Here is a 115,343-nt window from a genome sequence, read left to right as displayed (position 1 = left end):
GATCCTATGCAGATGGTCTTGTCCACAACGCCCAGATCAATCAAGGCTTCAGCCACCAGCTTGTGGATGGTTCCGTGATGGCACCCGGGGCAATAATGGGTGGCCCGGTCGGCAACCACGTCGGGACGGGTATAAACGAGTTGTTCTTCCATGTTATCCCTCCAGAGCCTTGAGAATGGGTTCTTCAAAATCGTCGGGCGTGGGCAGGTTGCCGGGCAGACATCCGTAGAAATCTGAATCCGTGATGGTGCGGATGGCCAGGCGGACATCTTCCACCATTTGTCCCATGTTGTGCTCAATGGTCAAAAATCGTTTGCCCTGGGTCGCCAGGTCCTTGAGAACTTCCGAAGGAAAGGGGTATACGGTGATGGGCCGGATGAGCCCGACCTTCTTGCCCTGGGCCCGGAGTTTGCGGATGGTGGACTTGGTGATCCGCCCGATGGAGCCAAAGGCCACCACAACAAGGTCGGCATCGTCCACCAGAAAGAATTCATAGTCGATCTCGGCTTCCATGGCCTTGTACTTTTTCTGCAGTTTGATGTTCTGGCCGGCCAGTTCGCCTTCCTGCAGGAACAGGGACTTGTGCAGGCGCGGGGGGCGTCCTGCTGCACCGTCAAGCTGCCAGTGGGCTGCTTCATCCGGGTCAAGGTTGTCGGGCACCCAGGGAACAATGGGTTCCTTCATCTGCCCCAGGATGGCGTCCCCCAGGATCATGACCGGATTGCGGTACTTGAAAGCCAGATCAAAGGCCTTGATGGTCAGGTCATAGGCTTCCTGACCCGAGGCCGGAGCCAGGACGAGCAATCGGTAGTCGCCGTGACCACCGCCCCGGGTGGCCTGGAAATAATCGCCCTGGGAAGGTCCGATATCGCCCAGGCCGGGTCCGCCGCGCACCATGTCCACGATGACCCCGGGAAGTTCGCTCCCGGCCATGTAGGAAATGGCCTCCTGCTTGAGGGAAATGCCCGGGCTGGACGAGGAGGTCATGGCCCGGATGCCGCAGGCCGTGGCTCCAAGAACCATGTTGGCAGCCGCGATTTCGCTTTCAGCCTGGACAAACTGGCCGCCGGCATCGCGAATGGCCTTGGACATGTACTCGGGAATGTCGTTCTGGGGAGTAATGGGATAGCCGAAATAGCATCTGCACCCGGCGGCCAGGGCGCCCCGGGCAATGGCTTCATTGCCTTTGACGAAAATTCGTTTTGGTGTCTGCTGGGTCATGACGCATCTCCTTTGGTGGGAGAGGTTCTGGTCCGAAACACGGTGATGGCATAATCGGGACAGATCTCAGCACAGAAGGCACACCCTTTACAAAGGTCCATCTTGTCCTCGGGAACCTCGGCAACCTTGTAACCCTGCTGGTTGAAGCGGTTCGACTGGACAATGATGCCTGTGGGACAGACCTGGGTACAGAGCAGGCACCCCTTGCACCGATCTTCCTGGATCACGATTCTGGACATGGGAATCCTCGTTTGGTGGTTTGGGTTGCGTGTACGTGGGGACAATGCGCTCTTACATCCGGTACCGGAAAGTCGCGACAACAATCACCGAGAACCAACTGGACCGGATCACAGGATCAGCATGGCGTCGCCATAGGAAAAGAAACGAAAGTCATGATCAAGGGCAAAGGCATAGGCCTCTTTGATCCTGTCTCTGCCTGCCAAGGCCGAGACAAGGACGATAAGAGATGACCCGGGCAAGTGAAAGTTTGTGATTAAATGGTCAATCACACGGAACCGGTATCCCGGCATGATGAACAGATCGGTCCATCCGGCAAAGGGGTGAATGCCCCCTGTCTTGGCGTACATGGATTCCAGGGTCCTGACGGTTGTGGTTCCCAGGGCCACGATGGGGCGTCCCTCGTCCTTGGCCTGTTTGATGGCCGCGGCCGTGGGGGCTGATATTTCAATGTACTCGGCGTGCATGGAGTGGTTGCGGATATCCTGACACCGCAGGGGGGAAAAGGTGCCGTACCCCACATACAAGGTGATTTCCTCCCAGGTGATGGACTTGCGGGCCAGGCTTTCCTTGACCTTGGGCGTGAAATGCAGCCCTGCTGTGGGAGCGGCCACGGACCCGAGCTTGTCCTCCCGGGCAAAGATGGTTTGATAGCGTTCCCGGTCCTCTGGCCGGTCCTGGCGGTGGATGTACGGGGGCAGGGGGATGTGCCCGTCTGTCAGGAAATGATCCGTGAGATTTCCTTGCCAGGAAAGCATGACCGTTGCCTGGCCGAATTGGCCCCGCTGGACTACCGTGAGAAACAGGCGATGGTTGAAGATGACCTTGGATCCGGGTTTGGGGGCCTTGGACGCTCTTAAAAGTCCCTGCACCCGGGCCGTGGACCATCCCGACCTGCCCGGAATCTCCTTGATGAGCACCAGAGGGGTCAGAAGCAGGAATTCTGTTTTGCCTCCGGACTCCTTGTGCCCCATAAGTCTCGCCGGAAGCACCTTGGTGTTGTTGGCCACCAGCAGGGCGTTTTCCGGGAGATAATCGGCTATGGAGCTGAAGACCGTGGCTGTTTGTCCTGGCCGGGAACGGTCCAGCACCAGCAGCCTGGAATCTTCCCGGTTGGGGGCAGGGGTCTGGGCGATGCGGGATTCGTCCAGGTGGTATTCATAGGAGGCGAGATCAAAATCCGCCGGAATGGTTGGGGAGGGTGATGGGTCGTGCATGGTGTGTGGGGGCAAAGGGTTGTCGTACAGAAAAACGGGCAGAGTTCTTCTCTTGGAGGTGTCATCAAAGTGCGGCAGGGACACGGCAATGAAGGACGCATGGCACCTTGAGCTGGAGCATGGCAGGCCTGCGCAGACAGCAATGATCCTGCAACATGCAAAGCGTGTTGTTTCTATGCACGAACTGAGCGGGTGGCAAGCGCCAAATGGTAAGGGTCAATCCCTTGCCGAGGCTTGCCTTTTTGCCCTTTGGGGGAGTAGGTAGGACTCCTTGCAAAAACAGGTCGCCGGTCATGGTTGCAAGCCCGGCAAGAGGATTTAAGTCGCGTTGTCTTGTGAGTAACCGGCAGCAGAACAGCAGGAACGAATAACAGCGAGAGCCAAGGGAGGCAGGTATGTGCAAGAATTGCGGATGCGGTCAGCGCAAGCCATCCAAGTACGCCAAGTTCATCAAGGATCATTATCACGAACACGATCATGACCATTCCCATGACCATGAGCATTCGGATCACTATCATGATCCCGAGACCGGGGAGACCGTGTTTTATGAATCCAGGGACGGTCAGGGCCATGCTCATGAACATGATCACGTGCACACCCACGAACATGAGCACGATTAAAAACTGGTTCATGGCAAGGCGGCAAACAAAAAAAGACCTGCCCGGATTCCGGACAGGTCTTTTTTTGCGTTCCATACAGACGTATTGAGATCTACAGCCCAACGTTTTTCAACTTGGGGCCGAGATATTCTCTTTCTTCGGGCCCGAGGATGCCCAGGGACAGGCAGATGAGGGTCCACAGATGGACCGTATGCCAGTGTCCTTCAAAGTACTCACTGAGGAAGTGAATCTGGGAATGACAGTTGTGACAGGGGGCGATGCAGTAGTCGGCGCCCGTGGTCATAATCTGGTCGGCCTTGACCTTGCCGAATTTGGCCCGCTGTGCCTTATACTCGGTCTGCTGGGTACCGCCACCGCCGCCGCAACAGAAGTTGTTGGACTTGTTGGGGTACATGTCGATGAAGTTTTCTTCACCGACCACGGATTTGATGACAAACCGGAGGTCTTCGGCAATGGGATCGCCAAGGGTTTTGCGGACCAGCTGACACGGGTCCTGAACGGTGAAGGTGACCTTGAGGTCCTTGTTCCAGTCGGAATTCACGGGCAGTTTGCCTTCGCGAATCCATTTGGCATAGTATTCAATGATGGACTTGAGTTCGAACTTGGGGGTGATACCAAACTTTTGCATTCCGGCCCGGAGTGCATAAAATTCGTGGCCTCACTCGGTGTTGAGGTACACCTTGCACCCCAGGTCTTCGCAAGCCTTGACCTTGTTGCGGACAACCTGTTCCCAGGCGTCTTCATCGGCCAGGAACATGCAGTAGTTCTCTCCGCCCCAGCCTCTGGAACCATAGGTCCAGTCGGCGCCCACCGTGTGGAAGATCTTCCAGGAGGGGATCATCTCTTCGGGTTCGGTTACAGGCTCTCGAGAGTTCTGGTTGAAGAAGAAATAGGCACCTTCCTTGTCGATGGGGGCGACCATGTCCTTGAATTGAGGCTGATTCTCACGGACTTCGTCGAGTACATCCTCAACAACGAACTTGAAGTCGTCGGAATTGGCGCCCATGGCGCTGTTGCCTTCGGTTTTCAATGCAAAGTCGCAGGACCCCCGAATACCCTTGGGACGGTCTTCCCGGGGCCAGGACTGCCGGGCATAGAAAACAAGCTGTGGGATGTTGATGTTCATAGGACAGGCGTGGACACACCGCATGCATTGTGTACACATCCAAACCCAAGGGGTTGAGGTCACTTCCTCATCCAGTCCCAGGGCAGCCATTCGCAAGAACTTTCTCGGGTCCATCCCCTCAAGACCAGTAGCAGGACAACCAGCGGAACAGGCACCGCAGGTGAGACAGAGATTCAGATTCCCGCCCTCGGGCACAATCTCTTTCACCTTGTCCATAAAGGTGGTCTTGGGTTCTGTCCCAACTTTGACTGCTGCGTCTGCCATATTCTCCTCCTTAGGAAATAATTGTTAGACACATGGCAATTCGTCGGGAACGAATCTTCTTGACGTTAACTTTCAAGAATCGTGAAGGATTAAAGCAAATATGAGCCAGGTCGATGGCATCCCCTCACGTTTCCGTTACGTGCTCAATTTCTGGGGGACAATGCCATGGAAAGGGAGAAATCGCAATACGCAGAGAAGAAATTCTCAAGTTTCCACGGCGTTAACGAATCCGTCATTCGTATAGATGAATTCAAGTCTAATTTCCAGTATTTATTGTAAAAAAAAATAGACCGTCATGCAGGGGGGCTGGTCGGGATTCCAGAAACAGGGAGGGCACGAAAAAATAATTTGTGCGAAAGACGTTTTTTTCATCCTTGACGGACAGACAAAAACCCGTGCAGGAACATGGCATTCATAAACGAGCAATAAGGTTTTGGTATGAGTACTTCCTGCGCAGTCATCATTCTTGGACACGGCACCCGACGTACAACCGCCTCACAGGGTTTTTTTGCCCTGGTGGACCGGATCGCCCTGCGACTCGCCCCCATCCGGGTCGTGCCTGCGTGCTTTTCCTGCGGACAACCGACCCTTGGGGAACAGGCTGCGGCATTGATTCGGGAAAAGGTCTCCCAGATCATCATTTTCCCCTATTTTCTTTTGAGCGGAAAGCACATTGCCGACGAGCTTCCCTTGGAGGTCCAGGAGCTGCGGGAAACTTTTCCTCACGCCCGTTTTGATCTTTTGAAAACCATGGAAGACGAACCCCTGCTGGAGACCGTGGTGGTCACCCGGCTGCAGGGTTTTGTCCGCACAGCATGCCATGCCGTTTCTGGTGACTGCCGCGATGAAGATGTCATTGCCGGACATTTTTCTCTGACCAGCAAGCCTCCCCATCAATTCCCCCTTTTCAGGGCCATGGCCCTGGCCACGGGCGATCTGGCCCTTGCTGCGGAGATGCGGGTTCAGGGTGATGTGGGCCGCGCCATGGCCCATTCCATGGCATCCCAAACCGCTATTTTGTGCGACACGCAGACGCTGACTGCCGGGGTCCGATCCCTGGGACTTGCAGCCGCGTGCATTCCCCCGTCTCCTGCACAGGCCCGGGAGTTCCTTGAGCAACACATGCCGGGCGCGGTGGTTGCCGTTGGATCAAGCTCCCTGGTCCTCGAAATGGCCATGGATCTGGTCCAGGCCGGCTCAATGCGTCCTGGCGCCCTTGTCGGTTTGCCTTGCGGTTTCACTGCCGCGCTTCAGGCCAAAAAACGTCTTGCTGCCAGCGATATCATACACGTCACCAATCCGGGCAGCGGCGGGGGTATTTCCTGCGTGCTCGGGCTGATCCAGACCTTGGCAGCCGGGGACTATGAGTCCTAAAACTCGGTCGTGTGAGAGAGGCCTTTCGACCTGAGGCGACATAACCCAACGGCCGCCTTTTCTGCATCTACGGAAAAGGCGGCCGTTGCTTGTTTGGTAGGGCGGGCTTTTCTTACAAATCCAGTAATGCTTCCCCATTGGTCAGCAGGTCCTGGATTTCCGAATCCTTGAGGTGCAGCCGTTGAGCAAGCAATTGAATTTCATCTTTGGGGTCAAACAGGGGGTAGTCGCTGCCAAAAAGTATCCGTTCCCTGGGGTGGGTGTTGAAGATGGCTTCCAGCAGGTCCTGGGGAATGGTGAACAGGGAACTTGAGGTGTCCAGGTAGACGTTTTTGCCGGCAAGGTGCTCGCAGACGTATTCCCAGTGGTGGTAGCCCCCGAAATGGGCTGCAATGACCGTGAGAAAGGGAAAGTTTTTGATGAGCTCGGCCACCTTCTGGGGGCTGGAGGCGTTTTCCTCGGGTGGTTTGTTGTCGCCCACGTGAAGCATGATGACAAAACGGGTTCCAATGGCTTCATAGATGGGGGCCAGGCGTTTGTCTGTCATGGAAAAGCCCTGAAAATCAGGATGGATCTTGAGCCCTTTGATCCCATTGCGTTCCAGGCGGTCCAGTTCCTTTTCCCATTGGGCATAGCCGGGATGGATGGTGCCAAAGGAGATCAGCTGGGGATGGTTTTTTTGCATGGCCATGGCCCAGTTGTTGGCCGGGATGACCTGGTCGGGTTTGGTGGCTGCCGAATGCACGGCCGCGTGGTTGATTCCGGCCTTGTGCAGCCGCGGCAGCAGATCCTCCACCGTGCCTGTGCCGGTTGGATGGATGCGATAATGGCCCTCAAGTTGGGCCAGAACCTTGTTGGCGATTTTGGGATGAAAAGCGTGGGTGTGAATATCCAGTGACATGATGATACCACCAAAAAAATCCGGGAATCAGATTCCCGGAGGCTTGAACGATGCTGGCGCATGCAAACGACAGCAGGGAAGTAGGGACATTGGCGCGGACTCGGACGGTTTCGTGGCAAAAGCCAGGCACCTCAGGTACACAATTCCCACAACCAGTGGGGGACTCTGCACGGTTTGCCGTGGGGATCAACAACAGCGTGCTGGGTGGATCCGGTTGCCAGTACACGGGTCTTATGGCTGTCGGTAACCTCATACACAAAGGTCAGGGATGCCCTGGTCCAGGTGCTGATGGCCGCATGGATCTGAACCAGCTGGTCGAAGCGGGCCGGGGCCACATAGCGGCATGAGGCCTGGCGTACGGGCAAAAAGATCCCCCTTTCCTCGATGAGACGGTAGCTCATGCCCAGCTCGCGGATGTAGAGGCTTCGGGACATTTCAAACCAGTGCAGGTAGTTGGCGTAATAGACAACACCCATGGCATCGGTTTCGCCGTAGGAGACGCGGTGCTCGAGCCAGGCGTCGGGAGTGGGAAAGGTGGTGGATGGTTTCATGGCGGTGAGGGGTTGGAGATGAAGGTCTGCGTCGGCCCGTGAACCCTGATTGATCCGGATCCACGGGCCCCTGGGGGATGGCTGCCTGATGGTTTACGCTTTCCACCCCGCCCAATCAAGTATGGTTGCCATGAGGGTCGGGCCTCCATCCAGAAGGAGACCGGTCCTGGCGGCTTGGGCTTCATCAAACCTGGTGCTGTGGTGGCTGGGCGTGATCCCTGCCGAGTGGATGACAAAGGGTACCGGGTCGGTGGTATGGGTTCTGCGGGCAATGGGGGTGAAATGATCGCAGGTGAGGACCCAGAGCATATCCCGCTGGCCGTGGGATTGGAGAAGGGGGCCGAGAACCTTGGCATCAAAGTCCTCAATGGCCTGGATTTTTTTGGCCGGGTCACCCATGTGACCGCATTCGTCCGGGGCCTCCACGTGAAGGTACACGTAATCACCCTGGTCCAGAAACATGCGGGCTGCATCCACCTTTCCCTGATAGTTGGTATCCAGAAATCCGGTGGCACCGGGAATCTCCATGACCTCCATGCCGGCGGCCCGGCCAAGGCCCTTGACCAGATCTACGGCCGAGATGATCCCGCCTCTGGGGCCAAAGGTCGACTCGAACCCTGGCAACATCAGGGGAGTTCCCTGTCCCCAGGGCCAGATGGCATTGGCCGCGCATCTGTTCGACCATGGGGCCATGAGCTCCCTGGCGCGTGTCAACAGGTTCATGAGGCGCGTACTGGACGCATAGGCGCCAAGATCGGCCGCAATGGGCTGATCGGTGATGTCGTGGGGCGGATTGATGCTCAATCCGGCTTCCGGCGCGGTCCTGCCTTTTTTCTGAACCAGCAGATGGCGGTACTGGATACCCGGGTAAAAGGTAAAGGTTGCGTCGCCCAGTTGGTCCTGGAGATGGGTGATGATCTCCCGGGCCACCTTGGTGTCCATATGCCCGGCCGAATAGTCGAGCATGGTGGCCTGGTGGTCATATCCCGAGACCGTGACCAGGTTGAGCCGCCAGACGAGATCGTCAGGGTCGAGTTCCAGACCCTGGGCGGCCGCCTCAATGGGCCCCCGGCCCGTGTGATAGGTTTCGGGCGCGTATCCGAGCAGGGCCATGTTGGCCACGTCGGATCCCGGTTGCATGCCTTCAGGCACGGTCTGGCAGGTGCCCATGCAGCCGTTTGCAGCCAGAAAATCCATGTTGGGGGTATGGGCCGCCTCAAGGGGGGTTTTGTTGCCCAGTGCTTCCAGGGGCCAATCGCCCATACCGTCGGCAACGAGAACGAGTAGTTGTTTCATGAAGGAATGGATGGGGTTGTACATGCTTGTGCATGCGTTATCGGGTGCATGGATGCGTACAGGTGCGTTGTCATGCCGTGGGCATGGGAACGTCCGACAGGACCGGCTGTTTCGGCTTACGTCTGGCCGAAGGGTACGCGGCTCTTATTCCCGTGATCAAACAATCCTGTAATGCACGGTGGGGGCCATGATGAAATCGCATGCATCGATTTCGGTCATGGCCTTTTTGACATCCCTGAGCAGGGCCTTGTGGGTCAAAAAGACAATGGAGACCCCCTTGGCCGGATCGTCCGTTTGTTTCTGGACCGCCTGGGCAATGCTGATGGCATTGTTGCCCATGATGCCCGCAATGGCCGAGAGCACGCCGGGTCTGTCCTGAACCGAAAACCGGAAATAATGGCCGGACAGGGAGAGCATGGGGTCGAGGATGTCTGCCGCTGGCAGGACCGGTTCGGGGAAACCCGTATTATTGGGCGTGGTGGGGTTCTTGGCCAGGGCCATGATATCGGCCAGGACAGCGCTGCCTGTTGGCAGATCCCCTGCGCCCTGGCCATAGAGCATGATGGGGCCCACCACATTGCCTTCCAGAAGGATGGAGTTGAAGGGGCCTTCGACCTTGGCGAGCATGTGGTTTTTGGCAATGAATGCGGGAAACACCCCTGCCAGAAGTTTGCCCGACGTATGGGAAACCTGGGCCAGAAGTTTGAGCTTGTATCCGAATTCTCCGCCCAGGGCGATGTCCAGGGCCTGGACCTGGGAGATACCGGTTACAGCGAGATCGGCAAAGGGATAGTCCTGACCATGGGCCAGACGGATGAGCAGGGTCAGCTTGTGGGCCGCGTCAATGCCCTGGATGTCGAAGGTGGGATCGGCTTCGGCATACCCCTTGGCCTGGGCCATGGCCAGGGCATCCTGAAAATCAAGGCCCTTGGCAGTCATTTCCGAAAGGATGTAGTTGGCCGTGCCGTTGAGGATGCCCAGCAGATTCCTGATGCGGTTCCCGGCCAGACTTTCCTTGAGGGTCTGGACAATGGGAATGCCGCCGGCAACACTGGCCTCGTAGTACAAGCCGGCATGGTTGCGAGCGGCCAGGGCAAAGAGTTCACTGCCATGTTCGGCCAGCAGAGCCTTGTTGGCCGTGACCACGGAGCGGCCCATGGTCAGAGATCTGGCAATGATTTCATGGGCCAGACCGGTCCCGCCCATGAGCTCCACCACGATATCGATATCCGGCGTGTTCAGAAACGTTTCGGGATCGCTGGTGAATGCGGTGTCCGGATCGGGGATAAAGGAGCGGTTCTTGTGGATATCCCTCACAAGAACCGTGTGGATGCGAAGGGTTTTTCCCAATCGGCGACCTATCCATTCGGCGTTTTCCCGGATGGCTTTGGCAAGACCCGTACCCACGGTGCCGAAACCGGCGACGGCCAGGTTGATGCATGGTCGATTCAAAATGATTTTCCTCGTTGCGTGGGGCGATTGCAGCTTTTGTGGCTGGAAAAGTACCGAGAAAGAATCATATAGCAAAAAACCGTTCGCTTATCCAGAAATCATCTTGGGGGAAAACCGGCAAAAGAGAGTTGACGATGCTGGGTGATTTGGATAGGTACTGCCTTCCGCTGTTCAAGGAGAGGTGGCCGAGCTGGCTGAAGGCGCGCGCCTGCTAAGCGTGTATAGGGGCAAAACCTCTATCGAGGGTTCAAATCCCTCCCTCTCCGCCATTTTTTTTGCCCGGAGGGCTGGCAGAGTTGGTTGATTGCACCGGTCTTGAAAACCGGCATACCTTCACGGGTATCTGGGGTTCGAATCCCTAGCCCTCCGCCATTATTTCATGCATGCATCCCTGTCCCGTTCCAGTAATGGTCGGGATTTTCTTTTTTCTCCCCCCTTGTTTTTCTTGTTTCATCCCCTGTTTTCGTTTACAGCCACGTGAAGCCTTGCCGGTCCCGGTATGGGGTTACAAGGCCTTTTTCCTTACTCTTTCTTGTGGTGCACATATGGAAATCATACCAACACGTTTTCCGGGATTGTGGGTCATCCAGCCCAAGGTATTTCAGGATCATCGGGGCTTTTTCGTGGAGACCTACAACCAGCGGGATTTTATCGCCCATGGTATTTACTGCGATTTTGTTCAGGACAACCATGCCCGGTCAGAACAGGTGGGAGTGCTTCGGGGCCTCCATTTTCAGACGCCTCCGGCAGCCCAGGCCAAACTGGTACGCGTGACCCGCGGCTCGGTTTATGATGTGGTTGTGGATGTTCGCAAGGGTTCTCCCACCTACGGCCAATGGTACGGTGAAAAGCTTTCCGGTAAAAATTTCAAGCAGATGCTCATACCCAAGGGCTTTGCCCACGGCTATGTCACCCTGGAGCCCATGACCGAGTTCCAGTACAAGGTGGATGGGTTTTATGCGCCGGAGCATGATGGTGGCCTGCGCTGGGACGATCCGGATATCGGCATCCCCTGGCCCGTTGATGAGCCCATTCTTTCGGAAAAGGATACGCGATTGCCCTTGATGAAGGACTTTGATTCCCCTTTTGTCTATACCCCCTACTGACGTGAATGAAGCGACAACCTCTTGACACTTTCCTACAAACTTCAACGGTACACGAGGTTTATGCTCATGAGTGACGCATCCGCAACAAGCAATTCCTGGGACAATTGTCACGCCCTGATTTTGGCGGGAGGTTCCGGGACCAGATTATGGCCCTTGTCCCGCACCCTTTTTCCCAAACAGCTCCTTCCCCTCAATGGGACCGTTTCCCTGCTGCAGCAAACGGTTTCCCGGGTGCTGAACATCCTTGGGCCCGAGAAAATCTGGGTGGTGACCAACGAAGAACATGTTTTCGAGGTCCGTTCCCAGCTCAAGAAGATCAATCCCACCCTGGAACAGCAGGTTCTGAGCGAGCCCATGAAACGCAACACCCTGCCAGCCATCATTCTGGCCATGGACCGTATTGCCATGCAGGATGAACAGGCTGTTGTGGCTGTTTTCCCTTCGGACCACGAGATCAGGGACGAGGCCAGGTGGCAGGAGGCCCTGCTTCTGGGCAAGGAGCTTGCCCAGAAGGATTATTTTGTCACCTTTGGTGTGACCCCGGACAAGGCCGAGACCGGGTACGGTTATATCGAACAGGGCGAACCCCTTGAACCGGGCGGGTTCGAGGTCAAACGGTTTGTGGAGAAACCTGACCGCAAGCGTGCCGAGGCCTTTGTGGCCAGCGGGAACTACTCCTGGAACAGCGGGATGTTCATGTTCGGCATAGCGCCCTTTATGAAGGCTGTGCAGCAATTCCAGCCCGAGCTTTTTGCCTGGTGGGAGAGTCGTGACCAGCGCCCCCTTGAAGACGGGTACGGGTCCATCCCCGAGGAATCCGTTGACTACGGCATTATGGAACGTGCCGAGCGCATCGCCGTGGTGCCTGCCGATTTCGGCTGGGACGATCTGGGCAACTGGGAAGCCTTGTACCGGATGGGGGACAAGGACGAGAGCGGGTGCGTGGTCAGCGGCAATGTTCTTTCCCTGAATTGCAAGGACAGTCTGCTCTATTCTTCGGGCGGCAAGCTCGCTGCCGTGGGACTGGACAATGTGGTGGTGGTCCAGACCCGGGACGCCACTTTGGTGTGTGACAAGGGTGAAGTCCAAAAGGTCAAGAATGTGGTGGAGATGCTCAAGAAGGAAGAGAGCAGTCTGGTGGAGGCGCATCTCACTGTCTACCGTCCGTGGGGGAGCTATACCATTCTTGAGGAAGGTCCCTATTACAAGATCAAGCGTCTTGAGGTGTTGCCCGGGGCCAAGCTGAGCAAGCAGATGCATCACCATCGCAGCGAACACTGGGTGGTTGTTGCCGGCACCGCCCAGGTGGAGGTTGATGATACCGAGTATCTGCTCACGGAAAATCAGTCCATTGATATTCCCAAGACGGCCACCCACCGGTTGGCCAATCCCGGCAGGGTTCCTGTGGAGATCATCGAGATCCAGACCGGTCCCTATCTGGAAGAGGACGACATTGTCCGCTTTGATGATGTGTACGGCAGAATCAAGCCCAGAGATGCAGAAAAGTCATGATCCGGCAGCGAATCCCGGCCCTGTCCGAGACCGTGTGCTTTGGCTTGAGATCGTGAATTTTTTCATTTGCGCTTGACACCCGTTTGGGGTGTTCTATAACGTGTGCCCGAATTTTAGCCGGGCAAATGGTGGATGTTTTTTTCAAATCAGTATCCTTGGCTCGACGAAAAGGATGCGAAATCGGGTATGGAGGTAATGAACGTGCGGAGAAAAAAAAGCTGCATCATGCTGCCCCTTTTAGTTGGGTTTGTGGCGGCAGTGGCGTTGGGGTGGTGGGGCTACCCCAAATTGGTTTTTTCCGAAAAGACACAGCCGATCAGGTTCAGTCACAACGTGCATGTCTCGGATCAGGGCATGGGGTGTGACGAGTGTCACTCTTTTCGGGATGATGGATCCTATGCCGGGTTGCCAACAACGGAACAGTGCGCCGAGTGTCATGAAGAGGCTGTAAGCGAAGATCCCGCAGAAATCGAATTTGTCGAGAAGTATGTGGCTCAAGGCAAGGAAGTCCCATGGCTCGTTTACCAGAAGCAACCCGACAACGTGTACTTTTCGCATATGGCCCATGCGGATCTCGATTGTACGGATTGTCACATGGACATGTCTGAAGTGGATACCCCGCCGGTCTATTATGAAAACAAACTGACCGGGTACAGCAAACAGACCATGAAGATGTGGCAGTGTGAGCGCTGTCATGCCGAGAACGGCGCCAGTAATGCCTGCTATGTGTGCCATAAATAAAAGAGGATAAAGAACTATGGGACTTGATCGCAGAAGTTTTATAGCGTTTTTGGCTGGCGGCACAGGCGGGATCCTCTGTACCCCCATGGTATGGAAGTTCCTGGACGATGTTTCCATCTGGAGCCAGAATTGGCCGTGGATTCCCAAATTGCAGTATGGCGAGCGGGTGAACAAGCCCGTGGCCTGCAAGTTTGGCTCCGACGCCTATGGCATTCTGGTTGAAACCGCTGCAGGACGCCCTTTTACCGCCAGAGGCAATCCGGACCACCCCCTGAGTCAGGGAGGCATTGATCCCCTGGGCGTTGCCAGCGTGCAGATGCTGTACAGCCCGTCACGCATTCAGGGGCCAATGAAGAAGTCCGGCAACGGATTTGAAAACATTTCATGGGACGAGGCCGGCAAACTCCTGGCCGCCAAGGTCAAGAGCGCGGGCAGTGATGTCTGCGCCATCACCGGGGATGAAACAGGAACCACGACAGACATTCTTGCCGGATTGCTGGCCGGTCTGGGATCTGACAAGTGTTTTCTCATGTCTGGTGAAACCGCTCCGGCCGTCACCGCCTGGAAGATGCTTGGTGGGCAGGGAACGCCCGGTTATGATCTGGAAAACGCGGATTATGTTCTCAGCCTGGGTGGCGATATCAATGAATCCTGGGGTACGGTTGTCCGCAACGGCAAGGCCATGGCCGCCAACAAGGCCGCGTATGTCTATGTGGGCGCGGTGCAAAAGCCCGGTACCTCCATCCCGTCCAAAACCTGGGTTGCCTGCAAGCCCGGGCGTGAATCCCTTGTGGCTCTGGGAATTGCGGCATATCTCATCAAGGCCGGCAAGGGCATGGATATGCCCGGCTACGGCGCGTTCAGCGAATTCGTCACGGTCACCAATCCGCCTTCCCGCATTGCCAAGGCAACGGGGGTTTCCGAAGCGACCATGAAGCGTATGGCCGAAGAACTCATGCGGGCCAAGCGGCCGCTGGTTCTTACCGGTTCGGAAATGGGCCAGGGTTCGGATGCCATGGGTGCGGCCATGGGGCTGGCCCTGAACATGCTTCTTGGACGGATCAACGCCAGGGGAGGAGTCAGGGATATTCCCTTTGCCCCGCAGGTGGTTGCCAACGCACCGGCCAGGGATACCTTGCTTGCCCGTGATGCGGCCGGATATGTCCAGGCCGTGGCCCAGGGCAAGGCCCAGGCCCCCAAGGTGACGCTCATTGTGGACGCCAATCCCGCCTATGCCCTGCCGCAACCCGATATGGTCGCCAAGGCCCTGGAAAAAAGCGGTTTTGTGGTCAGCTTTGCCACCTTTATGGATGAAACCGCTGCCATGGCTGATCTCATCCTGCCTGCATCCTATTTTCTCGAGGCCATGGATGACGTATATACACCCTTTGGTTCCGGACAGGCCAATTACACGGTTTCCCCGGCGATCGTGGAGCCCGTGTTCGACACCCGGCCCGCTGCTGACGTGCTTCTGGAACTGGCTGCAGCAACAGGCATTGATCTGGGCGTGAGCTCTTTTGAGGATGCTCTCAAGGCCAAGGCCGAGGCCCTGGGTGCCGATTGGGACGAGTTGGTCGAGGGAACGGCCTGGGTGGCTGCAACCTCCACCAACGGCTATGGTCTGGCCCTGTGGAACGAGAGTCTCCGTGCCCTGGGGGTTCCCCGTGCTGCTGACGACCTCGTGCTTGCTCCCATGGCCAAACTGCACCTGGGAACAGCGGGTATGCCCACGACTCCCTTTGGCGTTTTGACCATCAGGGACACCGAACTCAAGAACAATATCCTGTGCGCCCAGATGAACAGGGCCACGGCCGGCAAACTCGGAGTCAGAGACGGGCAGGCCATTGTAGCCAGAAGCGCTGCCGGTTCCTGTCAGGCTGTTGTTTCCCTGTCTGAATCCATCATGCCCGGTGTGGTCGCCATGCCCCTCGGGTTCGGTCACACGGCCTGGGACGAGTTTGCCAAGAACAAGGGCGACAATGTGTACAAGCTGATGGAAATAAAGCCTGAACCCGGGACCGGTATGTCCCTGTTCGGCAATCCCCAGGTACAAATCACCAGGGCCTAAGGAGAGAGGTAGTCCATAATGGAGCATAAAGAATCGAAAATCCGCTGGGGCATGGTCGTTGACCTGGACAAGTGTACGGGCTGCGGTGCCTGTATGGTTGCCTGCGAGGCCGAGAACAATATTGCCCCTACCACTGATTCATCCAACAAGCTGCGCACGCTTTCTTGGATGCTTGTGTACGAATTGACCAACGGCAAGGCCTATCCCGATCATGATGTGGCCTATCTTCCCCGTCCGTGCATGCAGTGCGGCAAACCTTCGTGCATGACCGTCTGTCCGGTTACGGCCATTGACAAGAACGAGGAAGGCGGGATCGTCAGCCAGATCTATCCCCGCTGTATCGGTTGCCGGTACTGCATGGCCGCCTGCCCCTACCATGCCCGGTACTTCAACTGGTATGATCCCATCTGGCCCGAGGGCATGGAAAAGACCCTGACTCCCAACGTGTCCGTACGTCCTCGTGGTGTGGCCGAGAAATGTACCTTCTGCCACCATAAGTATGCCGAGGCCAAGGAGCTTGCCAGGGCCGAAGGACGTGATCCCCTGCATCTCGAAGAAAACGATTACATCCCGGCATGTGTGGCTGCCTGTCCCAGCGGGGCCATGCATTTCGGCGATCTGAACAACCCCGAGCACACGGTTTACAAGATGGCCCATGAAAAATACGCGTTCAGGCTCCTGGAGCGTTTGGGTACTGACCCGCAGGTCTATTACTATTCCAAAAGGGAGTGGGTCCGCCGTCAGGGTGACAACTACCTCAAAACCGAAAAGACCAAGGGAGCGTAGGCAATGATTGATAAAGCTTGGATACCCGAAGGGGTACAACGGTGTTCAATTGGCAGGTTTCTGCTCTGGTTGGCATTTGTGGGCATCTTCCTTGGCTGGGGACTTTACGGCGCCTATGTCATCCTTTCGCAGGGACTGGGTACGACCGGTCTGGACAACTACTTCGGATTTGGTTTGTGGATCACCTTTGACCTGGCGGTCATCGCCCTGGGTGCCGGAGCCTTTTTTACCGGGTTTTTGCGGTATATCCTGCGCATTGACCAGCTCAAGAACATCATCAACCTCACGGTCATCATCGGGTTCCTCTGCTATTCGGGAGCCATGATGGTCCTGGTCCTTGATATTGGTCAGCCGTTGCGGGCATGGTTCGGATACTGGCATCCCAATGTCCATTCCATGCTCACGGAAGTTATCTTCTGTATCACCTGTTACTGTACGGTCCTGATCATCGAATACGTTCCCCTGATCCTGGAAAACCGGGTCCTCAACAAGAATCGTTTCCTGCATCATCTGGCCCACAATTTCCATGTGTACATGCCGCTTTTTGCAGGGATCGGTACCTTTCTGTCCTTTTTCCATCAGGGTTCCCTGGGTGGCATGTACGGCGTGCTTTTCGGCCGTCCCTATGCCTTTCGTGAAGGGTTTTTCATCTGGCCGTGGACCTTCTTTCTGTTCATTGCCTCGGCCATTGCCTCGGGTCCGTCCTTTACCCTGTTGGTGAACAAGCTCATGGAGCTCATGTCCGGCAAGAGGCTTGTGGATGACGCTACCAAAGAACTCATGGCCAAGATCTCCGGTCTTTTGCTCGCCTTCTACATATTCTGGAAGATTCTGGATACGTGGGCATGGGCCAATGGCCTGCTGCCCAAGGCGGGGCTGACCTTTGACCAGATGTTCTACGGCCTTGCCTACGGCAAATGGCTTTTGTGGACCGAACTGCTCTTTTGCGGGGTCATTCCTGCCATCATGCTGGTGGTTCCGGCCATCCGCAAAATCCATGGTCTGATGTACCTTGCGGCCCTGCTCAACTGTACGGGCATTGTCATCAATCGGTTCGTCCAGACGGTGCAGACTTCGGCCCATCCGGTCATGCCCTTTGATGTCTGGAACGTCTATATTCCCAACTGGGCAGAGTGGTCCACGTCCCTCATGATTGTGGCCTATGGTGCGTTGCTCATGAGCCTGTCCTACAGGTATCTGCCCATCTTTCCCAAGGAAAAGGAGCTCAACTCCTAGTTTCCTGCAGGAAGATACATGATCATATAACAAGGCAGGGTCGTCCTCGGGCGGTCCTGCCTTGTTTTTTTCATGTGCCAGGGAGCGGTGGCAGTCTGCCCGCCTCTGCCTGCCTGCGGATGCGGCACATAGGCCTTGTATCCAATGTTTCGGACGCTGAACCCTTGTCCCGACAACAGGGAAGAAACACCTTGCGATCGTCCTTCCAAAGAGTCAGATGAAGATATGGCGAGATATCAGCAGAAAAAAAGCGTAATGCTTGTGGAAAAATAAATCAGCTCTGGAAAGAAAAGAGGCCATTCGGATATCGAGCCTGGGTAAAGGCATGGTGGGATTGCATGAACGTATGTGTGAATTGATATTGCCAAGAACGCAATGCAAAGATAGATAAACAGCTTTGTCACCATGTCTTCAGGTTGCCCTCTGGGGCTTTTGGGGTAATCCGGTGGGATTCCGGAACGGTTCAGCCACTGTGAACACCAGATCCGCTGCCATAAATCAGCGCGACCGGTGCGAGTCAGACGCCTGGCCTGAAGTATCTTTGCGCCCGGTTGGTTCAGACCAACCCGGTGCGAGAATTCCATTCATGTTGTAATCAGGGATGTTCGCTCCCTGATTCATTTCTTCCCCGATCATCCAGCAACCAGCGTGCACAAGGGCACGCTTTTCTCGTCCATGACGTGTACAACGAGGCGTGATGTGGCGCGTCACGTGTCAGGGATGCTCGGGGACCAACCATTAAAGGGGAATCATAGTGCCCGGAATGCAAACCAAGCATATCATCAAACGCGACGGCTCCATGGCCGAGTGGGATTCATCCAAGATCCAGGCGGCCATTTTCAAGGCTCTCCAGTCCCAGAAAATCAACGATGTCTTGTTGGCCAAACGATTGACCAACAAGGTGGAACAATTGCTCGAAGGAGACGATTGTCCCCATATCGAGGATGTTCAGGACCGGGTGGAACAGGTTTTGGTGCAGCAGAATCTGCCCAAGGTGGTCAAGGCCTATATCCTGTACAGGGACAGCCGCAGGCGGGCCCGGGAAGCGGAAGCGGATTTTGTGCGTGATACCATTGATGGATATGTTCAGGAATTCGACTGGCGGTCCAAGGAAAATTCCAATGTCAGTCATTCCTTTCAGGGGCTTATTCTGCATACCTCGGGTTCGGTGCAGGCTAGGTACGCCCTGGAGGCCTTTCCCGAGCACATCCGGCAGGCCCATCGCAACGGGTATTTTCACATCCATGATCTTTCTTTTGGCCTGGCCGGATATTGTGCCGGATGGAGCCTCAAGGACCTCTTGCTGGAAGGATTCAATGCGCCGGGTTTTTGTTCCAGCAAGCCGCCCAAGCATCTGGATTCGGCCCTCATGCAGATGGTCAACTTTCTGGGCACCCTGCAGAACGAATGGGCCGGAGCCCAGGCCTTCAACAATATTGATACCCTGCTGGCCCCCTATATTGGCATCGACAACCTCAGCTACGAGCAGGTGAAGCAGGAGATGCAGAAATTCATCTTCAACCTGAACACCACTTCCCGCTGGGGCGGTCAGAGCCCGTTCACCAATTTCACCCTGGATTTGCATTGTCCCCGGTCCATGGCCGACGAACCCGTGGTCATCGGCGGGGCCTACCATGACAGCCTGACCTACAAGGAGTTCCAGGAGGCCCAGGACCTGTTCAACAAGGCCTTTCTGGAGGTCATGCTGGAAGGGGATTCCTACGGCAAGATCTTCTCCTATCCCATACCCACCTATAATGTGACCAAGGATTTTCCCTGGGATTCCGAGGTGGGCAAGCTGGTTCTCAAGGTGACGGCCAAATACGGGGCACCGTATTTTCAGAATTTTATCAACTCGGACATCACACCCGAGGACGTTCGTTCCATGTGCTGCCGTTTGCGCATGGATCTGCGGGAGTTGCGCAAGAAGACCGGCGGTCTTTTCGGGTCCGGGGACATGACCGGAAGTATTGGCGTGGTCACCCTGAACCTGCCCAAATACGCCTTTCTGGCCCGTGACGAGGACGAATTCTTCGAATTACTGACAGAGCATGCCGAACAGGCCAAGGAAGCCCTGGAACTCAAGCGCAAGACCATTTCCGCGTTTCTTGAGCAGGGATTCTACCCCTTTACCAAACGGTATCTCAAACAAGGGTTCAAGAATCATTTTTCCACCATTGGCCTGGTGGGCGGGCATGAGGCCTGTCTGAATCTTCTGGGCAAGGGAATCGAGACCCCGCAGGGACAGGCCTTCATGCAGAGAGTGCTCAGCCGGTTGCGGGAATTGATGATCCGGTTTCAGGAAGAGACCGGGAACCTGTACAATCTTGAGGCCACTCCGGCCGAGGGAACCTGCTACCGTCTGGCCAAGATCGACAAGGCAACCTATGGTGATCGCATTATTGCCTCGGGCGAGGACGATCCCTACTACACCAACAGTACCAACCTGCCCGTGGGAGCCACGTCCGATGTGGTGGCGGCCATGGAGCACCAGACAACCTTGCAGACCTTGTACACGGGCGGCACGGTTTTTCACTGCTATCTCGGGGAAAGCGTGCATGACCTGGAAGCCCTCAAGAAAATGATCATCCGGACTATGACCCTGACCAAACTCCCTTATATCACCATTACGCCGACCTTTAGCGTGTGCCAGGAACACGGGTACCTGTCGGGCGAGCATTTTTCCTGCCCCGAGTGCGGCAAGGGGTGCGAGGTGTACACCCGGGTGACGGGCTTTTACCGGCCTGTGACCAAGTTCAACAAGGGCAAGGCTGCCGAGTACCGTGATCGGGTGACCTACAAGATTGCATGATATGTCCGGGCGTTTGGGCATCTTTTGCCCCCGTGGTGTTGTGAACTCGTGCGGAAAGAAGAGGTAACATGAACGGTTGGGACTTGTTGCGCGGTATAGCTCCGGTCAGTCTGTGTGACTGGCCGGGGCATGTCTGTTCGGTGCTCTTTTTCGGGGGTTGCAATCTTCGCTGCCCCACCTGTCATAACCGGACCATTGCCTGGAATCCTCAGCGCGTGCCCAGGCTCTCCAGGGAAGAGACCATGAATGATCTGGCCAAGCGGCGATCCTGGCTGGACGGGGTGGTGGTGACCGGAGGCGAGGCCTGCATTGTTGCGGGTATTGAGCAGGTGTTTGCGGATCTGCGCACCATGGGGCTGCCCATCAAGCTGGATACCAATGGCATGCGTCCGGATCTCATACACGAGTTTCTGGAACAGGACCGGGTGGATTGTTGCGCTGTGGACGTCAAGGGGCCCTGGGACAAATATCCTCAATTGACCGGGGACAGGGTTGACCCCGGTCTGGCCCGCAAACATCTGGAAGCCATCTTTGCCCTGGCCATCCGGTATCCCGAGCGTTTTTATTTCCGGTGTACAAAGGTGCCCTGCCTCACCTGCGAGGATATTGCAACGACCCGTTCGTATCTGCCCGATGGTTTCGAGTTGATCCTGCAGGACTTCATTGAACCGTCCGGGAATGATTGTTCGGACGATGGCCCTTGCGTCGAATCCGGCGTTTTTTCCCAAAGCACGAGTTTACCTCTTTGCGACCATGCCTGAAAAAATCCAAAAACGAGACGGACGACTGGAAACCTGGTCCGTGGACCGCATTGCCAAGGCCATCTTCAAATCCCTGAACGCCAGCGGTATCAGGGATCCCCTGCTGGCCAGACGGCTGGCCCAGAATGTGGAAGAACATCTTGCTGATGTGGCCGTTCCCGAGCAGGAAGATGTCCAGGACATGGTTGAACAGGTGCTCATGGAAGCCCGGCTCTACTCCGTGGCCAAGAAGTACATTTTGTACCGGGAGAAAAGGCGGGGCATCAGGAGCCAGGACATGGCCTTTCTTGATGTCAGGGACGCCATTGATACCTATGTGCACAAGGGAGATGCCCAGGGACGCAGCACGGTCAGGCCCCATTCCTTCAGGGGGCTTTCCCGACATCTTGCAGGGGCTGTGCAGCAGCGCTACGCCCTGGAGCAATATCCCGAAGAAATACGCATGGCTCATGAAAACGGGTACCTGCATATTCATGAACTGGCCTTTGGCATGGCCGGGCACAGTGCTGGATGGGATTTGCAGGCCTTGCTCGGCAAGGGATTTGGATTCAGGGGAGTACCAGCCTTTGGTCCGGCAGAACACCTGGATGCGGCCCTTGGTCAGGTGATCTCTTTTCTGGGCGCCATGGGGGGGGAATGGGCCGCAACCCAGTTCTTCGGTCATTTCGACACCATGCTGGCCCCGTTTGTCCGGGCGGAAAACCTGGATTATGACCGGGTCCATCATCTTGTGCGTCAGTTCGTTCTGGCCCTCAACTCCTTTTCCCAAGGGCGCCAGCGACTGCCGATGTGTTCCCTGGGACTGGACGGCGATGTGCCTCCCTGGCTGGCGCAAACCCCTGTTGGGGTGCCTGCGGGCTGTCAGAAGACAACCTATGGCGAATATCAGCGCGAGGTAGCCATGCTCAACAAGGCCCTGGGTGAGGTGCTGCTTGCAGGAGACCATCTGGGCCAACCTCTTGAATCTCCGGTCCTGTCCCATGATCTTGTTCCCGGATTTTCCTGGGAAAGCGAGTCGGGCTCAAGGATTGTGCGTCTGGCTGCCTTGGGACGCTGTGTCTGCCTGCGCGTGCGTGGTGGAGGTGATGCCGGAGAACAAAGGCACAGGGAGATGGCTGGGACGGGGTGTGATTGCTCTTGGGGTGTGGAGGGTGTGACAGGGGCCATCGGGGCCATTTCCCTGAATCTTCCCAAGCTTGCTTTTCTGGCCGGGCGGGAATCGGATTTTCTCGATCTCATCGGGGAGTATGCGGAGTATGCCAGGCAGGCTCTGGAATTCAAGCGAAAATTCATTGTGGACTACACCCATAGCGGGATGTTTCCCTATTCGCAGCACTATCTTGAAAACGGATTAACCAACCATTGCAGCCTGCTGACTGTTGTCGGTGGCCATGAAGCGTGTATGAACCTGCTTGGGGCGGGTATCGCAACCCCCGAGGGGATCGCTCTCATGGTCAAGGTCATTGACCGTTTGGCAGCCATTGCCTCGGATTGTACCCGGGAAACGGGTCACCCCTATGCCGTGACCACCATGACCAACAACAGGGCCTGTTACCGCCTAGCAGAGATTGATGAGTCGCTGTACACAGAGATCGTTTTTTCCAGCAATGGTCGTCCCCATTATACCAACGGCATGGGCCTGCCCCCTGGCCACGGTCTTTCCCTGGACGCCGAGATCGAGCACCAGGCCCAACTTGCATCTCGTTTTCCCGGGGGAGCGGTGCTGGATCTAGCCTTACCCCATCAAACCGCCGACACCCTTCTCCCCACAATCTTCCGGAAGCTTTCCAGGTATTCAGGCATATCCCTTGTGCGTATCCATTGATTGCTGTTCAGGGGCGGGGCATGAAAACGGGAAAAAGGCACTGGATACCGGGAAAGAAACCGTGTATGAACCCTTGTCATTCTTGGCGGTAGGATGTCGGGGATGACAAGACACATGATTTCAGGCTGGCGAGGCATGCATGCTGATCCGATGTTGGGGGGCCAGAGGGTCCATTCCGGTTTCCGGAAAACAGTACGAACGGTACGGGGGGGACTCTCCATGCATGGAGGTCAGAGATCGGTTCGGCGGCTGTCTGATCATTGATTGCGGGACCGGGATACGTCGGCTGGGCATGCGGCTCATGCAGGAAGGTATTGAGCAGATTGCCCTGATCATGACCCATTTCCACTGGGATCACGTGCTGGGCCTGCCTTTTTTCAGGCCGTTGTACCAATCTTCGACCCGGATAACCCTGTACGGATGGCCCAAGGTGCAGGGAAACGTGCAGGAAAAGTTATTTCATGTCATGGCCCCGCCCCATTTTCCCGTGCCGGCCCGTGATATCAGCGCCAGGATCACTACCGTGTCCTGTGAACACTCCTCCCTTGACCTGGGCGGGTTGCACATTGAGACCATTGCCTTGAATCATCCCAACCAGGGGCTTGGATTCCGGATTACGGAACAGGGCAGATCCTTTGTCTTTCTGACGGACAATGAGCTGGGCAAAAGCTATGAGAACGGTTCTTCCTATGCCCGTTTTGTGGATTTTTGTCAGGGCGCGGATCTGCTTGTGCATGACGGCGAGTATACGCGGGAGGAGTACGAGCTGACCCGTACCTGGGGACACTCCCGGTACGAGGATGCCGTGCGGCTGGCTGCTGATGCCCGGGTGGCCAGGCTGGGACTGTTTCATCACAACCAGGAACGAAGTGATACGGACATTGATCGTATCGTTCTGCACTGCCGGGAGATCCTGGCGGCCAGGGGGAGCACGGTGGACTGCTTTGCCGTTGCCCAGGACATGCAGTGGACCCTTGGATGAGGGGACTTTCCAAAGGCCGAAAACATCATGGGCCATGAACAAGCGTAAGGCTGATCTTTTAACGGGATCAGCCTTTTTACATGGTCGGCAGCATTGCAAGGGCTATGAGCGGGGACGGCGGGGTTTGTGGTCAATGACCCATTTGGCAATGAGGGAAAACACTGTTCCCCAGCCCAGAATCTGACTCAGGGAGATATCGTACCTGCCAAAGGGAATGGGGATCCAGGCGTCATGCTGAAACCATAGAACCGTCTGAAGGAGAATGATCAGTCCCCATCCAATGGCAAAGGACAGGGCCAGTTTTTTGAAAAGATCACTCAGGGGGGAACATTGTCTTTCCATGTCGGTTCGGTCCTGTTGCAAGGGGTTCACGTCCATTTGAGATGATATGTACGCTATACCGGTCCAACAAGGAATTCAAGTCGGGAAACCATAAAAGCGCCAACAACCTGTTGAGGACCGGTTGTTGGCGCTTTTCATGACCATGACCAGGGTGCCGTGATCCGATGGGGAGAAACTCTTCTTGTCAACGTGTCAGTCCGAAGTACGGACTCTTTCAGCTTTTTGATGTTCGTTTTCCCTGCAGGCCGGAAACACCTGCACCCTCGTCATAGTGCATACATAACCAGGCCTGTTGCATTGGCAAGGGGTCAGCGATAGATTCCCTTGGCGAATTGGGCGGCAACGGACTTGTCCCATGTGGCCAGTTGGGTGAAAAATGTATTCAGATCAACCTTGTTCTCCTGGCAGAACCGGGCCAGAGCCTGTCCATCGGGAAAGGTTTCGATGCAGGCGATTTCTCCCTGACAGTCGAGCAAAATGGTTCCGTCAGGGTTCTTGCTGACCCGAAAACGGGTGTTGGTGTCGGTGATGTCGAGACTTGCTACCATGGCTGCTCTCTCCTTTTTCCTTGGTTATGAGCTCCACAAGCTGCTGGCACGGATAAGGCTAGCTGACGTCCGCTGTAAAGATCAAGAAAAAAGGGGACTTCGCGGTAAAAAAGCTCCCAAGCCGGGCCTGTATTGGACTCCCCTGCTCATGATCGAAGAAAATGTTACCGGGTAATTGCCAAACCCGGGGGAACGATATATGGGAGGGTGAATTCAAATACATTATGGAGGTACAACTATGGCGATCGTTATTGATGTGGAAGAATGTCTGGGCTGTGAAACCTGTGTGGAATTGTGCCCCGAAGTTTTCAAAATGGATGATGCAGGAGAAAAGGCAACGGTCATTGATCCGGATTCCACGCTGGAATGTGTGGAAGAGGCCATAGACAGCTGTCCGGTGGAGGCCATTTCCAAGGAATAGGAGTAATGATCATTGTACCATTTGAAAGGGTCAAAAGCCTTCCGGGCTCTTGGCCCTTTCCTGGTTTTTGACCCGTGCAGGGGAAAACCCGGGAGGAGACATGCTGGATGCCAGCAAGGAACAGACAGAGATTAAGGATGTTTTCCCGGAAGAATGGGAAGGCTTTGTGGGCTCGCACAGGGAAGACGAATACGAAATAGTGGATGTCCGTCAACCCGATGAGTATGCATCAGGACATATTCCCGGGGCCAGACTGGTCCCGTTGGGAGAACTGGAGCAGCACCTGGATGTATTTGAGCTCGACCGGGATATCATATTCTATTGCCGGAGTGGAGCGCGTTCCATGGCCGCGGCCAGGCTGCTTCGGGACACGGGAGTCGGGTTTCGGGGGATCTATAACCTGGTCGGAGGGTTTGGCGGGTATGAGGGCGTCGAGCTGGTCGGTCTGCCCCGGTTGGATGTCTTTGACGTGCATGAACCCATGGACCGGATGATCATGCGGGCCATGAACATGGAAAAGGGGGCTTTCCGGTTTTATTCCCTTTTTCAGGAGCGTTTTCCGCAGGTTCAATTTGTCGAGCGTCTGGCTCGGCTTATTGATCTGGAAAAGAAACATGCCCGGGCCCTGCATGTTTACTGGAAGCGTCATGTCAGCCCGAAACCCTCCGAGACCTTTGAAGATCTGTTTATGTCCCTCAAGGGGGATATCCTCGAAGGGGGCGAACCTTTTGACGCCTGGGCCACGCGTCTTGAACAGGCGGGGGAACTGACGTGCATTGATCTTGCCGAGGCCGCCCTGGTCATTGAGAACCAGGCCTATGATCTGTACAGGCATCTGACCGGTACGGTGGATGATCCCCGGGAACAGGCCTTTTTCCGGCTGCTTGCAGAACAGGAAAAGGGGCACGTACGTGTGGTTTCCAGGTTTTTCGAGGATTGCTTTGCAGCCGTCCAGGAATGATCGGGACAACCGTTAGAAAAGACTCCAGACCATTCTTGTGGCCAGTACAAACAGAAGAAGGGCAAAGAATTTCTTGAGCTTGGGCACGGGCAGGCTGTGGGCAGTTCTGGCGCCAAGGGGAGCCAAGGATACGCTGGCAAGCACAATGGTGACAAGGGCGGTCACATGGATGAACCCGAAGCAGGATGCCGGCAGCCCTTGGGCCATGAGACCGTTGATGAGATAGCCGGTTGCCCCGGCCAGGGCAATGGGAAAGCCAATGGCCGCTGATGTGCCAATGGCCTTGTGCATGGGCGTGTTGCACCAGGTGAGAAAGGGCACGGAAAGGGTTCCTCCCCCGATGCCTACCAGACTGGAAAAAATGCCGATGATCCCGCCGGACAGGGTCATGCCCGGGGTGCGTGGAAGGTCGCGGTTGGCCTTGGGGCGGATGCCCAGAAGCATCTGGGTGCCAACATAATAGAGGAAGCAGGCAAAAAAGATTTTCAAAAAGGAGGTGGAAAGCTGGGCCGCGATCCATGTTCCCAGCAGGGTACCCAGGATGATTCCCGGGGTGATGCGCCAGACCACGGGCCAGATGACGGCACCGCGTTTGTTGTGGGCGCGCAGGCTGGACAGGGAGGTGAACAGAATACTGGTCAGGGAGGTTCCCAAGGCCAGGTGGAGAATGTGTTCCTGGGGAAGTCCCTGGGCGGTGAACATGAAGGTGAGCATGGGTACGATGACCAGGCCGCCGCCGATACCGAGGAGTCCGGCCAGAAAACCGGCCAGGGCGCCGGTGAGCAGGTACAGAACAAGGGCTGTGATCATGGGTGGTCCTTGTGGTTGGGGTGTTGGGTCGTATGGTTTTCCGGGGTGCGGGCCTCGATCTGGGGCACCATCGGACGGCCGGCAAGCAGGTATCAGTCCGGGGTTGGATCGGGCTGTTCAATATCCCTGATATGTTCGTTCATGGCCCGGATCGCGCCTTGGGCGTCCCGGTTGCTCAAGGCCTCCACAATGGCCCGATGTCCCTTGATGGAGGCGTGTTGCCGGGCCGTTGTCATCAGAGGTGCGGAGCGGCTTTCCCGGAGAATGCTGCGCAGGGTGACCATGACCTGTTCCAGCACTTCATTGCCTGCCGCCTGGACCAGGAGCCTGTGAAAGCGGGCGTCCAGGGCCGTGAATGTTTTGATGTTCCCCACGGCCTGTTCCTGCCTGGTGATGATTTTGTGCAGGTTGTTGAGGTGGGTTGTGCTGATCCGTGTGGCCGCCAGTCCCGCGATCTGGGGTTCGAGCATGGTTCGTATCTCGAAGATTTCCCTGATGCGGGCTTTGCCACGCTCCAGTTCCCTGGCCAGGGCCCGGACCAGGGTTTTCTTGTTTTTGGCCGCCACATAGGTTCCGGCACCCATCCGGCTTTCAAGGATACCGGCCTCTTCCAGCTGCTTGATGGCCTCACGCACGGAATTGCGGGAAACCCCGAACTGCTGGGCCAGTTTTCGCTCGGCAGGCAGCCGGGAACCCGGTCCGAATTCGTCTTCCTGGATCAGGGTCCTGATCCGATGGACAATTTCGATATACAGTTTTTTGGGAGGCCGGGCTGATGTTTCCGGATGTGTCATGGTCTCTTTTTGTTTCATTTGGTTGGGCCAATATGGAGTTGTGGGGTAGATGTCAATCCCTTTTTCCTGTCCGTCAGTGGTTGACGCCCGTCGGGTTTTGGTTTCGTCTGTGCAGATGAACCCTTTGACGGTGGAAGGTGAATGTGAAGGAACAATGTGCACGTGTGGCCAGGGAAATGGGCTTGGGAACGGGCCAGGTGGAAAAGGTTGCCGGGCTGTTGGGCGAAGGGGCAACCGTTCCGTTCATTGCCCGGTATCGCAAGGAAATGACCGGCGACCTGGATGAGGTGGCCATTGCCGGGATCAGGGATGGGCTGGCCAGACTAGCGCAACTTGATCAGCGGCGGGAGGCCATTCTTGCTTCCCTGGGGGAGCGGGATCTGTTGACCGCTGCTTTGCGCGATCGCATTGCTGCGGCCGAAAGTCTGCCCGTGCTCGAGGATATCTATCTGCCGTACCGACCCAAGCGGCGGACCAAGGCGGCCATGGCCAGGGAAAAGGGACTGGCTCCCCTGGCCAAGGTGTTGTTGCGGCAGCAACCCGGGGATGTTGATGCTCTGGCCGGCAGGTATGTGGATCCGGACAAGGGGGTTATGGATGGCTCCCTGGCCCTTGAGGGCGCCCGGCATATCCTGGCTGAAATGTTGAGTGAAGACGGATCATTGCGCAAGAAACTGCGTCGATTGTTTGCCACCCAGGCCCGTATTGTGACCAGGGTGAAACCGGGAAAACAGGAAGAGGGGATCAAGTTCAAGGATTATTTTGCCTGGTCGGAAAAGGCGTCTCAGGCTCCGAGCCATCGGATTCTGGCCGTGTTGCGGGGGGAGCGCGAGGGGGTTCTGGGGCTCAGGATCCTGCCCGATGAAACCCAAGCCATGGCGCTCGTCCTGTCTCATGCGGTACAAAACAATACACCGTCGGCCAGGCAGGTGGAGCTGGCAGCCCGGGATGCCTACAAGCGGCTCCTTGCTCCGTCCATGGAAACGGAACTTCGCGGAGAGCTCAAGAAACGGGCAGACCAGGAAGCCATCCGGGTGTTTGCGGAAAATCTTCGCCAATTGCTCATGGCGCCGCCTCTGGGACCCAAGCGGATCATGGGACTTGATCCCGGGTTCAGGACCGGCGTCAAGCTGGTTTGTCTGGACGAGCAGGGCGGGCTGGTCCATGCTGAAACCATCTTCCCCTTTCCTGGTGACAAGAAACGGGTTCAGGCTGCCCGGCAGGTGACCGCGTTATGCACCCGATATCATATCCAGGCCGTTGCCATTGGCAATGGTACGGCCGGGCGGGAAACCGAATCCTTTGTCCGTTCTCTGGATTTGGGACCTGAGGTGGATGTTGTCATGGTCAACGAGTCGGGGGCTTCGGTCTATTCGGCTTCCCGTGTTGCCAGGGAGGAGTTTCCCCACCATGATGTCACGGTGCGGGGCGCTGTGTCCATTGCCCGCCGGCTCATGGACCCCCTGGCCGAACTGGTCAAGATTGATCCCAAGGCCATCGGGGTGGGGCAGTATCAGCATGATGTGGATCAGAAAGAACTCAAGAAAAGCCTGGAAGATGTGGTGGTTTCCTGCGTCAACCAGGTCGGAGTTGATGTGAATTGGGCCAGCAAGGAATTGTTGACATTTGTGTCCGGGCTTGGACCGACATTGGCGGCCCATATTGTGGCGTACAGGAACGAACACGGCCCGTTCACCTCCCGCAAGCAGCTTCTCAAGGTCAAACGCCTCGGCCCCAAGGCCTTTGAACAGGCAGCCGGGTTTTTGCGTATCCGGGGAGGCAAACAGCCTCTGGACGGTTCGGCCGTGCATCCTGAACGTTATCCCCTTGTGGAAACCATGGCCAGGGATCTCGGATGTACGGTCAGCGAGCTCATGGCTTCCCCTGCCTTGCAGGAACACATCCGCATCAAGGACTATGTTACCCACAAGGTGGGCCTGCCCACGCTGCGCCATATCATGGCCGAGTTGAAAAAACCCGGCCGGGACCCCCGATCGGTGTTCAAGCCCTTTGTCTTTGCGGACAACGTGGCTGCCATCCAGGACCTCCAACCGGGCATGCGTCTGCCGGGCATTGTCACCAATGTGACCCGGTTCGGGGCCTTTGTGGATGTGGGGGTTCACCAGGACGGTCTGGTGCACATAAGCCAATTGGCCGACAGATACGTGAAGGATCCGGCCGACGTGGTCAAGGTGGGCCAGCAGGTGGAGGTTGCGGTTCTGGAGGTGAATGTTGCCAGAAAGCGGATTTCTCTGTCCATGAGAGCGGAAGGATAAAAGGATGGACCCGGAATGGTCGGTTTCCGCGGGTCCCCATGGATCATGCTTTTGGTCGGGTGGCCTGGGATCCGTCTCAGGCGCGCATGCCGATCATGCCAGGGTCCTCCATAAACAATCGTGGCCTAGCAGGATGGTGCCGGGAACGGTCTGCAACGCAGACCGAAAAGCAGGACTCATGCAGGCACAAGCCCTGCTTTTTGGTCACAAGGCAAGGGTGCTCTTTACACGGCATAGCCGGCCACAAGAAGCATGGATACGACACTTTGCCGGGTGATGGGATTGAGTCCGGGAACCACCATGACCTGCAGAACCTGGCCGCCCATGGCGTTATGATCCACCTGGATCATGCCCAGCAGTTTGTGACGGGTGTCCGTGACCTTGTACCCTATGGGGCTGGATTGGTTCTTGCCGGAACGGTCCGTGTACACGGGATCCAGCAGGAAACCCTTCTTGTGGATCATGGCCTGGCCGGTCAGGGCGAGGTTGCGCTGGATCAGGTTGTCCAGGCCGATGTATTTGAGGGCCTGCTTGGTTCCGTCAATGGACGGGACGTTGAAGTACATGGAGCCGATTTTTTTGTTTCCTTTTTTGACCGTGGCCACATAGGGATTCTTGATATCGATTTCAAGGCCGATGTTTTTGACAGCGGTCCTGTCACTGGTTGTTTCAATGGACCAGTGTTCAGCGGCGTCAACAGTCAGGGAAATCTTCTGCACCCCGGTATGCACCACCAAGCCGGCTTCGGCGCCCAGGGACCTGTAGGTTCCGGTGGCCAGGTTACCCAGTTTGTATTTCGAGGTAACGCCCACAGAGGTATATTCGAGCTGTGCAATGGTTGCCTGTTGCGGTGCTCCGTTCATGTTGAAGCCGCCACTTCCTGCACATCCACCAAGAATCATGGCCATGGCAATGACAAATATCTGTTTCATTGTCTCTCCTGTTTGGGTTGAAGAAAAAAACAGCAATAGGCCATCTAGATAACAAATGGGTTTGTCAAACAAAAAAATGGAATCCTTTTGTGTGCGAGGACATATCCGGAGAGTTCACATTGCCGGGGAAAAACGGCCATGCGGGCCTGTGTTCATAAAGCACAAAGGCTGTTTGACCCGGGGCAATGCCCGGGAATCGGGCAGCAAGGAAACCAACCAATTACAAGGGGATCAGCATGACACCACCATCCACCCATGAGGTCATTGTCTGTCGAGGGACCCGCCCTGCCGGATGTCCAAAAGGCCTGGAGCTTGCCCACGGGTTTGCCCGGGAGGTGAGCCGGGTCATTGAACATTCCGGATGGCCGGCCTTTTTGCAGGAAAACGTGCATGGCAGGATAGGTCATCACCACCAGTTTCGAGTCAGCATTGCTGCCTGTGCCAATGGCTGTTCCAGGCCGCATATCGTGGATGTGGGGTTTATTGCCGCCGAGTATCCCGTGGTGGATCAGGATCTTTGCATCGGGTGCGGCAAATGCATCCGGGCGTGTCCGGATGGGGCCATTACGGCCATGGAAGAGGGCGTGCAGATAGCGGGAGGATCATGCCTTGGGTGCGGTACGTGCGTGCGGGTGTGTGAACAGTCCGCTCTGGTCCCGGTGAGTACCGGATACCGGGTGGTGGTGGGAGGCAAACTGGGTCGTCATCCCCGGTTGGGCCGGGAACTTCCCGGGGTCTTTGCTCCAGAGGAGGCCCTGGATCTTTTGGCAAAGGTTTTGGAATTCGTGATGGAGCATTATACCCATGGACGGAATGTGGGGACCATCATGGAGACGGTGGGAGACCCCTGGTAGGCTGGCGGGTGGCCCCAATCAAAGGGCCGAAGGGCGTCCTGGGTTCAGAGGAGCATCCCCTTCATGGCTTCCGTCATGCATTGCATGTTGACCAGCCCCCTGGTGTCGCTCTCGGTCCAGGCAATACCCATGGGCATAAGAAGGCCGAACTCGGAGTGAATCACGCGCATTGTTTTCCTGGCAGGGATTGGCGGCGCATGGGATTGATATTTTTCCGGGATCTCTCTTCCGTAAGAGGGAAAACAGGCGCAGCAGCCGATTTTGCATTTTTTCCCCATATCGCTTATTTCCAGAAAAATTTTTCACGGATCAGAAGTTTGACTATGGTCTCCACACGAATACTGTCCACGGAGACATCCCCCCGACCAGCACATTCTTTCAACATTCGGGCAGGCGGAACCAACCCCTGTCCTGTTTTCAAGACGTTTTTGCGTCTCTTGTGATGTTTTTCAGGTAGCGGGGCCCTGTTTGGGCTTGGACGGGGGAATATGTGCACCGCATCGCGAGCAGCGTACTGTCCTGTTTTTGTTATCCAAGGAGACGATCTGGGCGTGCCTGCAGCGGGGGCAGACGCGTTTGAGCCCGCGAATGGCACCAATGATGGAGGAGATGAACAAGGGATTCACGAGACCTCTTGCGTCAAAGTGAGGGGCAAACAGTCTTCCGGGTGGAAGGTGATCTGAAAGTCTACACTATTTTTGGGCCTGGGGAAAGTATCCAGGAGAAAGACGTCATGTGTGTGCCCGGATGCACGCCCTTGTGCGAGGCGATTTTCCCGCTTGCGTGCCTGCCGGGGTTGTGGCCTTGAGAGGTGTTTCATGATAGGGAGTGCGTGTTGATGCCAAGGGTACAATGATGGGTGTATGTCACCTGATTGTAACCTGAAATGTGTATCCTCAATGTGTGAACAATGTTGTGCGTACCAACCTATGACGCGGAGGCAGTCACTGATGAAAAGAGGATTTGTACTGGGATGTATGGTTGTTGCTTTGCTTATGGCCGGTGTGACCAGCGGTCTGGCGGAAGAATTGAATCTTTTGACCTGGAAGGGGTATGCTCCCAAGGTGCTGGTGGATCAGTTTACCAAGGAAACGGGCATCAAGGTCAATGTGACCTATTCCAATAATGAAGAGATGATTGCCAAATTGCGGGCCACCCGCGGTGCCGGTTTCGACCTGGCCCAGCCCAGCCAGGACCGGATTTCGTCGGTTCAGGCCAAATACAAGATCTATCAGCCCATTGATATCACCAAGGTCAAGACCGAGCAGATCATTCCTTCCATGCTCAATGCGGTCAAAAAGAACACCATGGTCAAGGAACATTTTTATGCGGTTCCCTTTTGCTGGGGCACGTCCGGTCTTATTGTGAACAAGAAATTTGCTCCCCATGCCGATGATTACACTGCCCTTTTGGATCCCCAATATGCCGGCCGCATCAGCTACCGGTTGAAACGGCCCACCCTCATTGCCATAGCCTTTGCCATGGGCGATGATCCCTTTGCCAAGTATGCGGATGTCAAGGCGTACAAGGAACTCATGGACAAGGTTGCCGGTCAATTGACCGCGGGCAAGAAGCTGGTCAAGAATTACTGGGCCAATGGCGACGCCCTGCTCCAGTCCATGCGTTCCGGTGAAGTCCATGTGGCCATGGCCTGGGACAATGGTGGCTGGAAACTGCACGCGGAAAATCCGGACATTGATTTTGTGGCGCCCAAAAGCGGTGCTCTGGGCTGGATCGATACCTTTGCTTTGCCGGCCAAGGCCAAAAATGTGGATGCGGCCTACAAGTGGATCAATTTCATGCTCCGTCCGGAAAATGCTGCCCAATTCACCAATATCGGCAAATACGGCACGGCTTCCCAGGGTGCCATTGAGCTGACAAAGGCCGATGTGCGTGCCGATTTCCAGCGCGGGTTTTCCCAGGCGGACATCGACAATATCAAATGGTATCCCCCGGTTCCGGCCAAGCTGGAATCCATTGAGGGCAAGATCCTGGACAAGGTCAAGGCTGCCCAGTAACCTTTGCTTGCACCTGCGACCCCGGAGAATCATGACCTTCGGGGTCGCCTTTTTTCGTTTGTTTTCTCATGTCCCAAGGAAGAGGTATGTCTCGAAAGATTGATCTGCAGGTTCACGAACTGGTAAAACGTTTTGACGCCTTTACCGCCGTCGACAGGGTGTCCTTTGATGTGCATCAGGGAAAGTTCTTTTCCATTCTCGGTCCCTCGGGGTGCGGTAAGACAACGCTGTTGCGCATGATTTCAGGATTTATCGAGCCCACCGCCGGCACCATTGCCATCCGTGGCAGGGATATGCTCGGAATCCCCCCCAATAAACGGCCGGTCAATCTGATTTTTCAGCATCTGGCCCTGTTCCCCATGATGAATGTGGCTGAAAATATTGCTTTTGGCCTTCGGCGAAGGGGGGAACGCGGGGCAGTGATTACCCAGAAAGTGGAGTCCATTCTGGAACGGGTGGGGTTGCCCGGATATGGAGACAAACAGGTACATCAGCTTTCAGGCGGCCAGCGCCAACGGGTGGCCATTGCCCGTTCTCTGGTTCTGGAGCCCGCCGTGCTGCTTCTGGATGAACCCCTGGGTGCCCTGGATCTGAAACTCCGGGAGCAGATGAAGGTGGAACTCAAGACCCTGCAGGCCCAGGTGGGCACCACCTTTATCTATATCACCCACGATCAGTCCGAGGCCCTGATCATGTCCGATTTTGTGGCGGTCATGAACAAGGGCCGTTTTGAACAGATGGACAAACCCCAGAATCTGTACGCCAAACCCGCAACACCCTTTGTGGCCAGCTTTGTGGGAGACAACAATGCCTGGGACGGCATGGTGACGGGCCGGGAGAATGATCGGGTCACGGTGCAGACCCAAAACGGGAACACGTGCCACATTCGCACCGATCAGAAGTTCGCGCCCGGCGACAAGGTTCGGGTTTTTTTGCGGCCCGAGGCCATGCTTATCGAGCCCGACGCCTCCATCCCTTCGCTGAACCGGTTTCAGGTGGTTGTGCGCTCCATTTTGTTCAATGGCGCCAACAGCAGCATTCTGGTGCACCCCAGGGAGGGTACGGGCCAGGAAAAGGAACTGATCGTTGCCCTGCCCCAGAACCGGCAGTACGATCATGTCAAAAAGGGGGATGTGCTGGAGATCGGCTGGGATGAGAAATCAGGCATCTGTTTTGCCGGAGATGCGTCATGAAACGACATTTTTCCTGGATGACCTGCTTTTTCCTGGCTCCGGTCCTGATCTGGCTCATTTTTCTTATTGTTCTGCCCCATATTGATCTGTTGATCATGTCCTTTCGGGCGGAAGACGATTATGGGGACATGGTCTGGAGCCTGGTCAACTACAAGGAGTTTTTTACCGAACCCATTTACTGGCTGACCTTTGTGCGCACGGCCGTGTACTCCATCCTGGTCACCTGCATCACGTTCGTGATTGCCCTGCCCGTGGCCTTTTACATCACCAAGGTTGTTTCGCCCCGGGTCAAGGGATTTCTCATTGTTCTGCTGCTCATGCCCTTTTGGGTCAGTGAACTGGTGCGGGTGTACGGATGGATGATCCTGCTGCGTGAAAGCGGGGTGATCAATCATTTTCTCATGATGCTGGGCATCACGAGCACCCCGGTGGAAATGTTGTATAACGACGCCACCATGCTGCTGGGCCTGGTGTACACTTCCATGCTGTTCATGGTGGTGCCGCTCATTTCCGCTCTGGACAGTCTGGATGATGCCCTGATTGAAGCAGCCTATGATCTGGGCTCCGGGATGTGGACCATTGTGGGCAAGATTATCATTCCCCATGCCAAGCCCGGTATTGTTTCCGGATCCATTGTGGTGTTCATGCTCACCCTGGGCAATTATCTGACTCCCAATCTCATGGGCGGCAAGAGTTCCCTGTGGTTCACCGAGCAGATCTACAACCAGTTCATTGCCAGCTTCAACTGGAATCAGGGTTCGGCCTTTGGTTTTCTGCTGCTCATTCTTTCTTCGTTCATCATCTGGGTCGGTCTCAAGCTGACCCGTCAAAATCTCGGGAAGGTGGCATCATGATACGTACGCTTCCCAAATCCAGAACCTATACCCTTTCGTTCGGGGTGTTCATGGGGCTTTATTTCTTTTTTCTCTTTGCCCCCCTTGTCATTACCTGCATCCTGGCCTTCAATGATTCCCAGTTCCCCTCCCTGCCCTGGAAGGGCTTTACCGTGGAGTGGTTTACGGGAAATGTTGCCCAGCGTGTGGGGATTTTTCACGATCAGATCAATCTGGCCAGCATCTGGGTCAGTTTCAAGGTGGCCATCTGTGTTTCCGTGCTTTCGGTGATGGTGGGCACGGCAGCATCCTTTCTCTTTGAACAGGAGAATTTTCCCCTCAAGACCCCCCTTTATTTTCTCATGCTCATGCCTCTGGTCATTCCCGGCGTCATCCTGGGTATCTCCATCCTGCTTTTCAGCAATACCCTGGGGATGTTCTTTGAAGATACCTGGGGGATCGATGTGGGATTGTTCCGGCCGGGATTCTGGCTGGTGGTGCTGGGGCAGTTTTCCTTTATCACCACCTTTGTGACCCTTGTGGTTTCAGCCCGACTCAAGAAGTTCGACCGGACTCTGGAAGAGGCGGCCCTTAATCTCGGTGCCACCCGATGGCAGGTTATCTGGTACATCACCCTGAGATTTTTGCGTCCGGCCATTATCGGTTCCGGGGCCGTGGCCTTTCTCATGTCCTTTGAAAACTTCAACACCACTCTCTTTCTGGTGGGTTCCGAGGCCACCCTGCCCATCAATCTCTATCTCCAGGTCAGGGACGGCAGCACGCCGGTGATCAATGCCATCTCTTTTCTGCTCATTGTGGGGACCTCGTCGTTGGCCCTGTTTAATCTGTACATAAGCCGGAAGGAGAAGCTGGAATAGGCCGGACTGGCAACGGCTGGATTGTGTCTGGATGTGTACGGACAGGGGGCTGTTTGCTCCTGAATAACGAAAACCCCTCCGGGAAAGGAACCTGACCTGCTGTTCCTTTTCCGGAGGGGTTTTGTTGCTGGGTGATTGTTCTGGCGGACTATGTGTTCATGAAGGCTTTGCCCAGATCAAAGCCCTGTCCCAGATACGCTCCGATTCCATAATAGGCGCGGTTTCCGGGGGTAAACACAAAGGGGCTGATCTTGGACATGTCGGGCATGCCCTTGTCGTCCAGTACTGACGGATCGGCCTTGACGTCCATGATCTGTCCCACGAACTGGGTGTGTACGCCCAGGTCGTGCACCGCGACGACCTTGCATTCCACGATAAGGGGAAATTCCTCGATATACGGGGCATCAACCATTTCCCCCCTGACCGGGGTCATTCCTGTTGTTTGGAATTTGTCCACGTTTTTGCCCGAGACCATTCCGAAGTAATCCACCTCAGCCGCCTGATGGGCCGAAGCAATGTTCACGGTGAACGCCTTGCGTTCCATGATGGCGGCAAAGCTGTGACGGGGAGTCTGGATGGATACGGTCAGACAGGGCGGTTTGGAGCAGCATACCCCGCACCAGGCTGCGGTCATGACGTTGGGAGCTCCGGTCTGATCATAGCTGCCAATAACCCAGGCAGGGGTTGGTTGCGCCAGTATCTTGGGGCCAAGTGATTGTTTCATGTCTTTCTCCTTGATAATTGATGTAGCCTGTAAAATACTTCCTATGTACCACCTTTTCAAGAAAAAGAAAGGCTAGGGGAGCGGGTGCGTGCGCATCCCGGGTGCAGGCGGTTCTGGTCATGGAGATGATTATGTGAAGAAGGTTTGGCAGGTGGGGAACAAGGCAAGGCCAAACTGCCTTGTTTGAGTATGCAAGGCAATGGGGAATCGTGACGGACTTTTCTTGCCCTTGGCCGGGGATATGATTAAGGATCCGTGCGAAAGACACTGAATCGTTTACCCTTGGAGAACCCATGTTTTTTGATGCGTATACAGGGTCGGTGCTGGCCCTTGCCCATCGGGGCGCGCGGTCACTGGCTCCGGAAAATACCCTTTCTGCCGTCCAAAAAGCCCTGGATGCCGGGGCTTATGCCTGGGAAACCGATGTCCAGATGAGCCGTGACGGTCACCTGGTGCTCACGCATGACAACACCCTGAGCCGGGTAACCAATGTTGCCCGGCTTCCCGCATTTGCCGCGCGTAAACCCTGGCGCGTGGCTGATTTTACCCTGGAGGAACTCCGGGGACTGGATTTTGGTTCCTTTTTTGTGGACGATGATCCCTTTGAGCAAGTGGCGGCAGGCGCTTTTTCCGGCAATGAGATACTGGGATTTCGGAACATGATCCTGCCCACCCTTGAGGAGGGGCTTCGGTTCACCCGGGAGCACAATTTCAGGATCAACGTGGAGATCAAGGATCTTCACGGCACTCCCGGTCATGATGTGGTTGTGGAGAAGGTGGTGGAAATGGTCCGCCACCTGGATCTGGTGGATCAAATCCTGATCTCTTCCTTTAATTTCGATTATCTGCAAAGGGTTAGGCTGCTCATGCCGGAGATACCCACTGCCGCTTTGATGGAAGCGGCCAACCTGGGAGAGGGACGCATCCTGGAGACCCTTGTGGCCCTTGGCGTCCAGGCCTGGCATCCCGACAGGGAGATTCTGCAGGGCAATGACCTGCGGCAGGTTCTTGGCGAGGGGATGTATGTGAACGTGTGGACGGTGAACGACCCCCGGGAGATGCGTTCCCTGGTGGTTCAGGGCGTAACCGGTCTGATCACGGATTTTCCCCAGATCGTGCGGGCTGCTGCTGATTGAGGCGTCAGGGGTTTCCCTTCATGGGCAGGGCTTGGTCCTGTTCACCCGGGAGAGGGACTGACAAGAGCGTGAACGCATGCAGGATGAGGCATACACAAAGGGGAGGGCCTATAGGCCCTCCCCTTTGTGTATCAGTATTCAAGAGGTTGTTCAGGATTTGGTTTTGGATTTCATGTATACGGCGGCCAGAATGATCACCAGAAGGAAGAAAATGAACCAGAGGCCGCTGGCACCGCCTTTCTCGGCAGGCTGGGGAGTGGCCTGGGCTTCCACTTCCTGGGTGTATGCCTCTTCCATGTCCCCGGATGCCTGTTCCTCGTCGACCATGGCGGTCTCGTGGGTCAAGGCCTGGTGTTCCTCCTGTTCCCCGTGGGTAGCAGCCTCGTCATGGCCCGTTGCTTCGGCATCATGGTCCATATCAGCGGGACCGGCAGCTGCCATGATGGCCTCTTGCCCCGGATGGGGACCCAGCCACTCGACCTTGCCGGTGTCAATGTCGTAGACCGCGCCCTGGACTTGCAGGGTGCCTGCCTGGACCCGGGCACGTGTGGCCGGGCTGTGCATGAGCAGATCGGTAATGCCCTGCCAGACGTTGTTGATTACGGCTGCAGTGACCAGTTCATTCCCCGTGAGTTCGGGATGGTCATGTTTGGTTTTGGTGACCGCCGGAACGATATTGTCCACCAGCTGGGGGATGGAGCCGTGGAGGGGAGCGTCCTGGACAACGGCTGTTACGGCTCCGCAATGGGTGTGACCGAGTACGAGCATGAGGGGCGTTTCCAGATGATCGACGCCGTATTCCACGGAAGCGATTTCATCCACATCCAGAACATTGCCGGCCACCTTGATGACAAACAGGTCGCCCACGCCCTGATCAAAGAGAATTTCCACGGGCACCCGGGAATCGGAACAGGCAATGACCGTGGCAAAGGGGTGCTGTCCTTTGGTGGTGGTGAATAGGCGGCGCTGACGATCCTGATTGGGATGGATGGCATGGCCCGTGGCAAAGCGGTCATTGCCGGCTTTTAACTGAGTAAGGGCCTCCTCCGGGGTGAACATGCGCTGGGTCGGAATGGTTGTTGCCCCAAGGGGGCTGGTCAGCACCAGGAGGGCGGTCAGGGTTCCCAGCAAGGCAATCAGGCGTTTCATAATCATCTCTCCTTCGGTTACATGGATGGGGATCGTTTCTCATCGTGTTGGCAAAACAGTACGTACCCTTGAGCTTTATCCATTGAAAAAGATAGAGGCAAGGTTTTTGTTCCCGGTCTGCAAGAGAGGTTTCAGAATCTGGATGCTGGATGGTCTTGGCCGACTCGACCTCTGCATTGATGATTTTGAGGGTATATACCCAAAAATACCCGACAGATGTAGGGGGATGTCCTGATTTATGATCGCGACAGGTAAGACGTTGGGAGTATGAAAAGGACATGCGATCGTTGCGGCTGCTTCTCAATACGGTATACCCATAGACCATTGCAGGGTTATGCGTTATCAGTTGGACAAACGGAATGCTCTTGCCAAGGAGTTGGTCATGAAAACAAAGATTGTTGCCACGCTGGGTCCTGCTTCTTCGAACTACGAGACCATGAAGGCCATGGTCCAGGGCGGGGTCAGGATTTTCCGGCTCAATTTTTCCCATGCTGATGCAGCCTTTTTTGCCCCCACGGTAAAGATGATCCGGGAGATCGAAAACGAGCTGGACATCCCGCTTACCGCTTTGGGGGATCTATGCGGACCCAAGATCCGCATCGGCAAGGTCCAGGATTCGCCCCTTGAAATTGAAAAAGGATGGTATGTTTGTCTCGGGCTACCCGAGTACAGGGAGCAGGCCGGCAGATATCCGTTCCTGCCTCTGGATTTTCCCGAGCTTCTCAAGGGACTTGAAGTTGGTATGCCGGTTTCCTTGAGCGACGGGTTGCTCACCTTTACCATCACCCGGGTAATGAAAAAGGATGCCTGTTTTTTGCTCCAGGCCCACAACGGGGGGCTGCTCACCTCCAACAAAGGCATCTTTTTCCCCGGCAAAGAACACGCCATTTCTGCCATCACGGACAAGGATCGCAAGGACCTGGATGAGGGCCTGGAAATTGGTCTGGACGCATTGGCTGTTTCCTTTGTCCAGACCAAAGATGATATTGCTGATGCCAAGGCCCTCATTGCCCGCCACGGAACCTGGGTGCCGGTTGTTGCCAAACTGGAACGCAAAAATGCCATGGACAATCTTCAGTCCATCGTGGATCTGGCTGACGTGATCATGGTGGCCCGGGGTGATCTGGGACTTGAATGTCCCCTGGCGTCTTTGCCCGTTCTCCAAAACAAGATCATCCGCACCTGCCGCCACGCCCAGAAGGCCTCCATTGTGGCCACCCAGATGTTGTTGTCCATGGTCAGAAATCCCATTCCCACCCGGGCCGAGGCAGCGGACGTGGGCAACGCCATCATGGATGGTGCCGATTGCGTCATGCTTTCCGAGGAAACCGCCATCGGCACCTATCCCGTGGAAGCAGTGAACATGATCCGGGACATCGCTGCCCAGTGCGAACCCTATTATCTGGAAAGGATCAAGGGCCCCTATGCGCCCAAACAGGAAAAAAATCCGCCCAAGTATCTGGCCTATGCCGCCTGTCTTCTGGCGGACAACACCGAGGCAGCAGCCATTGTCAGCCATTCCACCACTGGCTCCACGGCCAGGTATCTTTCCAGTCGCAGGCCGGTCCAGGATATCGACACCCTTACTTCCAATCCGCGTGTGATGCGGGCCATGAACTTTTTCTGGGGGGTACGTCCCCATCTTGCAGACACCTCTCTCAAGGCACATGTTCAGCGGGCCGAACGTTTTATTCAGACGGCTTCTCACTTTGATTCCGGTGACAAGCTGGTCATCACTTCGGGCGAGGCCACGCCGGGTCAGAAGAAGGTCCAGACCAACGAGATCAAGGTGTATGTGAAATGACGAAGCAGAACTGGTGTGATTGACCCGCGATGGGATACAGGGCAGAAGACCGTTCCGGCCAGCAGGGCAGAAGGGGGACAAAAAACATGGAGCTCGGAATGGGTGGAGAATGCGGGGTGTTGCCCGGATTGACTGTCCGAGTTCCCTGGTGGAGTAGAGTATCGGTCCTTGGGGTGTTGGTTCTTGAACCAGCACCCCAAGGTGTCTTTGCTGTATTGTCAGCCTGTCACCCTGATGCGCGTTGGCTTGGTATCGGCGCATAGTCGTGACTTGCTGCAACCATGGTCGGAACAAGCAAGGTCTGGGAACGGGAATGACTGAAAGTCAAAAATTTCAAATTCTCTTTGTGGACGATGAAAAAAACGTCCTGGATGGGCTAAGGCGTCCTTTGCGGTCCATGCGCAAACAATGGGACATGCATTTTGCTACCAGTGGTCGACAGGGCCTGGCGATTCTGGCTCAACAGGAAATGGATCTGGTGGTGTCGGATATGTACATGCCCGAGATGGACGGTGCAGCGTTTCTGCGTCAGGTCATGGAGCACTATCCCAACACCATCAGGACGATTTTGTCCGGTCATTCCGATAAGTCGCTCATCCTCAAGACCCTTAAGCCGGCGCATAAATTTCTGCACAAGCCCTGCTCCCCTGAAACCCTTATTGCCTGGGTCAAGGACATCCTTTTTTTTCGCCAGATCCTTCCCAGCAGGGAATTGCGGGAACAGCTCAACGGCATCGGGGCGTTGCCCGGTCAGCCCCTGTTTTTTGCCCTTTTGTTCGAGGCCATTGCCCATGATGATCCCCAGGAAGTGGGGGAAATCCTGCCCTATGACGTGAATATGGCCGCCAATCTGCTGAAGGTGACCCTGAATACGTTTTTCACCAAGACTCAGGGGCTCCCCTCATTGAGCGATTCGGCTAAATTGATCGGCATGGATCTGTTGTATGAGATTGTCTCGTCCAAGGATATTTTTGCCGCGTACAATGAGATGCCGTATAGCGGATTTTCCATTGATAATCTTTGGCGTCATTGTCTGCGTACGGCCAGATATGCCGCTATTATCGCTGCTCTCGAGTCGGCAGATTCTTCTTTTGTCAACAAGTGCTATCTGGCCGGCTTGTTGCATGATATTGGGAAATATCTGCTCATCACGACCTATCCTGGAGATTATGCATCGGTCTTGAAGCATGCCCCCAGTCAGGAACAACCTCTTTGGGCTTTGGAGAGAGCGGCACTTGGGGCCTGCCACGGAATGGTCGGGGCCTATCTCATGGGGATCTGGGGACTGCCCAAGGAGATTGTTGAGGCGATTGCCTTTCACGAGCGGCCTTCAGCCATCAAGCGATGGGAGGTTTCTCCTTTATGTATAGTGCATGTGGCCAACGTCCTGGATCATTTGTTCTTACGCATGGGCAAGAATGATCCTTTGGGCCAACTTGATGTTACCTTTTTGCAACAGACTATTTCCAAAGAAAAACTGCAGCGCTGGCAAAAGGCCTGCAAAAAATTTTTTTCCCAGGCAGCAAGCGAGCTGACCCTGCTTCACTGGTAAAACGCATTTTCATGGCACGGAAAAATAACGAACACACCATAAGCGCGGATCAACTGCAAACAGGTATTTTTGTCTGTCTGGAGGAGCATTGGCTTAAGCATCCGTTTCTTTTGAATAATTTCAAAATCAAGACCGAGAAACAACTGGCCATTCTCAAACAGTTGGGTATTACTGAATTCAGGTATGACCCAGATCGAAGCGATCGGCCTCCCTTGCCGGTGCAGACCCGGCATCGTGAGGTGCACGCTGCCTCGACTCCTCGGGATGCAGAGATCGACAAGGAATTCCAGCTGAAGCAGGAACGCAAGAAGCGGTTGATGCAGATACGAAGCCGAATTGCCAAGACCGCCAAAAAATTTAGTCAAACAGCTGACAAAGTACCCAATCTCATGAGCAAACTGATGGCCGGAAAGGGTGAGGGGCTTGTCGAGGTTGATCTGATTGTCGGGGAGATGGTCGATACCTTTGCCTCCCTGTCCGACACCGTCATGCATCTCATGAGTGCCAATGATAAGGAACTGGAGCTGACCTATCATTTTTTGAACGTGTCTGTTCTTTCCCTCATGATCGGCAGTTCCCTGGATTTGTCCAAGGAGCAGCTCCATGCTTTGGGGGCAGGGGCGCTCATGCACGACTTGGGGAAGATGCGCATCGAGAAAAAGCATTGGCGCAAGCCCCGCGAAACCATGACCAAACACGAATGGGAGCTTTTACAACTCCATCCTCGCTACGGTTTGGAGATCGCTGGCCAAAACGGTGCCCGCAACAAGGACATTTTGGCCATTATCGGCCAGCATCATGAACGGATCGACGGATTGGGCTATCCTGAAGGTTGTGATGGTCGGAACCTGCATCTGCTTGCCAAAATGACGACCATTGCAAATATTTTCGACAATCTGTGCAACCATTATGATCCGGAAAAACGACTTTCTCCCCATGACGCTTTGCAGCTCATGTTTAAAAAATATGACATGATCATCGATATGGGGCTGTTTTCTCAGTTTGTCAGACGTCTTGGGGTCTTTCCTCCCGGAACCATTGTCCTTCTGACCAATGATGTTGTAGCCAAGGTTATGGCGGTGAACCCACAGAATCCCCTGACTCCCATGGTCCTGCCCTATGTGAACGGCGTTTCTCCTGAAGATGCCGTTGTCCTGGATCTGGCCAGTGAGGACTTGAAGATCAAACGCACTGTGGCTGTGGCAGATCTTTCCTCTTCCGAAGTCAGATATCTCAAGCCCAAAGCCAGAATTTCTTATTTCATGGAAGACATGGATACCGAAGGATGACCCCGGCGGCCGGGTGACACGTCCTGAATTCTCCTGCCTGCCTTTTGATCTCTGCTTTCGTTTTCCTCCTGTTTGTTCCCCGTCCACTTCGCAATGCATGCCTCCAGTTTGTCCATGGAAAAGGGCTTGCTCTGGTAGTCGTTCATGCCTGCATCAAGGCAGGCCTGCCGGTCCTTGGCCTGGGCCAGGGCGGTCATGGCCACGATGGGAACGCTGGCCAGAATCGGATCCTTGAAGGCTCGAATGCGTCGAGTGGCCTCAAAGCCATCCATGACCGGCATCTGGCAGTCCATGAGAATCAGGTCGAACCGTTCCCTGGACGCCAGGTACACCGCTTTTTCACCATTCACGGCCAGGGTTACGGAACATCCCATGAATTTCAGGACGTCCACCAGAACTTCCTGGTTGACCTCGTTGTCCTCGGCGATCAAGACCTTGATCTGTTGGTGATTTTGTGTGCAGGCCGACTGCGCCGCCTGAACGTTGCTCGGGGGTGTAGCCGGGCGGGCAAACGTAACCGGAAATGCTGCTGTGTCCCTGGCTCTGCCAAGAAGGATGGACACGGTGAAGGTGGAGCCTTTGCCGGGTTCGCTCGCAATGTCGATGTCTCCGTGCATCATGCTCACCAGTTGTTTGGTAACGGCCAGCCCCAGGCCTGTGCCCCCGAAATTTCGGGTTGTGGAATCATCGGCCTGGACAAAGCTGTTGAAAATATGACTTTGCACCTTTTGGGGGATGCCGATGCCCGTGTCCTTGACCTCGATTCCCAGGGTGATGCCGTGCGCCGAGGATTGTTGCATCGTCACTTTGACCATGACATACCCGGTCTTGGTGAATTTTATGCCGTTGCCTACCAGATTGATCATGATCTGGCGGATGCGATCGGTATCGCCTACAAGGGGTGTTGGAATGTCCGTGCATAGGATGGTCGACAGGGCAAGCCCTTTGTCTTTGGCCTGGACTTCCATCATGTCGTGGATTTCCGCGAAGAGATGGTAGGGATCAATCTTGTCGAGGACCAATTTCATCTTGTCGGCCTCAATCTTGGAGAAATCCAGCAGGTCATTGATCAAAGAGAGCAGATTTTCACCTGAAAGACGGATCAATTCGGTATATCTATACTGTTGGTTGGTGAGATTAGTTTTTTGCAGCACCTGGATCATGCCCAAAACGCCGTTCATGGGAGTCCGGATTTCATGGCTCATGTTGGCCAGAAATCGGGACTTGGATTCATTGGCCTCCATGGCCTGTTTTTTGGCCTCAGACTCCGCCTTGAGGGTCTTGTCCAAAAGGGTTTGGTTTTCTTCAATGGTCTCAAGCATGTCGTTGAATCCGTCTACAACCTTGCCCAATTCATCATTGCCTTGTTTGCGAACACGTATGGTGTAATTTTGGCTTTTACTGACATGGACCATGGCGCTGACAAGATCATTGATGGGATCCAGAATCATGCCTTGCATGTGAGCATTGAAAATCATGGCGATAATGAAAATGGATATGGCGATGCAGAAGCTCAAGATAAAAAACTGTCTGAAGTCATCATGCAGTTTGTGCATGCTCGCGATAATGTAGATACTTCCAATTTTTTTGCCTTGAAGACGAATATCTTGTAGCAGCTCAAGCTGAAGAGGTGAAAATAAAAAAAGGAGTGATTCTTTTTGTTCTCCATATGTTTGCAAATGGTGTATTTTTTCTTTCGGTGAGATATAGACGTTGTGTTTGGCATTTGTATATGAGGCAAAAACTTCATTTTCCTTGTTTGTTATACATGCAAAAATAATTGAATTATCAGAGCTCAGCCCTGAAATGATTTCAGTTGCGGTTATTTTGTCACTAAAGGCTATTGCAGCTGAGATGTTGCTGGATATGATATCGCTGACTATATGTGTTTTTTTTAGTAAATCATTTTTGAAGGATATGTATTTTTCAATGCAGAAAAAAATGGATAGGATGATAAGGATTCCAAGGCATATCAATCCAAAGGCTATATTGATTTTTTTTCGAATGGAAATGTTTTTGATAAACTTTACCATGATGTATTCTCTTTGTCGTTGTTGAATGGTATACTTACCCGGTAAAGTTTCGAGCTAATAAGAATGTTTGCTTTGATTAAAGCATTCATATTTAGATAGATATTTATTTTTTTTCCATTACGTATAAAAGCTATCATGCCTCCTTTTTCTAAAAAATCAATGCTTTCGCCAACCAGCAGGGTTTGATGGCCATGGATTTCCTGGAGAAGCTGTTTGGTCCGAAACGTCTTGTTGCTGGGCACGAAAATGATTTGATAGGCATGTAATGGGTGCATGGGCACGGAGTCGACATGGAGGTGGTGGTTTTGAACGGATTCACCCTGGACTGCTTTTTCCAGGCTGTGCTGCATGGTTTGGTCTCCCAGGTTGAGAATGCGGAATGGGGTGGATGGCGGGCCCAGGCGTTTCATGTCCCAGAAGACGAAATAGGTCAGATTGTAGATGAAAATCGATTTGATTTGATTTTCATCAAACCCGGATTGTTCTGCAGCCAATGGGCGGGTTAATAACAGGCAGATTCCAGCTATAAGGACAAACCATACGGGCGCCTTTGGCAACCAAAGGCGCCCGTATGTAAATGGTGGGGATTCTTTCAACTGGGTGGTGTTGGGTGGATTGGTCATGTCTGGATATAAATCAGAAAGTAAAGGTTATTTTTGCATACATGCTGCGCTGGACAGAGGTGGGGGCCACATTGAGATCCTGCTGGGCATATTCCTGATGATTTTTCTCCAGAAGATTCTGTCCTACAAGGCTCAGTTCCACATTGGGCGTGGGTGACCAGGCCAACCGTGCATCCAAGGTTGTGTAGGCCGGGATGTTGTACTCATCCGAGATGGTCAGCTCATCAACGTAGCGTCCCCAGAGGTCCAACTGGACGTTATGTCCCAGATCCAACAGGGAGCGGATGGAAATCTGGTTCTGCGGGGAATCTCCGTCAGTTGTGCCGGCGTGTGAATCATATTCGTTCCCCTGGATTTGAAAATGCATGTTCAAAAAGGTATAGGCTCCTTCCACGCGCCAGAAAGGGCGGGGTTGCCATTCCAGAGTTATTTCTGCGCCATAGGTTTGCGCGTCCATTTTGTTGGTAAGTTCCACAGGAATTTCCAGCATGCCTTGGGCATTGATTGTTCCATCCTGAAAATGTGTTGTTACTGTTCGGAGATCGTCATACTCGTTGTAAAATCCGGCGATATCCAGGGAAAAGGTGTCGGTAGGCATGATCCTGTAACCCAGTTCGTAAGCCGTGACCCATTCCTTGTCGTAGTCCTTACTGCCTTGTACGGTGAAACGAACAGGAACAGTGTCTGGAGGTCCAGGCGGCAAGGGAATGGGTATTGCGTTTTTGGGGACTTGTTCTACCGCCGAAAACAGGACTGACTGTTCCCCCCTTGAAGGAGATCGGACTGCACGAGAGACCGATGCCCACAAGGTGTTGTGCGCATTGGGGGTCATGACAATGCGGGCCGTGGGTTCCACTGCGTCTCCCCATTCGTCGCTGTATTCGAATTTTGCCCCCAGGGTGAGCTGCAACATGTCCGGAGCCAGGTCAATTCGGTCCTGGATGAATCCCGTGTACAAGGCTGTGCGCTCCTTGTTTTGGGTAAACCCCAGTGTGCTGTCACCTTTGAAGCTGTCCTTCAAGTATCGCAGCTCCCCTCCGACAAGTACATGATGCCTGGGGCTAAGGTCAAAGCTGTGCTGGATGTCCGCATCAATGATATCGCTTTGATACAGGCAGATGTACTCGTCGTGTTTGAGCCGATCATAGTAGATCTGAAATGAGGTGCTTGATGTTTCGGAATGATTCCGTTCGAAGCGGAAACGAATGTTCCCCCCGTTTTTCTGAATGGTTTTGTCTTCATAGCCTGTTGTACCCGTGGCCGGATCCAGCAGATTGATGTTTTCGCCAAATGCACCCGTAAAGATGTCGCCCTGCAGGGTTGCCGAATTTTTGTTTAGAGGGTTCCAATCGATGCGAAAGCCTCCCTGTTCCTTGTTCCATTGGTCCTCGGGATCCATGTGGATGGGACCACCCGTATCGGCATTACGCCCCTTGAAATAGATGCGGTACGACGTGTCCATGCCCATCAGGCCACCATGGCGTGCCTGAACAACCTGATCTTCCGTGCCTACAAGGGAAGAAACCAGCGAGCCAAGGGTGTCTTCTGCCTTTTTGGTGATGATATTGACGACCCCGTTGACCGCATTGGCACCCCAAAGGGAGGCCCCTGGTCCGCGGATGACCTCGATGCGTTCAATATCCTCCAAAACCATGTCCTGAAGATCCCAGAAGGTTCCGGAAAAGGACGGGCTGTACACGCTGCGACCGTCCACAAGCACCTGCAGTTTGTTGGCAAATCGGCCGTTGAAACCACGCGAGGAAACCGCCCATTTATTGGCGTCGATCCTGGCAACCTGAAGACCAGGAACCATGCGCAGCAGGTCCGGAATGGTGGTTGCCGTGCTGCGCTGGATGTCCTGACTGGTAATGACGTAGATGGCCGCCCCTGTTTGGAAGTATTTTTCCGGTGTTTTAGATGCCGATGAGACTTCCTGGGCAAGAAGCTCTTCCAGGTCCATGTGTTTGAGATTGGTGAGGGTCGACGCACTTGCTGCCAGGGCTCGAGCCTGGAGGATGAGCATGCACAGACTCGTGATGGAGACAATGGAGAACATGGTGCGGAAAAGGTTGATGTGGATGGTTCTGCAAGGAAAATGGCCCTGTGGCTTCGCCTGCATCAAAAACTCCCTATTTGATGTGCAATGAATATGTGTGAAGAAGAAATTGATGGGAGTGTATAACAATAAAGATTTTTTTGCAATGTATGATTTGTTTGTTGTTGTACAATGCGATTTTTTTAGCTCCATACTATGAAAAATGTATGACAATAGATGATTGATTTAAGTGGTGTTATTTTGAAAAATACCGTGTAACGTGTGGTTAGAGTAAATATCCATTCATTTAAGTCGGTTGTTAACTCAAGCCAATAAAGCCCCCCCTCTGAGGAGGAATCAATGGAGAATGTCGATTTTGTCTGACAGTGTATCCTTTCGTCGGGTCCTGATGGTTGCTGGAGGGCATTTTGTTCATGATGTCTATTCGAGTTTTCTGGCCCCGTTTCTTCCCCTGATCATTGCCAGGTCCTCCATTTCCATGACCCTGGCAGGGCTTTTGACCGTTTTTTTCAGATCCAGTTCCCTGGCCAATCCCTTTCTGGGCATTCTGGCGGACCGCCGGGATCTGCGGGTTTATTTTGCGGCCGCGCCGGCTGTCACGGCCATGATCATGTCCAGCCTGGGGCTGAGCACGAGCTATCCTCTCATCTGTCTCATGCTGCTTGTGGCCGGGGTGAGCGCGTCCCTGTATCATGTGCTGGGACCCGTGTTTGTGGCCCGGTTTTCCGGGTATCGGGTCGGGCGGGGCATGAGTGTGTGGATGGTGGCTGGTGAACTGGGGCGCAGTGTGGGTCCGGTGGTGGCGGCCGGTGCCGTGGGCCTGTTCGGGTTTGAGGGCATGTGGGGCATCATGGTTTTTGGTATGGTTGCCTCAATCCTTTTATACCAGCAGATCCGCACGGTGCCCGTTGTCAGGCATGATCACGGGCCACGGCCTTCGGTCATGGCGACCTGGCGCGAGCTGCGGTTTGTCATGCTCCCCATGAGCGGTCTTCTGGCCTCAAGGGCCTTTTTGACCGGTACCCTTGCCGGATTTCTACCCACGTACATGGTCATGGACAAGGGATACACGGTGGTCATGGGCGGCATGGCCCTGGCGCTGTTCGAGCTGGTGGGAACGGCTGGTTCGCTTTTGGGAGGCTCCCTGAGCGATATCATTGGCCGCAAGAAGGTCCTTTATGCGGGGATGGTTCTTGGTCCGGCGTGGCTGCTTGTGTTGGTGAGGGCCCATGGATGGGCAATCACGCCGTGTCTGGTGGGTATCGGTCTTTTTGTATTTGCCTGCTCGCCGGTCCTTTTGGCCACGGTCCAGGATCATGCCGGAAAGAATCGGGGGGCGGCCAACGGGTTGTATATGGGACTCAATTTCGGGATCACGTCCCTGATCCTTTTGCTGGTGGGCTGGGGCGTGGACCGGTTCGGCTTTGATGCTACCTTAAGCGGGTGTGCAGTGCTTTCCTGGGTCAGTCTGCCCTGTATTTGGGCGCTGCCGGAAAAGGGAAAAACAGACGCCGGTGACGGGGCAGAGGCGTAACAAAGGCGAAAGCCTGATGGTTGGTTGGCGGAGAGACAAGGCAGGCCTTGTCTCTCCGGATGCATGGATGCCGGTTGCCGCTGGCCTCACCCTTGTCCGTCCTGCCCGTGCATGTCCGGAATGGAACCTTGTTTCCCGGCTTTTGTCTGTCTCTCCTGTCTCATGTATTCTCTTCAAGTCTGTACCGTTCGGGCTTTTCAGGCCAGAGGGCGGCGATCACATCCCTGACCAGATCCTCCACGGATTTTTCTGCCTGCAGGGTGTGGGCGGCCACCATCATGTACAGGGGTTCGCGTTCCCAGAGAAGTTCGCTTAGTTCTTCTTGCAGCGGATTGTCACTGAATGGGGGGCGTTGTTCTGCTGTTGCGTTGTCCTGCTCCATGCGGCTTGCCAGGAGCGGGGGATTGCCCATGAGGTAGAAGGTGGTCCCGTTTTTCTGGAGAAGATCGCGGTTTTCCGGTGCGAGCACGATTCCACCTCCTGTGGCCACTATCTGCCCCCTGTTGGAACAGACGTCACGCAGGACATCTGTTTCAAGCTTTCTGAACGTTTCCCACCCCTTTTCCTCGATGATTTCCCGGATGGTTGCGCCCGCTTTCCGGGCAACAAGGCTGTCCGTATCCACGAAGGATGCGTCCAGTTTGTCAGCCACCTTGCGGGCAAGGGTGGTCTTGCCGCTGCCCCGCAGGCCGACCAGAAACACATTGGATGCGGCCAGGTCAAAGACCACGTGTCGGGTTTTGCCAAAGACCATGGTTTCGTCGGGGTTTTCAACATCAAATTTTTTGCAGATAAATGGTTTCATGGTGTCTCCCTTGTTGAGCCATGCTCTGTACACACGCAATAGTCCGCTTTTGTGTGCACAAATCAGGATTGTTTGCTTTACAATAAGTTCTTTCAGGCTTACGCTGCAACTATTTTCAAGGAGTTGTCAAAGCCCGATCCGCAGGAAATCCAGGGAGCGGGCTGTCTGAATAGATGAGGCCTTTTTTCCCTGCGGGCAGTACGATCCCGTGGTTCTGCGAGGGATCTGATGTCATCAACCGTTATGCAGCCTGTACGTGGATATTGTGCAGGCACCAGGCAAGAGATTCAAGGGAGGAACAGCATCCGCACGTAAAAGATGCGCACAAGGAGGTACACCATGCGAAAAGCAGCCAGACACCTGGTGGAAACCATGCTTGAGCAGGCCGGTGTCACGCCCGGTGGCAACGCGCCCTGGGATATTCGCATTCATGACGACCGGCTCTACGATCGGGTCCTTTGCGACCATAATCTGGGGCTTGGCGAGGCGTATGTGGAAGGATGGTGGGATTGTCCCCGCATTGATGCGTTTATTTCCCGGGTGCTTGCGGCCCGGGTTACGGATCGACTCTCGGGCAACCTGAAGCTTTTGCTCAAGGCCCTGCCTGCCTACCTTTTCAACAACCAGACCAGACGCAAGGCTGGCAAGGTGGCCCGGGTACATTACAACCTGGGCAATGATCTGTTCCTTGCCTTTCTCGATTCCTACCTCCAGTACAGCTGCGCCTATTTCCAGGATACAGACGATCTGGAAATAGCCCAGCGCAACAAGATGGATCTCATCTGTCGCAAGCTTGAGCTTGCTCCCGGCGACCATGTCCTTGATATCGGGTGTGGCTGGGGCGGCCTGGCCAAGTATATGGCCGAGGAGTACGGGTGCCGGGTCACGGGTGTGAACATCTCGGACAAGCAGATCGAGTATGCGCGCACATGGTGCCGCTCCCTTCCCGTGACCATCGAGAAAAAGGACTATCGGGATGTGCGCGGGACCTTTGACAAAATCGTGTCCGTGGGCATGTTCGAGCATGTTGGGGCCAAGAACTACCGGACATTCATGCGCAAGGTGGACTCCCTGCTCGCGGACAAGGGTATCTTTCTTTTGCACACCATTGGCGGCAATGCCCCCAATCTGCGCTGTGATCCCTGGATCACCACCTATATCTTCCCCAATGGCATGCTCCCTGCCATCGGCCAGATAGCCCGGGCCTGCGAAGGAATCTTTGTGGTCGAGGACTGGCACAACATCGGCCCGCACTACGATCCCACCCTCTTGGCCTGGCACAAGCGGTTCATTGACCACTGGGACAGCCTGAGCTCGACATACGGCCAGGCCTTCAAGCGCATGTGGGAATACTATCTGCTCTCCTGTGCCGGGGCGTTTCGGGCACGGGATATCCAGGTCTGGCAGGTGCTCATGACCAGAAAGGGCCGTACCCAGCCCGTGTGCCGGTAGCCGGGCACCAAGGAGCAATGTCCGGCTGTTCCCGGGGCAGGATGCCTTCCGGTACGTTCATGAACGAAAAACCAGCCCCCAGCAAATGATACCTGCTTGTCACGGTGTTGTTTGCTGGGGGTTCGTGTTGGTGGTTCCCGCCTTGGAGCGTTGCGGACCATTGATGGCACACAGCCGTTCAGGTCAGGCGTGACCCAGGGCCATTTCTTGTCAGGGTGCTGGCACCCTGCGCAGCCGTGGTTCGTTCAGACTGCCTTGCAATTGCAGGGTTTGCCGGGATGTTGTGTTGACAAGGGAGAGGATGCCTCCAAGTTCGTCCGTACCAGGATCATACGTCCCCCTTCCGGTCAGGGTGAAGGATCGGTTTTTGAGAGTGAAACGCCGGGTCTTCATGACCCCGCTTTCAACATCGAACCGGGCTGCAAGCAGGGAAAAGGGAATGATGTCCCCAGGGGGGACCATGCGTTCGGTGAGGGGGGAGGGTGACTTGCTGCCGGGAATGCGTACCCCGACAAGGGTGCCGTTGACCGCATCAATGGTTGCCTGGCCGTGCATGGTTGCCACATGGGGACGCCAGGGAACATCCTGCCAGGTCAGATCGAAAAACATGTCCATGGCACCGAGAAGGGCAGTGGACGGCTGGTCCGTATCAACGAGGTCGCGGATTTGAATGTTCTTGAGATGGGTTCTGAGGGTGGAGGTCGGCGGGCTGGCGTTGAGGTTGACCCGGATATTGGCCTCCATGGTGCCATTGGCGATGGTTGCCTTGAGGGGATAGATGCGCACGATGCCCTTGTTGACGCGGACAAGGGTTTGGGGATTGTCCGCGACCAGTGATCCCAATGTGATCCGGTTGGCCGAGAAGCTTCCCCGTACCCGGGCGGTTTTGAGCCATGCGGGCGGTTCTGCCGTTCTGTCCGTGTCCGGGGCGGGGGGAAGATATCTGCCCATATTCACGTGATCTCCAAAGGCCTTGAAGGTGATGCTGGGGCGGGTAAAATCAGAGACCCTTGCCTGGCCGCGCAGTGTTTGTCCGTCCATGACCGTGTGCACGTCCCTGAGAGCCAGGGTGTCCGGATGCAGGGAGAAGTGGGTGCGGAGATCGACTCGTCTCGGCAGGGTTGTGAGATTGTTCGCTGCAAGCCCCAGGGCGCGTGCAGCCTGGGTGAAGACGGCGTTTACAATGACGCCCCCTTCCCAGGAAGGCCGGGCCCAGTTGATGGTTGAGGATGTCAGGATGTCCAGCCCGGGAAGGGTGGCGCGAACGGCGCGCAAAACCAGCCTGTCGTTGGGCGGGTCAAGGAAAAGCGTCCCCGCAAGGGTCGTGTTGATTGACGTAGTTGGCAGGAACGGACTGGGAGCAGTCACGCGGGCCTGGATGTCTTGCACAAGCAGGGTGGTCAGATCCCGGGACAGGGTCAGTGAACCGTTCAGGTCCAGGGCCATGTTGTTGCAGGTTGCCCGACATCGCGCTGGGGCAGGAACCTCTCGGCCAAGTCCCTGCACGTCCAGTTCGGCGATGGTCAGCACGCGGGTGGTCCCGAATATGTCCGGCAGCCCGGTGAGTGTGGCGTTGGTGATGCGGAGTTGCTGGATATGATTGATGGCAAGGGGTAAGGCCGTTACAGAGGGCGGGCCGGAATCGGACCGCGTCTGCTGGGTGTCGGGCGGGGAGATCTGCGATGCCAGATCCGCATCCATGGTCAGCCCGTGAATGACGATTCGCGAAAGATCAAACCCGCCAGACCATATGGACCATGCAGACACGCCCATAACGCATTGTTTTGCTTCAACAAGGGGCAGGTTGTGGGGTTGACCGGGCACGGTGAGACGTACTCCCCTTGCCATGAGTTCGGGGCGGGGAAACAAGGAAAGCTCCAGCGGTTTTCTGATTTCCAGGGTAAGGCCGGTGTGCTGGTGCACCAGTGTGCGCAGCCACGGCTTGAGATCGTCGGGATCAATGAGGATGGTGGCCAGGGCCATGGCCAGGATGAAAAGGGCCAAAATGCCCAGAAAGATTTTCAGGAACCAGCGCATGGGACCAATCTATGGGCAAGCCGGAAAAAACGCAAACCAGTGGCCATGTTCGGACCATGAAGGGGAATCAGGCCCGTGAACGAGCCATGCACAGGTAATAAACGATCCCGGCAGCCAGGATGGAGGGAAGAGACGAACCCAGGGGTGAGTTCATGGCTGCCAGTCCCTGGAAGACCCCGAAGCCTGCAATCCATGCCAGGATGGCGGCCCGGTTGACGCCCTTGAAATACCAGTAGGGTCCATGGGGTCGATTGAGGTCCTCCGTTGCCATGTGACGTTTGTTGAGCAGAAAATAATCGGTCATGACAATGCCCAGAACTGGCACGAACATGGCTCCGATGAACAGCAGAAAGGACTCGTACTGGGCCATGGGAAAGACAAGGGCTACCAGAATGGACAGGATACCCGATGCCCAGATGACGGTTTTGGGTTTGATCCTGTCCGAGATGTTCAGGGCCGAACAGGTGGACGAGTAGAGATTGGCAAAATCCGAAGTGATGGTGGAAAAGACAACCAAAAGCAGCGCAGGCACGGCCAGGCCCAGAGAACCCATGGTTCGCAGAATGAGCATGCCCGGGTCGGTTTCGCCGGTAATAAGTGTGGCCACAAGTCCGAGAACGTACATCCAGGAAGAAACCAGAAAATAGCCCCACCAGGTGTTCCAGAAGGATGTTTTGGTGCTCCTGGCGAACCGGGCGTAATCAGCCACCAGGGGCATAAAGGAAATGGGCATGGCAATGACCAGGTCAAGGCCGGTCATGAAGTTCATGGTTACGGGTCTGTTCACGGCCGCGGCCACGCCGATCTCCTTGAACGAAACCACGGTCATCAGACAGACCACAAGGAGCAGGCCGATCACTGCGGTATTCTGCAAGGTTTTCCACAGGGGTTTTTCCGTGAGCAGTGCCCAAATGAGGGTGCCCAGACCGATGAGGATGATCCAGAATCGTTCTGATGACGGAACAGGGGCAAATCTGGCAAGCATGGCCCCGGCATGACCGCTGATAATGAGCATGATGGCGGCCCAGCCCACGAGCTGGATGATGTTCAGAATGGCCGGCAGTATGGAGCCCCGGATGCCAAAGGACGGGCGCAGGGAGGTCATGGCCATGACCCCGTGGTCCGAACCAAGGATGCCGCATCCGGCCATGAGTGTGTTGCCAATGATGTGGCCGAGGATGATGGCGCCCAGGCCGGCCCACAGTCCCATGGGAGCAAGAAAGCCTCCGGCCCAGATTTCGGCCAGGGAGACGGCCACGCCGGACCAGAGAAGAAAATAATCCATGCCGCCGAGGGTTCGGCGGGTAACAGGCAGGGTAGTAATGTCCATGGCACCTGGTGATTGATCGGTTTACGTCCCGGGACGTGAACGGAAGGTGGTTGTGAAGGAGCTAGCGCTTGTTTCGAGCGCGTTTGGAATAGGCGCCTTTGTTCTTGGTGGGTCGCGACGTGGTCTTGTGGGGCCTGCCGACACCCAGGGCATAAAAGGCGCCGATAACAACGATCAGGGCAATGGCTACGATAATGAGGGCATCCATGAAACGATTTCCTCCCTATGTCGGGGTTGACTCCGCGTCCCGCAGCAGTGGTTGCGCGTGATCCGGCCCGGGATTCGGGATCAGGTTCTGCCCGAAATCCGGGGAACAAAGAACCGGTGAGCATCTGCCTTCACCCATATAGGGGGAAGCCCGCTGAGTAAAGCCTGGAAGATCATGTCAAAGGGGTGGCGGCATTTCCGGGTAGCGTTCATGCCCAAGGAATGATTCGGTTGAGCAGACGTGTTCCACACAACCCGAAAGACCGACCCTTGCGGGCCGGTCTTTCGGGTTGATAACCGTGTATCAAAACGATTCGTGCATAAATCTGGTTGTTCAGCTTTCGCGTGACGGACCGGATTGTCTGGGGGAAGCCATCTGGAGCGGCTCTGCCACGTTCACGAATTCTTCAATCAGTGAGGGATTCATGCGCACGGCAATTTCAAAGGCCTTCATGCGCATGTCCAGTTCTTCGGCATCCTTGGGAGAGAGGTTGCGGGCGTGGGTGCCAGGGTCGATGGTGATCTCGATTGTTTTTTGCATGCGTCTCCCTTGTTGGAGGTGTGGTTGATACGGGATGTACTTTCAAGCCATGCAATCAAAGTGCCTTTGAGGGCAGACGACTGCAACCAGGCAAGCCCTTGTCGGCAGACGGGTACCTGGAGGATCAAGACGAAATCCAAGGCACAGACCTATAAGGACGGAAATCATACTTGTCAAAGCGGATCATGGGTTTTGTCCGCTGGTTCGGCAGCCAGCCCCCAGACCAGCACGGTTCCCCGTGCCAGGGACGAATCAGTGGTTTCAATGACGACGTGGCAGTGGGATTGCCCCGGGGTGTCAAAGCTGTGCATGGCGTGGAGATCATGGATTTCGCATTGCCAGGAAATGGCCGTGCCCTGCATGAAGCCAACGCGCACAGGGCCTCCTTCCGCAAGCACAACATCAACCCGGACGCCTTTGGGGTTGATGCCTATTTTCCGGCGGGAACAAGAGCCGAACAGGGTGAATTGCGATTCTCTGATGATGTAATGCATGGACATGAGTGGATGTGTGTGAGACAGGGAAAAAGGTCCGTGATAACGAAAATGTCGTTACAACATACAAAAAGGGTATGCGGCATGACCCTTCAGCGTTGCACCCAGCCCAGGTGCGTGACGGCCCAATGACCGATGAGAATGGCTTCAGCCGCATCGTGCCTGAGGGATGTGGGGGCCTTGGCCGTTGATCTGGCAATGATTTCCCGAGCCTTGACCAATGCGGTCCTCTTGGCTTCACGCCCGGACCTCCGCTGTCTGCTCGTGAGCAGGTCCGGACGCCAGGTTTCCGCGGTGATGCGCATGACCTGAATCTGTTTTTTCCAGGCGGTGCGTTCCCAAAGGGAAGCAATGTGCCCGCCGCCTTCCAGAACCAGATGGGTCAAATTGGGATACGTACCCAGCATGGCCCAGAGTCCTTTGGCCAGTCGGCCCGGCGAGGCAAAATGCCGGGATGCGTAGACCAGAAGATCGCCGCTGGCATCATAGGCTGCCAGACCTGTACGCAGACCGATGTCCACGGCCAAAAGCACCGCCTTGTCCGTGTTCTTTGCTGGGTCGGATTGAAGGGCCATGGCTTACCATGTATGCCAATGGGCCGCGGATGTCATCCATGCATTGGTTGACGGTTCGAGGTCCCCTTTGTACAGGCAGGCGCATGTTCGGAAATCGGGTTGCACCTTTCGCCTGTTTCGAGCGAACCAACGACCCTTTCATCCAAGAGGTACCACGCTCATGACTGCTTCTCTCCCCCTTGTTGCCATTGTTGGGCGTCCCAATGTGGGCAAATCTTCCCTGTTCAACCGGATCCTGCGTCAGAAAAAGGCCATCACCCATGATCGATCCGGGGTAACCCGTGATTCCCTTTTCGGGGAAGTGACCCATCTGGAAAAACCCTTCACCATGGTCGATACCGGAGGTCTCGTTCTGGAGACCCCGCAGGAACTGGAGGAGGAAATCCTGGAACAGGCCAGGGAGGCCATTTATGCAGCAGATCTGATCCTGTTTGTTGTGGACGGCAGGCAAGGTCTTACGGGCATGGACGAGGATGTATGCGCCTATTTGCGTCAAAGCGGCAAGGATGTTGTGCTGGTGGTGAACAAGGTCGACGGGCCCGAGCTTGAGGAAACGCTGGCAACCGAATTTTATGCATTGGGTTTTCCCCTGACCTGTGTGTCTGCGGCCCACGGGTTTGGTATCTCCGTGCTGCAGGATCTGATTGAGGAGCGTTTGCCGGTGGTGGCGGCTGAGGAGAAAGATCCCCGGCCGCGCCTGGCCATGGCCATGCTTGGTCGGCCCAATGCGGGCAAGTCCTCGCTGATCAACGCCCTGGTGGGCACTAATCGTCTCATTGTCAGCCCGGTGGCCGGAACAACGCGTGACAGCGTGGATGTGTCCTTTGTCCGGGAAGGAACCAGATACGTGTTCGTGGATACCGCCGGTATACGAAGGCGGACCCGGATTGACGATGATCTGGAGCAGTACAGTGTGATCCGTGCCCTGCAGGCGGCCAGAAGGGCTGATGTGGTCGTTTTCGTATTGGATGGTTCCCAGGAACTCTCGGCACAGGACAAGCGGCTTATTTCCTATCTTGATCGGGAAAAGATCCCGTTTATTGTTGCCGTGAACAAGACGGATCTCATTCCCCGCTACGAGTTGAGAACCAGACAGCAGGATATCAGGGATGCCCTGGCCTTTTGCGGCCACGCACCCCTGATTTTCATTTCCGCCCTCAAACAGCGGGGCGTGAACAAGATTGTTCCCCTGGCTGGCAAGCTGGTCAAGCAATGTATGGCCCGCATCGGGACCGGCGAATTGAACCGTTTGGTCAAAATGGTCACCGAGCGGCACCAGCCGCCCATGGTCAAGGGGCGACGCCTCAAGATGTATTATCTGACCCAGGCCAAATCCACTCCCCCAACCTTTGTTTTTTTTGTCAATGATCCCGCCTTGGTCAAACCAAGCTATGCCAAGTATCTGGAAAATCAGCTTCGCAAGTTTTTCAGACTGGATATGGTGCCCCTGAAGATCGTTTTCCGGGGAAGCCATGCCAAAAAACGTTGACGATTTCGTGCCCCAATATGCAAGGATTGAAATTTCCAACCCAAAAGAGACGGCTGTTTACAGCCGTCTCTTTTAGGTTGGTGGGGCAGGCGGCAGGGTGTTACTGCCGGTAGATGATCGTTCCCACGTGCTCGCCGTTGAGTGCCCTGGTCAGGTTGCCGGGAACCAGGCCGTTAATGATCTGAACCTGATCAATGACTTCACTGTTTTGAATGATGTCCAGGCAGGGGCGTTCAATGACCAGATCGTCCTGATCCATGTCCATGAGCTCCTTGGCTCCTATCTTGGGAATGAATCGGGCATTCGGGTTCTTCTTGGGATCATCCGTATACAATCCGTTTTCATCCTTGACAAAGATGATGTTTCGGGAACCGATGAGATCGGCAATGAGAACAAGACCTACATCGGTCCGGTGGATGGGGATACGTCCGGTCTTGGGGCGCATGGCAAAATAGTCGTACGGGGGCATGCCGTGCATGACCGGAATGATGTTTTCGGCAAAATACGCCGGGAGTTTGACAATGTCGCTGTGGGAGATCTTCACGCCACCCCAGGGGGAAAGAAGGGTGGCCAGCATGAGGGCGTTCTGGTCGGAAATGGTGCTTCCGAACTTGGCAATGACTCCCGTGGGCATGCCCAGCTCCAGACCGATGGTGTAGATATGCCGGCTTCTGGTGCCTCCTCCCGTTGTGATGAGCATCTTGTGTTTGCTCCGGTTGTCCGCGATTTCCCGGGCAATGGCGGGCAGTGCCTTGGCTCCCCTGTCACACACGGACTGGCCGCCGACCTTCAGGAGGCAGACGTCCGGATACAGTCGTTCCTGGGGGGCCACTTCCAGGGTTTCGAGAAACTTTTTGCTGACCAGACTCTCTCCCATGAGCCTGCTTTTGACATGCAGTCTTTTGCCGTCTTTTTCTCGTACAAGTGACATGGAATCTCCTTGATGCGCTTTTATTCGGTTGCAGGACCATCATGCTTTTCCCCCAGACGCAAGGGGATCAGCTCGGCCTTCATGACTTCGGCAAGGTGTTCCAGTTCGGCCATGCGCAGGTGATCAACATAGATTTTCAGATTGCAATCGGCCACGGCCACAACACGGTATCTGGGCTTTTTCTCGCCTTCGCCTGTTTTTCTGCGAGAACGATAGAAAATTTTTCCGGACATGATGACCTCCTGGTTTGGGGTTTGCCACATGCTTTCTGTTTTCCATAGGCACAAAATGCGGCAAAGGGAAGGTCTTGCATGATAACGAGTCGATTCCCGGACGTTTTGGCGGTTGCAGTGACCAGTGAACGGGAACCTTTGGATCAGCCATCCCGGCTCAGGATGCTCACGCCGTGGGCGGGACAGTCCACCAGAACCCTGTCGCCCACGCAAATGCTCAGGGAGGTGAACTCGCGAAGGGGAATGCGCACGCTTAGGGGAACGCCCATGTCCACAAGGGCGCGGATGTGCCTTCCTTCGCGGGTAAGCTGCATGACCGTGCCCGTTATCCTTTGGGGTTTACCGGCCTGGGCTGTAACTGGAAAGAGTTTGATGGACTGGGGGGCTATGGCCAGCTTGATCTTGCCCTGGACGCTGCTTGCAAGGGGAACGGCAATCTGGTCGGTCAGCTTGGCAAGAGGCATGCCATCCTGTTCATAGACCTGGGCGCTGAAAATGTTTTCGTGAGTCGAAGCGCTCCTGCGGCCGTCAAAGAGAAAGATGGTTTCCTGGGCCAGCCTGGAAACCTGCAGCATGTCGTGGGTGCACAGGATGATGGACATGTTTTTTTCCTGGTGTACCTCATGGATGATATTTTCAATGGCGATCTGGTTTTCCACGTCCACACTGGCTGTTGGTTCGTCGAACAAAAGAACCCTGGGGGAGCAGGCAAGGGCCCGGGCAATGGCCAGCCGTTGGGTTTCTCCTCCTGAAAGGTGGTGACTTCGCTCGTGGATGAAGGCGCGCATGCCCACGAGATCAAGGCTTTCCTCCACAATGCGCTTGCGTTGCCGGGCGGGTATGCCTCTGACCTTGAGGCCGAATTCCACATTTTTGAAAACCGATGTACTGAACAGGATGGGGTGCTGGTCAACCAGGATGACTTCCCGGCGCAGGGCAAGCAGTTCGTTGGGATGTGAGCGCACCAGGTTGCCCCGGTACCAGAGGTTGCCGCTTGACGGGGTGTCCAGAAAGGCGAGCAGGGAAAGCAGGGTGGATTTGCCCGAACCGTTGGGACCGAGGAGCCCGTAGATGTTTCCTGCCTGGATGTGCAGCTCGTCGATGTCAAGGACGGTCCGTTCACCATAGGTCTTGCGCAGATTGCGCGCTGCATAGAGCATCAGTTCCTCCCCCGGCCTTGGAAAAGATTCAGGATGACGTTGACCAGAAGACTGATGGACATGAGCACCAACCCCAGGGCCACAGCCAGGACGAATTCGCCCTTGTCATATTCCAGGGCCATGGCCGTGGTCATGGTTCTGGTGAACCCTCTGGCATTGCCGCCCAGCATCATGCTGATTCCGATTTCCGAGATAACCCGCCCAAAGGCCGCCACCACAGCGGCCATGATGCCGAAGCGGGCCTCACGCAGGATGACCAGGGCTGTTTGAAATCGTGTTGCTCCCAAGGTCATGGCTGTTTGGCGATACCTGGCATCAATGCGGCTGATGGCCGACAGGGTGAAGGTGGCCACAACCGGGAGAATGAGCAGAACCTGGCCGATGATGATCGCCTTGGGAGTGTAAAGCAGATCCAAGGCTCCAAGGATGCCCCGCCTGGAAATGAACGAGTACACGAACAGGGCGATGACCACGGTGGGCAGGGCCAGCAGGGTGTTGAGCAGGGTGACCACGGTTCGTTTACCAGGGAACTCCCTGATGCCCACGGCAAAGCCCAGGGGGATGCCAAGGCAGGCGGCCAGCAGGGTCGAGGAAAGACTGACCTTGAGGGATACCCCTACGATTTCGACCAGCTCGGGGTCGAAATCCCGCATCAGGGTCAGGGCGGAAAGGAGACTGTCGGTGAAGAAATTCATGGGGACACCCGGTTGAGGGTGAGTGTGCAGTGAGGAGGCGCTATGAGGCCTGGACAACGGGCCGCATGTATACCGTTGGAGTCATGAGGCAGACCGGGGCGTTGTTCCCGGCCTGCCTGTTCATGGTTATCGTGCGTCAGGAATGGCGTCGGGGTAGAAGAGCTGTTCCCCGAGGAGTTTGTAATTGGCGATAAGGGCCTGTCCCTTGTGGGAGGTGATCCACTCGGCAAAGGTGGTTGCCAGGTCGACCTTGACGTGGGGGTGCTTGGCCGGATTGACCGGAATGACCCCGTAGGGATTGTACAGCAGGGGATCGCCTTCCACCAGAATGTTCAGGTCAAGACCCTGATTGCGGCCGAGTTTGTACTTCAGATAGGTTCCCCTGTCGGCCAGGATGTAGGCCTGTTTTTCCTCGGCATAGGTCAGCGACTTGCCCATGCCCTGACCTATGGACAGATACCAGTCACCCAGACCCTTGGGATGCGAAAAGGTGACCATGGTTTTCTTGCCCTTTTTGAAGATGGACTTGAGCACCTTTTCCTGAGGCAGGCCCGTGGCCTTCCACAAGGACTGTTCTTTGGTGTGGGTGCCGCTGTCATCACCGCGAGATACGAATTTGGAACGGGACAGGGCGATCTTTTTCATGGCTGCTGCAGCGTCTTTCATGCCGGCGATGCCTGCGGGATCAGCGGCCGGGCCGAGAATGATGAAGTCATTGTGCATCACGGGATACCGCTTGGTGCCGTAGCCATCGCTGACAAAGGCCTCTTCGCGGGATTTGGCGTGTACAAAGATGACGTCCACATTGCCATCCATGCCGTCGCGAATGGCCGCGCCGGTTCCCTTGGCAATGACCTTGATCTGGATGCCGGTATCCTTTTCAAGGGCGGGCAGGAGCACGTCCAGAAGTCCGGAAGCCTGGGTGCTGGTGGTGGTGGACATGGTCAGGACCTTGTGCCCGTCGGCCTGGACCGTGCCTGCTGTCAGAAAAAGCAGCGCCAAAAGTCCGGCAGCAAAGGTCAAGCAATGTTTCATGGTTCCCTCCTCGTGTATGGGTTGTCGGTTCTATGCCGCGTTTGGCTGAACACATGATCTGCCTGATACATGTTCTTGGCCTTTATCGTCAACAGGCTGAGTCGGGCATGACCGTGTCCCTCCTTGGGGGGAGCAAGACCAAACAAAAAGCCGAAAACAGGTTCTGTTTCCGGCTTTTTATGACTGAAACGAATGGTTGTCAGAAATCCAGGGTCGATTTCCAGGCCTTGGTCAGGTACTCGATGCGGCTGGTAAAAAGGGCCTTGTCGTTTTGGAAAAAGGAAAGCTCCCTGCCCGGTACGGTCTGACCGATCCAGGCCAGGGGCTGGCTGGCAAAGCAGCGTTCAAACCGTGTGCGGTGTTCGGGTTTGACCGTAACCAGTAACCGGCTGGCCGATTCACTGTATAACAGTTCCACCGGTGACAGGGGGGAGCCCTGGGTGGGGACCCGGTTCAGGTCGATCTGGGCCCCGATGCGTCCTCCAATGGCCATTTCGGCCGCGGCCACGCCCAGCCCGCCGTCGGAAAGGTCGTGGCAGGAGGTGATATAGCCCTGCTGGATGGCCTGGAACAAAGACAGATAGCGGGTTCTCGCGGGGATCAGATCCACCTGGGGGACCTGGCCGCCCTTGATGCCCAGCAAAGAGCAGAGTTCGCTGCCGCCCAGTTCGGCCCTGGTCAGTCCGAGGATGTAGATGAGCTCGTCCGGAGCCTTGAAGTCAGACGTCTGACACTTGGTAATGTCGGGGATGACTCCCATGACGGAAAAAAGGACCGTGGGCGGGATGGAGATCTTGGTGGTGCCGCCTGTGTAGTCGTTTTTCATGGAGTCCTTGCCCGAGATGCAGGGTACACCATAGCCCATGCAGAAGTGGGCCAGGGCCTGGTTGGCCCGGACAAGTTGTGCCAGCTTGTACTCGCCGTCCGGGGTCTTTTCCGATTGAACCGGGTCGCACCAGCAGAAATTGTCCACCCCGGCCATGTGCCGGATGTCCGCGCCAACAGCCACGGCGTTGCGGATGGCCTCGTCAATGCAGTTGGCCATCATCCAGTAGGTGTCCAGATCACTATATTTGGGGCAGATACCGTTGCTGATGACCAAACCCTTGTTGGAACCAAGGACCGGCCGGATCACGCCGGCGTCTCCGGGACCGTCCAGCTCGTCACCCACCAGAGGCTTGATCACGCTGCCCCCCTGGACTTCGTGGTCGTACTGCCGAATGACATATTCCTTGGAACAGATGTTGGGCCGGGCAAGCATGTCTTCTAGAAAGGCGGCATGATCACCTATGGTTGCGGGATCAATGGTGATGGATTGGGGCAGATCCGGACGTTTCCATACGGCTGAAAGTTCCATGCGCGGGGCGCCGTCGTGCAAGAACTCCATGTCCATGTGGCAGACGATGCGATCGCCGTATCGCACATGAAAGACTCCGGAATCCTGGAATTCACCGAGCACGGTGGCTTCCACGTCCATTTCCCGGGCCAGGGAAAGGAACCTGTCCAGGTTGTTTGGGGGCACGGCCAGGGTCATGCGTTCCTGGGCCTCGGAAATGAGGATTTCCCACGGATCGAGTCCGTCATATTTGAGGGGAGCGAGCTTGAGATCCATATCGCATCCCCCGCAGTCCTGGGCCATTTCACCCACCGAGGAGCTGAGGCCACCGGCCCCGTTGTCCGTGATGGCGTTGTACAGGCCCAGGTCCCTGGCCCGCATGAGAAAATCGTACATCTTGCGCTGGGTGATGGGATCACCGATCTGCACAGCCGTGGCCGGAGAACCCTCGTGGAGCTCTTCCGAGGAAAAGGTGGCTCCGTGGATGCCGTCCTTGCCAATGCGCCCGCCGGTCATGACGATCTTGTCTCCGGGCAACGCCTTTTTGTCTTCGCTGGGTTTTCCCTTGATCGTCTTGGGCATGGTGCCGATGGTCCCGCAGAAAACCAGGGGTTTGCCCAGGTAGCGATCGTCAAACAAAATGGCCCCGTTGACCGTGGGGATGCCCGACTTATTGCCTCCGTGTTCCACGCCCTCGCGCACCCCTTCCAGAACCCGACGGGGGTGCAGCAGCCGTGGCGGGATTTCCTTGTCGTAAAAGGGCGAGGCAAAGCAGAACACGTCCGTGTTGCACAACAGGTTGGCGCCCATGCCCGTGCCCATGGGATCGCGGTTGACGCCCACAATGCCGGTAAGGGCGCCGCCATAGGGATCCAGGGCCGAAGGGCTGTTGTGGGTTTCCACCTTGATGCAGACGTTGGTGGATTCGTCGAATCGGATCACCCCGGCGTTGTCCTTGAACACGGACAGGCAGAAATCATCATCGCCCATGCGCTCCCGCAGGGTTTGGGTGCTTCCCTGGACATAGGTCTTGTACAGGCTGGTGATGGTCGTTCGTCTGCCCTTTTCCGCATCCGTATAATCAATGGTCGCGTTGAAAATTTTGTGTTTGCAGTGTTCCGACCAGGTCTGGGCCAGACATTCCAGTTCGGCATCCGTGGGATTGGCCGGCAATCCGTGTTTTCTGCGTTCTTCAATGGTCTTGACGTCGGTAAAATGGGCCTTGAGAAGGCGCATTTCCTTGAGGCTCAGGGCCAGGGTCCTGGACCGGCTCAATTCCATGAGCCCCTGATCGTCCATGTCTGCCAGGGGAATGATTTCCACCCGATCCGATGCCTGGCCCGTAACCCGGGCCGCCTGGGCCGGAAACCCCGGGCTCTGGCGCCAATCTTCCATGGACGTGAACTGGAAGCGTTGGATGAGCTCGTTGGCCAAAAGATCTTTGGCAATATGCTCCACGGCCTCCCGGGAGAGATCGCCCTCCAGCAGGTACTGGGTGGCCGTATACACGGCCACGCGTTGTTTGCGCGTCTCGTCCAGGTCAAGGACGGTGGCCAGACTTTCCCTGGCGGTCTTGCCTTCGTTATCGGTCACCCCGGGCCTGAATCCCACTTCGATGATCCAATCGAAATCCCGAGCCAGGGGGCTCATGGAAGGTATATGGAGCACAGGATCATGCAATGCACCGAGTTCAACGACCCTGTCGATTTCTTCGCCGCTCAAACCGGACACGGTATAGACCTTGATCAGGCGGACCCTGTCGATGGCCAGACCGAGTTCGTTGCGGATTTTGCGGGCGACGTTTTCGCCCTGTACATCGCGGATGCTATCTTGCAGGCCGATTTCAATACGTGTGAGCATGAATGAAAACTCCCTGAACACGGTTCTCGTAAAGAACCCTTGCAAATGGTGATGGTTGGATCGGATGACTCCGATGGCCGATCTATTCGGCAATGACGATCTTGTTGTCGATCGGTCATCTTATTATTTTTCTCTGTGAAGTACAAAGTCGAGGAGTGACAATAAGATGTTTTTTTCCGGGGTGTCGCCAAGGTGCTCAAGGGAGGCCTTGGCCCTGGTGATGTATGTGCCGGCTTCCTGCCTGGTTTGCACGTCCAGGCCCAGAGATTGAATGGCGCCGACCACCTGGGCAATGTCTTTGGCGTCCATGGCGTTGGAGGCAAGCTTGTCCATGACCCTGGTTTTGTCCTCGTCAGCCAGTTGCTGGAGATAGAGTACAAGGGGCAGGGTGAACTTGCCCTCCTTGAGATCTCCTCCCAGGGGCTTGCCGGAAACAGCGGCCGAGGATGAATAATCCAGGGCATCGTCCACGATCTGGAAGGCAATGCCCAGATTGAGGCCGTACCGGGAGGCACTCTCAAGACCGGTGGCATCGGCTCCGGCCATGATGGCTCCGCATTGACAGGCCACCTGAAGGAGGTAGGCGGTCTTGCCGGTGATGATATCCAGGTACTGGGCCCTTGTTATGGCCGGATTTCTGAGCAGGGCTATTTCCTTGATCTCACCGGTTGCCGTATGCATGATTGCCTGGGCCAGACAGTGGGTCAGGGCGGGAATATTGTACTCAGCAGCGATCCTGTTGGCCAGGGCAAAGAGAATATCCCCGCCCAGGATGGCATGACTTGTTCCGAAAACAAGATGGGCTGCTTTTTTCCCCCGCCGCAGGCCTGCATTGTCCAGAATGTCGTCATGGAGCAGGGAGGCGGAATGCAGAAGTTCCACGGCCGCGGCCATGGGGTAGACGTCGTTTCTGGTGCATCCCATGGCCCGGGCCGTGAGCAGGGTCAAAATGGGGCGGATGCGCTTGCCGCCGGCCTTGAGGACATGCTCCACAAGGGGGAGAACCTCGGGTTCGAGATCCTTGGTCAAATCATATAGCGTCTGGTTGATGCGGGGCAATTCCCGGGCCATATAGGCCTTGAGGATGTTCATGGGTCGAATGAGTCCCTCGTGGTCCCAGGGGACGCTAGGGGTTTGATGGAAAAAAACAGGTTCATGCCGTGTTTACCAGGGATGCAACCCAGGGCACGGCGTTGGTTCATCTGTCCAGGAGAGTTTGCAGGTGATCAAGGGCTGCCTGTCCCAATGAGCCGATATCCATGGAATATTCATTGACATACGCCCGGACATGATCATCCAGGGTTGACTGGTCCATTTCCTGGGCAAGGCTGCGCATGAAGACATTGATGGATGCCCGGTGGGCATGGGCATGGTGCAGACTTGCCCGGATCTGGTCTTCAATGATTTTCGGCCTGCATGAACGGTTGCCGGCCAATTCCCTGCGAACAATGATCGCGCCAAGGGGCAGGGGAAGACCACCGCTGGCGTCCTGCCACCATTTCCCGAGATCGAGAAGCAGGTCAAGCCCGTAGTCCTTGTAAACCAGGGCGGTTTCGTGGATGAGCAGGGCGGCGTCAACCTTGTGGCGTTGCAGGGCGGCGATCTCCTGGTCAAAGGTCATGGGTACGGGTTCGAAATCCCTTTCCAGGGCGGTTTCAAGAAGACACACGGCCGTGGTCAGCATGCCGGGAACCGCGATCCTGCGGGGTCGGGAAATTCCGGGACGGGTGACCAGCTTGGGCCCGTGTTCCAGGCCGAACGCCCCGCCGCAGGCAAGAATGGTGTACGAATCCTGCAGCTTCAGGGCCTGCACGGCAGAAACCTTGATGATGTCAAAACGATTTTGCTGGGCCGCTTCGTTCAGGTTCTGAATGTCCTGCCAGAAGAATCGGGAGCAGTGTCCGGGGATGTCCGGAATGCGGCCGAGAACCCAGGAGCCGAAGATGAACGTGTCGTTGGGACAGGGGGAAAGGGCAATGGTCAGGGGTTGGGCGTTCATGGTGTCGTGTGGGGGACAGGGGTTGCGAACAGGGCGGGAAGGACCCTGCCGAGCTGGCCAAGGGCCTTGCCAAACTGCCAGGTCTTTGTGTCCCGGGGGCCAACCTTGTTGGAAACGGTCCGGATTTCGAGAAATGGCAGCGAGTGCGTGGCGCAGGCCAACGCCAGGGAAAAACCTTCCATGTTTTCAATGCCCCCGTTGTACATGGTTTGCAGAAACAAGGCCCGCTTGTGGGTGGCGGTGACACCGGCCACCGTGATAAAGGGAAGTCTGGCCATGGATGGCGGGAGGCTCACGTTCATGGCGCGGGCATGGGCGTCTGGATCCAGATCAATGCTTTCCCAGATAGTGTCCTGGCCGGCATGGCCCTGGGGAAATCCCAATGTCCGGGCGTGGACGCCTGCCTTGTGTCTGACGCCTATTTCCGGCCATGTCTCCCGGGTGGCAGCGGCCCATTCTCCAAGATCCGCCCGGTCCAGATCAAAACTGCCGCCAATGCCCAGATTGATGGCCCCTTGCAGTCGGGGAAAGGTGGCCAGAACCTTGCCAAAGACCAGGGCCGCATTGACCGGGCCGATGCCGGTTATCACCTGCAGACAGGGACGGTCATGAACGGTGATGGCAGCCCATTGTCCTTCCCTGATCCCTGCATGGGCCGGGCCGAGACATGCCCGGGATTCCCGGGAGGTTGCAAACACAAGGGCTAGCATGATGGTTTGTCTCCCTGTAAAGCAGGACACGGCTGCAAAGAATCCGTCAGCACTCTGAAAAACGAAAAAAAACAGCTGTTCCGGTTGGATGCATGTGACGTTATGCGGGATGCACGGGCGTTCTCCTGCTGGACAAGATCTCCTCCTGCCGGCTATGGGAACGGCATGCATATCGACTGGTCGCTCCTCTTGAGCGCATTGGGCCTGGCCTTCATCCTGGAGGGAACGCCCTATTTTCTGTGGGCGGAAAAGATGCCCAAGATATTGGAGATGCTGGCCCAAAGCCCTGCCTCCGGCCTGCGGCGTCTCGGGATCACCGCCATTGTGGCCGGTCTTCTCCTCATTGCCATTGCCCGGTGCTGATCACCTGCTGCGATCCTCACTGGCTGGTTTTTCAGCCGTGTGCAGGTACACGATTCCCGAGCTCAGAGGCTGGTACATGATCCGTCCGAATCCGGCCTCGGCCAATTCCCGGGTCAGACTGCGCGCATCGGGAAAGGCCTTGATGGTTTCGGCCAGATACCGATAGGCCCCCGGGTCCCTGGAAACAATGCGGCCCACAAGGGGGAGAATCCTGTCCAGGTACAAGTTGTACAGCCCGCCCCAAATTTTTTCCCTGCCGGTTCCAAATTCAAGAATGCTCAATTTGCCCCCTGGTTTGAGGATACGCAGTATCTCTGCATACGCCTTGGATCTGGGGGTGATGTTTCTGATGCCAAAGGATATGGTCACGCTGTCAACGCTTGCGTCGGGCAGGGGAAGTTTCCGTCCGTCCGAAAGCACCGGGGCGATGGAGGTGGCCTGGTGGGCGGGTATCTTGTGCCGTCCGTGGATGAGCATGGAGGGGGATACATCCACGGCAAGAATCTTCACGTCGGGGTATCGGCGCAGGATTTCCAGACTCACGTCCATGGTGCCGGCGGCCAGGTCCAGGACCAGACCGCCCGGAGGAACCCGCAAACCCCTGACCTGGCGTTTGCGCCAATACACGTCCTGTCCGACACTCAGGAAATGGTTCAGAAAATCGTACCAACGCGCGATGGAGTTGAAGAGGGAGGCGATGGGATTGCTCTCGCCGTGCCGTTTATCCACGATACATGTCTCCTAGTCGCTCGCAAGGGGCTGATTGTTGGCCGCATGGGTCCGTTTGTCAACAACGGTCCGGAGCACTTCGCCATAAATAGTTGCAAAATGTTCCGAAAAATTGGTGGGGGAAATTCTGCCCACTTCAATGAATTTGACCATGATTTCCTTGGTCACCTGCAATGCCTGCTGTTCGGTCTTGTCCATGATCTGCTCCCTGCGTGAAAAAAACCGCCCGGCCGGGAAATGGGTTTGACCAACACGGAACAAACGAGCACCGGGCGGTAAAAGAAGAATAACCGTGGAGCCATCCCCCTTTTGGCCCGGAACGCATAGCATGGACCCTTGCGTTCGTCGAGTTCTTCCCTGGGACGGGATCTGGCACGGCGCATGAGACGCAGAAAGCAGGCACATGATTCCATGTACCTGCTTTTTATCTGTTTTTCTGATATCTGCGCAGCGTCTTCGCGCCTGCTGTTGTCGGCGTGAGTCGCTGCTTACGGATTCATCAGGGCAGCGATCTCTTCCCGGATGATCTGGGCTGCGGCCTTGGGGATCTCCCTGGAAAGGGCGGCCATGAGTTCTTCCTTGACAGCCTGAAGTTCTTCCCGGGCGACCATGGTCGACGTGATTGTCTTGATCTGTGCCTGGACATCGGCTGAGGCCACGGTTTGCCGCAGGTCGTCCATCTCCCTGGAAAGGGCGGATTTCTGAACTTCCCACTGGTCCATGCCTTCCTGGACCGTGCGCTGGAGCTCTTCGCGGATGTCCCGGATGAGGGCCTGCCTGTCCAGGGGTTCTGTCTGACTCACGGTCTGCCTGAGATCCTCCAGCTCCGTGCGCAAAGCAACCCGTTCGGCTTCCCAGGCATCCATGCCCTCCTGCACCCGTTGCTGCAGATCCTGCCGGATTTCCTGGACAAGGGTTTGTCTGTCCAGGGGTTGGGAGGACTGGTTTGCCTGCAACGTATCGACCGTTTCCTGCAGGGCCATACGCTGGGCTTCCCACTGATCCATGCCTTCCTGGACCCTGCGCTGGAGGTCTTCACGAATGTCCCGGATGAGGGCGGCTTTGTCCAGAGGCTCTGTCTGACTCACAGCCTGTTTGATGGCGTCCAGATCCGTGCGCAGTTCCATGCGCTGGGTTTCCCACTCATCCATACCATCCTGAACCCGTTGCTGCAGATCCTGTCGGATTTCCCGCACAAGCTCCTTGGTATCCGGGGGGGTAGGCAGATTTTCCGCCACCGAGGCGCGAATCTCTTCCCTGACCGCCGCGTTGATCTCTTCAGAAGAGGGAACATCCAGCATATCGAGCTTTTCTTCCACCAGCTGTTTGGTGGTTGCTTCCATGCGGCTGGTCACTTTTCCGGCAATGTCTTCCAACAGTTCCCTGCCCTGAGCGCTTTCCTGGAAAAAGGCTGCCAGTTGGGCAAACAGGTCCGGCTGGGGAGGCGTTTGGGTTTGGGCTTCCAGGCTGGCGACCCGTTCCTGCAGGCTTTCCAGAAGGGCTTTGTCTGCGGACAGGGCAGGAGAAAGATCGGGTGAGGGCTCGTCTTTTTGGATGGAAGCCGGCGCATCCGCCGGCATGGGGTCGTCGGTCACCGGGGCCATGGCAGCATCCCCGTGAGTATCGACCAAGGACTCGGCTGCATCACGATCGTGGTCCGTGGCTGGTACGTCCAGAGGGTCCTTCTGGAGTTCCTGGACGTCGGCGTGCTCTGCAGGGGCCTGTTCCGATTCGCCAGGCGTCTGATCCTGAAACAGGTCGTCAGTCCCGGAATCGGTTGCTGGCGTTTTTGCTTCATCAATTCCCTCGTCCAGGGGAGCATTGTCCGGCTGCAGGGACGGTTCGCTGTTTGTCAGCAGTTCGTCCATGTCTTGATCCTGGACTGAAATGTCCGGCTGGGAAGAGGACGATGTCTTGCTGGATGCGTCGTCGTCCAGAGAGGCAAAAAGGTCTTCGAGATCGTCCATGTCCGGATCGGAGGCTGGGGACAAGGCGGCTCCGGCATCGTCCTTTTGTTCCAGCACGTGAGGGTCGTCCTGCCTGTTGGATGACGAGGTATCCCCCTGTTCCATCTCTTCAAACAGGGATTCGATGTCCAGGTCGTCATCAACAGTGGTTTCGGCATCACTGGACCGGTCATCGGGAGCATCCCGGAGCAGCTGCTCGAATTCGTCCTCCAGATCCTTGGGGTCAATGGCCTGTTCCAAAGGAAAGTCCTGGGTGGGTTTTGAGGACGATGGGGAGAAGGCTGCATCGTCGATCACGTCGGTCAACTCGATAATCTCTTCGTTGTCATGTGCACCCATGGGATACCTCGTTGGTTTGATCGCTGACAAAGCGGGATGGAACCACAACGCCGTGCAGGAAGTTTTCTGTTCGCATGCACGTTAAAAGGTGACCTTGTCGGCCGCTTCAAGGGTTCGGGTCAGATCCTCGTCGCTGTGGGCGAACGAGACAAAGGAACACTCGAATCCCGAAGGGGCCAGATAGATGCCCTGTTGGCGCATTTGCTGGTAATACTTGGTGAAAAGAGATTGGTCGCTTTGCTGGGCCGATGCAAAATCCGTAACCGGATCCGGAGTAAAGAAGAGGGTAAAGATGGAAGCGATTCTGTTAAGCTGCACCGGAACCTGCTTGGCGCGCATGATGGAAACCAGTTCCTGGCAAAAGGTTTTGGTTCGCGCTGCCAGCTGTTCGTAGTCCTGGGTGGCCAGGACGTTGATTGTGGCCAGTCCTGCAGCCATGGCCAGGGGATTCCCCGACAGGGTTCCGGCCTGGTAGACGTCCCCGCAGGGTGCAATGTGGCTCATGATCTCTCTTTTGCCGCCATAGGCGCCCACGGGCAGACCGCCGCCGATGATTTTGCCCAGACAGGTCAGATCAGGGGTGATCCCGAAATGGCCCTGGGCCCCACCAAGGGAAACCCGGAATCCGGAGATGACCTCGTCAAAGACCAGGACAGCACCATAGGCCGTGGTCAGATCCCGCAACCCCTGCAAAAAGTCCTTGTGCGGAAGCACCAGCCCCATGTTGCCGGCCACGGGTTCCACAAACACTGCTGCAATGTCGTGACCGTGTTGGGCAAAGAGTTCCTTGACCCCGTCCAGATCGTTGTAATGGGCCAGCAGGGTATCCTTGACCACGGCCTGGGGAACACCAGGAGTTCCCGGGATGCTCTGGGTGGCCACGCCTGATCCGGCACTGGCCAGAAAGGCATCGGCATGCCCATGGTATCCGCCGTGGAATTTCACGATCTTGTTCCGTCCCGTGTATCCTCGGGCCAGGCGCAGGGCGCTCATGGTTGCTTCGGTGCCTGAATTGACCATGCGGATCATTTCCACGCCGGGAACCACATCCACAATGGCCTTGGCCAGGTTGATTTCGTCTTTGCAGGGTGCTCCGTAACTGGTTCCCCTGTCCACGGCTGCATGGATGGCCTCATTGACCACGGGATGGTTGTGCCCCAGGAGAAGAGGTCCCCAGGACATGACATAGTCAATGAATTCCTGCCCATCTTCGACCCAGAGGTGGGAACCCTGTCCCCTGGACACGAAAAGGGGGTCGGTCTGGACGCTCTGGCAGGCCCTCACGGGGCTGTTGACCCCGCCGGGAATGATTTCCTGAGCGGTCTGGAACAATGTTTTGGAGTCGGTCATGGAAGTACCTTCAAATGTGTTGTCCTTGTCTGCCCGGGGATATCCCTGTTTGTGGCCGGGGTTCCGGGCAGAAGGTGCGAAGTGGTTGCAGGGATGTGCACTTGCCTGGCCGTGGCCATGGCGTTGTCCCCTGTTCATGGTCAGAAGTAGCGCATGGATGTCTTTTTGAGTTCCTTGGTGCTGAAAAGAAGATCGTACTGGGTCACTCCGGTCTCCTTGACCAGTTCGTCCACGACCCGCAGACAATCCTCTTTGGATCGGCCGTGGATCATGGTGTAGAGGCTGTAGGGCCAGTCCATGCAGGTTCTTCGTTGGTAGCAATGGGAAATTTCAGGCCGCTTGGCCATGAGCATGCCAATGGCGTTGATGTCCATGCCCTCTTCCACGTACCAGGCGGTCATGGCGTTGAACCCGTATCCGGCTTTCCTGTGTCTGAGGGTGGCTCCGAAACGGCGGATGTAGCCCTTGTCCTTCATCTCCCTGATGAGGGCAATGACCAGATCTTCATCAACACCTGCCTGCTGGGCAATATGGGCAAAAGGGGTCAGGGTAAGGGGAATGGTTCCCTGAAGCTGCTTGAGAATGGCGTGTTCGTCATGGGTGAAGGTCACCGGTGTGGTCTGTTCGTTCATGGGATTCGCTGGTTGAGGATGAAAAAATTTTCGTTACCCTTTTCGTGAGCGGATCGCAACTGCCGCGCCTGTTCTTGCCTTTGCCCGGGCCTGCAGGTACCCGTGGCCTGATTTGAGCAGGTTCATTCAAGGAGGCGTTCATGAATATTGCAGTGCTTGGTGGGGGCAGCTGGGGAACCACCCTGGCCGATCTGTTGGCCCGCAAGGGGAACACGATCAGATTGTGGATCAGGGATCCCGAGCAGGCGCGTCTTGTGGCGAGCCAGCGGGTCAATGACCGTTATCTTCCCGGAGTTGAGTTGTGCCCTTCACTTCGGGTGTGCTGGGATATTGGCGAGGTCATGCAGGGGGCGCAATGTGTTCTGGTGGCTGTGCCCTCCCAGTTCATCCGTGAGGTGCTTTCCCGCCACAAGCATCTGTTTCCCGAACATGGGGTGGTTGTCTGTGCCAGCAAGGGGGTGGAAAACAGGACCTTGCAACCCATGTCCCGGGTTGTGGCTGAATCCCTTGAGGGCAAGTCCCCCAGATATGCGATTCTGTCAGGGCCGTCCTTTGCCCAGGAGGTGAGTCGGCAGCTGCCCACAGCGGTTTCCCTGGGTTGCGAGGACCGGCAGCTGGCTCATACCTTGCGGGATGTCCTGTCCACCGATTTTTTCCGGGTTTACACGACCCCTGACTTCAAGGGCGTTGAACTGGGCGGGGCGGTCAAGAACATCATGGCCATCGGGTCCGGGATCGCCGATGGGTTGCAATTCGGTCACGATGCCCGGGCCGCCCTGATAACCCGCGGTCTGGCCGAAATGTCCCGGTTGGGCCGTGCCATGGGTGCCCAGGAACGAACATTCATGGGCCTGTCCGGCATGGGTGATCTGGTTTTGACCTGTACGGGAGACCTGAGCCGCAATCGTCAGGTGGGGCTGAAGCTCGGTCAGGGTCAGAAACTGGAGAAGATCCTCGCTTCCATGCGCATGGTTGCCGAAGGGGTCCGAACCACACGATCGGTGTACGGGCTGGGCCGGGAATACGGCATTGAACTGCCCATCACCGAACAGGTTTACAAGGTGCTTTATGAGGACAAGGACCCGCGAGCCGCAGTACAGGAACTCATGCAAAGAAGCCTGAAGGACGAATGAACTCCTGATACCAAGGGTATTTGCCAGACCGGAACTATGACTTGGGAGCAGGTGCGTCCACGTCGGCGTTGTTGAACCGGGATTTCTTGGTCTCGGGCAGAAGACAGAACTGATCTGCAGCCTGGTGGAGCAATTGGAGATCGTGGGGATAGTTGACGTTCAAAAAGGGCCGCGAATGGGATTTTGCATAGGGAACATGCACACACAAGGCGTCGGGAATGGCCGGAGCAACCTTGTATTGTTTCTTCCTGAGGGCCTGGTGGATATGGGGGATGCAGCCGGGGTCGTAAATGGCTACCAATGCCTCGATGAAGCCTGTTTCCTGCTGGATGAAATCCGTGCGCAGGGTATGGGGGGGCCGGGTCATGTAGGCCTTGATCAGCAACGCTGCCGTAGACACGTCCATCAAGGGGAGATCACAGGGTAAAAACATGCACGGCGCTCCAATATGTTCCAATGCGGTCACAATACCGCGAAGGGGACCCTTGCCGGGCGCGTCATCCAGAAACCAGGGATTGGACAGCCCGTGTTCACGTGCGTCCCTTCCTGCTATCCAGACCCGGTCACACAGTTTTTCCAGCACATGGACAGCACGCTCCACCAGATTCTGGCCACGGAAAACCACCCCGGCCTTGTCCTTGCCCATGCGCAGACTCTTGCCGCCGGCCAGAACCACACCCTGGAGTCCCGGACATCTGATCATTTCGACAACAGTCCCAGATACAGGTTCCATATTTGTTGCCCCCACAGGACATAGAGCATGGTCCCCATGCTCAAAAACGGCCCAAAGGGAATGGCTGTTTTCATGTCCAGCCTCTTGTCCTTTTTCAGATAGACCAGGCTGACCACCAGGCCGGTTGTGGCTGAAAGAAAAATCATGATGGGCAGTCCCTGCCATCCGGTCATGGCCCCGAGCATGAGCATGAGCTTGATGTCTCCGGTTCCCAACCCTTCGATGTTCCTGAGCAGTCGGTAGGTCTGCTGAATGAAGAGAAACAGCCCGGCTCCGGCCAGGGCTCCCACGAGGCTGCTGACAACGCCCTGGGGAAAGAGAAATGATCCGGCCAGGGCAATGGCCGCTCCCGGAAGGGTGATGATATCGGGCAGAATGAAGCTGTGCAGGTCGATGAAGCTGCCGACAATGAGCAGTCCCGTGAGAATCATGTACACGAGCCAGGTGGCGCCCAGACCGAAACGCAGGGCCAGCAGCAGGGCCAGTATGCCCGAAAGGAGCTCCACCAGCGGGTATTGCAGGGAGATGGATGCCTTGCAGGACCGGCATTTTCCCCCCAGCAGAAGATAACTGAGGACCGGGATGTTTTCCCACCAGGCCAGAACATGACCGCATCCCGGACAATGGGAACCGGGGCGGACAATGGATGTGCCGGCAAGGTAGCGGAAAATGCAGACGTTGTAGAAACTTCCGAGCACCAGACCGAGAACGAGGCTGATGAAGGACGTGGGGATCAGGGGCAGCGGCAGTGTGTACATGGTTTCCTTCTTGACAGGATGAGGGCTGCGTCGCATAGTGCACCCATTATGCACGTACCAGAAACAACGACAGCATATTGGTGGTGGCGCAACCTTGTATAGGGAAGTTGTCCACTAAAATCCAGTCCATCATACATCGTGGAAAGCTTCCAGGCGGTCCACGGTGATCTTTGAACAGATGAAAAAGCCGCGGGCCCAAACCGCGGCTTTTTTTGTAAGGAGTTCACATGCGATCGACTCATGGTTTTTTACCCCAGTACACGGAAGAGGAATTGGCGAAGAGGCAGCTCGAAGGCCTCAAATGGACGGTAGCCCATGCCTATGAAGGGAGCATGGCCTACCGGGAAAAACTCAAGGAAGCCGGGGTCGCTCCCGGAGACATTCGTTCCCTGGACGATCTGACCCGACTGCCTTTTACCACGGTCCAGGATCTGCGGGCCGGCTACCCTTTTCCCCTGGTCAGTGTGCCCATGGACCAGGTGGTCCGGGTGCATGCCTCGTCTGGCACCACGGGCAAGCGCAAGGTGCTTGCCTACAGCCAGAAGGATGTGGATGACTGGAAGAACATGATGGCCAGGTGTTTTGAGCTGGCAGGCGTAACCCGTGAAGATCGCGTACAGATTGCCGTGGGGTACGGGTTGTGGACGGCCGGTGTGGGCTTCCAGATGGGCTGCGAACATTTCGGTGCCATGGCGCTGCCTCTTGGCCCGGGCAACCTGGAGTTTCAGCTTCAATTTCTGCAGGACATGCAGTCCACCTGCATGTGCTCCACCGCGTCCATGGCCCTGCTTTTGGCCGAACAGGTGGAAAAGCACGGACTTCGGGAGAAAATCGGTCTTAAAACACTCATTTTCGGGTCGGAACCGCATACCGTCAAGATGCGCAACCGGGTGCTCAACCTTTTGGGCGCCAAGGATTCCTTTGATATCTCCGGTCTCACGGAATTGTACGGACCCGGAGCCGGTCTCGAATGTTCGGCCCACGAAGGCATTCATTATTGGGCTGATTACTACATCCTGGAGATCGTGGACCCGGAAACCCTGCAACCCGTTGCCCCTGGGGAAATGGGTGAAATGGTGGTCACCACCCTGTGCAAGGAGGCGGTCCCCCTTATCCGTTACCGGACCCGGGATCTGTGCCGGATCATTCCCCATGCGTGTTCCTGTGGTCTGTGTCTGCCCATGCACGACAAGATCATGGGCCGTTCGGACGATATGATCATCTTCCGCGGGGTGAATATCTATCCCGGACAGATTGCGGATGTGCTGGAACGTTTCCCCGAGGTCAGTTCGGAATACCAGATTCACCTGACCCGCAAGGACGGACTGGATCACATGCTGATCAACGTGGAACGCAAGCCGGATGTTTCAGCCGATATGGACGCCAATCTGTCCGAGGCGGTTGCCGTGGAACTGCGCAAGAAACTTCTGGTTCGGGGCAACGTGCGCATTGTCGATCCTCTGGGGCTTCCCCGAACCTATGGCAAGAGCAAGCGCGTTGTGGATGAGCGCAACGGCGATTGATTCTGGTCAGTATTGGTCGGACAGTATGGACCTGGGGGCGTGGGCCTGCCGGGCGTGGTGGAGAACCTGGTCGCAAAGGCGTATCAAGGTGGATCATGAAACACGTACCAAGACTGCTCGTCGGCCTGATGGCGGCCGTTTTGATGTCCCAATGGCTCCCGCTTCCAGTTCTCTGGGCCGGAGAGCCGCAAAGCCTTGAACAATGCGCCTGCATCAAGGACGATACCCTGCGCCTTCAATGCTATGACCGGTTGGCGTCAAGCACTGGTGCTGAACAGATGCCTGAAAGGTCAAAACCGCCTGTCGGGGAAGAAGAGGATGGGGCACCCGCTGTCCGCATTTCGCCAGAGGACGATGAACCCTCCTACCTGACCAGGCATTGGGAGCTTGACGAATCCGGTCCCAGGGGACGGTTCGCCTTCATGCCCCATCGGGATAATTACATTCTGCCCTTTACCTACAACAAGTCCCCCAATCACGATCACACCGGAGAGGTGGATACGGTCAAAAACGCCGAAGTGGCGTTTCAGTTGAGCATGAAGGTCAAGCTGTGGCAGGACGTCCTTGGCCAGAACATGGATCTCTGGTTCGGGTATACCCAGCGTTCCTTTTGGCAGTTGTACAATGTGGATGAGTCCGCACCCTTCAGGGAGACCAATTACGAGCCCGAAGTGCTTCTCAATTACAGGACCGACTGGAATGTCCTGGGCGTGCACTTGCGAACGGTAACCGTTGGTCTCAATCATCAGTCCAACGGGCGGGCCGAGTCCCTGTCCCGGAGCTGGAACCGGGTGGTGGGCAATCTGGGCCTTGAATATGATGATTTTGTTGTTCAGCTCAAGACCTGGTACCGCATTCCCGAATCCCAGGGTGAGGACGACAATCCCGACATTGACGAATACATGGGCCCGGGTGAGCTGTGGGTCCACTATCTTCTGGGGGGGCACCGACTCGGGGCTATGTGGCGGAACAACTGCCGGTGGGATCACAACCGGGGGGCCCTGCAGCTGGAATGGGCCTTTCCCCTGGGGCGCAAGCTCAACGGATATATACAGTATTTTACCGGATACGGTGAAAGCCTGATTGATTACGATCACGCCGTGGACAGGATCGGCATCGGATTTATCCTCAATGACTGGGATTAGTCTGTTTCAACTGCCTGTCGGCAACCGCTCCCGACACCCCTCGACATCCATCTGATGCGCGCCCCGCATGCATTATCCCGCATCACAAAGGTTTACCCCAGGGCGGGACGGGGTTTGGAAAGGCAGAGTTCCACCAGGTCGGCAATGGATGCCGTGCCGCCGCACATGACCGTATCCGCCCCGCCCCAGTATATCTTTACCGTGCCGTCGTCCTCGGGTACGGCCCCGCAGCAGAAAACCACATTATGCACATAACCGCTGACTTCCCAGGGGTCCTCGGGCTGCAGAATCCAGTCGTCGGCCACGCCCAGAATCCTTGATGGATCGTGCAGGTCATGCAGGGCCACGCCCAGGCGGTAGACCGCGCCGTCCATGGTCTTGAAAACGCCGTGGAAGATGTTCAGCCATCCCTGTTGGGTCTTGATGGGGGTGGCGCCCGGTCCTATTTTCAGGGCATCCCAATGATACTCCATGGGTTTCATGACAACCCGGGAATCCCCCCAATGCACAAGATCCGGTGAATAGGAAATCCAGATGGACCAGGGCGAAATACTCGAATGGGGCCGGTCCAGTCGGACGTACCGGCCGCCTGTTTGTTCCGGAAAGAGAACGATATTGCGGTAATCCGCCTGGGTGATGAGGGCGATGCGTTCCACCCGCTCAAAATCCGTGGTCCTGGCCAGGGCTACCCGTACCCCGTGGGGAGAATAGGCCGAATAGGTGATCAGGTAGTCGTCTCCCATGGGGCAGATGCGCGGATCTTCCACCCCAAAGGCCTCATACTCGGCAAAGGTCCCCTTTTGCGCCGGGGTGATAAAGGGTTTCGGATGAACCGTGAAGCGCACCCCATCGGTGCTTCGGGCCAACCCGATGATGGACCGGCCGTTGCGCAGGTGAGATCTGAAGAGCATGACGTACATGCCCCCCTGCTTGACCACGCCGGCGTTGTGTACGGTTTCCACCGGATAAGGAACGTCATCTCTGGTCAGGATGGGGTTGGTGTCGTACCGTTGGATGATGGCGCCATCAGACCCTGCCATAATCATCCTCCCTTCGTTCAATGTCATCCTCTCCAAAATAGTCACCTGTCTGCACCTCGATGAACACCAGATTGTCCGGTCCTGCATTGCGGATGCGGTGCCAGGTACCCACAGGCAGATCCAAGGACTGACCGGGCCCTTGCCGGATGTCCTGGCCGTTTCGGGTGATCACGGCGGTTCCCTGCATCAGGTACCAGTGTTCGGATCGTCTGAAATGACGCTGGTAGCTCAGGCGTTGGCCGGGATACACGGTAATCCGTTTGACCTTGTGATCCGGCTTGTCGGCCAGGACTTCATAAAACCCCCAGGGTCGGTGGTCCTGGCGTCGGCTTTGCCTGATGATGGTTTCGTACACCCGCATATAGTCGGTGACCATGCGGTCCACACTAAAGCGTTCCTCGACCCATTGCCGGCATGCTCCACGGTCAAGGTCTCCCACCAGGTCAATGGCTTGGACCATCTCGTCCACATGGTTGGTCAGAAAGCCGGTCTTCTGGTGGACAATGATTTCCGGCATGCTGCCCCGGGCAAAGGCCACCACCGGAGTGCCGCAGGCCATGGATTCCACAACGGAAAGGCCAAAGGGTTCGTCAAAATCAATGGGGTGCAACAGGGCGTAGGCCCCTCCCATAAGTTTGTCGCGTTGTTGGGGACCGACGCTGCCCACATAAACGATGCGGGAACCGTCCACATGGGGTTTGACCTGGGTATGGAAATAGGTCTGATCCTGGATAATGCCTGCAATGATGAGTTTTCTTCCAGTCCGTTGAGCCACTTCAATGCACTGGGCCGTGCCCTTGTCCGGATGGATGCGGCCCAGAAACAGCAGATAGTCGCCCTGCTCGGGTCGGAAGGTGAACTGTCCCAGATCAATGCCATGGTGAATGGTGGCCGCGTAAGTGAGGTCAGGCGACTTGTCCGCCTCACTGATGGCCACGTACGAGCATCGGTTGTTGTACTTCTTGTAGACAGGCAGGATATCGGGGGACGAGAACCCGTGAATGGTGGTGAGCACAGGGGTTTGGGTCATCCCCGAGTAGGTCAGGGGCAGATAGTCAAAGTGGTTGTGGATGAGGTCAAAGGCGTCGCCTTGCTCGAAGACATTTGCAATATGCAGGCATTCAAAAACCTTGGGCTGAATGTGATCATCTTCTTCATATCCCCTGGGACAAACGCCCTGCAGCCGTGCCCTGGTCATGGAGTCCTGGGTGGCAAACAGGGTCACGTCCATGCACCGGCGTACCAATCCTTCTGTGAGCAGGGAGACCACATTTTCCCAGGGGCCGTAGTGTCGTGGGGGCGTGCGCCAGGCAATGGGTGATAACATGGCGATTTTCATGATTCACTCCATATGATTATCCTGTCGGTTATGGGTTTTAAGCCATTTGAGCAGATCTGAAATACGCGCTGTGGCCAGGGCAATGCACCTGTCCGCACCTCCGTAGTACAGGTTGATGCGGTCACCATCAGCTACCCATCCACAGGGAAAAACCACTTTGTCCACATCTCCCTGCATCTCATAGTCTTCCTCAGGACCAAAGACCCATTGGTCCGCTCTTGCCACAAGTCGGGTCGGATCCTTGAGATCCAGCAGCGCCAGACCCAAGCGGTATATGCAGCCACCGGCTGTTTGGCGAACTCCGTGATAGAGAAGCAGCCACCCCTTGGGAGTTCGCAACGGGGGCGGTGAAAGACCGATCTTGTTGGCGTCCCACCAGCCTCCTTTGCGGGCCGGCACAAGGAGGCGATGATCTCCCCAGTGCTTCAGGTCCGGACTCATGGAAATCCATATATGGTTGCCCACACCGGCAACGCCTGGAACCGGTCTGTGGAGCATGGCCCATCTACCGTTGAACCGCGCGGGGAACAGGGCGGCATCCTTGTTGGCAGGCGGCAGCACCGCGCCCTGACGTTCAAAGGTGCGAAAATCCCGCGTGGTGGCCAAGGCAACCAGAGGGCCTCCCCGGGAATAGGCTGTGTAAAGGACCGCCCAGAGATCCTCCTGTTCGATGCGGGTGATTCTGGGGTCCTCGATGCCCCAGATTTCTTCTGGATGGTTATGCGGATCAGCCTTGAGGGTGGGTTGGGCATCGATCTGCCAGCCAGTGACCCCGTCTTGACTACGCGCCACGGTCAGGTGGGAGAGGCCGGTGCGGTCTTCCACCCGCATGAGCAGCACGGTGGTGTTGCCCCACCGGGTGGCGCCGGCGTTGAACACCGCATGGGCCTGATAAGGCAGGTCCTGGGGCCGGATAATGGGATTGGCTGTGTACCTGGTAAAAAGTTCCCTGCAGGTGGTATGGCACATGATCGTTTTGGGGTTTGTGTTTCAAGGACCAGGGTGATGCCGGACAGCAACCCCGCATGTCCTTTCTGGTTTCAGAAGAAATATGGCCTTGGGCAAGGTCTTAAAATTCCATTTCCAGTACAACGGGTTGCCCGGTTCGGACGGCCTTGCGGGCCAGCTGATACGCCTTGTTGTACTGCTGGGCCACCACTTCCCAGCAGACCTCGTTTTCCAGATAGCGTTTCAGATTTTCTCCCAGTTTGAGGCGCAGGTTTTCATCCGTTGCCAGCTTGATCACCTGGCTGCGGAGCATCTTCTTGGTGGTGAAGAGCAGGCCGCCTTGGCTTTCCAGGGTCTGGGCCGTGAGTCCTTCCATGGGCGCGGTGGTGATGTAGGGTTTGTTCAGAGCGATGATGCGGGCCAGGGTGCCGGATTGGGTTTCGTCTGTTGAGGGCAGGACAATGAAATCGCAGATGGCCATCATCTTGTAATAGTCGTCACCCCGGGGGATGAACTCGTGATAATGGGCCAATCCCTTGCCTGCCAGCATCTGGACATCTGATTTCCATTCTTCGTAATCCCTTTTGTGGTGGGGATCACGCATGGCACCGGCGGCCAGCAGATCCCATTCCTGGCCGGTGCGTGCCTTGATCTCCGCATGGATATCCTCCCACATGGAAAGAAGGATGTCCCAGCGTTTGTTGGACTGAATCCAGCCGATCATGCCCACCACGTGGTCGGACAATCCGATGGTGTCCAGACCGAACTCCCTGCGCAGGGCCGGGATTTCATGGACTCCCCAGCGTTTGTCGGAACGTGCTCCATGGGGGACCACCATGATGTTGCGCGGTGTGGGCCAATTGCGGCCATGAAAGGTCCAGTCAAGCCGCCACTTCTGGTAGTGGCACTTGAACAGCACCACGTGGCTGCGCTGGGTCAGCTTGTAGATGAAATCAGCTTCAAAATCCCTGAGCCGCCCGTGAACCGTATGGGGCTCCACCACAATGGGCAGATGGCCGATGGCCTCCAGGAGGTCGAGAAAACCATCGTTGCCATCCCCCACTCCCCGGGGATCGTGATATTCGTACAGCCCGTATTCGTGTTCAACATGCACCGCATACGGTTTGAGTTGTTCTATTTTTCGGGCAACAGGCCGCCACCAGTCTCGTTTTGTCGTGTCAATGAGGGGGAACACGCCCTCGCCCCGACCGTCCGTGTGGCTGATGACCAGCACTTCTCGATGGGGGTTGGCTTTTTGAATGAACTCCCTGGCTTCCTCGCAAAAAGTGGCAATGCCGCACAAGCGGGGCGGATAGGAACTGACCATTACAATGGGTTTATGAGACATGGTCGGCTACCTCCCTGGGATGCATGGGTTCCTTTTCTTGGGCCTCCACTGCGATCTGGTTGCAGCGCATGCGGTTGAGGTGGAGCATGGACAAAAAGCAGGCCAGGGTGGATTCCGCCCCCTGGTTGCGGTTGGGACCGTCAGCATTGAGCCCGTCGCAGCAGCCTCCGCTCTTGTGGTCGTACAAGGGGGTGTTCAGATCGTTGCGTCCCAGAAACCATTCCATGCAACATTGGGCATGGGTAACCCATTGGGGATCGCAGGTGGTTTCATGGGCTTCCCGACAGGCTTCGATCATGTCCAGGGCCTCAATGGGCTGCTGATCAAACCGCGCCTTGGTGCCGTCTTTGGGATACCAGCCGTGGTTGCCCACCGGGACAAAGTGGCCCTTGGGGTCGGTCTGTATTTTCATGAGCCATGCAAGACTTTGCAATCCTGCTTCCAGCATTTCGTTGTTGTGCATGCATCGACCCGAAAGAATCAGGGCCTGGGCGATTTTGCCGTTGGCATAGGTGAGCTGGTCCTGGATCCAGGGCCATGTCCGGGTGGCGTTTTTTCTGTGAGCGCGAAAAAGGCGATCTGCCAGGATTTCCCGGATGCGTCGGACTTCACTGTCGCCGCTGTACCGGCGCAGATAGGCATGCATGCCAACCAGAGCAAAGGCCCAGGTTCGTGGAAAACGGCATGTTGTCAAAAAGGGCAGCGCCTTTTCAAACACACCCCGGGCCGCATGCCGGATATCGGCCGATTCGGCCAGGGCCACTGCCTCGCCCAGGCCCCAGATCGCCCGGCCGTGGCTGTCTTCGGACCCGACTTCTTCAAGCCAGCGTCGGTCATACCCCATGAAGTTGCGAAAACGGCCGGTTTCTTCATTAAAGGCGTGTTGCAAAAACCCGAGATAGGTACAGGCCAGATCCGCAGCAACATCACTGCCCGGGATCATTTCACAGGCCATGAGCACGGCAATGAGGGCCCGGGCGTTGTCGTCGGTGCAATACCCGTGATCCCGGTTGGGCACGATGTACGTGGCGTGCTGCAACATACCCACGTCGTCGGACAGGCGGATGATGTGGTCCAGCTTGGGTTGGGGCAGCTCGCGTGGTGCCATGTCCACGGTTCTGGCGCGAAAGACCGGCCGGGGGGAGCGGGCCCGCTCTGCTTTTACCTCGTTGCACAATGCCAGATATCTGCGGGCCACTTCTTTCCAGATCATTTTGCGGCAAAAGGTATAGGCCCGTTTGCGCATGGCGTGGCGCTCCACTTCGTGATCCAGAAGATCGTTGACCTGCGTTGCCATGGCGTTTGGATCATGAAAGGGCACCAAGCGGCCGCGACCCTTGGCCAGCATCTCCTTGGCATACCAGTAGGGCGTTGCAATGGTGGCCTTGCCGCTGCCCAGGGCGTAGGCCAGGGTTCCGGAAACAATCTGTTCCTGATTCAGGTAGGGGGTTACATAGATGTCTGCTGCGCCCAGGAATTCACACAGTTCCCCCAGACTGACAAAACGATTGTGGAACAGGAGATGATCGCCAATGCCCAGATCATTGGCCCTGCGCTGCAGGGACAAACGGTAGGACTCGCCCTGTTCCCTTTTGACATGGGGATGGGTTGCACCAAGAACCATGTACACGGTCTCAGGATGGCGGGCCACAATGGCAGGCAGGGCATCGATCATGGTTTCAATGCCCTTGCCGGGGGAAATGAGGCCAAAGGTCAGAATGACCTTGCGACCCTCGACCCCGTACTGGTCCTTGTAGTAGTTGGGATCCACAAAGGGCACATCAGGGATGCCGTGGTGAATGAGGGCGATTTTTGATGGTGGGACCTTGTACACCTGCTGCAGGATTGAACGCGCGTGGCGGCTCATGATCACCAGTCGGTCGGAAAGGCTGGCAATGCGTTTCATAACGGCCAGTTGGCCGGGCGATGGCGACTGAAGCACCGTGTGCAGGGTGGTGATCACCGGCATGCGCAAATTGCCGAGCAGGTCCATGATATACGCACCGTTTTCACCGCCAAAAATGCCGAATTCATGTTGCAGACAAACCACGTCCACCCGGTTCGTATTTAAAAAATCCGCTGCCAATCGGTATTCGGCCAGAACGCGTTGGTTGATTTCAAAGCGGACCTGGGCGGGATAACGGTATCCTGCGGGCATATCGTTCATCACCACGGCCCAGCATTCGCCTTTGGGATTTTCCCGGGCCATGCTTGCCAGCAAATCCGTGGTAAACGTGGCAATGCCGCATTGGCGCGGCAGGTGATTGCCGATGAGGGCGATTTTTTGTGGGTACGAAGGATGGTCTCCCGATTGAAGCATATCGATTCTCCTGGCTGTCACGGGTCCGGCTCGTTGCCTTGATTTCCGTGGCCATTGCAATGGCCGAAATATGGCCCAAGCCCGACCCGGGTTGTGTTTGCCAACAGATACAATATCCCTGCCCTGGCATGCGGAACAAGGGTTGCAGCAGGTGCAGGTCGGCAGGCAACCCCCAGACAGGAATTCTGTTGTGCAAACAGCAAGATCTGCGTGTCCGCGGGCAAGGGCATGCATCCAGGGTGGTCAGGGTGTATCGGGGAGGGATTTCCGGGGATTTGTCCTGGTGGCGTCCTCAGACCGGCAGGCCGAGTATGGGGTGGCCACCAGGGAGCTGGCAACAACGCATCAGCAGGAAGGAGCGCCTTGCGTCGTATTCAAGAAGCGGGGCCGTTTGAAAGGTCCGTTGGATTGCCTCGACAACTAAGCTGTTACCAGCCCATTCCAGAATATTTCGTCCCTTGTGCCCGAAATTCCCGGAACCAACGAAATGTTGACAAATCTTGTGGAAGCGGAGCGGAAAACACCGCCTCGGATAATTGCTTCTATATAACGCATGATCCGTAAGGGGCAAGACCTGGAACGCATTTTTGGGCAACCAGCGTCTTGCTCAGACAGGGCAGATGTGGGGGGCTGACATGCGAAGAGGTGTTTTTGTTTACAACAAAAGGGAAAGGACGTGCCCACCCTGAGAGTATGGTTGTTCGGTGATGGCGGAAAGGCGGTCAATCCTGGCGTTTTGGTCGCCAGCCACTCAACCAGACGACAAAACCCCGCGGGGATCAACCCACGGGGTTTTGTCTGAAGAAAAGCCGCTGATCACAGCGGCTGGAAATTTGGCTCCCCGGGTAAGACTTGAACTTACAACCTAGTGGTTAACAGCCACCCGCTCTGCCGATTGAGCCACCGGGGAAAATGGCGTCCCCAAGGGGATTTGAACCCCTGTACCCAGAATGAAAATCTGGTGTCCTGGACCGGGCTAGACGATGGGGACGTCTGGTGCATCATGGTGGAGGGGGGAGGATTTGAACCTCCGAAGGCGTCCGCCGACAGATTTACAGTCTGTTCCCTTTGACCACTCGGGAACCCCTCCTTGATGCGGAAGAAGCTTGATAAAGAAACTCGCCTTCGGGGTCAAGTCCAAAATCGCATGTTGTCCAGATGGCATCCGTCATTTGGGAGGGAGCTGGGGAGCGTCGCTTGGAGGAAGGGCATCCATGAACTGGAGGGTTTCAATGGTCTCGTCCGAGCCAAAGGCATCCTGCTTGAGGGCCTTGTAGGCCTTGGTGGAGAAATCCTTGAGATCACTGGACCACCGTTTGCCCCGTTTTTCCCAGAAAAGCCGGGTCGAACGGATGGCAAGCATGCCTGTACAGGCCATGATGGCCAAATTGGTGAGTACGGCCTTGCCAAAGGATTTTTTGAGCAATTCCCTGGATTCGGAAAGGGCCAGCTCGGATTCCTGGATTTTGGCAGGCAGGTTGTCCGCATGGGCCGAAGGGGTTGTGTCGTTGTCGGTCATGGGTTTTCCGTAAGGCTATCTTCCTGGTTTACAAAAAAATATTCAGGTTCTGCAGGAACGCCTCGCAGGGGAAACGAGCCGCCCTGCTGCAGGGGTTTTCATGCAGCACAAGCTGGTGTCGCCACGTATGATCATGGAAGAACATGACGGGAACGTCCGGGATTGTCAATGGTCGCTGGCTGAGAGGATTCCTGTGCGCGGACCTAAGGGCAAGACGCCCTGTCAGAGCAGCCATGGCCCTGGCAGGACGTCTTGTGTTCAAAAAAAAGAACAACCCCGGGAGGTCCTCACCCGGGTTGTACCCTTATTTGGTTGTTTGTGCTGCGCCAGCCTGGTTCTTGTCCTGGATGGAAAGCAGGGTCACATCAAAGACCAGGGTTGAATTGGGGCCGATGATGGGACCGGCCTGGCGTTCACCATAAGCGAGATTGGCCGGGATGTAGAGCATCCAGTGCCCTCCGGTTTTCATCTTCTGCAGGGCCTCGGTCCACCCCTTGATCACGCCGTTGACAGGGAAGGTGGCCGGCTGGTTGCGGGAATAGGTGCTGTCGAATTCCGTACCATTGGTCAGTGTGCCCTTGTAGTGCACGGTGACGATATCGTCCACGGCAGGACGGGTGCCGTTGCCTTCTTCAAGGATTTTGTACTGAAGGCCGCTGTCCAAGGTGACTACACCTTCCTTTTTGGCATTGGCTTCAAGAAAGGCCTTGCCCGCAGCGGCGTTTTCCTCGGCCTGTTTCTTGATGGCCTCAACCCGTTTCTGCATCATGTCCTGCTGCCACTGGGCAAGCACTTCCTTGGCCTGTTCCGGGGTGAGCAGGGTGGTGGCGTTGGTAAAAGCGTGGTTGATGCCCAGGGCCACCAGGGCGGGATCAACGTCAAAGCCCTGTTGTTTGATGGTGGTTCCGATGTCCATGCCAATGCTGTAGCTGACCTTGTCCTGTTGCGTGGTCAACGTCTGGGATGCCTTGGAGGTTGCGGCTTTCTCGTTTTCCTGATTGCAGGCAACGGTCAGAGCCAGAAGACATACTAGGGTCAATAGGGTTTTTTTCATGAGGTTTGGCTCCCTGTTGGATGGGGTGTTGAGAATGGTTGGAACGGTTCTCCTTGCCGACACGACAAGGTGACCGTTGGCATATGCTTCGGGATTTGTCCCCAAATCGACCATTGCGTCTCATTATTTGCCGACGTTGGCAACCTTGAAGGGGGAGATGCCGCAAATGGAATTGTCAATCAGGTCAAGGCCGGGTATTGAGGATGTCTTTCACGAATACCAAGAATGGAGAATATCATGATTCGCATCAACAGTCATTATACGAAACTGCAGGCTTCCTATCTTTTTTCCGACATTGCCAAACGGGTGGCCGCATTCCAGAACGCCCATCCGGACAAGGAGATCATCCGCCTGGGTATCGGCGACGTGACCATGCCCCTGCCTGATGCCTGCATCCAGGCCATGCATCAGGCTGTTGACGAGATGGCCGATCCGGAAACTTTCCGCGGATACGGGCCAGAACAGGGGTATGATTTCCTGCGTGAAGCCATTGCCCGGGAGGATTTTCAGGCCCGGGGGGCAGATATCAACGCCCATGAGATTTTTATCAGCGACGGCGCCAAATGCGATACCGGCAATATCCAGGAACTCTTTGCCCGGGATATCACCGTGGCCATTCCTGATCCGGTTTATCCCGTGTATCTGGATACCAATGTCATGGCCGGTCGCACCGGTGCGTTCAAGAACGGCCGGTACGAAGGCATTGTCTACCTGGATTGCACGGCAGAAAACGGGTTTGTGCCGGCTCTTCCTGAAACCCCGGTTGATCTGATCTACCTGTGCTTTCCCAACAATCCTACCGGAACGACCATCACCCGGAATGAACTGCAGGTCTGGGTCGATTATGCCCGGGAGAACAAGGCTCTTATCCTGTACGATGCCGCTTATGTGGCCTTTATCCGGGATGATTCCCTGCCCCAGTCCATTTACGAGATTCCGGGGGCCAGGGACGTGGCCATCGAGTTCAGAAGTTTTTCCAAGACCGCCGGGTTTACCGGGACCAGGTGCGCATACACGGTGGTACCCACCACCTGTCGGGCCTTTGATGACAAGGGTCAGGAGCATGACCTGCATTCGCTGTGGAACCGCAGGCATTGTACCAAGTTCAACGGGGTGTCCTATCCCATCCAGCGGGCTGCCGAGGCCGTGTACAGTGAGGAAGGCAAGAAACAATGCCGCGCCCTTTCGGACTATTACCTGCACAACGCTGCCCTGGTCATTGAAAAAATGACGGCTCTCGGGTTTGCGTGCGTGGGCGGAAAAAATTCCCCGTACATCTGGGTCAGCGGGAACCGGGGATCGTGGGAGCTTTTTGATCTGCTCCTGAACGAGGCCGGGGTTGTCTGCACTCCTGGTGCGGGATTTGGCCGGTGCGGTGAGGGATATATTCGCATCAGTGCGTTTAACAGTTACGAGAACGTGGCCAAGGCCATGCAGCGCATTGAGAAAGCCCTGGGCTGATCACGTGGCAGAGCATGCCAGCACCGGCCCCCATGAGGTGACCCTGGATACCTGGATAGCAACGGCGCCTTTTGAAGATCTGCTGGGGATGAAGATCATCTCGGCATCCAACGGGCATGCTGTTTTGACCATGCCTTTTGTGCGCGTTCTTGCCCAGGGGCTGGGTTTCATGCATGGGGGCGCTCTTGTTTCCCTGGCTGACACGGCCGTGGCCATGGCCGCCAAGAGCCTGCTTCCCCCTGGAACCGTGTTCGCCACCACGTCCATTACCAACCGCTTTCTGCATCCGGTCACCCGCGGGGTTGTTACGGCCAGGGCCGTGATGACCGGACGCCGTGGTCGTGATCTTATGGGAAACGCCGAGGTTACGGATGAAGACGGCCGCGTGGTGATGCGTTTTGGCGCGGTCTTCCGGGTGGCTCGGAAAAGCTGGCCTCACGTGCAGGACGCTGTGTGCCGCGCCCTTGACGAGAGGCCCTAGACAACAACTGCCTTGTTGCAAGGTTGGTTCACGTTTGTGTCGTGCGGTGTTGGCGTATGACCTCGTTGTCCCCGGAGGGGGAGTATGGAATTGTTTTTTTTCTGCGGCGTGGTTTTTTCTGCCGGATTCATTCAGGGGATGTCGGGATTCGGGTCCAACCTGATCCTGCTTCCCCTGTTGACCCTGATCTTTCCCATCAAGACCATTATTCCCCTTGCCGGGCTGTTTGCCTTGTGCATCAACTCCAGTCTCATCATGAAACTGCGTCGGGACATCCGCCTTGGTCCGGTTCTGCTTATGCTTTCATGTTCCCTCCCCGGGATCCCCTGCGGGGTTTTGATCCTCAAAGTGGTTGCGCCCCAATATCTGGAAATAGGTCTGGGGATCGTTCTTGTGCTTTTTACAGGCTATGGACTGCTGTTTTGTTTTCCCCAGCGTGAAACACCCTGGTGGTGGGCCATGCCAGCGGGGTTTATTTCGGGCTGTCTGGGTGGCAGTCTTGGGACCAACGGGCCGCCCATTCTCGTATACACGGCCATCCAGCCCTGGTCCAAAAACGAGGTTAAAAGCGTTTTGGCCTTGTTCTTTCTGCTTTCGGGCATCGGGGTGACCTCGGCCCAGGGGTTCAACGGCCTGCTTACGCCCCAGGTGTTTGCCCTTTTCAGGGTAGGTTTTTTCCCCTTGCTTGCAGGTATCGGGCTGGGCGTATTTGCTGCGGGGAAAATGGGAGAAACCGGGTATCGGAAAAGTGTGCAGTTTCTTGTATTGGTTCTGGGTCTTTCCATGCTTGCTCGAGGCCTTTCCTCCTGAGTTCACGGTAGTATGGCACGTGCTCTGCCCTTGGCTGGTAACAGGTCGGACAAGCGGTTTTGAGTGAAATTTTCAGTTGCCTTGGTGGTTTTACCTGACGTAGGCATGGACACGGTTTTGATATTGAATCTGAATTTTGACAGTCAGGAGTGGAAACAATGCTAAGGATCGGATTTGTGGGCTGGCGGGGGATGGTCGGGTCGGTACTCATGGGCAGGATGCTCGAGGAAAAGGATTTTGCCGGGTTTGAACCCCTGTTTTTCACCACCTCCCAGGCTGGGCAGGCCGGCCCGGACGTGGGTATGGATATTCCTCCCCTGGCTGATGCGTATGACTACGATCTTTTGAAGACCATGGATGTTATTGTTTCCTGTCAGGGCGGGGGCTACACGGAGCAGTGCCATCCCGAACTTCGGAAAATAGGGTGGAAAGGCTACTGGATTGACGCGGCCTCGACCCTGCGCATGGCCGATGACAGCGTGATCGTTCTTGATCCGGTGAACCGCAAGGTTATTGACAAGGCTCTGGACGCCGGGATCAGGGATTTTGTGGGCGGCAATTGTACGGTTTCCCTCATGCTCATGGGGCTGGGCGGGCTTTTTGAGAACGATCTGGTGGAATGGATGACCTCCATGACCTATCAGGCCGCTTCGGGTGCCGGGGCCAGGAACATGCGCGAATTGGTGGATCAGATGCGGGTCATCGGGACTTCGTCCGAGGATATTCTTAATAATCCGGCCGCAGCCATTGCCGAGCTGGATCGCAAGGTCATCTCCACCATGCGCGATCCGTCTTTTCCCACGGATCATTTTGGTGTTCCCCTGGCCGGCAGTGTTATCCCGTGGATCGACCGGCCTCTGGAAAACGGACAGACCCGGGAGGAATGGAAGGGGTTTGTGGAAACCAACAAGATTCTAGGACGCACGGATAATCCCGTGCCCATTGATGGACTCTGCGTGCGCATCGGGGCCATGCGCTGTCACAGTCAGGCCTTTACCATCAAGTTGAAGCGGGATGTTCCGATCAACGATATTGAATCCCTGCTGGCGGCCCACAACGCTTGGGTGCGGGTCATTCCCAATGAAAAAGAACGTTCCATGCAGGAGCTGACTCCGGCCAAGGTGACCGGCACTCTGAATGTGCCTGTGGGAAGAATTCGCAAGCTGAATATGGGGTCGGGGTTCATCTCTGTTTTTTCCGTGGGCGATCAGCTCCTGTGGGGCGCGGCCGAACCCTTGCGCAGGATGCTTCGGATATTGTTGGAACGGTTGGGATAGGTATCCCGGTGTCTCTGTATCAACGCTATCAAAAGGCGGTCAGGTTGTAATCCTGGCCGCCTTTTTGGATGCCCTGTCGTTACGACGTGCCGCTTTTGTTTTCTTTTTTGCTTCCTGTTTCGGAGGGATGAGGAGCAGATGCCGCAAGATTTTGATCTCATTTGTGAAGAATTATCTGGCTGTTGAATAAGAAATACACGGTATGTCGAGAGGTCTGTCGGGTATTGCAGGTAGCCTCGGGGTGCAAAAAGGTTGACGTGGAATGTCCTCATGTATATTGCCTTTTAGTAATATGGAGATATGCACATGAAGCAGCTCGTTACAATCATGAAGGCTCTGGCCGATCCGACCAGGATCAAGATCCTGCAAATGCTTAAGGTGCGGGAACTGTGTGTCTGCGAGATCCATGCGGCTCTTCATCTGGCTCAACCAACCATTTCCAAACATCTCAGGATTCTCGAGGTGGCGGGGCTGGTGGACAAGCGGAAGGAGGCCCAGTTTGTGAACTATTTTCTCGCATTTCTTCCTGCAAAATCCCATGTTGCGACCATTCTTGAAGAGGTCGGCGTCTGGGCCGGGGAGAGTGCCGAGACCAAGGAATTGCTCAAGGGGCTGGAGCACATTGATCGCTATGAAATCAGCAAACAAAGGAGAAAACAATGAAGGCACTTGATGAAGTTGTAGCAGAGATGGATTTTGATTTTCTGGGATCCGGCGAACATACCATAAGTGTGGAAGGGGTGCGCAAGGCCCTTGGAAACGACCATTTTCTGTTTTTGGATATCCGTACGGACAAGGAACAGGGGTATGTCACCTTCCCTTTTGCCAAACATATTCCCCTGCACGAATTGCCGGCTCGCAGGGGTGAACTTCCCAAGGACAAGTTGATCGTCACCTTTTGCACCTCGGTCTTTCGCGGAGCTGTAGCCTACACCTATCTGCGAGCCAATGGGTTTGATGAAGTCAAGGGGCTGGCCGCTTCCATGGAAGATTTGGTCAAAATATTCAAACCGGGTCCCCTGTCCAAAATGTAGGTTTGCTGTTCGCTGATGTTTTCTGTGTTGGACCCGGATGTATGCCCTCCGGGTCCATGCCATGATTCTGGTAGCGATCCTGCGGTACCAGGACACTGCTAAAGATCACCAATCCCAACCCTTGGGTAAATTTGTATGGATATTTTGACCGTTGTTATTATCTGTCTTTCTTTTGGTCTGAGTTTTGTTTTCGCCCTGGGGGGCGTGGGCTCGGCCCTGGTTCTCATTCCCACCCTGACCTGGCTGGGGGTCCCTTTTGGGTTGGCCCGTCCCACGGGCCTTTTTGTGAACACCGTGAGCATGATCGGAGCAACCTATTCCAATATTCGGGAAAAACGGTTGGATTTCAAACTGGGGATTCCCATCATCCTTGCCTCCATCATCCTTGCCCCTGTGGGAGCCTGGGTGGGTCACGTTATTCCCACATCCTATGTCATGATGGCCTTTATCGGGTTTCTTCTTTTTTCCGGAATCATGATGCTCTTTTTCAAGGGGTCCAAATATGCCGACCAGTACCGGGATGATCGTCCCGTACTGGGGCCCACTCTGGTGGGCATTGTTGCCGGATTTTTTTCAGGGCTTCTTGGTGTTGGGGGCGGGGCTCTCATTTCTCCCCTTATGATTTTGCAGGGATTCAACCCCAAGAAGATCGCTGCTGTAACCGCCTTTGCCGTACCCTTTTCTTCTTTTTCCGCCTTTGTGACCTATGCGGCCATGGGCTCGGTCTCCTGGAGGATCCTTGCTTTTGCCGGCCTGTCCGCATGGGGCGGCGGCTATCTTGGGACCAGAGTTATGCACAGAAAGATGCGTCCGGGCACGGTCAAGAAATTTTTGGGTGTGGTCCTTATGATTCTGGCCCTGAAAATGATTTTCAAACTGTTTTAGAAGACAGTCCATTTTCTTGATTTTCTGGGTTGACTAACAGGTATCAGCTAGCTGTTTTCATTGGCATCCAGGTGGCGTTTTTTTGATTTGAGGACGAAAGAAGAGTACAACCAAGTCGAGTAGAAACCCAAAAATTTTATGAACCATACATCATCCGGAGGACATCATCCTCCCCATGATAATCATCCGGTTCTGTCCTGGATGCTCCACTATCTCAAGTGGTGGCTGGCCTTTACCGGTTTGATCTCTTCAACTACGGTCTGTCCCTTTTGCGGTACGCCGGGGTGCCCTGTGGGTGTTGGTTTTGCAAGCACTTTGGGGGGCATTTTCGCCCTTTTCACTCAACGTTGGAAGGACGTGTGGAGGTGGCTTGTGCACAAAGGACGACGATTGCTTCATCGATAGCATTGACCCTGGAACATAAGGCTCATGCCCAGCTCCGGCATTTTTGAAGGGCATGTTGTTTCTTGACGATATGCACCCTCCCTGGCTAGTTGTCCGAATCCTCCCTTTGGGCCAGGTGTTGATGGAGAAGCGGTCTCAAGGGGACGTGACTCATAAGACGCTTGATGTTTTCCAACCAGGGGCGGTTTTTGGCTGTTGTTCTTGGTGTGTGGTTTTGCGCCGGAAAATTTGGCTTTTTGGCCAAGTTAGTCTATGCAAAACGCAAGGGCATGTTGTGCATCCCGGTTTGGGATGTCCCGGTAGCCAACAGGCCGATCAGGTTGTGTGTGATACTGAGGCCCTCTTGGGCGTGGTGGAGGGCACGTCACGTTTTGCGGTTTGGTTTTGTTCTGCATGCCTGTTTTGTCCGTTTGGTGCGGACTGTATCGTTTCGGCACTATTTCCCCATACCTATTCACAAGGAGTCGTTTATGCGCAAGGCAGTTGGGTTGTGTTTGATATGGAGTATTTTCCTGTTTTTCTCCGGGGGGGCCATGGCAGCTGCTGCTGATGCCGCATCCGCCAAGCCGTTTCCTGATGTTCTCCCTGTTCCCGGCACCGTGACCATGATTGATCTGGGCGCCCATTCCTGCATTCCCTGCAAGATGATGGCTCCCATCTTGGACAAGGTGGAAAAGAAGTACAAAGACCGGGCAGCCATCGTGTTCATTGATGTATGGGAGTATCCCCTGGAACCGCAAAAATACAAAATCAGGGCCATTCCCACCCAGATCTTTTACGATCATACGGGCAAGGAGGTTTTTCGGCATGAAGGATATTATCCCGAAGAAAACATTGTGCATATCCTGGACAAATTGTTAGCAGATCAGGGGGGCAACTAGGGTATGCTGGAAAACGTTTTTGTCACCATTAATACCTGGATGCTTGCCGAAACCTGGATGGCCGGGCTTGGCTGTTTTCTCTGGGGCATGGTCAGTGTGCTTTTCAGCCCCTGTCATCTTGCTTCCATTCCCCTTATTGTGGGCTATGTGGGTGGGCAGAACCGGATTCTTTGCGGGCGTGAAGCCGTCAAATACGCCCTGGCCTTCACCCTGGGGCTGTTTTTGACCATTGCGGCCATTGGCATCATCTGTTCCCTTCTTGGCAGGATGCTGGGGGACGTGGGGCCTTACTTCAATATTCTGGTGGGATTGGTCCTGGTGTGGGTCGGTTTGGACATGTTCGGTCTCACGAAATGTTCCCTGGGCAGTTTCAATCCGTCCCGTCTGGGGCTTGCCGGTCTGTCCGGGGCTCTGGTGCTTGGTCTGGCCTATGGGCTGTTGTCCGGCTCCTGCACTTTCGGGTTCATTGCTCCCATCCTGGCCATTGTCACGGTGCAGGAAAAGATCCTTACCGGTATCCTGCTCATGGTTCTTTTCGGTCTGGGCCATTGTCTGCCCATTGCCCTGGCAGGCAGTTCCACAGCAGCGGCCCGGCGCATTGTGGAGAGTCGGAACATGCAGCAAGGGGCCCAATGGTTCCGCAAAGCAGCAGGCGCAGGCATTCTCCTTTTGGGAATCGTTTTTGTGGTCAAACCGTTTCTGAGCTGAAAACAAACGGTCACCCAAATGGCATAATCCCAAGGAATATATGTATCTGGCGGCGAGTGTACGCACCTGGTGCGACCCACGTTGCTCAACCCTTTATCTTTTTCAGGGACACATTCCATGACAACTCCATCCGTCACCAGAAGACTTTCCTTTTTGGATCGGTACCTGACATTGTGGATTTTTCTGGCCATGTTTGTCGGGGTCGGGATGGGTTATCTCGCCCCTGGCGTGCAGCATGTTATCAACTTTTTTCAGGTGGGTACCACCAATATCCCCATTGCCGTGGGGCTCATTCTCATGATGTATCCGCCCCTGGCCAAGGTGAAGTATGAGGAGCTGGGTCGGGTATTCAAAGATATCCGAGTGCTTTCCCTGTCCCTGGTGCAGAACTGGCTCGTCGGGCCGGTACTCATGTTTTTTTTGGCCGTAACATTTCTTTCCGGAAACAACGAGTACATGGTGGGACTTATTCTCATCGGGCTGGCCCGGTGCATTGCCATGGTCATTGTGTGGAATGACCTTGCCGGTGGTGATTGCGAGTACTGCGCCGGATTAGTGGCCTTTAATTCCATCTTTCAGGTGCTGTTCTTTTCCGTATACGCTTACGTGTTCATCACCGTACTTCCTCCGGTTCTGGGTTTTGCCGGCTCGGAAGTGCACATCTCCATGGCCAGCATTGCCGAGTCTGTGTTCATCTATTTGGGCATCCCCTTTTTGGCCGGAATCATTTCCCGCCTTATAGGCCTTCGAACCAGGGGCAAGAAGTGGTATGAGCAGGTGTTTATTCCCAAAATCAGTCCCTTGACCCTTATCGCCCTGTTGTTCACCATCCTGGTCATGTTTTCCCTTAAGGGAGAACATATTGTGCAGCTCCCCCTGGATGTGGTCCGCATTGCCATTCCCCTGTGTATCTATTTTGTGGCCATGTTCCTGGTTTCCTTTTACATGTCCAGAAAGGTCAAAGCGACCTACGAGCAGTCAACAACCCTCAGCTTCACGGCGGCCTCCAACAATTTCGAGCTGGCCATTGCCGTGGCTGTTGCCGTGTTCGGGATTGATTCGGGCCAGGCCTTTGCCGCGGTTATTGGTCCCTTGGTGGAGGTTCCCGTGCTTATTGGTCTGGTTCATGTGGCCTTGTGGATCAAAAAACGCTTCTTCCCCTTTACCATGACGACGCCTGCCGGGGTGTGCCACTACGCCTGCCCCCTGGATCAGTCGCATCAAAAGCAATGAGCCGTACAAAGGACGTATGAAGCCTAACCAATTCAACCGGCAACGAGGTCGTTGATGGAAAAAACGCGCATTCTCTTTTTGTGTACGGGCAATTCCTGCCGCAGTCAGATGGCCGAAGCCTGGGCCAGGACCCTCAAGGGCGATGAGATCGAGCCTTTTTCCGCAGGGATCGTCAAACACGGCCTCAACCCCATGGCGGTTAAGGTCATGGCCGAGGCAGGCGTGGACATGTCCGGTCAATTTTCCAAGACCATTGACCAGTTACCCCGGAAGGATTTTGATTACGTCATCACCTTGTGCGGTCATGCCAATGAAACCTGTCCGGTTTTTCCCGGTGCGGTCAAACATGTGCACCATGGTTTTGACGATCCTCCGGCCCTGGCCAAGGGGGCGTCATCTGAAGAAGAGGCTTTGAAGCATTTCAGGCGGGTGCGCGACGAGATCTGGGAGTATGTGTTGACCTTGCCCCAGACATTGTGACGGGTCGAATGATTCCAAAAGGGGATGGGGTTGTCATGAGTCTCCAAGACAGCGCGAGGCGGCCGGCATTATGACCGGTCGCCTCGCGCTGTCTTGGAAAGGAGGAAAAAAGGTTTGGGGGAGGCCCGGGCGGTTGTTCCAGGGGCTTGGACACAGAGCTTGGCTTTGGGGCTCATTTCCTTCTCATGGCCCTTGTTTTGCGCTCTGCTTGCTGGTTTGTGCCATCCTCCACGCGGTTGGCTGGACGTGGTTACTCAAAATGTTTCACATACGCGCCGTATCCTTCCTGTTCCAGATCCTCAACAGGCACAAACCGCAGGGCCGCCGAGTTCATGCAGTAGCGCAGTCCTGTTGGCTGCGGGCCGTCTTCAAACACATGACCCAGGTGGTTATCCCCCATTCGACTTCGGACCTCGGTGCGTACGGCAAACAGCTTGCGGTCTTCCCGGGTGACAATGTTGTCTGGCTCAAGGGGACGGGTGAAACTGGGCCAGCCCGTTCCGGAAACATATTTGTCCCTGGAACTGAACAGGGGCTCGCCCGAGACGATGTCCACGTAGATGCCGTCTTTCTTGTTGTCCCAATAGGCATTGTCAAAAGGTGGCTCGGTTCCTTCTTCCTGGGTGACCTTGTATTGAAGCGGGGTGAGCATGCTCCGCAGTTTCGCTTCCCCGGGTTTGACAAATCCCGGGCCTATGACCATGGACCGTCGGTCCAGCCGGTCGCCCCAGGTGGCCTTGAGAAAATCATCGCGTCCTGACCGGTACCGATAAAATTTGTACTGAATACCGTGTTTTTTGTAATAATCCTGGTGATACGTTTCAGCCGGATAAAAGGTTTCCAGGGGGCGGATGGCGGTGACAATGGGTTTGGCAAATATCCCGGACTGTTCAAGGGCTTTTTTTGATGCCGTGGCAATGTCCAGCTGGGTCTGGTCGTGATAAAAGATGGCCGAAGCATATTGATCCCCCCGGTCAACGAACTGCCCGCCTGCGTCCGTGGGGTCGATATGCCGCCAGAGCCAGTCCACAAGAAAGGCGTAAGTGATTTTGTCCGGGTCATAGGTCACCTGGATGGCTTCCACATGGCCGGTGCTTCCCGAAGAAACCTGCTCGTAGGTGGGATTGGCAACATGGCCGCCGGTATACCCGGAAATGACTTTGATCACCCCGTCCAGCTTTTCAAAATCCGATTCCGTGCACCAGAAACATCCGCCGGCAAAGGTTGCCGTTTTGAGGCCTGATGTCGTTTCCCGGTTTTCCGGCATGGTTGCGGCAACGAGAACCGCAGGAACAATGACGAACAGCATGGTTACAAGCAGGGGCAGGAAGATCTTCATGGCTTCTCCTCGGTACATTGTGGGTCGAGTGCAACCATCACAATACGGATAGGGGCAAAGAAGTCAATGCCCGATGGAGGAATGGCCGGAAGATATCTTCACAGGAATTTGTCACCCCGGGATGACACGGATTGCTTTCTGCTTGTCCTCAAGCTGAAGCACTTGAAACCGTGATCATGGACGATCCTTGTTCCAGCTCACGTACGAGACGTTGGGGTGGGTGTCTTGATTCTGAAGAACACCGCATACAGGACCGGAACCACGATGAGGGTCAGCACGGTGGCAAAGGTCAGGCCGAAGCAGATGGTCACGGCCATGGCCACCCAGAAACGGTCGAAGATCAGGGGCGTCATCCCAAGGACCGTTGAGATGGCTGCCATGAGCACCGGGCGCATCCTGCTCACGGCAGAATCCAGAATGGCCTGGTATGGATCCTTGCCGCCTCGGATTTCCGCATCCATCTGATCTAAAAGAACCACTGCGTTCTTGATGAGCATGCCTGCCAGGCTCAAGAACCCGAGCAGGGCCATGAACCCGAAGGGTTTGTCCGTGGCAAGCAGCCCCAGGGAGACTCCGATGAGGGCCAGAGGGAGGATGCACAGGATGATCAGAGGCTGGCGCATGCCATTGAACAGGGCCACCACGACCAGGGCCATGAGCAGAAACGACAGGGGCACACCCTTGAGAACATACTGGGTGGAATCCTGTGATGTTTCCACGCTGCCACCCCATTCCATGGTGTAGCCTGGAGGCAGTTTAATGGCGTCCAGTTGGGAGCGCATGGCTTGCAGAGCCTCGGACATGGTCACCCCGGGGATGGGGTCGCATTGGGCCGTGATGCATCGTTGATGGTCGTATCTTCGTATCTGGGATTCCTCCCAGGTCAAATCTACTCCATTGACCACCGTGGCCAGGGGTACGCCCTGCATGGAGCCGACCGGACGGACTTGCACAGTCAAAAGGTCACCCATGCGCTGGCGTTCTTTGGCCGGAGGCCGGACCATAATGGGGATGAGGCGGTTGTGCTCCCGGTACAAGCCAACGGCGGACCATTCATACACCCGTTTGAGAGTCCCGGCCACATCCTGGCGGGTGGTCCCGGCCAAAAGTCCCCGGGAGGCATCATATTGGGGAACAATGGTCAGTACCCGGTTTCTCCAGTCATCACGCACGTCCTGCACCAGAGGGCAGTTACGCATGATGGCGGTGGCCTGATCGGCGAGCTGGTGAAGAATGACGGGATCAGGGCCCCTGAACCGGGTGGCGATTTTGAATGGAGACGGCGACCCCAGGGGAAACCGGCGTACCCGGGGATCGGCCTGGGGAAAGTGGTTGGTCAGATACGTTCTGGCAAAGGCCCTCACCTCGGGAATGCTGTCGCCGCTGTCCAGATTGAGGAGCAGATAGCCATAAGCAGTGTTGGGTACCTGCGGCTCAAGGGGCAGATAAAAACGATGGGGACCGGCTCCCACAAAGGTGGCCACGCTTGTGACATGTTCGTGGGCAAGAAGGGCGCGTTCAAGGGATTTGAGATCGGCATCAACCGCCCGGATGTCCGTGCCCTGGTCCCGCCAGTAGTCAATCATCAGCTGGGCCCGTCTGCTTTCGGGAAAAAATTCCCGTTTGACCAGGGAAAATCCCTGTAAGGCCGCCACGAACAAGGCGATCATGATCCCAATGGTCAGGGTTCGGTGTCCAAGGGCAAAGCCAACCAGCTTCCGGTACATCCCAAACATCCTGCCTGCATAGGGATCGCCGTGTCTGCCCACCACCTTGGGGTTCAGCCACCTGTCACACAGAATGGGAGTTACGGTGAGGGCCAGAATCCAGCTGATGCCAAGGGAAAGGCTGACGACCTTGAACAGACCCACGCAGTATTCGCCCACATTGTTGGGAGAAAGAAAAATGGGCAAAAAGGCAAGGGCGGCCACCAGGGTTGCGCCCAAAAGCGGCCAGGCGGTTTCCCTGCAGACGTGCGCTCCGGCCTGAACCCCGGACATGCCTCGCTGCATTTTGACCAGCATGCCCTCGGTTACCACGATGGCGTTGTCCACCAGCATACCCAGGGCCACGATGAGGGCTCCCAGGGTGACCCGGTCCAGGGTCAGCCCCAGAGCGTACATGGCTCCAAAGGTAATGCAGATGGTGATGACCAGGCCAACACCGATGAGCAGCCCCGAAGAAAGCCCCATGCATACAAGGAGTAGGGCAATGACAATGACCACGGCCTCCACCAGGTTGAGCATGAATTCCTCAATGGAAGCCTGGACCAGTTCGGGCTGAAAGGCCACGGTCTCCACGGAAAGGCCCAGGGGGATTTCCTGGATGAGTTCGTCCAGTCGGGCCCTGACCCGCTTGCCCATATCAACCACATTGCCTCCGGAAACCGTGGAAATGGCCAGCCCGATGGCTGGTTTGCCATCAAAGCGCATTTTCCACACCGGCGGATCAAGATACCCTTTTTTGACCTTGGCAATATCCCGGATTCTGACAAGTGTGTCCGACCCCGGGCTCCTGATGACCTGATTGCCGATTTCTGTCACGGCATTGTATGTACCGCCCACATCCATTCTGATGCGCCATTGTCCCAGATCGGCATGGCCGCTGTCCACGACCAGGTTCTGCTGGCCCAGGGTTTGGGCCAGAACTTCAAAGGGAATGCCCAGCTCGTCCATACGCGCCCTGGAGACCTCCAGCCAGATGCACTGGGGCTGGTTTCCCCACAATTCAATGCGGGCCACATCCTTGACCAGAAGAAGCTCACGCCGGATGTCGTCGGCATAGTCCTTGAGCTCATCATGGGGCAGACCGTGGCTGACCACGGCCAGGAAGATGCCGTAGACATCGCCGAAATCATCCTCGACCACGGGCGTGCCCGCACCCGGAGGCAGATCATTGGCCACCTCGGCCACTTTTTTGCGCAGGTTGTCGAAAAGCTGGGGCAGGTCCTTCTTGCGAAAGGATTCCTTGAAATCCACCCAGATTCTGGAGTGACCTGGTGTGGACAAGGAGCGGACATGGTCCAGACTGGGCAGGCGCTGGATGGAGGTTTCCAGTATGTCGGTCACTTCCTGTTCCACTTCCAGGGCGCTTGCCCCGGCATAGGTGGTGGTGACCATGGCCGTCTTGATGCTGAATTCCGGGTCCTCGAGCTTGCCCATGCCGACTTGGGCCATAATACCCGCCAGAGTCAGCACCAGGGTGGCAAAGATGACCAGAGTCCGTTTGCCAAGGGCGTATTGGGTCAAATTCACGATGCACCCCTGTGGCCCGGCCCGTGATCCAGGATGCGCACCTTCTGGCCTTCACTCAAACTATTGGTTCCTGCCGTGACAACAAGTTCACCTGGTTCCAGATCTCCAAAGAGCACGGCACCCTCGGCGTTCAGGGACGCAATGGTCACCGGGCGACTGGATACGGTGTGGGTTGTGCCATTGATCACCCACACCCGGGATCCCTTACCCCTGGGAAAAAGGGCTGTTTCCGGCACCATGACCGTCCCCGGACGCTGGTTGATGGCGTGCAGATGCACTTCGGCGGTCATGCCTGGAGTGATGGCAAGGTCGTCGGGTTTGTCAAAGATTACGGTCAGTTTAAAGGTTCGGGTGATGGGATCGGCGTCCCTAGCCAGTTCCTTGATGCGTGCGGCAAAAACGTGGTCGGGAAAGGCGCTCACCGTACATTGAATGCCCGTGTCAACGCCACCTTTGGCCATGATTGTATCCGGAATGCCCACTACCACTTCCATGCGTGAAAAATCCTGCAGGGTCACAATGGGCATGCCTGCAGAAACCGTTTCAAAATTGTCTTTGTATTTTCGGGTGATATACCCGGAAAAGGGCGCGTCCAAACGGGTATCGGCCAGGTCGTCCCGCGCCTTGGTCAGGGAATTGGCCAATGCTTTGACTGTGGCCTGGGCCCCTTTGTACGCGGCTTCGGCCGTGTCCAGGGCAGAAACGGCAATGGAGCCTGAAGCCCTGAGTTTTTTGTACCGTACAAAGCGCAATTCTGCTTCGGTCAATGCGGCTCGGGCTCCGGCCCATTGGCTCTCAAGGGCGCGCACCCGGGTTGCGTAATCCCTTGGGTCCAGACGGGCCACAAGATCACCCGTTTGCAGAAAACTGCCGACCTCAACCGGTAATTGGAGCAGCTCGCCGGGAATGCGAAAGGACAGTTCGGCACTGCGCCAGGCTTTGGTTGTGCCTGAAAAAACAAAAGTATCTGTGCGGGAAAACAAGCGGGCCTTGACCGCCCTGACAGGGCGGATGGCCGGGGACGCTGGTGGTTGAGGGTCTCTGCATCCTGCAAGCAGAACAAGCACGGCCGGGAGGAACAGTATGGTCTTCAGACCCGGAAACGAACGGAGCATATGCATCACAGCAATCTCCTTGAAACAAGGATGGCGGGAATTTGTTTGCTCAAACGTCCGGCTGGACCGGTAACGATTGCCTAGCCCGATTCATAGGATGTTTTGTTGCTGTTGGCCAGAGGGTTGGCCCACAAGATAACAGGAAGGAGATGGTTGTTCGTAAGGAGAGCGTTTCTGTACAGGCAGGGTGGTTTATTGAGCCAGGGGAAAATTCGGGATTCTGAATGGTCAATGAGCCGGAAGAGGTTTGTTGACCATTCAGAATCCCGTTTAAGCCGTCAGGGCGCGTTAGTGACCAGGTAGGCCCTGGCCCAGGGATAATGGTCCACGACCAGCTGGAAATACGGAGCAAAGTGTTCGGGTGGGCTGATGAGCATCTGGATCATCATGGATCGGTACATCTTGCCATCCATGACATAGATTTCCTGGGAGAGCTGGTTGAAGATAGCGTGAAGTCCCTTGCCGTTGGACCAGGTTCTGTGCTGCGGCCCCTTGTCCGAGACGATGTCGAGGCTGTCCAGGGGGATGGCCTGGCGGGTGGATTTGATCACACCGTTTTGCATGTCCAGCTGGATGCTGCCCCGCATGCGCTGGATTCTTCCGGGACTTGCCTTGCCCGTGAGAAGATCCCAGTTGCCGAAGTAGGAGATCCAGTAGGCCAGACGAAGATTTTCCCAGGAAACAACAAAATACTGGGGGGGCATACCTACGTTCACTTCCAGGGGAGTGGTGCGCATGCTGTTCACAAGGTTCTCGGCCTGGTGTGGGCCAAGGGCTTCGAGCCCTGCGGTGGGATGAGACAGGTAAGAGGGAACAGACCATTGCAGGCGTTCCTGCCGGGGCTGGGAGCTGTTTTGTTCAAAGGTGTTTTGCTGATCCGCGGTGGTAAAACGAATCATGCGGGCGGCCTGGGCAGGGGAATCCGTGCTGTGGACCAGGGCCAGGGGGTAGAGCCATGGGCCGTCGTGCAGTCCCCCATCGGCAAAAGACATTCTACCGGCATAATATTGGGCTGCGTAGCCGTAATCCCACCATTGCCAAAGGCGTGCCTTTTTCGGAGATGTTTGGGCAAGATCCTTGAACGTTTGGGCATAAACCCTGGGAAGAATCGGGGAGGGACGAAGGCTATTTGTCACGTCCCATATCGGCCAGACAATGATCACTATGAGGATGACTTGGGCAAGGAACCGTTTGCCCGATTGCACTCCCCATGCCTTCAGCAACGTGGACAGACCAAAACAAAGGGCTACGCCCCAGACAATCCCCCCATACATGGTGAATCGGTTACCAAGCTTGAAGGAAAAAACGCTGAAAACAAGAATGGGGGCAAAGGTCAGAAAAAGGGGCTTTTTCCAGATCAGATACAGGTAGGCGCCAAATCCCAGCCAGAAAAGAACACCATTGCCGCTAATGCGGGAGTACAGATTGGGCAGATCCACGTTCTGGACCTCACGGATGCTTTGCAGCACTGAAGGCAGAAGCAGGGTGGTATTTGTGGACGGGGGATACACGCTGCTTGGCTTGGTCAGAGCGATCAGCTTGGACAAGATGGTCCATGCCTGGTTGTGCAGACCGGTGATAAAACATATGGCCAGTCCGAACAGAACAAGGAGGAACCATCCTTTTTTGGGGGATCGTGCAATGTCCGGGAAATACAGAAAAAGAGCCGTCAAAAAAAAGGCTCCACCCAGCCCGATCCATCCGCCGAAGGCTACCGCGTACAGGCACAACAGACCGAACAGGGCAGTTTGTCGTGTCCCCGGGCGGGCCAGGATGATGACGACAAGCATGCAGATTCCAATAAATGACAGGATGATGTAATTGCTTTGGTAGTAGAGCCAAAAGCATACTCGTCCGACCAGGCCGAGGAGGATGGTCTGGGTGGCCATTGCAAGAAATCGTTTTCTTGAAGACTGTTGGGGTAATGGCGTGCCCTTGGCATCGGTCAGCCAGGATGACCTGACAAGGGGAGATGCCCAGAGGATCAGGGCCGTCCCCATGAGGGCGGGGATGAACAGGGCAAAGGGGTCGGTGTCGCAGAATCCCAGGCGGGTCCGCAGCAGATACCCCAGACAGCCGGTTCCCATGATGCCCGCGCCCATTCCTGCCTCGGGCATGTCCTGCTTCCATGCCAGATAACACAGGGGCAACCCGGCCAGGGGGGCGAGAATAACGGGCAGGTAAAAGGCTATATTTCCCATGGGTGCTGCAGTGATGGTGTGAAGAATGCGGAGCAGTTCCATGAGCGCTCTGTCCGTTGCCCAGGATGTGCCTTGGGCTCCGGCCATCCAGAAATAGGCATCATGGGTGGCCATGAGTTTTTCACCGTCAATCTGAAGGAATGCAGGATTCCAGAAGGGAAGTTCCACAAGGCGAAGACACAAACTGACCCCATACACCACAAGGCAGGGAACAAGCAGGGTGAACCAGGGAGAACAGGATATGCGGTCAGTGTGAACAGGCGATGTGTGGTTCATGGTTTTTCAGGTTTCGGTTTTTTGACGTTTTGTGTGGAATTGACTGACCATATCGAGTTTGAAAAGCCTGATCCTGCTACAGACTTGAGGAGTCGAAGTTAAGCCACTATCCTGACAATCAAGCAGGAGAATACGTCATGTTTGCAGGATTGGTTCTGGTTAACATTCTTGGAGCCAGTTTTCTACCCTGGAGATGGATTGTTTGATGGAAATGGACTTTCGTGCATGAGCCAGCGTTGTTGTCTGGAGTTGTTTTATCCTGGATGTGGATCCATCAAGGAGTTGGTGGAGGGTGTGAGTTAGGGCTGCAGGGGCATGGATCGGTAAAAGGGGGAGGAAGTGTTCGCTCCAGACTTCGGCTACCCCCCCCACATCAGTTGCCACACAGGCCAATCCCATGGACATGGCTTCCAGCAGGCTGTTGGGTAGCCCTTCCGTGTGGGAGGCAAGAATGAAAACATCACATGTGGCAAGAAGGGCTCGAACGTCTTTTTGAAAGCCGTGCCACACGACCTCTTTTTCTAGATCAAGGGAAGAGGCCATCTTCTTGAGACGCTGTTCTACACGACCGGTACCAACTACGTGGTACTGGAACGTATACCCCTGTTTCTTGAGTGCTGCCAAGGCGGTGAGCACGTCGCTGTGCCCTTTGTCGGCATTGAGCTGGCTGGTGGATATGAATCGGAGTGGGTGGTGCACATCCGAGGGCGGGTGTGCAGCTACGGGTTTTCCAGTCAAGATGACCTTGATTTCTTCCGGACGTAGATACGGCAACTCCTTGAGCATACCCTGCTTGACGTGTTCACAAGGTGCTAACAAACGGGGCTTGATCCATTTATGTACGGACCGAACCTTGAGCCTGTTTTCCATGTCTCCGGCCAGGCCCACCCGGTGGATCACTGGAATGCCCAAGATACGTCCAGCTACGCCAGCAGAGCACATGTCTTTGCCCACGTTGACCACGACCCGGTCACATTTCCAGGTTTTGAAAAGACGGAGCAATCTATAGATGAGGATGGGATTGAAGTCGGGGCCAAATGTGATGGGCAAGGTTTGAAGGCCCATTGCCAGCGCCTTGTCCGTAAAAGGGCCGTGCCGGGCAATGATCAGGGTGTTATGTCCTCGTTCGGTCAGGCCATGAGCCACTTCTAGAGTCCATGTCTTGACCCCGCCCCATTTTCGTGTGCTGTTGACAAAGGCTATGTTCATGCGTCTTCCATAAATGATCCTGCAACAATTTAGTGGAGATCCAGTTAAACCACTTGTTGTGTGGCCTGGGTATTGGTTCCATATTCCGGCGATTTTGCTATGCAGGCTCCGACTGTCATGCCGAGTAGTGATAAAGAAAGGGCAAGCCACCAGTCCCTGAAAAAATCATGGCCGGAAATGGCCGTGCCTGTGTACCCGAAATAGGCACTCCACAAACAAAAAGTTAGGCTCCAATACGTGGTATCTGAAGACGTGAGCCAGCCCGTTCGGATTTTTCTCCAGGTCCACCAAAGGTAGCTGCCAATCCACCCGAGAAAAATACCTAATCCGATGATGCCGGTTTCACAGGCGAATTGAAGGTAAATATTGTGAGGGTGAGGCATCCTATTAAGTCTTCCTGGCATATGTAATCCAATGTTCTTAAAACCCTTATTGAATCCTTTGATACCTACCCCCAGAATGGGGTTTTTTTCAAATACATGAATAGCTGTAGGCCATATCTCTTGGATGCGAGGATCATTGATTACTTTGTTATATGATGTCCTCGTCGAGCTAAAAAATAATGCGCCAACTATTAGTGCTATGACGATTGTTGCTTTAGTCAGTGAAAATTTGCGGAAAAAAAGAATCAGCACAGTGCATGCTAAGATATAGCCCAAATAGCCACTTCGAGCTTGTGCCCCAACAAAAATAAACATTGCCGGGATCAGAATAATTCCAGTGAGCAATATCTTTTTTGAAATTGACCATGAGTCCTTCCATAAAAAAAATACAGCCATAGACGGAGGCAGGACCAAGGCCATGAGGTTGCCTACTCTGGGCGTTGAAAATGACCCAGTAAGTCTGCTACCCCAAGCGGCAGTTCCCCGGAAGAGGTCATGTCCTGTGATATACTGATAAATACCATCCAGCCCCTCGTAAAATCCCATAATGCAGAAAAGAATGACGAAACGTTTGATATCCTTCATGCCCCGGACGCACTCGATGCCCACGAAAAAGAGGAGCCCTCCTTTTCTGATGCTCGTTTCGAATCCGTCCCAACTGCGGGCCATGTCAACAGAATGGAATACCTTGAACAACATGTATCCCCAGAATAGGAAATAGATCCATTTAAGCGGGAATTTTTTTAATTGAGAATTTTTATAATCAAGTAGGTAGTAGGTAATCAGCCCAAGAACAGAAACGATCTCGCCGATTTCCCTGAATGCTCTTCCGATGGGAAAAAACAGAATATAGAAACAAAACCCCATATACATGAGCAGGTACGCACGCTGTGCCCAGGTTTTTCCCTTAAGTAATTCGAATAGTGAGGATATTTTTTTTGTGATTGAAAACATAGCTAACTTTTAAATATTAGAATGTGATCCTGCTACAGACTTGATGGAATAGTTTCGTCCTTTGTGCTGTACTGAGTGGCAGCAATTTGTGTTAACAGCTGCATCCTGAACATTGTCTCGTTTAGCATTCACTGATATGCTGGCAGTATATCTCCGCCAACATTGATGCCTTTGCCCAGCTGGTAACCGCAGACGGATGGAAATATTTGAAGCGTCTGAGACTTTGTTTGTTTTTTCTGTATGAGGCAAAGATCATGATGGTCTGCTTAGTCGATAAAGAGGTCTTGAGAGAGCGTTTGCCATTTGATTGTACATCAACAAGATTATGATTTTTTCCTGAAAAATTTTCTGAATACCATGGCTCCCGGCCGGGATGCGTGCATGAGAAGGCGGGATCTCAGCCATTTGACAGATTTGCGGTGGGATACGGGAATGCGGTGCAGTTGAAAGGGATCGGTTCCCGGACCATTGACAAACCGGTCAAGGTTGAAGGCGCCGGAAAAACCTGCCTGCTTAGCCGCCTTGATGGTCATTTCGTCAAATTCTCCCCATGGCCAGCAAATGAATTGTTTGTCGGCTTGGTTGAGCTCTTTCATGGTCGCAAAGCTTTTTTGAAAATCCCGAACACAAAAGGCCATTCGTTCTTCATCCGAGCGTTTGTGTAAGGAGTTGGGATCATTGTCAGATGATCCCGGCCAGTACCCGTTGTAGGCGTAGGCGCTGCCCAACTGGTAGGTAGGCAGGTTGTCTGACGGTTGGTCGTAGATCCCATGGGCCGACCAGTGGCCAGTGCCTACGGTTGCCACCCGAGTGAGATTGCGAAAACATCCTTGGTGCCTGGAGGTGTGGGAATACACTTCCATGTTGTGGTCTGCAAGAACGGCAATCAGTTCGTTTCTGGTCATGAACTGGGAATAGTCTTGATATCTAAGGGCTTGGACAAAGGATTCGCTGGCCGGCTTGAAGGAGGGGGCTGTTTCCCGTGTGCGCAAGGGCCCGGGAATAATAAAATCGGTTATCGCAAAAAAAATCCCGCCCATGCCCCGCTTTTTGAGTTCCGGAATCGCATGGATCCAGTTGCTCACATGGCAGTCGTCGAAGGTAATGACAATGGGTTTGCCCTGGATTTCTCCCTTTCCAAGACAGATTTGCAGCAGTTCCTGAGCCGAAATGGTGCGAAAGCCCATGCGGCAGATGGTGTCCAGATGGGCGCGAAAGCGTTCCAAGGACATACCACCTGGGGTGGCTATATCGTGGAAGCAGAGGACAGGGATGTTGGTGAGAAAGGGGAACATGGCAGATGACGGGTTATTGGCCCTCAAGCGGGCAGGTGGGGTTGGTAAAAATATGCTGTCGGTCATTCTTGAGGGCGGCCATGATGGGGCTATGCCACTCTGGTTTGTCGCGGACAGTCAGATAGGCCTTGACAAAGGCCTCGGTTTCGCGGGCGTTGCAGGTGTACTGGGCCTGTTTCCCGGTATCAACTGCGTGTGCAATGGCATGGATGGTTCGATTGAGCGTGGGGATCCGCCAAGGGTAGAAATTGTCAAAATCAAGGAGGTGGAAAATACATTTTTGTTCTTTTTCCTCCACCATGAGATTTTGATCCGTATCTTCGGTATAGACTCCGGCCTTGTGCACCTGGCCGATGGCTTGTCCGGCTTGGGCAAAAAAAGTGGTTCTGAACCGTTCAGGTTTGTTGGGGAGTGTTCCCGGAAGATACACTTTGTAATCAATGGCTGTTTCAGGAAGTTTTTCTAGAAAAAGTACGGATTTGGTAACCAACCCGTTGTGATATTCACGAAGCAGACAAAGGGGACGAGTTACATGAATGGACTGGTTGGCCAGGTAGGCCAGGGTTGATCCGTTACGCTCTGCCTCACCAAAATGGCACATGCTCAACAAAGAGCGACCTAGGTCTTTGTTCATATACACTTTGGCCATAAATGTTTTGCCTTGTGCGGGAATGATGAGATCCCTGAGCAATTCCCGTTTGGCTATGTTTTGAATACGGGCAGAAAATCCTGGAACCTGGCACAAGCGGTTCCAGGAAGCGATCACCTCCATGATTGTTTCTTCGTTGTGCAGAGAAAACCCCAGAATTTTTCGGTTCTGATTACCCGCCTTTTTCATGGGTTGGGCCCAAATGGTTTTGCCACAAGATCGCAACATGTTTGTCATGTTCATGACGGGTCACCAAGGTTTGCGGAGGTTGGAAAAGATTTGCCCCGAGTCAAGTCAGGGACATGCATGTTTTTGTAAACCTGTTGAAATCTGCGGTTCATTTTCTTACGGATGAAAAAGGGGATGCGCAGCCAGAACTGGTAGGGATACCGCTTGATGGTATTTTGAAAATCAATGAGCACCGGGGTTGATGCGTTTTTAACAAGAATATTTCTGCAAGCAAGACCGAAATGGTCAATACTGTATTGCAAAAAGACTTTTTTGCGCAAGAGTTCCAGGTTGTGGAAAAAATCCGGACTCAGTCTGTCGGTATTTTGATCCAGATTTTTGGCCACTTCCCCCCGGGTATTGCGCACGCATTCCATGACCAGTGCTCGGTGGCCGTCTGATGTGCGTTGGATTCCGTGCATGTGCACAAAGAACATCTGATATTTTTGGGGGATGCGGGAGACAATGGCGTGATGATTGTCCAGTTCATACTGCAGCATATCGTTGATGCCATATTTTTTTCTGGCAATCATTTCCGGATCGGGAAATTCACCCTTGTACCGCCGATGCCTGGCCAATACCTTGGCGCACAAATGGGGCTGACCGGCAATTTCATATATATTGCACCAGCCCCCTTTGGAGCTGATTTTGGTACCAAGTTCAATCATCAAGGTTTGATCCTGCAAGGATGTAATAAAGAGATGGTTACCTTTTCTTTTTGCGGTATGATGGAAAACGACATGGTGAGTCAATCCGTCCCTGAATCAGGTATGAGTATGCAGCTTGAGGCTACCTGGAAAGAGCAAAACGGGTCAGGTTCATGCCAGTGGCGTACTTGGATTTTCTGGACAATCTGAAGGGCCAGTATCTGGCAATGGATGGGGCTTTTGAGTCCATGCTCCGGTCGTACTTGAGTTCCAGAACTGTGGTTATGGGATCCGTCATACCTGTCCCAATATGGGCGAAATGGGATGTCAAAGGAAAATAGGTAATGTTTCTGTCAATGGTCAGTCTGTAATGGCCGTCGGCAGAAAGGAGATAGGTCCTGTGATAACGGTTCATGAGTGAAGGTGTGTACAGCTGCATGAGATGTCTGATTCCCTTGGGGATATCCGAACCATTGATGATTTCCTTTATGTGCAGCATGTCCATTGTTGAACCCATGGTGAATTGGGACATGGGGAACAATGTTTTCCGGCCCAAATGACCCTGCTTGGATTTGATTTCCAACCGTGGTTCCCGGATGGTTCCCTGAAGAGCACCATACCAGCGAATGCGGATTTTTCGGCGGTGGCAAAATCCTTCTTCGCTTTGCTGCCAGTTGGTGCATTGGGGGTCGTCAAAATAAATGCTGTTGACAAACCGAGGAGGATAAACCTCTCGAAAACAAGCAGGATGGAGGTTCAAAAGACCGGCAAGCTGGCTTGTTTGATCCTCGGGAACCAGATATTTGCGCTCGTATCGAAGTTGCATGTCAGTCCGTTATAATCCCTTTCAAACAAGCCCCTGGGCATGGGTGATGGAAACCCGAGATCCTGGCAAAAGATCCTTTATGGCTCGTATGAGCTTGGTAGGCGGTCCATTGAGTTCCACAAGCAAGGTGGCGTCTACAGTGGAACCTGATTCGTCAATGCGTTTGATCTCAAATCGGGGGCTGACCGACAATACGGCTTTTTCAAGAAGGGCGTCAAAGTCCAAAGGAGCTTCGGGTAAAGAAATCTGGGCCAGGTAGCTCTGCTGAAAGAGCATGACATTTTTTTTGGCCCGGGACCAGACAAACGCCAAAATGATGCCAATGAACCCGATCATGGTGTAGGCAACCTGACCTGAGCCGAACCCGAGGCCCAGTGCTATGTTCAAAAACAGGAAAGCAAGTTCTTCAGGGTCTTTGATGGCTGTCCTGAAACGCACAATGGACAGGGCGCCCACAAGACCCAGGGAAAGGGCCAGGGAGGTTTTGACCACGGAAATGACCAGCATGGTGGTGCAGGCGAGAACAACAAAGTTGCCAGCAAACCTGACCCGGTTGGAAAGGGACGTCCCGAATTCCTGGTAGACCATGGCCAAGAGTTTGGAGGTTCCGGCCGTAAAGATGAGGGCTGCAAAAAAATCGCCGAACCGGGCCGGGATAAACGGGAGTACATAGAGCCATGAGGCTAAAAACGAGAGGTGAAAAAGGGCCAACCCTTTCCATGTTTCCTTCTGGTTGATGGCTTGGTTTTTGCGAATGAAAAAAGAACAGAGGGCATAGTAGGCCCAACCTATGAGCAGGCCCACAGCTGCGGCACCGGCTACGCGGGGCAGGATTTCATGGATACGCCCTTTTGAAAGGGCCCACATGACCTGTGATACGGCCAGAGGAGAAATAAACGAGGTTATAATGGCAAGAGCATAAAAGCGAGGAGTGGCAAAAAAAATTTTCATGATCTATAATCAGGTTAAAAGAATTGGTTCTTCGACGTTTTGTGTGGAATTCATGTGGCAACCAGGATCTGAATCGGAGCCGCAATCAGGTAGACCATGGTGATAAAATTTTCCACGTTTCGGTAGCCACAGGCCCAGGCCCTTGCCGCTTGGAACAGGCCGTTGCAACCTTCGAGCCTTGCATTGGTGTGCAAGGAATGCCACGATGAAGGATGCGTGGCATGTGCCTCTCAAAACAGGCCAACGCACTTCTTACTGGCTCCAGAAGTGGACAATCAGCGGTATACTCGGTTGCATGCTTGAGAAAATGGGTAATGCGCCACTTGGCAGCCTGCCTTGATTCGGCCCGACGAATCCAGCGTAACAGTTCTTTGACGCGGTAGG

103 protein-coding genes, 5 tRNA genes, 2 pseudogenes and 1 riboswitch (1 of these 111 running past the window's edge) are annotated in these 115,343 nt (G+C 55.4%); of the genes and pseudogenes, 44 read left to right on the top strand and 66 right to left on the bottom strand.

All coding sequences use genetic code 11. From position 1 onward, the window contains the following. The 4 genes from DPF_RS05465 to queA form a co-directional block, all read right to left on the bottom strand. Window positions 1-152 carry the 5' end (the start) of a thiamine pyrophosphate-dependent enzyme gene (locus DPF_RS05465; protein ID WP_069857859.1) on the bottom strand. The gene continues 604 nt to the left of window position 1, outside the view, so the window shows 152 of its 756 coding nt (coding positions 1-152); its start codon is at window positions 150-152; the stop codon falls past the left edge of the window. 1 nt (window position 153) lies between these two features. Beyond that, the gene (locus tag DPF_RS05460; RefSeq protein ID WP_069857858.1) at window positions 154-1,221 is read right to left on the bottom strand and encodes a 3-methyl-2-oxobutanoate dehydrogenase subunit VorB; all 1,068 of its coding nucleotides are present in this window, start codon (window positions 1,219-1,221) and stop codon (window positions 154-156) included. Next, the gene (locus DPF_RS05455; RefSeq protein ID WP_069857857.1) at window positions 1,218-1,460 is read right to left on the bottom strand and encodes a 4Fe-4S binding protein; all 243 of its coding nucleotides are present in this window, start codon (window positions 1,458-1,460) and stop codon (window positions 1,218-1,220) included. Before DPF_RS05455 ends, DPF_RS05460 begins: the two co-directional genes overlap by 4 nt. Window positions 1,461-1,568: 108 nt before the next feature. Beyond that, window positions 1,569-2,675, bottom strand: coding sequence for a tRNA preQ1(34) S-adenosylmethionine ribosyltransferase-isomerase QueA (queA, locus tag DPF_RS05450; protein ID WP_069858753.1), 1,107 nt, complete (start codon window positions 2,673-2,675; stop codon window positions 1,569-1,571). 395 nt (window positions 2,676-3,070) lie between these two features. On the opposite strand from queA, the gene DPF_RS05445 reads away from it, so the two are divergent. Continuing rightward, a complete protein-coding gene (locus DPF_RS05445) occupies window positions 3,071-3,295 on the top strand; it encodes a hypothetical protein (RefSeq protein ID WP_069857856.1) in 225 nt (74 codons plus the stop codon). A gap of 91 nt (window positions 3,296-3,386) precedes the next feature. Here DPF_RS05445 and DPF_RS13715 read toward each other — a convergent pair whose 3' ends face one another. Continuing rightward, window positions 3,387-4,685, bottom strand: coding sequence for a (Fe-S)-binding protein (locus DPF_RS13715; protein WP_083254493.1), 1,299 nt, complete (start codon window positions 4,683-4,685; stop codon window positions 3,387-3,389). 438 nt (window positions 4,686-5,123) lie between these two features. Between DPF_RS13715 and DPF_RS05430 the strand changes: the two genes are divergently transcribed. Next, window positions 5,124-6,059 carry a precorrin-8X methylmutase gene (locus tag DPF_RS05430; protein ID WP_069857853.1) on the top strand — a complete coding sequence of 312 codons (936 nt, stop codon included), beginning with the start codon at window positions 5,124-5,126 and terminating at the stop codon, window positions 6,057-6,059. Window positions 6,060-6,171: 112 nt separating this feature from the next. Here the strand turns inward: DPF_RS05430 and DPF_RS05425 are convergent, their stop codons facing one another. From DPF_RS05425 to DPF_RS05410, 4 genes are all read right to left on the bottom strand, one after another. Next, entirely contained in the window at window positions 6,172-6,960 is a 789-nt protein-coding gene (locus DPF_RS05425; protein ID WP_069857852.1) for an amidohydrolase family protein, read from the bottom strand. 131 nt (window positions 6,961-7,091) lie between these two features. Further along, window positions 7,092-7,511, bottom strand: coding sequence for an acyl-CoA thioesterase (locus DPF_RS05420; RefSeq protein ID WP_069857851.1), 420 nt, complete (start codon window positions 7,509-7,511; stop codon window positions 7,092-7,094). 93 nt (window positions 7,512-7,604) lie between these two features. Then, window positions 7,605-8,807 carry a cofactor-independent phosphoglycerate mutase gene (locus DPF_RS05415; RefSeq protein ID WP_069858751.1) on the bottom strand — a complete coding sequence of 401 codons (1,203 nt, stop codon included), beginning with the start codon at window positions 8,805-8,807 and terminating at the stop codon, window positions 7,605-7,607. A 156-nt stretch (window positions 8,808-8,963) separates the two neighbouring features. After that, the gene (locus DPF_RS05410) at window positions 8,964-10,259 is read right to left on the bottom strand and encodes a homoserine dehydrogenase (protein ID WP_083254492.1); all 1,296 of its coding nucleotides are present in this window, start codon (window positions 10,257-10,259) and stop codon (window positions 8,964-8,966) included. 175 nt (window positions 10,260-10,434) lie between these two features. On the opposite strand from DPF_RS05410, the gene DPF_RS05405 reads away from it, so the two are divergent. The 12 genes from DPF_RS05405 (at window position 10,435) to DPF_RS05345 (ending at window position 24,088) form a co-directional block, all read left to right on the top strand. Beyond that, a tRNA-Ser gene (locus DPF_RS05405) sits at window positions 10,435-10,528 on the top strand. A 12-nt stretch (window positions 10,529-10,540) separates the two neighbouring features. Further along, window positions 10,541-10,631, top strand: a tRNA-Ser gene (locus DPF_RS05400). Between the two features lie 173 nt (window positions 10,632-10,804). Continuing rightward, window positions 10,805-11,365: a dTDP-4-dehydrorhamnose 3,5-epimerase gene (rfbC, locus tag DPF_RS05395; protein WP_069857850.1), complete on the top strand. Its 561-nt coding sequence runs from the start codon at window positions 10,805-10,807 to the stop codon at window positions 11,363-11,365. 66 nt (window positions 11,366-11,431) lie between these two features. Next, the gene (locus tag DPF_RS05390; RefSeq protein ID WP_088178315.1) at window positions 11,432-12,877 is read left to right on the top strand and encodes a mannose-1-phosphate guanylyltransferase/mannose-6-phosphate isomerase; all 1,446 of its coding nucleotides are present in this window, start codon (window positions 11,432-11,434) and stop codon (window positions 12,875-12,877) included. 225 nt (window positions 12,878-13,102) lie between these two features. Continuing rightward, complete coding sequence (gene qrcA, locus DPF_RS05385; protein WP_231702138.1) at window positions 13,103-13,618, top strand: menaquinone reductase multiheme cytochrome c subunit QrcA; 516 nt, start codon at window positions 13,103-13,105, stop codon at window positions 13,616-13,618. A gap of 16 nt (window positions 13,619-13,634) precedes the next feature. Beyond that, complete coding sequence (qrcB, locus tag DPF_RS05380) at window positions 13,635-15,686, top strand: menaquinone reductase molybdopterin-binding-like subunit QrcB (protein WP_069857847.1); 2,052 nt, start codon at window positions 13,635-13,637, stop codon at window positions 15,684-15,686. An 18-nt stretch (window positions 15,687-15,704) separates the two neighbouring features. Continuing rightward, window positions 15,705-16,472, top strand: a complete 768-nt coding sequence (gene qrcC / locus DPF_RS05375) for a menaquinone reductase iron-sulfur cluster-binding subunit QrcC (protein WP_069857846.1) — start codon at window positions 15,705-15,707, stop codon at window positions 16,470-16,472. A 3-nt stretch (window positions 16,473-16,475) separates the two neighbouring features. Next, entirely contained in the window at window positions 16,476-17,708 is a 1,233-nt protein-coding gene (gene qrcD, locus DPF_RS05370; RefSeq protein WP_069857845.1) for a menaquinone reductase integral membrane subunit QrcD, read from the top strand. Between the two features lie 396 nt (window positions 17,709-18,104). Beyond that, a riboswitch (cobalamin riboswitch) is annotated at window positions 18,105-18,256 on the top strand. A 215-nt stretch (window positions 18,257-18,471) separates the two neighbouring features. After that, window positions 18,472-20,520, top strand: a complete 2,049-nt coding sequence (locus tag DPF_RS05360; RefSeq protein ID WP_069857843.1) for a ribonucleoside triphosphate reductase — start codon at window positions 18,472-18,474, stop codon at window positions 20,518-20,520. Between the two features lie 68 nt (window positions 20,521-20,588). Further along, window positions 20,589-21,281 (top strand): anaerobic ribonucleoside-triphosphate reductase activating protein, encoded by a 693-nt coding sequence (locus DPF_RS05355; protein ID WP_069857842.1) that lies wholly within the window; start codon window positions 20,589-20,591, stop codon window positions 21,279-21,281. After that, entirely contained in the window at window positions 21,274-23,106 is a 1,833-nt protein-coding gene (gene nrdD, locus DPF_RS05350; RefSeq protein WP_069857841.1) for an anaerobic ribonucleoside-triphosphate reductase, read from the top strand. The genes DPF_RS05355 and nrdD overlap by 8 nt, the downstream gene beginning before the upstream one ends. A 139-nt stretch (window positions 23,107-23,245) precedes the next feature. Continuing rightward, on the top strand, window positions 23,246-24,088 hold the full coding sequence (locus DPF_RS05345; RefSeq protein WP_069857840.1) for an MBL fold metallo-hydrolase: 843 nt from the start codon (window positions 23,246-23,248) through the stop codon (window positions 24,086-24,088). Between the two features lie 102 nt (window positions 24,089-24,190). Here the strand turns inward: DPF_RS05345 and DPF_RS05340 are convergent, their stop codons facing one another. Both DPF_RS05340 and DPF_RS05335 read right to left on the bottom strand, forming a co-directional pair. Beyond that, window positions 24,191-24,430: a hypothetical protein gene (locus DPF_RS05340; protein ID WP_069857839.1), complete on the bottom strand. Its 240-nt coding sequence runs from the start codon at window positions 24,428-24,430 to the stop codon at window positions 24,191-24,193. A gap of 308 nt (window positions 24,431-24,738) precedes the next feature. After that, window positions 24,739-24,978 (bottom strand): hypothetical protein, encoded by a 240-nt coding sequence (locus tag DPF_RS05335; protein ID WP_069857838.1) that lies wholly within the window; start codon window positions 24,976-24,978, stop codon window positions 24,739-24,741. A 238-nt stretch (window positions 24,979-25,216) separates the two neighbouring features. Here DPF_RS05335 and DPF_RS05330 point away from each other — a divergent pair, with 238 nt between their 5' ends. Continuing rightward, complete coding sequence (locus tag DPF_RS05330; RefSeq protein WP_069857837.1) at window positions 25,217-25,399, top strand: ferredoxin; 183 nt, start codon at window positions 25,217-25,219, stop codon at window positions 25,397-25,399. 100 nt (window positions 25,400-25,499) lie between these two features. After that, window positions 25,500-26,360, top strand: a complete 861-nt coding sequence (locus DPF_RS05325) for a rhodanese-like domain-containing protein (RefSeq protein WP_069858747.1) — start codon at window positions 25,500-25,502, stop codon at window positions 26,358-26,360. Between the two features lie 12 nt (window positions 26,361-26,372). Here the strand turns inward: DPF_RS05325 and DPF_RS05320 are convergent, their stop codons facing one another. Then, window positions 26,373-27,170: a sulfite exporter TauE/SafE family protein gene (locus DPF_RS05320; protein ID WP_069857836.1), complete on the bottom strand. Its 798-nt coding sequence runs from the start codon at window positions 27,168-27,170 to the stop codon at window positions 26,373-26,375. A gap of 92 nt (window positions 27,171-27,262) precedes the next feature. After that, window positions 27,263-27,964 (bottom strand): FadR/GntR family transcriptional regulator, encoded by a 702-nt coding sequence (locus tag DPF_RS05315; RefSeq protein ID WP_069857835.1) that lies wholly within the window; start codon window positions 27,962-27,964, stop codon window positions 27,263-27,265. A gap of 143 nt (window positions 27,965-28,107) precedes the next feature. Between DPF_RS05315 and DPF_RS05310 the strand changes: the two genes are divergently transcribed. Beyond that, a complete protein-coding gene (locus DPF_RS05310) occupies window positions 28,108-30,240 on the top strand; it encodes a Tex family protein (RefSeq protein ID WP_069857834.1) in 2,133 nt (710 codons plus the stop codon). Window positions 30,241-30,464: 224 nt separating this feature from the next. On the opposite strand, the gene DPF_RS05305 is transcribed toward DPF_RS05310, so the two are convergent. Continuing rightward, complete coding sequence (locus DPF_RS05305) at window positions 30,465-31,172, bottom strand: hypothetical protein (RefSeq protein ID WP_069857833.1); 708 nt, start codon at window positions 31,170-31,172, stop codon at window positions 30,465-30,467. Window positions 31,173-31,408: 236 nt separating this feature from the next. On the opposite strand from DPF_RS05305, the gene DPF_RS05295 reads away from it, so the two are divergent. Beyond that, the gene (locus DPF_RS05295) at window positions 31,409-32,026 is read left to right on the top strand and encodes a 4Fe-4S binding protein (RefSeq protein WP_069857831.1); all 618 of its coding nucleotides are present in this window, start codon (window positions 31,409-31,411) and stop codon (window positions 32,024-32,026) included. A gap of 44 nt (window positions 32,027-32,070) precedes the next feature. Here DPF_RS05295 and DPF_RS14365 read toward each other — a convergent pair whose 3' ends face one another. Further along, a complete protein-coding gene (locus tag DPF_RS14365) occupies window positions 32,071-32,196 on the bottom strand; it encodes a hypothetical protein (protein WP_269433409.1) in 126 nt (41 codons plus the stop codon). 780 nt (window positions 32,197-32,976) lie between these two features. On the opposite strand from DPF_RS14365, the gene DPF_RS05285 reads away from it, so the two are divergent. From DPF_RS05285 to DPF_RS05270, 4 genes are all read left to right on the top strand, one after another. Further along, on the top strand, window positions 32,977-34,044 hold the full coding sequence (locus DPF_RS05285; protein ID WP_069857829.1) for an extracellular solute-binding protein: 1,068 nt from the start codon (window positions 32,977-32,979) through the stop codon (window positions 34,042-34,044). 86 nt (window positions 34,045-34,130) lie between these two features. Continuing rightward, on the top strand, window positions 34,131-35,237 hold the full coding sequence (locus DPF_RS05280) for an ABC transporter ATP-binding protein (protein WP_069857828.1): 1,107 nt from the start codon (window positions 34,131-34,133) through the stop codon (window positions 35,235-35,237). Continuing rightward, a complete protein-coding gene (locus tag DPF_RS05275; protein ID WP_069857827.1) occupies window positions 35,234-36,091 on the top strand; it encodes an ABC transporter permease in 858 nt (285 codons plus the stop codon). The genes DPF_RS05280 and DPF_RS05275 overlap by 4 nt, the downstream gene beginning before the upstream one ends. Then, on the top strand, window positions 36,088-36,948 hold the full coding sequence (locus DPF_RS05270; protein WP_069857826.1) for an ABC transporter permease: 861 nt from the start codon (window positions 36,088-36,090) through the stop codon (window positions 36,946-36,948). Before DPF_RS05275 ends, DPF_RS05270 begins: the two co-directional genes overlap by 4 nt. 148 nt (window positions 36,949-37,096) lie before the next feature. Here the strand turns inward: DPF_RS05270 and DPF_RS05265 are convergent, their stop codons facing one another. Continuing rightward, the gene (locus tag DPF_RS05265) at window positions 37,097-37,672 is read right to left on the bottom strand and encodes a flavin reductase family protein (protein ID WP_069857825.1); all 576 of its coding nucleotides are present in this window, start codon (window positions 37,670-37,672) and stop codon (window positions 37,097-37,099) included. A gap of 293 nt (window positions 37,673-37,965) precedes the next feature. On the opposite strand from DPF_RS05265, the gene DPF_RS05260 reads away from it, so the two are divergent. Further along, a complete protein-coding gene (locus tag DPF_RS05260) occupies window positions 37,966-38,808 on the top strand; it encodes a glycerophosphodiester phosphodiesterase (RefSeq protein ID WP_069857824.1) in 843 nt (280 codons plus the stop codon). Between the two features lie 150 nt (window positions 38,809-38,958). Here DPF_RS05260 and DPF_RS05255 read toward each other — a convergent pair whose 3' ends face one another. After that, complete coding sequence (locus DPF_RS05255; RefSeq protein ID WP_069857823.1) at window positions 38,959-39,957, bottom strand: carbonic anhydrase; 999 nt, start codon at window positions 39,955-39,957, stop codon at window positions 38,959-38,961. 382 nt (window positions 39,958-40,339) lie between these two features. On the opposite strand from DPF_RS05255, the gene pyk reads away from it, so the two are divergent. The 3 genes from pyk (at window position 40,340) to DPF_RS05240 (ending at window position 44,602) form a co-directional block, all read left to right on the top strand. Then, window positions 40,340-41,761 carry a pyruvate kinase gene (pyk, locus tag DPF_RS05250; RefSeq protein WP_069857822.1) on the top strand — a complete coding sequence of 474 codons (1,422 nt, stop codon included), beginning with the start codon at window positions 40,340-40,342 and terminating at the stop codon, window positions 41,759-41,761. A gap of 313 nt (window positions 41,762-42,074) precedes the next feature. After that, window positions 42,075-43,313, top strand: a complete 1,239-nt coding sequence (locus DPF_RS05245; protein ID WP_069857821.1) for an HDOD domain-containing protein — start codon at window positions 42,075-42,077, stop codon at window positions 43,311-43,313. Between the two features lie 11 nt (window positions 43,314-43,324). Next, window positions 43,325-44,602, top strand: a complete 1,278-nt coding sequence (locus DPF_RS05240; RefSeq protein ID WP_069857820.1) for an HD-GYP domain-containing protein — start codon at window positions 43,325-43,327, stop codon at window positions 44,600-44,602. On the opposite strand, the gene DPF_RS05235 is transcribed toward DPF_RS05240, so the two are convergent. The 4 genes and pseudogenes from DPF_RS05235 to DPF_RS05225 form a co-directional block, all read right to left on the bottom strand. Next, window positions 44,569-46,158 (bottom strand): ATP-binding protein, encoded by a 1,590-nt coding sequence (locus tag DPF_RS05235; protein ID WP_231702137.1) that lies wholly within the window; start codon window positions 46,156-46,158, stop codon window positions 44,569-44,571. The two genes, DPF_RS05240 and DPF_RS05235, sit on opposite strands and share 34 nt — an antisense overlap. Before the next feature lie 21 nt (window positions 46,159-46,179). Beyond that, window positions 46,180-46,635 (bottom strand): annotated as a pseudogene (locus DPF_RS14440) (CHASE sensor domain-containing protein); the annotation flags it as partial. Next, window positions 46,629-47,258 carry a YfiR family protein gene (locus tag DPF_RS13710; protein ID WP_083254487.1) on the bottom strand — a complete coding sequence of 210 codons (630 nt, stop codon included), beginning with the start codon at window positions 47,256-47,258 and terminating at the stop codon, window positions 46,629-46,631. The pseudogene DPF_RS14440 and the gene DPF_RS13710, both read right to left, overlap by 7 nt. A gap of 13 nt (window positions 47,259-47,271) precedes the next feature. Then, window positions 47,272-49,377 (bottom strand): TonB-dependent receptor plug domain-containing protein, encoded by a 2,106-nt coding sequence (locus DPF_RS05225; RefSeq protein ID WP_176724174.1) that lies wholly within the window; start codon window positions 49,375-49,377, stop codon window positions 47,272-47,274. A gap of 283 nt (window positions 49,378-49,660) precedes the next feature. Here DPF_RS05225 and DPF_RS05220 point away from each other — a divergent pair, with 283 nt between their 5' ends. Next, a complete protein-coding gene (locus DPF_RS05220) occupies window positions 49,661-50,848 on the top strand; it encodes an MFS transporter (RefSeq protein ID WP_069857817.1) in 1,188 nt (395 codons plus the stop codon). Window positions 50,849-51,008: 160 nt separating this feature from the next. On the opposite strand, the gene aroL is transcribed toward DPF_RS05220, so the two are convergent. Further along, a complete protein-coding gene (gene aroL / locus DPF_RS05215; RefSeq protein ID WP_069857816.1) occupies window positions 51,009-51,653 on the bottom strand; it encodes a shikimate kinase AroL in 645 nt (214 codons plus the stop codon). A gap of 339 nt (window positions 51,654-51,992) precedes the next feature. Between aroL and cfa the strand changes: the two genes are divergently transcribed. Further along, window positions 51,993-53,105: a cyclopropane fatty acyl phospholipid synthase gene (gene cfa, locus DPF_RS05210; protein ID WP_069857815.1), complete on the top strand. Its 1,113-nt coding sequence runs from the start codon at window positions 51,993-51,995 to the stop codon at window positions 53,103-53,105. Between the two features lie 210 nt (window positions 53,106-53,315). On the opposite strand, the gene DPF_RS05205 is transcribed toward cfa, so the two are convergent. From DPF_RS05205 to DPF_RS05185, 6 genes are all read right to left on the bottom strand, one after another. Beyond that, window positions 53,316-55,142: an AsmA family protein gene (locus tag DPF_RS05205; protein WP_069857814.1), complete on the bottom strand. Its 1,827-nt coding sequence runs from the start codon at window positions 55,140-55,142 to the stop codon at window positions 53,316-53,318. Window positions 55,143-55,209: 67 nt separating this feature from the next. Next, window positions 55,210-56,472, bottom strand: coding sequence for a putative hydroxymethylpyrimidine transporter CytX (cytX, locus tag DPF_RS05200; RefSeq protein ID WP_083254485.1), 1,263 nt, complete (start codon window positions 56,470-56,472; stop codon window positions 55,210-55,212). A gap of 61 nt (window positions 56,473-56,533) precedes the next feature. Beyond that, window positions 56,534-56,680, bottom strand: a complete 147-nt coding sequence (locus tag DPF_RS14015) for a hypothetical protein (RefSeq protein ID WP_176724173.1) — start codon at window positions 56,678-56,680, stop codon at window positions 56,534-56,536. 333 nt (window positions 56,681-57,013) lie between these two features. Continuing rightward, complete coding sequence (locus DPF_RS05195; RefSeq protein ID WP_069857813.1) at window positions 57,014-57,220, bottom strand: hypothetical protein; 207 nt, start codon at window positions 57,218-57,220, stop codon at window positions 57,014-57,016. 173 nt (window positions 57,221-57,393) lie between these two features. Continuing rightward, on the bottom strand, window positions 57,394-57,720 hold the full coding sequence (locus DPF_RS05190; protein WP_069857812.1) for a hypothetical protein: 327 nt from the start codon (window positions 57,718-57,720) through the stop codon (window positions 57,394-57,396). 86 nt (window positions 57,721-57,806) lie between these two features. Next, a complete protein-coding gene (locus tag DPF_RS05185; protein WP_069857811.1) occupies window positions 57,807-58,289 on the bottom strand; it encodes a hypothetical protein in 483 nt (160 codons plus the stop codon). Window positions 58,290-58,449: 160 nt separating this feature from the next. On the opposite strand from DPF_RS05185, the gene der reads away from it, so the two are divergent. After that, entirely contained in the window at window positions 58,450-59,778 is a 1,329-nt protein-coding gene (der, locus tag DPF_RS05180) for a ribosome biogenesis GTPase Der (RefSeq protein ID WP_069857810.1), read from the top strand. Window positions 59,779-59,878: 100 nt separating this feature from the next. Here der and DPF_RS05175 read toward each other — a convergent pair whose 3' ends face one another. The 9 genes from DPF_RS05175 to mqnB form a co-directional block, all read right to left on the bottom strand. Beyond that, window positions 59,879-60,709, bottom strand: a complete 831-nt coding sequence (locus DPF_RS05175) for an amino acid kinase family protein (RefSeq protein WP_069857809.1) — start codon at window positions 60,707-60,709, stop codon at window positions 59,879-59,881. Between the two features lie 20 nt (window positions 60,710-60,729). Then, window positions 60,730-60,942, bottom strand: coding sequence for a hypothetical protein (locus tag DPF_RS05170; protein WP_069858741.1), 213 nt, complete (start codon window positions 60,940-60,942; stop codon window positions 60,730-60,732). Between the two features lie 143 nt (window positions 60,943-61,085). Beyond that, the gene (locus tag DPF_RS05165) at window positions 61,086-62,102 is read right to left on the bottom strand and encodes an ATP-binding cassette domain-containing protein (RefSeq protein WP_069857808.1); all 1,017 of its coding nucleotides are present in this window, start codon (window positions 62,100-62,102) and stop codon (window positions 61,086-61,088) included. Next, window positions 62,102-62,797 (bottom strand): ABC transporter permease, encoded by a 696-nt coding sequence (locus DPF_RS05160; protein WP_069857807.1) that lies wholly within the window; start codon window positions 62,795-62,797, stop codon window positions 62,102-62,104. Before DPF_RS05160 ends, DPF_RS05165 begins: the two co-directional genes overlap by 1 nt. Window positions 62,798-62,923: 126 nt before the next feature. After that, the gene (locus DPF_RS05155) at window positions 62,924-63,832 is read right to left on the bottom strand and encodes an ABC transporter substrate-binding protein (RefSeq protein ID WP_069857806.1); all 909 of its coding nucleotides are present in this window, start codon (window positions 63,830-63,832) and stop codon (window positions 62,924-62,926) included. 199 nt (window positions 63,833-64,031) lie between these two features. Further along, entirely contained in the window at window positions 64,032-67,028 is a 2,997-nt protein-coding gene (locus tag DPF_RS05150; protein ID WP_069857805.1) for a phosphoribosylformylglycinamidine synthase subunit PurS, read from the bottom strand. Window positions 67,029-67,151: 123 nt separating this feature from the next. Next, a complete protein-coding gene (locus tag DPF_RS05145; RefSeq protein WP_069857804.1) occupies window positions 67,152-68,120 on the bottom strand; it encodes a polyprenyl synthetase family protein in 969 nt (322 codons plus the stop codon). A 106-nt stretch (window positions 68,121-68,226) separates the two neighbouring features. Beyond that, window positions 68,227-69,027 carry an MqnA/MqnD/SBP family protein gene (locus tag DPF_RS05140; RefSeq protein ID WP_069857803.1) on the bottom strand — a complete coding sequence of 267 codons (801 nt, stop codon included), beginning with the start codon at window positions 69,025-69,027 and terminating at the stop codon, window positions 68,227-68,229. After that, complete coding sequence (mqnB, locus tag DPF_RS05135) at window positions 69,024-69,737, bottom strand: futalosine hydrolase (RefSeq protein ID WP_069857802.1); 714 nt, start codon at window positions 69,735-69,737, stop codon at window positions 69,024-69,026. The genes DPF_RS05140 and mqnB overlap by 4 nt, the downstream gene beginning before the upstream one ends. A 165-nt stretch (window positions 69,738-69,902) precedes the next feature. Between mqnB and DPF_RS05130 the strand changes: the two genes are divergently transcribed. Beyond that, a complete protein-coding gene (locus tag DPF_RS05130) occupies window positions 69,903-70,100 on the top strand; it encodes a DUF2065 domain-containing protein (RefSeq protein WP_069858739.1) in 198 nt (65 codons plus the stop codon). Here DPF_RS05130 and DPF_RS05125 read toward each other — a convergent pair whose 3' ends face one another. The 5 genes from DPF_RS05125 to ahbB form a co-directional block, all read right to left on the bottom strand. Then, on the bottom strand, window positions 70,101-70,829 hold the full coding sequence (locus DPF_RS05125; protein WP_231702136.1) for a ubiquinone/menaquinone biosynthesis methyltransferase: 729 nt from the start codon (window positions 70,827-70,829) through the stop codon (window positions 70,101-70,103). A 12-nt stretch (window positions 70,830-70,841) separates the two neighbouring features. Beyond that, the gene (locus DPF_RS05120) at window positions 70,842-71,027 is read right to left on the bottom strand and encodes a hypothetical protein (protein ID WP_069858737.1); all 186 of its coding nucleotides are present in this window, start codon (window positions 71,025-71,027) and stop codon (window positions 70,842-70,844) included. Between the two features lie 290 nt (window positions 71,028-71,317). Then, entirely contained in the window at window positions 71,318-73,135 is a 1,818-nt protein-coding gene (locus tag DPF_RS05115; protein ID WP_069857800.1) for an amino acid adenylation domain-containing protein, read from the bottom strand. Between the two features lie 81 nt (window positions 73,136-73,216). After that, window positions 73,217-74,485, bottom strand: a complete 1,269-nt coding sequence (hemL, locus tag DPF_RS05110; RefSeq protein ID WP_069858735.1) for a glutamate-1-semialdehyde 2,1-aminomutase — start codon at window positions 74,483-74,485, stop codon at window positions 73,217-73,219. Between the two features lie 140 nt (window positions 74,486-74,625). Beyond that, a complete protein-coding gene (gene ahbB / locus DPF_RS05105; RefSeq protein WP_069857799.1) occupies window positions 74,626-75,117 on the bottom strand; it encodes a siroheme decarboxylase subunit beta in 492 nt (163 codons plus the stop codon). A gap of 140 nt (window positions 75,118-75,257) precedes the next feature. Between ahbB and DPF_RS05100 the strand changes: the two genes are divergently transcribed. After that, window positions 75,258-76,250 (top strand): NAD(P)H-dependent glycerol-3-phosphate dehydrogenase, encoded by a 993-nt coding sequence (locus DPF_RS05100; protein WP_069857798.1) that lies wholly within the window; start codon window positions 75,258-75,260, stop codon window positions 76,248-76,250. 34 nt (window positions 76,251-76,284) lie between these two features. Here the strand turns inward: DPF_RS05100 and mobA are convergent, their stop codons facing one another. After that, entirely contained in the window at window positions 76,285-76,983 is a 699-nt protein-coding gene (gene mobA / locus DPF_RS05095) for a molybdenum cofactor guanylyltransferase (RefSeq protein WP_083254483.1), read from the bottom strand. Continuing rightward, window positions 76,950-77,741 carry a prepilin peptidase gene (locus DPF_RS05090; RefSeq protein ID WP_069858733.1) on the bottom strand — a complete coding sequence of 264 codons (792 nt, stop codon included), beginning with the start codon at window positions 77,739-77,741 and terminating at the stop codon, window positions 76,950-76,952. Before DPF_RS05090 ends, mobA begins: the two co-directional genes overlap by 34 nt. Window positions 77,742-77,968: 227 nt before the next feature. On the opposite strand from DPF_RS05090, the gene DPF_RS05085 reads away from it, so the two are divergent. After that, entirely contained in the window at window positions 77,969-79,264 is a 1,296-nt protein-coding gene (locus DPF_RS05085) for a phenylacetate--CoA ligase family protein (protein WP_069857796.1), read from the top strand. A gap of 95 nt (window positions 79,265-79,359) precedes the next feature. Further along, window positions 79,360-80,409, top strand: coding sequence for a phospholipase A (locus DPF_RS05080; protein ID WP_218069962.1), 1,050 nt, complete (start codon window positions 79,360-79,362; stop codon window positions 80,407-80,409). A gap of 92 nt (window positions 80,410-80,501) precedes the next feature. Here DPF_RS05080 and DPF_RS05075 read toward each other — a convergent pair whose 3' ends face one another. The 10 genes from DPF_RS05075 to bamJ form a co-directional block, all read right to left on the bottom strand. After that, window positions 80,502-81,449, bottom strand: coding sequence for a glycoside hydrolase family 130 protein (locus DPF_RS05075; RefSeq protein ID WP_088178309.1), 948 nt, complete (start codon window positions 81,447-81,449; stop codon window positions 80,502-80,504). Then, entirely contained in the window at window positions 81,436-82,788 is a 1,353-nt protein-coding gene (locus tag DPF_RS05070; RefSeq protein WP_069857794.1) for a glycosyltransferase, read from the bottom strand. Before DPF_RS05070 ends, DPF_RS05075 begins: the two co-directional genes overlap by 14 nt. Before the next feature lie 3 nt (window positions 82,789-82,791). Further along, window positions 82,792-83,757 carry a glycoside hydrolase family 130 protein gene (locus DPF_RS05065; protein WP_069857793.1) on the bottom strand — a complete coding sequence of 322 codons (966 nt, stop codon included), beginning with the start codon at window positions 83,755-83,757 and terminating at the stop codon, window positions 82,792-82,794. A gap of 100 nt (window positions 83,758-83,857) precedes the next feature. Further along, entirely contained in the window at window positions 83,858-85,084 is a 1,227-nt protein-coding gene (locus tag DPF_RS05060; protein WP_083254482.1) for a glycosyltransferase, read from the bottom strand. Then, window positions 85,074-87,404: a glycosyltransferase family 4 protein gene (locus DPF_RS05055; RefSeq protein WP_069857791.1), complete on the bottom strand. Its 2,331-nt coding sequence runs from the start codon at window positions 87,402-87,404 to the stop codon at window positions 85,074-85,076. Before DPF_RS05055 ends, DPF_RS05060 begins: the two co-directional genes overlap by 11 nt. An 834-nt stretch (window positions 87,405-88,238) precedes the next feature. After that, window positions 88,239-88,314, bottom strand: a tRNA-Asn gene (locus tag DPF_RS05045). A 3-nt stretch (window positions 88,315-88,317) separates the two neighbouring features. Beyond that, window positions 88,318-88,395, bottom strand: a tRNA-Glu gene (locus DPF_RS05040). A gap of 13 nt (window positions 88,396-88,408) precedes the next feature. Continuing rightward, a tRNA-Tyr gene (locus tag DPF_RS05035) sits at window positions 88,409-88,494 on the bottom strand. A gap of 78 nt (window positions 88,495-88,572) precedes the next feature. Continuing rightward, window positions 88,573-88,923, bottom strand: a complete 351-nt coding sequence (locus DPF_RS05030) for a hypothetical protein (RefSeq protein WP_069857789.1) — start codon at window positions 88,921-88,923, stop codon at window positions 88,573-88,575. A 304-nt stretch (window positions 88,924-89,227) separates the two neighbouring features. Next, complete coding sequence (gene bamJ, locus DPF_RS05025; RefSeq protein ID WP_069858729.1) at window positions 89,228-89,977, bottom strand: BamJ family beta-barrel-assembly machinery protein; 750 nt, start codon at window positions 89,975-89,977, stop codon at window positions 89,228-89,230. 237 nt (window positions 89,978-90,214) lie between these two features. Between bamJ and DPF_RS05020 the strand changes: the two genes are divergently transcribed. From DPF_RS05020 to DPF_RS04970, 11 genes are all read left to right on the top strand, one after another. Further along, the gene (locus tag DPF_RS05020; protein ID WP_069857788.1) at window positions 90,215-91,438 is read left to right on the top strand and encodes an LL-diaminopimelate aminotransferase; all 1,224 of its coding nucleotides are present in this window, start codon (window positions 90,215-90,217) and stop codon (window positions 91,436-91,438) included. 4 nt (window positions 91,439-91,442) lie between these two features. Beyond that, a complete protein-coding gene (locus DPF_RS05015; protein ID WP_069858727.1) occupies window positions 91,443-91,919 on the top strand; it encodes a PaaI family thioesterase in 477 nt (158 codons plus the stop codon). Window positions 91,920-92,003: 84 nt separating this feature from the next. After that, on the top strand, window positions 92,004-92,729 hold the full coding sequence (locus DPF_RS05010) for a sulfite exporter TauE/SafE family protein (protein WP_069857787.1): 726 nt from the start codon (window positions 92,004-92,006) through the stop codon (window positions 92,727-92,729). Between the two features lie 158 nt (window positions 92,730-92,887). After that, window positions 92,888-94,006 carry an aspartate-semialdehyde dehydrogenase gene (gene asd / locus DPF_RS05005; RefSeq protein ID WP_069857786.1) on the top strand — a complete coding sequence of 373 codons (1,119 nt, stop codon included), beginning with the start codon at window positions 92,888-92,890 and terminating at the stop codon, window positions 94,004-94,006. 306 nt (window positions 94,007-94,312) lie between these two features. Beyond that, complete coding sequence (locus tag DPF_RS05000; RefSeq protein WP_069857785.1) at window positions 94,313-94,669, top strand: ArsR/SmtB family transcription factor; 357 nt, start codon at window positions 94,313-94,315, stop codon at window positions 94,667-94,669. Next, the gene (locus DPF_RS04995; RefSeq protein WP_069857784.1) at window positions 94,666-95,040 is read left to right on the top strand and encodes a rhodanese-like domain-containing protein; all 375 of its coding nucleotides are present in this window, start codon (window positions 94,666-94,668) and stop codon (window positions 95,038-95,040) included. The genes DPF_RS05000 and DPF_RS04995 overlap by 4 nt, the downstream gene beginning before the upstream one ends. Before the next feature lie 135 nt (window positions 95,041-95,175). Then, on the top strand, window positions 95,176-95,925 hold the full coding sequence (locus DPF_RS04990; protein WP_069857783.1) for a sulfite exporter TauE/SafE family protein: 750 nt from the start codon (window positions 95,176-95,178) through the stop codon (window positions 95,923-95,925). Window positions 95,926-96,800: 875 nt separating this feature from the next. Next, on the top strand, window positions 96,801-97,211 hold the full coding sequence (locus DPF_RS04985; RefSeq protein WP_069858725.1) for a thioredoxin family protein: 411 nt from the start codon (window positions 96,801-96,803) through the stop codon (window positions 97,209-97,211). 3 nt (window positions 97,212-97,214) lie between these two features. Continuing rightward, complete coding sequence (locus tag DPF_RS04980) at window positions 97,215-97,919, top strand: cytochrome c biogenesis CcdA family protein (protein ID WP_069857782.1); 705 nt, start codon at window positions 97,215-97,217, stop codon at window positions 97,917-97,919. A 117-nt stretch (window positions 97,920-98,036) separates the two neighbouring features. After that, a complete protein-coding gene (gene arsB, locus DPF_RS04975) occupies window positions 98,037-99,152 on the top strand; it encodes an ACR3 family arsenite efflux transporter (RefSeq protein WP_069857781.1) in 1,116 nt (371 codons plus the stop codon). A gap of 54 nt (window positions 99,153-99,206) precedes the next feature. After that, window positions 99,207-99,632 carry an arsenate reductase ArsC gene (locus DPF_RS04970; protein ID WP_069857780.1) on the top strand — a complete coding sequence of 142 codons (426 nt, stop codon included), beginning with the start codon at window positions 99,207-99,209 and terminating at the stop codon, window positions 99,630-99,632. 250 nt (window positions 99,633-99,882) lie between these two features. Here DPF_RS04970 and msrB read toward each other — a convergent pair whose 3' ends face one another. The 12 genes and pseudogenes from msrB to DPF_RS14275 all read right to left on the bottom strand — a co-directional run. After that, window positions 99,883-100,971, bottom strand: coding sequence for a peptide-methionine (R)-S-oxide reductase MsrB (gene msrB / locus DPF_RS04965; protein WP_069857779.1), 1,089 nt, complete (start codon window positions 100,969-100,971; stop codon window positions 99,883-99,885). 197 nt (window positions 100,972-101,168) lie between these two features. Next, window positions 101,169-104,225 (bottom strand): efflux RND transporter permease subunit, encoded by a 3,057-nt coding sequence (locus DPF_RS04960; protein WP_069857778.1) that lies wholly within the window; start codon window positions 104,223-104,225, stop codon window positions 101,169-101,171. Then, window positions 104,222-105,346 (bottom strand): efflux RND transporter periplasmic adaptor subunit, encoded by a 1,125-nt coding sequence (locus tag DPF_RS04955; RefSeq protein WP_069857777.1) that lies wholly within the window; start codon window positions 105,344-105,346, stop codon window positions 104,222-104,224. Before DPF_RS04955 ends, DPF_RS04960 begins: the two co-directional genes overlap by 4 nt. A 272-nt stretch (window positions 105,347-105,618) precedes the next feature. Further along, entirely contained in the window at window positions 105,619-107,817 is a 2,199-nt protein-coding gene (locus DPF_RS04950) for a hypothetical protein (protein ID WP_069857776.1), read from the bottom strand. A 159-nt stretch (window positions 107,818-107,976) separates the two neighbouring features. Continuing rightward, a complete protein-coding gene (locus DPF_RS04945) occupies window positions 107,977-109,026 on the bottom strand; it encodes a glycosyltransferase (RefSeq protein ID WP_069857775.1) in 1,050 nt (349 codons plus the stop codon). Between the two features lie 44 nt (window positions 109,027-109,070). Further along, window positions 109,071-110,363, bottom strand: a complete 1,293-nt coding sequence (locus tag DPF_RS04940) for an O-antigen ligase family protein (protein ID WP_069857774.1) — start codon at window positions 110,361-110,363, stop codon at window positions 109,071-109,073. A gap of 323 nt (window positions 110,364-110,686) precedes the next feature. Further along, complete coding sequence (locus DPF_RS04935) at window positions 110,687-111,589, bottom strand: polysaccharide deacetylase family protein (protein ID WP_176724172.1); 903 nt, start codon at window positions 111,587-111,589, stop codon at window positions 110,687-110,689. Between the two features lie 82 nt (window positions 111,590-111,671). Then, a complete protein-coding gene (locus tag DPF_RS04930; RefSeq protein WP_141721062.1) occupies window positions 111,672-112,550 on the bottom strand; it encodes a hypothetical protein in 879 nt (292 codons plus the stop codon). Next, window positions 112,547-113,203, bottom strand: a complete 657-nt coding sequence (locus DPF_RS04925; RefSeq protein ID WP_069857771.1) for a YrbL family protein — start codon at window positions 113,201-113,203, stop codon at window positions 112,547-112,549. Before DPF_RS04925 ends, DPF_RS04930 begins: the two co-directional genes overlap by 4 nt. A gap of 121 nt (window positions 113,204-113,324) precedes the next feature. Continuing rightward, entirely contained in the window at window positions 113,325-114,008 is a 684-nt protein-coding gene (locus DPF_RS04920) for a polyphosphate polymerase domain-containing protein (RefSeq protein WP_069857770.1), read from the bottom strand. A 21-nt stretch (window positions 114,009-114,029) separates the two neighbouring features. Beyond that, window positions 114,030-114,959, bottom strand: a complete 930-nt coding sequence (locus DPF_RS14205; RefSeq protein ID WP_069857769.1) for a DUF4956 domain-containing protein — start codon at window positions 114,957-114,959, stop codon at window positions 114,030-114,032. A gap of 50 nt (window positions 114,960-115,009) precedes the next feature. After that, window positions 115,010-115,343: pseudogene (locus DPF_RS14275) on the bottom strand (transposase); the annotation flags it as partial.

Source organism: Desulfoplanes formicivorans, assembly GCF_001748225.1.
Classification (GTDB): Bacteria; Desulfobacterota; Desulfovibrionia; order Desulfovibrionales; family Desulfomicrobiaceae; genus Desulfoplanes; species Desulfoplanes formicivorans.
The sequence above is the reverse complement of the archived record's forward strand: the minus strand, read 5'-3'. Positions and strand labels throughout refer to the sequence as shown.

Bases quoted from the DNA above. Each gene is read 5' to 3' on its own strand.
- qrcD (WP_069857845.1), top strand. From the start codon at position 16,476: ATGATTGATAAAGCTTGGATACCCGAAGGGGTACAACGGTGTTCAATT.
- DPF_RS05060 (WP_083254482.1), bottom strand. From the start codon at position 85,084: ATGTCTCATAAACCCATTGTAATGGTCAGTTCCTATCCGCCCCGCTTG.
- DPF_RS05075 (WP_088178309.1), bottom strand. From the start codon at position 81,449: ATGGCAGGGTCTGATGGCGCCATCATCCAACGGTACGACACCAACCCC.
- queA (WP_069858753.1), bottom strand. From the start codon at position 2,675: ATGCACGACCCATCACCCTCCCCAACCATTCCGGCGGATTTTGATCTC.
- DPF_RS05265 (WP_069857825.1), bottom strand. From the start codon at position 37,672: ATGAAACAATCACTTGGCCCCAAGATACTGGCGCAACCAACCCCTGCC.
- rfbC (WP_069857850.1), top strand. From the start codon at position 10,805: ATGGAAATCATACCAACACGTTTTCCGGGATTGTGGGTCATCCAGCCC.
- DPF_RS05130 (WP_069858739.1), top strand. From the start codon at position 69,903: ATGCATATCGACTGGTCGCTCCTCTTGAGCGCATTGGGCCTGGCCTTC.
- cytX (WP_083254485.1), bottom strand. From the start codon at position 56,472: ATGGACATTACTACCCTGCCTGTTACCCGCCGAACCCTCGGCGGCATG.
- DPF_RS05090 (WP_069858733.1), bottom strand. From the start codon at position 77,741: ATGTACACACTGCCGCTGCCCCTGATCCCCACGTCCTTCATCAGCCTC.
- DPF_RS05325 (WP_069858747.1), top strand. From the start codon at position 25,500: ATGCTGGATGCCAGCAAGGAACAGACAGAGATTAAGGATGTTTTCCCG.
- DPF_RS04930 (WP_141721062.1), bottom strand. From the start codon at position 112,550: ATGAACATGACAAACATGTTGCGATCTTGTGGCAAAACCATTTGGGCC.
- DPF_RS04945 (WP_069857775.1), bottom strand. From the start codon at position 109,026: ATGAACATAGCCTTTGTCAACAGCACACGAAAATGGGGCGGGGTCAAG.
- DPF_RS05065 (WP_069857793.1), bottom strand. From the start codon at position 83,757: ATGTGCCATACCACCTGCAGGGAACTTTTTACCAGGTACACAGCCAAT.
- DPF_RS05000 (WP_069857785.1), top strand. From the start codon at position 94,313: ATGAAGCAGCTCGTTACAATCATGAAGGCTCTGGCCGATCCGACCAGG.
- qrcB (WP_069857847.1), top strand. From the start codon at position 13,635: ATGGGACTTGATCGCAGAAGTTTTATAGCGTTTTTGGCTGGCGGCACA.
- DPF_RS05150 (WP_069857805.1), bottom strand. From the start codon at position 67,028: ATGCTCACACGTATTGAAATCGGCCTGCAAGATAGCATCCGCGATGTA.
- DPF_RS05155 (WP_069857806.1), bottom strand. From the start codon at position 63,832: ATGAAACATTGCTTGACCTTTGCTGCCGGACTTTTGGCGCTGCTTTTT.
- DPF_RS05190 (WP_069857812.1), bottom strand. From the start codon at position 57,720: ATGTCCATGCATTACATCATCAGAGAATCGCAATTCACCCTGTTCGGC.
- DPF_RS04940 (WP_069857774.1), bottom strand. From the start codon at position 110,363: ATGTTTTCAATCACAAAAAAAATATCCTCACTATTCGAATTACTTAAG.
- der (WP_069857810.1), top strand. From the start codon at position 58,450: ATGACTGCTTCTCTCCCCCTTGTTGCCATTGTTGGGCGTCCCAATGTG.
- DPF_RS04985 (WP_069858725.1), top strand. From the start codon at position 96,801: ATGCGCAAGGCAGTTGGGTTGTGTTTGATATGGAGTATTTTCCTGTTT.
- DPF_RS05315 (WP_069857835.1), bottom strand. From the start codon at position 27,964: ATGACACATCCGGAAACATCAGCCCGGCCTCCCAAAAAACTGTATATC.
- DPF_RS05345 (WP_069857840.1), top strand. From the start codon at position 23,246: ATGCTGATCCGATGTTGGGGGGCCAGAGGGTCCATTCCGGTTTCCGGA.
- DPF_RS05270 (WP_069857826.1), top strand. From the start codon at position 36,088: ATGATACGTACGCTTCCCAAATCCAGAACCTATACCCTTTCGTTCGGG.
- qrcA (WP_231702138.1), top strand. From the start codon at position 13,103: ATGCTGCCCCTTTTAGTTGGGTTTGTGGCGGCAGTGGCGTTGGGGTGG.
- DPF_RS05260 (WP_069857824.1), top strand. From the start codon at position 37,966: ATGTTTTTTGATGCGTATACAGGGTCGGTGCTGGCCCTTGCCCATCGG.
- DPF_RS13710 (WP_083254487.1), bottom strand. From the start codon at position 47,258: ATGACCAATCCACCCAACACCACCCAGTTGAAAGAATCCCCACCATTT.
- DPF_RS05235 (WP_231702137.1), bottom strand. From the start codon at position 46,158: ATGCACAAACTGCATGATGACTTCAGACAGTTTTTTATCTTGAGCTTC.
- DPF_RS05390 (WP_088178315.1), top strand. From the start codon at position 11,432: ATGAGTGACGCATCCGCAACAAGCAATTCCTGGGACAATTGTCACGCC.
- DPF_RS05020 (WP_069857788.1), top strand. From the start codon at position 90,215: ATGATTCGCATCAACAGTCATTATACGAAACTGCAGGCTTCCTATCTT.
- DPF_RS05240 (WP_069857820.1), top strand. From the start codon at position 43,325: ATGGCACGGAAAAATAACGAACACACCATAAGCGCGGATCAACTGCAA.
- DPF_RS05305 (WP_069857833.1), bottom strand. From the start codon at position 31,172: ATGAAACAGATATTTGTCATTGCCATGGCCATGATTCTTGGTGGATGT.
- DPF_RS05430 (WP_069857853.1), top strand. From the start codon at position 5,124: ATGAGTACTTCCTGCGCAGTCATCATTCTTGGACACGGCACCCGACGT.
- bamJ (WP_069858729.1), bottom strand. From the start codon at position 89,977: ATGAAAAAAACCCTATTGACCCTAGTATGTCTTCTGGCTCTGACCGTT.
- DPF_RS05340 (WP_069857839.1), bottom strand. From the start codon at position 24,430: ATGGAAAGACAATGTTCCCCCCTGAGTGATCTTTTCAAAAAACTGGCC.
- DPF_RS05165 (WP_069857808.1), bottom strand. From the start codon at position 62,102: ATGCTCTATGCAGCGCGCAATCTGCGCAAGACCTATGGTGAACGGACC.
- asd (WP_069857786.1), top strand. From the start codon at position 92,888: ATGCTAAGGATCGGATTTGTGGGCTGGCGGGGGATGGTCGGGTCGGTA.
- DPF_RS05445 (WP_069857856.1), top strand. From the start codon at position 3,071: ATGTGCAAGAATTGCGGATGCGGTCAGCGCAAGCCATCCAAGTACGCC.
- hemL (WP_069858735.1), bottom strand. From the start codon at position 74,485: ATGACCGACTCCAAAACATTGTTCCAGACCGCTCAGGAAATCATTCCC.
- DPF_RS05220 (WP_069857817.1), top strand. From the start codon at position 49,661: ATGTCGATTTTGTCTGACAGTGTATCCTTTCGTCGGGTCCTGATGGTT.
- DPF_RS04990 (WP_069857783.1), top strand. From the start codon at position 95,176: ATGGATATTTTGACCGTTGTTATTATCTGTCTTTCTTTTGGTCTGAGT.
- DPF_RS05355 (WP_069857842.1), top strand. From the start codon at position 20,589: ATGAACGGTTGGGACTTGTTGCGCGGTATAGCTCCGGTCAGTCTGTGT.
- DPF_RS04925 (WP_069857771.1), bottom strand. From the start codon at position 113,203: ATGATTGAACTTGGTACCAAAATCAGCTCCAAAGGGGGCTGGTGCAAT.
- arsB (WP_069857781.1), top strand. From the start codon at position 98,037: ATGACAACTCCATCCGTCACCAGAAGACTTTCCTTTTTGGATCGGTAC.
- ahbB (WP_069857799.1), bottom strand. From the start codon at position 75,117: ATGAACGAACAGACCACACCGGTGACCTTCACCCATGACGAACACGCC.
- DPF_RS05420 (WP_069857851.1), bottom strand. From the start codon at position 7,511: ATGAAACCATCCACCACCTTTCCCACTCCCGACGCCTGGCTCGAGCAC.
- DPF_RS05100 (WP_069857798.1), top strand. From the start codon at position 75,258: ATGAATATTGCAGTGCTTGGTGGGGGCAGCTGGGGAACCACCCTGGCC.
- nrdD (WP_069857841.1), top strand. From the start codon at position 21,274: ATGCCTGAAAAAATCCAAAAACGAGACGGACGACTGGAAACCTGGTCC.
- DPF_RS04920 (WP_069857770.1), bottom strand. From the start codon at position 114,008: ATGCAACTTCGATACGAGCGCAAATATCTGGTTCCCGAGGATCAAACA.
- msrB (WP_069857779.1), bottom strand. From the start codon at position 100,971: ATGAAGATCTTCCTGCCCCTGCTTGTAACCATGCTGTTCGTCATTGTT.
- DPF_RS14015 (WP_176724173.1), bottom strand. From the start codon at position 56,680: ATGGATGCCCTCATTATCGTAGCCATTGCCCTGATCGTTGTTATCGGC.
- DPF_RS04970 (WP_069857780.1), top strand. From the start codon at position 99,207: ATGGAAAAAACGCGCATTCTCTTTTTGTGTACGGGCAATTCCTGCCGC.
- cfa (WP_069857815.1), top strand. From the start codon at position 51,993: ATGCGAAAAGCAGCCAGACACCTGGTGGAAACCATGCTTGAGCAGGCC.
- DPF_RS05195 (WP_069857813.1), bottom strand. From the start codon at position 57,220: ATGCAAAAAACAATCGAGATCACCATCGACCCTGGCACCCACGCCCGC.
- DPF_RS05080 (WP_218069962.1), top strand. From the start codon at position 79,360: ATGAAACACGTACCAAGACTGCTCGTCGGCCTGATGGCGGCCGTTTTG.
- DPF_RS05275 (WP_069857827.1), top strand. From the start codon at position 35,234: ATGAAACGACATTTTTCCTGGATGACCTGCTTTTTCCTGGCTCCGGTC.
- DPF_RS04950 (WP_069857776.1), bottom strand. From the start codon at position 107,817: ATGAACCACACATCGCCTGTTCACACTGACCGCATATCCTGTTCTCCC.
- DPF_RS05205 (WP_069857814.1), bottom strand. From the start codon at position 55,142: ATGCGCTGGTTCCTGAAAATCTTTCTGGGCATTTTGGCCCTTTTCATC.
- aroL (WP_069857816.1), bottom strand. From the start codon at position 51,653: ATGAAACCATTTATCTGCAAAAAATTTGATGTTGAAAACCCCGACGAA.
- DPF_RS05455 (WP_069857857.1), bottom strand. From the start codon at position 1,460: ATGTCCAGAATCGTGATCCAGGAAGATCGGTGCAAGGGGTGCCTGCTC.
- DPF_RS05115 (WP_069857800.1), bottom strand. From the start codon at position 73,135: ATGGGTGCACATGACAACGAAGAGATTATCGAGTTGACCGACGTGATC.
- DPF_RS05295 (WP_069857831.1), top strand. From the start codon at position 31,409: ATGACACCACCATCCACCCATGAGGTCATTGTCTGTCGAGGGACCCGC.
- DPF_RS05285 (WP_069857829.1), top strand. From the start codon at position 32,977: ATGAAAAGAGGATTTGTACTGGGATGTATGGTTGTTGCTTTGCTTATG.
- mobA (WP_083254483.1), bottom strand. From the start codon at position 76,983: ATGGAACCTGTATCTGGGACTGTTGTCGAAATGATCAGATGTCCGGGA.
- DPF_RS05140 (WP_069857803.1), bottom strand. From the start codon at position 69,027: ATGAACGCCCAACCCCTGACCATTGCCCTTTCCCCCTGTCCCAACGAC.
- DPF_RS05160 (WP_069857807.1), bottom strand. From the start codon at position 62,797: ATGAATTTCTTCACCGACAGTCTCCTTTCCGCCCTGACCCTGATGCGG.
- DPF_RS05330 (WP_069857837.1), top strand. From the start codon at position 25,217: ATGGCGATCGTTATTGATGTGGAAGAATGTCTGGGCTGTGAAACCTGT.
- qrcC (WP_069857846.1), top strand. From the start codon at position 15,705: ATGGAGCATAAAGAATCGAAAATCCGCTGGGGCATGGTCGTTGACCTG.
- DPF_RS05145 (WP_069857804.1), bottom strand. From the start codon at position 68,120: ATGAACATCCTCAAGGCCTATATGGCCCGGGAATTGCCCCGCATCAAC.
- DPF_RS05120 (WP_069858737.1), bottom strand. From the start codon at position 71,027: ATGGACAAGACCGAACAGCAGGCATTGCAGGTGACCAAGGAAATCATG.
- DPF_RS05030 (WP_069857789.1), bottom strand. From the start codon at position 88,923: ATGACCGACAACGACACAACCCCTTCGGCCCATGCGGACAACCTGCCT.
- DPF_RS04980 (WP_069857782.1), top strand. From the start codon at position 97,215: ATGCTGGAAAACGTTTTTGTCACCATTAATACCTGGATGCTTGCCGAA.
- DPF_RS04995 (WP_069857784.1), top strand. From the start codon at position 94,666: ATGAAGGCACTTGATGAAGTTGTAGCAGAGATGGATTTTGATTTTCTG.
- DPF_RS05335 (WP_069857838.1), bottom strand. From the start codon at position 24,978: ATGGTAGCAAGTCTCGACATCACCGACACCAACACCCGTTTTCGGGTC.
- DPF_RS05185 (WP_069857811.1), bottom strand. From the start codon at position 58,289: ATGGCCCTTCAATCCGACCCAGCAAAGAACACGGACAAGGCGGTGCTT.
- DPF_RS05070 (WP_069857794.1), bottom strand. From the start codon at position 82,788: ATGAAAATCGCCATGTTATCACCCATTGCCTGGCGCACGCCCCCACGA.
- DPF_RS14365 (WP_269433409.1), bottom strand. From the start codon at position 32,196: ATGCGCGTGATTCACTCCGAGTTCGGCCTTCTTATGCCCATGGGTATT.
- DPF_RS05460 (WP_069857858.1), bottom strand. From the start codon at position 1,221: ATGACCCAGCAGACACCAAAACGAATTTTCGTCAAAGGCAATGAAGCC.
- DPF_RS05425 (WP_069857852.1), bottom strand. From the start codon at position 6,960: ATGTCACTGGATATTCACACCCACGCTTTTCATCCCAAAATCGCCAAC.
- DPF_RS05175 (WP_069857809.1), bottom strand. From the start codon at position 60,709: ATGTCACTTGTACGAGAAAAAGACGGCAAAAGACTGCATGTCAAAAGC.
- DPF_RS05010 (WP_069857787.1), top strand. From the start codon at position 92,004: ATGGAATTGTTTTTTTTCTGCGGCGTGGTTTTTTCTGCCGGATTCATT.
- DPF_RS05085 (WP_069857796.1), top strand. From the start codon at position 77,969: ATGCGATCGACTCATGGTTTTTTACCCCAGTACACGGAAGAGGAATTG.
- DPF_RS05170 (WP_069858741.1), bottom strand. From the start codon at position 60,942: ATGTCCGGAAAAATTTTCTATCGTTCTCGCAGAAAAACAGGCGAAGGC.
- DPF_RS05280 (WP_069857828.1), top strand. From the start codon at position 34,131: ATGTCTCGAAAGATTGATCTGCAGGTTCACGAACTGGTAAAACGTTTT.
- pyk (WP_069857822.1), top strand. From the start codon at position 40,340: ATGAAAACAAAGATTGTTGCCACGCTGGGTCCTGCTTCTTCGAACTAC.
- DPF_RS05360 (WP_069857843.1), top strand. From the start codon at position 18,472: ATGCAAACCAAGCATATCATCAAACGCGACGGCTCCATGGCCGAGTGG.
- DPF_RS05415 (WP_069858751.1), bottom strand. From the start codon at position 8,807: ATGAAACAACTACTCGTTCTCGTTGCCGACGGTATGGGCGATTGGCCC.
- DPF_RS04955 (WP_069857777.1), bottom strand. From the start codon at position 105,346: ATGCATATGCTCCGTTCGTTTCCGGGTCTGAAGACCATACTGTTCCTC.
- DPF_RS05255 (WP_069857823.1), bottom strand. From the start codon at position 39,957: ATGAAACGCCTGATTGCCTTGCTGGGAACCCTGACCGCCCTCCTGGTG.
- mqnB (WP_069857802.1), bottom strand. From the start codon at position 69,737: ATGCTAGCCCTTGTGTTTGCAACCTCCCGGGAATCCCGGGCATGTCTC.
- DPF_RS05225 (WP_176724174.1), bottom strand. From the start codon at position 49,377: ATGCAGGCGAAGCCACAGGGCCATTTTCCTTGCAGAACCATCCACATC.
- DPF_RS05320 (WP_069857836.1), bottom strand. From the start codon at position 27,170: ATGATCACAGCCCTTGTTCTGTACCTGCTCACCGGCGCCCTGGCCGGT.
- DPF_RS05245 (WP_069857821.1), top strand. From the start codon at position 42,075: ATGACTGAAAGTCAAAAATTTCAAATTCTCTTTGTGGACGATGAAAAA.
- DPF_RS14205 (WP_069857769.1), bottom strand. From the start codon at position 114,959: ATGAAAATTTTTTTTGCCACTCCTCGCTTTTATGCTCTTGCCATTATA.
- DPF_RS05055 (WP_069857791.1), bottom strand. From the start codon at position 87,404: ATGCTTCAATCGGGAGACCATCCTTCGTACCCACAAAAAATCGCCCTC.